This window comes from Synechococcus sp. GFB01 (assembly GCF_001039265.1).
Classification (GTDB): Bacteria; Cyanobacteriota; Cyanobacteriia; order PCC-6307; family Cyanobiaceae; genus NIES-981.
Genome location: NZ_LFEK01000002.1, coordinates 1 through 86,213 on the forward strand (window position 1 = coordinate 1; position 86,213 = coordinate 86,213).

The following is an 86,213-nucleotide window of genomic DNA, read 5'->3' on the forward strand; positions in this document are numbered from 1 at the left end:
GCCGCCCACGGCGGCCACATCCCGCACGCGGCGGAGCAAACGGTTGGCGATGCGGGGGGTGCCGCGGCAGCGCCGGGCAACCTCCAGGGCCGCCGGACTCCAGATCGAGATCCAGGAGCCGGCCGCCGCAGCACGATCGCCTGCAGATCGTCGAGCCCGTAGAACTCGAGCCGCTGGATCAGGCCGAAGCGATCCCGCAGCGGCGAACTGAGCGAGCCGGCGCGGGTGGTGGCCCCCACCAGGGTGAACGGGGCGATCGGAAGGCTGCGACTGCGGGCGGTGGTGCCCTTGCCCACGGTGAGATCGAGGCGGAAATCCTCCATCGCCGGGTAGAGCAGCTCTTCGGCCACCCGGTTGAGGCGGTGGATCTCATCGATGAACAGCAGCTCGCGCGGCTGCAGATTCACCAGCAGGCCAACGATGTCGCGCGGGCGTTCCAGCGCCGGGGCGCTGGTGATGCGGCAGCGCACCCCCAGCTCCTCGGCCAGCACCAGGGCCATGGTGGTCTTGCCGAGGCCCGGTGGGCCGTAGAGCAGCACGTGATCGAGGGCCTCACCGCGACTGCGGGTGGCCTCCACGGCGATGCCCAGCACCTGCCGGAGCTCGCTCTGGCCGATGTACTCCTGCAGCCGCCGCGGCCGCAGCGAGTCGGCAGGGAGGCCATCGGCCTGAAAGGAGTCGGGCTGGCCGAGCTCAGTCACCTCCGGCTCGGCCGCATCCACCAACCGCGCTCCAAGGAGCCGCTCTGCACCGGGCTGTCCTGAAGAGGGACGGCCTGAACCGGACGACACGATGGCCATGAGAGGAGGGTACCGGCAATGCCAGGCGCTGGGGGGCCTCTAGGGTCGATCCGGTGCAGAGATGAGGCCGGCAACGATGGCGAAAGGCGGAGCAAAGCAGGCCGCCGCCAGGGCCCGGCGTAACGCGGCCAATCGCCTGCTGGCCGACAATCGCTTCGCCCGGCACCAGTACGAGATCCTCGAAACGCTGGAATGCGGCGTCGAGCTGCTCGGCACCGAAGTGAAATCGATCCGTGCCGGCCAGGTGAATCTGCGCGATGGTTTCTGCCTGGTGCGCAATGGCGAACTGCAGCTGCACAACGTGCACATCTCGCCCCACAGCCATGCCGGCGCCTATTTCAACCACGACCCGCTGCGGGTGCGCCGGCTGCTGGCCCACCGGCGCGAGATCGATCGGCTGCGCGGCGCCCTCGATCAGAAGGGCCTCACCCTCGTGCCCCTCAACATGCACCTGAAGGGGTCCTGGATCAAGGTGACGATCGGCCTGGGCAAGGGCCGCAAGCTGCACGACAAACGCCAGGAGGAGCGCCGCAAGCAGGACGCCAGGGAGACCCGGGCCGCCATCGCCCGGCTCTGACTCTGGCCCGCTGGAGGCTCAGTTGACCGGCGGCGGCGGCTCCGGCTGGGGCTGGGGTGGCGGGTGGTGGCGGTAAAAGCAGGTCCGGCGATAAATGGAGCGGACCTTGAGGCGATGACCGAGTTACAGACCTTCCGATGCGGTCCTGGCTNCCTCCCGCTGCCGGTAAGTCACGAGCTGGGTGGGCACCAGGTCGTGGAGCAGGCGAGCCGTCTGCTGCTCCACGAGCAGGCCGCCGCAGCGGTAACGACCGCTGGTGCCAGGCACCAGGAAGCGGAGGGGGCGCACGCAGCAGCTGGAGCCGGACCGGCCGACTCTGGCGCAGGTGAAGGGTGGTGGCAGCCCCTCAGGCGGCCACCACCTCGGTGCTGCCGGCCCGCTGGCGGCGGGTGAGGAAGCCGAACAGCACCTTGCCGATGGCGGCGATCAGGTTGCCCTCCAGCTCCTGGAACATCTTCATGTTCAGGTGGAAGGCGTGGTTGGCCTCCGCCACGATGCGATCGGCCGTGGCCTGATCGATCGGCAGGTTGTCGAGGGTGGCGCGGTAGTTGGTCTTGAAGCCCTTCTCGTCGGGGATGGCGTCGAACTCGTAGAAGCGCAGGCCATCATGCTCGCCCAGGTTCATCGCCTTCTGGGCGATGTTCTTGAGGATCTGACCCCCGGAGAGATCACCGATGTAGCGGGTGTAGTGATGGCCCACCAGGAGTTCGGGAGCTTCCCGGGCCACCTGGTGGAGGCGGGCCACATACTCCTGGGCTGCGGGCGTGGCCGTCACGGCGCTGCGCCAGTCGGCACCGAAGTAGAAGGCGAGATCCTGCTCGAGGGCCTCGCGGCGGTTGAGTTCGGGGAAGCCCACCGGCCCCACCACCGGATGGCCGGCGGCGCGCAGCCTGCCGATCTCCTCCTCCATGGCCGAATACACGAAGTAGAGATCGGCCACCAGCGTGCGATAGCTGGCCTTGTCGACCACCCCCTTGAGGAAGCAGCTCACAAAACCGGTGTTCTCCGCCATGGTGTGGGACTTCTTCGTCCCTTCACGCAACTGGGAGGCGAGGGCGACAGGCATGGCCGGGCGGGAGCGCAACGGGAGCGAAGGGAAAAATTAGGCGGGCCCTCCGCCACGTCGGCGTCAAGGTTGCGAAGGATTACGCCGCCCGGCCCTCATCCTCGGCGCCGGGGTCGCGGTCGGAGGGATGCAAAGCACCGCCCGGGGGCGCCTCAAAGATGTCGAACAGTTCCCGGCAGACCTGGTGCAGCCGGGCCACCACCCCCGGCTCGGGCAGGTGCTGGCCACTGGGCTGCCAGTCGCCCACCGTGGCCAGCCGCCAGCGCTCCGATTCGTAGGTAAGGCCACGGATCACCACCCCGAGCAGCCGGGGACGCCCCGCGACCGGCGCCCCCTCCAGCCGCAGCTGCACCAGCATCGAGCGGCACTGGTTGCGGGGATTCCAGCCGGGAAAGTGAAACGAGAGATCCACGCTCTCGGCCTCGGCCCAGGCGCGGGTCTGGGGATCGTCGCGCCAGGGTGTGAGATTGGCGCGGGCGTCAGGGAAGTGGGTGCGGAAGCGCACCGCCGCCGCGGCGATCGCGCGGGCCAGTTCCAGTGATCGGGCCTGGTCGGCGGCGTTCATGCCGTTTCCCCTGAGCAGAACCGCGGATCCCTGAAACCTAGGCTCGCCGGACCATTTCCGCCGCCACCGGTCAGCAGCAGCCCATGGCCAGCTACGAGAAGCTCAGCCCCCCCACCCAGGGCACGCCGATCCGCTTCGAGAACGGCCAGCCGATCGTTCCCGACGATCCGATCATCCCGTTCATCCGCGGCGACGGCACCGGTGTGGACATCTGGCCCGCCACCCAGAAGGTGCTCGATGCGGCCGTGGCCCAGGCCTACGGGGGCCAGCGCCGCATCGAGTGGTTCAAGGTGTACGCGGGGGACGAGGCCTGTGAGCTCTACGGCACCTATCAGTACCTGCCGGAGGACACCCTCACCGCCATCCGCGACTACGGCGTGGCCATCAAGGGCCCGCTCACCACACCGATCGGGGGCGGCATCCGCTCGCTGAACGTGGCCCTGCGCCAGATCTTCGATCTGTACTGCTGCGTGCGCCCTGCCGCTACTACCAGGCACCCCAGCCCCACAAGCGTCCCCAGGACCTCGATGTGGTCGTGTACCGCGAGAACACCGAGGACATCTACATGGGCATCGAGTGGGAGGCCAGCGATCCGGTGTGCGTCGAGCTGATCCAGCACCTCAACGACGTGGTGATCCCCGCCAACGGCAAGCTCGGCAACCGGCGCATTCCCGAGGGATCGGGCATCGGCATCAAGCCGGTGAGCAAGCACGGCACCCAGCGCCACATCCGCAAGGCGATCCGCCACGCGCTCGGCCTGCAGGGCAACAAACGGCACGTCACCCTCGTGCACAAGGGCAACATCATGAAGTTCACGGAGGGCGCCTTCCGCGACTGGGGCTACGAGCTCGCCACCACCGAATTCCGTGATGTCTGCGTCACCGAACGGGAGAGCTGGATCCTCGACAACCTGGAGCGCGATCACTCGCTCAGCGTCCAGGACAACGCCCGCCTGATCGAACCCGGCTACGACAGCCTCACGGCCGAGAAGAAGGCGGCGATCGATGCGGAGGTGCGGCACGTGCTCGACACGATCGGCGAGAGCCACGGCTATGGGAAGTGGAAGAGCATGGTGCTGGTCGACGACCGCATCGCCGACAGCATCTTCCAGCAGATCCAGACGCGGCCGCAGGAGTATTCCGTGCTGGCCACCCTCAACCTCAACGGCGACTACATCTCCGATGCTGCCGCAGCCGTGGTNGGGGGACTGGGCATGGCACCGGGAGCCAACATCGGCGACAGCGCCGCCATCTTCGAGGCCACCCACGGCACGGCGCCCAAGCACGCCGGCCTCGACCGCATCAACCCCGGCTCGGTGATCCTCAGCGGCGTGATGATGCTCGAGTACATGGGCTGGCAGGAGGCCGCCGACCTGATTACCCAGGGGATCAGCGCCGCCATCGCCAACGGGGAGGTCACCTACGACCTGGCCCGGCTGATGGAGCCGCGGGTGGAGCCGGTGAGCTGCTCCGGCTTCGCCGAGGCCGTGGTGCGCCACTTCGGCGGCTGAGCATGCAGGCCGGGCAGACTCCGTTGATGACCCTGCCCGGCCTACCGCCAGGGCCGCAGACCCGTGCGTGCACTGCGGCTTCTGCCTGCCCACCTGTGCCAGCTACCGGGTGCTGGGCACGGAGATGGATTCCCCACGGGGCCGCATCCACGCGCTCAAGGCGATCGAAGCCGGCGAGCTGGAGCTCGACGCCACGGTGGCGCGGCAATTCGACAGCTGCCTGGGCTGCTTCGCCTGCGTCACGGCCTGTCCGTCGGGGGTGCGCTACGACCAGCTGATCGCCGACACCCGGCCGCAACTGAATGCCCCTGAACTCCGCACGCCTGCCCAGCGGGCCTTCCGCCGGTTGCTGTTCAGCCTGCTGCCCTACCCGAAGCGGCTGCGGGCGGTGCTGGCCCCACTGCGGGCCTACGCCGGCACCCCGCTGCAGGCCCTGGCACGGCGCAGCGGCCTGACCCGCCTGTTCGGCCCGCAGCTGGAGGCGATGGAGCGGCTGCTGCCGCCTCTGGCGGCGGATGCCTTCCGCGACGGTTTCCCCGTGGTGCTGCCGGCGCTTGGGCAGCGCCGGGCCCGGATCGGGCTGCTGCTGGGCTGCGTGCAGCGGCTGTTCGATCCTGCGGTCAACACGGCCGCGATCACGGTGCTGCGGGCCAACGGCGTGGAGGTGGTCATCCCGCCCGACCAGGGCTGCTGCGGCGCCGTGACCCACCACCAGGGGGAACTGGGGCAGACCCGGCAGCTGGCGCGCGCCGTGATCGAGAGCTTCGAGGCGGTGGTGGGCCCGGGCCGACCGGCCGGCCCCGAACCGCTCGATGCCGTGCTGGTGGCGGCATCCGGCTGCGGTCACACGCTCAAGCAGATCGACGCGATCCTCGCCGGGGAGCCCGGCTGGAGCAGCCGCGGCAGCGCCTTCGCATCCCGGGTGCGCGACGTGCACGAGTTCCTTCACGAACTCGGCCTGAGCGAGACCTTCCTGGCCTGCCTCCAGCCCCTGCGCCATGGCGATGGGACAGCCGCCACGGCCGATCACCCCCTGCCGGTGGCCTATCACGATGCCTGCCACATGCTGCACGGCCAGGGCATCAGCGTGGAGCCGCGCGAACTGCTGCGCCGGATTCCCCATCTGGTGCTTCGGGAAGCCACCGAGGCAGGGGTCTGCTGCGGCAGCGCCGGCATCTACAACCTCGTGCAACCGGAGGAGGCCGCCGCCCTGGGCCGGATCAAGGCCGACGANCTGATCGGCACGGGGGCCGAGCTGGTGGCCAGCGCCAACATCGGCTGCAGCCTGCAGATCCGCCGGCATCTGGAGGAGGCCGACCAGGCCCGGCCCGTGCTGCATCCGCTGCAGCTACTGGAGCTCAGCTGGCGGGCCGGCTCCGCAGACACCGCAGAGGGCAGCGCAGAGGGCAACAAGCCATGAACCGCCGATGAACCGCGACGCCCCCAACCTCGCCGTCCTGATCGATTCCGACAATGCCCAGGCGGCCGTGATCAGCGACCTGCTGGCCGAGGTGGCCCAGGTGGGCACCGCCACCGTGAAGCGGGCCTACGGCGACTGGACCACACCGCAGCTGGGCAGCTGGAAGGATGTGCTGAACGTGCACGCGATCGTGCCGGTGCAGCAGTTCAGCTACACGAGCGGCAAGAACGCCACCGATTCAGNCCTGATCATCGATGCCATGGACCTGCTGCACAGCGGCCGGGTGGATGGCTTCTGCCTGGTGTCGTCGGACAGCGACTTCACGCGCCTGGCCACACGCATCCGCGAGCAGGGGCTGCTGGTGATCGGCTTCGGGGAGCGCAAGACGCCGAAGGCGTTCGTGGCCGCCTGCGACCGATTCCTCTACACCGACATTCTGCGGAGCTCCGCCGGCGGCGCCGGCCCGGCCGGCGCCCAGCAGCGATCGGTCGACAACAGCGATGACCAGACCGACGCGGTGCCGCCGCTGCGCCCGTTCCTGAGCGAGGCGATCACGGCGGTGACCCAGGATGACGGCTGGGCACCGCTCGGCATGGTGGGCAGCCTGCTGCAGAAGAACGACCCGTCCTTCGATGCCCGCAACTACGGCTTCCGCAAGCTGAGCGAACTGGTGAAGGCGCAGCCCTACCTGAAGGTGAAGGAAGTGCCGATGGCGCCCGGCAGCCAGCAGATGCACCTGTTCGTGCGGCTGGCCGGCCATGGCTGAGCCCGGCCAGGGCCGCCTGCTCCACATCCTGGGGCTGGGCTTCGGGCTGGCCGGCGCCGTGGGCGGCACGATCGGCGCCGGCATCCTTCGCACCCCAGGGCTGGTGGCGGCGCAGCTGCCGGCGATCGCGCCGGTGCTGGGGGTCTGGATGGCCGGGGGCCTCTACGCCCTGCTGGGCGCGGTCTGCACCGCCGAGCTGGCGGCGGCCCTGCCCCGGGCCGGCGGCTGGTATGTGTACGCCGAGCGGGCCTTCGGCCGCCGCGCCGGCCTGCTGGTGGGCTGGACCGACTGGCTGGCCCACAGCATCGGTCTGGCCTGGGTGGCCACCACGGCGGGCGACTACGGCCAGGCCCTGCTGCCGGCCTCTCTCCTGCCCGGCCTCGCCGACAGCGGCCGACTCACGGCGCGGCTGCTGGCCCTGGCCGCCCTGACCCTGTTCACCGTGATCCAGCTGCGCGGCCTGCGGGCCGGCAGCGCCAGCCAGGAATGGCTCAGTCTCGCCAAGGCCGGGGCCCTGCTGGCCCTGGTGGCCGGCTGCTTCCTGCTGCCGGGAGCCGACGAGGCGCGGGCGGCACTCGAGCAGGGGGCCTCCCTGGCGATCCAGGGCGACCCGCCTCCCCTGGGCCATGGTGGCTGGCAGTCCCGCGGCGCTGCCGTCGTGCTGGCTCTGCAGGCCGTGATCACCACCTACGACGGCTGGGCCAGCCCGGTGTACTTCGCCGAGGAATTCAGCCAGCCGGCCCGCGACCTGCCCCGCTCGCTGCTCGGTGGAGTGCTGGCGGTGACGGCGCTCTACCTGCTGATCAACGCCGCCCTGCTGCACGTGCTGCCGCTGCCGCTGCTGGCCAGCTCCCAGCTGCCGGCCGCCCTGGCGGCCCGGGCCCTGGCGGGGCCCGCCGGCGGCGCCGTGATCACGGGAGTGGCCCTGCTGGCAGTGCTCGGCCTGATCAACACCGTGGTGATGGCAGCACCGCGCATCCTCTACGGCCTCGGTCGCGATGGGCTGCTGCCGGCCTTCACCAGCGCGGTCAACGGCGGCGGCACGCCGGTTCCCGCCCTGCTGCTCACCAGCGGCGCGGCGGCCCTGCTGGTGCTGGCCGGCTCCTTCGAGCAGCTGCTCGGCCTGGGAGCCCTGCTCTACGTGAGCCTGCCCCTCACCGGCATCGCCAGCCTGCTGCGCCTGCGCCGCCTGGAACCGAACCTGCCCCGCCCCTTCCGCTGCTGGGCCTACCCACTCACGCCGCTGCTGATCGCGGCGGTGTCACTGGCCTTTCTGATCGGCACGGCCGCCGGAGCACCGATGCTCACTCTGGCCGCGGCCCTGCTGGTGGCCCTGGCCTGGCCGCTGAGCCTGCTGGCCGAGCGGCTGGGCTGGCTGACACCGCCGCAGCCGGCAGGGCCGGAGCTCGATAGGGTCTGAGCGACCGGCTGGCCGGCCACCATGACAACCACCCGCCTGCTCCCAGCGCTGCTCGCCACCGGCCTGCTGGGCCTCGGCGGTGGCCTCGCCCTGGGCCTCACCCCCCGCGGACCGGAAGGGCCCCGCCCCGCCGACGGTAGGGAGGCCACCAACGCCGTGCCGCAGCCAGAGCGCAGACCCGACGACGGCCCTATCCTGCCCGTCGATCCCGCCCTGCCCCGCCAGGCCGACGGGCGCCACTATCCCCTGGTGCCGACCGATCCCGCCGACGTGGCCCACCTGCTGGTGGCGGTGGAGGAAGCCCTGCGCAACCCCGCCACCGCCACCACCGCCCTGCCCCGCCTGGGCCACCAACAGCAGGTGATCTATCGGGTGCTCTCAGGCGACGACCGCCGCGCCGCGGCGGTGCTGGCGGCGCTGCCGGAGCACTGGCGGCACGTTGCCGAACTCCACCTGGCGGCAAGGCGCGAGTTCCTGGCCATGCACCGGGGCCATCCGGGCCTGAGCCGCCTGCCCGCCTGGCGGATCATCGCCCCCGCCCCGGCCGAGGAGCTGCTGGCGCACTACCGCAAGGCCGCTGCCGCCACCGGCATCGACTGGGAGGTGCTGGCGGCGATCAACCTGGTCGAAACGGGCATGGGCCGCATCGACGGCGTGTCGGTGGCCAACGCCCAGGGCCCGATGCAGTTCCTGCCGAGCACCTGGGCCCAGCCGGGCGTGGGCGAGGGCGACATCCATGACCCTCACGACGCCATCCAGGCGGCCGCCCGCTACCTGGTGCGCCGCGGCGGTCTGCGCGACATCCGCCGCGGCCTGTGGGGCTACAACAACAGCGATCACTACGGCCAGGCCGTGCTGCACTATGCAGCGCTGCTCAGGGACGACCCACGCGCCTACACCGGTCTCTACCACTGGGAGATCCACGTGGCCAGCGAGGCCGGCGACCTCTGGCTGCCGGTGGGCTACCGGCAGGAGCAGCCGATCGCGGTCGCCGACTACCTGGCCCTGGTGCCGGCCAGTGCACCGCCCTGATCCTCCAGCAGGCTCCAGGCATCCCGCAGGCTGTCGGCATCGCCGAGGTTGCCCGGGAAGGTGAGCAGCGGCAGCCCCGGCACCGCCGCATCGGCGGGAGTCAGCACCAGCGAGAGCCCGGGCAGCAGCTGCCCCTGCAGCTCCACCAGAGCCAGGCCGAGGCCGTCCTCCATCAGGGTGTGGCTGGTGATGCCGCCTTTGCTGATCAGGTAACCGAGCTGGGGCGCCAGGGCGGCGGCCAGCCGCCCCATCAGACCCGCCAGCTCCTGCCCGAGGCGGCGACGCTCGGCCGCGTGGCGGCAGGGCAGCTCACCCCTGCTGGTGAACAGCACCGGCGTGCGCCCGGCCGCCAGCACCGCCTTCAGTCGCTGAAGCCACTGCCGCTCCAGGCTGGCCAGCAGTTCCGGCGCCGCCGGCCCCTCGAGCAGCCGCGCCAGGCTCTGCACCGGCAGCTCGACCCCCTCGCAGCGGGGCTCCTGCAGCAGCCGCTCCAGCTGGTCATCCGCCAGCGGCACATGGGAACCCACCAGCACCAGCCCCGGCAGCGGCACAGCGTCGGCGCCCCGACGGCGCAGAGCCACCAGAGCGGCCGGATCCAGCGGCTGGCGGCCGATCTCCACCAGACCGTTGAGCAGGCTGGCGGCCGACTGGAACAGGAAGCGCCGCGGCCGGCCCCAGCGCTCGGCTGCAGCCGGAGCCGTGAGCTCGCGCACCGCCGCTCCCAGCGCCGCCAGGTGCTGCGGCCGCTCCGCATCCACCACCACCCAGGGATGGTGCGTCAGGCCGGCCAGACGCCGGAGGAGGGCATCGCCGCCCGTCTCCAGCTCGGCGATGGTGATCCGCTCGACCGTGGTGGCGGCGATCCGCCCGCCGCTCTTCTCCTCCACCCAGGCCGGCAGAAAGCTGGTGCTGTAGCCGAACAGGCGATCGGCACCGAACGGCGTGGTGTGAACGGCCTCTCCATGCAGGTAATGCACGCCGGCCACGGTGGTGCGGCCGCCGGGCAGAAAGGCCGGCACCAGGAAGCTGGCATCGAAGGGTCCCAGCTCTGCCGCGATCGCCTCGGCCTCCAGGGGAAAGTGGCCCCGCAGGGTGGAATCGCCGCGGCTCACGATCAGCCACTGATCCAGCTCAGCCGCGGCCTGCGCCTCCTGCAGGGCTGGCTTGATCGCCTGGCAGATCCGCCGCACCCGCTCGGCCGCCGCGGCCGGATCCAGAGCCCGGGTATTGGCCAGGATGAAGAGGAAGGGAGAGGGGTGGCGCAGTCCGGCACGCAGCGTCTCTGGATCCCAGCGCAGCAGCAGCGGACAGCTGTGCAGCGTCTGCGACCCGGTGGGGTCGTCGTCGAGCACGACGATCTTGAGGGGGGCGGCCATGGCACCATCGTGCCGTGATGCGCCCTGAGCCCAGCGAGCTGCAGGAGCTGGTGCAAGACCTGCACCGGCAGGGCATCGCCTGGCTGCCGGCGGGGCTTGGCAGCCGACTCCACTGGGGGCCGCCGGTGCAGGCGGAGCCCCTGGTGCTCAGCACCGCCGGGCTTCGGGGTATCCGCGAGCACAACCCGGGGGACTTCACGATCACCGTGGCGGCCGGCACCCCGCTGAGCGAGGTGCAGCAGGAGCTTGCCCAGCACCGGCAGTGGTTGCCGCTCGACTGGCCCTGGGGCAGCGGCGCCGCCGGCGAGGCCAGCGGCAGCATCGGCGGCCTGGTGGCCCGCGGCCTCGCCGGCGGGCTGCGGCAGCGCTACCTCGGCGTGCGCGACCAGCTGATCGGCATCGAGCTGCTGCGCGCCGACGGCACCCGCGCCCGCGCCGGCGGCAAGGTTGTGAAGAACGTGGCCGGCTACGACCTGATGCGGCTGCTCACCGGCAGCTGGGGTTCCCTGGCGCTGATCACGGCCGTGACGCTGCGCACCCAGCCCCAGCCACCCGAGCGCCGCGGCCTCTGGCTGAGCGGTGCGGCCCCGGAACTGGCGGCCACGGCAAGCTGGCTGCTGGCTTCCAGCCTCAGCCCGGAGCGGATCGACTGGCAGCAGAGCGAAGGCTCAACCGGTCTGCTGATCAGCCTGGCCAGCATCAGCAGCCAGACGCTGAGCGAGCAGATCGCCTGTGTGCGCGAGCGCGCCCAGCAGCTGCAGGTGGAGCCCCTGGGCCCCGATGCACTCCAGCAACGCGTGGCTGAGGGCCAGGCTGATCGGGCCGGCGAGCCTGCGGCATGGCTGCTGCGGCTGGGCGTGCAGCCCGATCGGCTGGACACCCTGCTGCAGGAGCGGGCTCTGGCAGCCATCCCCTGGTGCTTTGCCGCCGGCAGCGGTCTCGGCATGGTCTGGGCTGCTCGCGACCGGCTGGCGGGCCACCAGGTGGAGCAACTGCGCCGCCGCTGCCACGACCTGGGCGGCCACCTCACCGTGCTCAGCCAGCCGGCGGGGAGCTACATCCCGGCCTGGCTCGATGCCCCGTCCCGGCCACTGATCGAGGCGATCAAGCGCCAGTTCGATCCCCTGCAGCAGCTGGCGCGCGGACGGCTGCCGGGGGTTCAGCCCGCTTCCGAGGAGCCGGCCCGCTGAGGCCCGCCAGCCACTCGAGCAGGGCCGCGTTCACCTGGTCGGGCACCTCGTCATGGGGACAGTGACCCGCCTCGAGCACCAGCTCGGTGGTGGCCGCCGGGGCATGGCGCTGGAAGGCGGCGCGACGACCGGCGGCGTTGATCCAGGGATCGCGGATGCCCCAGAGCAGCAGCAGCGGACAACCCAGCTGAGCGAACAGCTCATCGAGCGGCTGACCGCGCGGGATATCGAACACGGTGCGGAACACCCCGAAGGCGCCGGCATCCAGCGACGGCCGCCGGATCGCCTCCACCAGCGCCTCATCCACGTTGGTGCGGTCGAGGTACACCTGGTTGAGCGTGCGGCGGATCGTGGCAGGGCGGCGCAGGTTCTCGAACAGGAGCCGCTGCAGCACAGGGCTCCTCAGCAGCGCCCCGCCGATCGTCTGGCGGGCGATGGCGGCCCAGCCCTGCGGTGGCGCCTGCTCATCGCTGAACGGTCCGGCGGCGTTGAGCAGCACCACGCCGGCGGCCTGCTCACCCAGGGCCACGCCGGCGGCCAGAGCGGCGAACCCCCCCAGGGAATTCCCCACCAATACCGTGGGGCGACCGATGCGATCGGCCACGTAGGCGGCCAGCTGGTCGCGCCAGAGGGCGCCGCCGTAGTGAAGACCGGCAGGCTTGGCACTGCGGCCGAAGCCGAGCAGATCGATGGCATGCACCTCATGGCGACCGGCCAGGGCCGGAATGTTGTGGCGCCAGTGGTCGGTGCTGGCGCCGAAACCGTGCACCAGCAGCACAGCCGGCCCCTCGGGCCGCTCCGGCCCGGCCTGCACCGCATGCACCGGATGACCGAGATGGCTCCAGGGCTGGATCTGTGCGGTTGGCGTGAGCACCGGAAAGCGGCATCGAGGGTCGATGCTAGGGAGAATCGCCCGCGTGCCTTGCCCCTCATCGGCCCCGACTGGTCAGCCCTGCTGCCGGGCATCGCCCTCTGGGCCCTGGCCCTCTACCTGCCGCTGAGCCTGCCGCTGACGCGCCTCGAGCAGGCCCTGGCGGCCGGCAGCCTCGAACCGGCCGTGCAGCAGCTGCTGCTCGTGATCGCCAGCCTGGCCCTGGCCCTGGCGATCGGCACCCTCACCGACCTGGGCCTCGGCTGGGCCCTGGGACCCTCCTGGGCGTCCAGCCTGGGGCTGATGGCCTGCGGCTGGGGGCTGTTCACAGCGCTCGCCAGTCGAGCCAGGGACAACGGGGAATGATCGCCGCCGTGGCGCTCCTGTAGGCGGTGTACTCGGGATGGGTGGCCGCCAGGGAGCGCTCCTCACGCCGGGCCTTGCCGCCCAGTACCGCCGCCAGCCCGAGCAGCAGGGCCAGGTGCAGCAGACTGCCGAGCGCGAGCGTGATCCCCAGCGAGCAGACCAGGATCGCCTGGTAGAGGGGATGGCGGCAGCGAGCATAGGCCCCGCTGGTCATGAGGGGGGCGCCGGCCATCGGCTCGGGAAGCGGCGTGAGGCTCGGCCCGAGGCCCCGGAAGGCCAGGGCAGCCAGCACCAGCCCCACCAGGAACAGCGTCGCCCCGCCGATGGCGAGGGGCAGCGGCCAGGCGTAGCCCCAACTGCCGGGGGCCGGCCATGGCGGCAGCAGATGGGCGGCGATCAGCGTCAGCTGGGCCAGCAGCCACCATTCACCGCGACGGTTGTCGAACCAGCCGCCCCAGCTCAGGCCCCAGCGCCGCAGCAGATCGAGACCCGCTGCGCCGGAGGTCTCAGGTGGGGATTTCGGCGNNGGGGTCAAGGTCGGGGCCTCCAGCACTGCCACCCAGCACCACTCGTAGCAGGATCGGCGCCAGGAAGGTGGTGCCGATCACCATCAGCAGGATGGCGGCTTCAAGGGCCGGGGTGAGCAGGCCGGCCTGGCTGCCGAGGCCGAGGAAGATCAGGCCAACTTCTCCGCGGGGCATCATCCCCAGACCCACCACCAGGCGGTTGGTCTTCTCCTTGCTCACGTAGCTCCAGCCGGCCGCCACCTTGCCGGCGATCGCCACCACCAGCAGGAACGCCGCCACGACCAGCCCCTCGCGGTTGGCCGGATCGAAGGGGTTGAGCACCGAGAGGTCCATGCCGGTGCCGATCAGCACGAAGAAGATCGTGGCGAACAGGGCCACCAGGGGCTTCACCGTTGCCTGGATGGCATGGGTGTGGCGCGAGCTGCTGAGGATCAGGCCGGCGGCGAAGGCCCCCAGGGCCGCCTCCAGCCCGATCGCCTGGGCCGAGAAGCAGCAGAGGGACAGCACCACGAAACTGGCCACCACCACCTCGCCTGGGGCCTTGAGCTGATCGAGCACCCAGTCGAAGCCGGGGGCCGCGGTGCGGCTGAGGAACAGCGCCGCCGCCACGAACACCCCCGCCGCGGCCACCAGCCTGAGGATCGGGCCGATGCTGAAGCCATCGCCGCCGGCCAGGCTCACCACCACCGCCAGGATCACGATGCCGAGGATGTCGTCGAGCACCGCCGCACCGATCACCGTCTGGCCCTCGCGGGTGCGCAGATAGCGCAACTCGCCGAACACGCTGGCCGTGATGCCGATGCTGGTGGCGGTCATCGCCGCGCCGGCGAACACGGCCGGGATCAGCGGCACGTGGAAGAAGTAATAGAGGCCGGCGGTGCCCAGGGCGAAGGGCAGCACCACCCCGGTCACCGCCACCGTCGTGGCCTGCAGACCGACGGCCACGAGTTCATCGAGTTCGCTCTCGAGGCCGGTGAGAAACAGCAGGGCGAACAGGCCGATCTGGGAGACCGCCTGCAGATTGGGGAANGTTTCGCGGTAGAGATCGGCCACCGCCTCGCCCGGCAGGTCCGACAGGGAACTGAGCAGCGACAGGCCCCAGCCGCTGAGCTGGGCCTGGGTTTCGGGCGGCACGATCAGATGCAGACCCGACACGCCGATCAGCACGCCGGCCACGAGTTCGCCCAGGATCGTGGGCAGCTGGAAGCGCACCATCAGCTCCGCCAGCGTGCGGGCGGCCACGAAGATCACCAGGAACTCACCCACCGAGATCAGGGTGTCGGCCACCTCGAGCTGGTGGCCTCCCACCTCGAGCAACAGGGCTGGCAGGGTCATGGGAGAAAGCGAATGGCGCCGACGCTAAGGCCGGTCTGGTGTTCAGACGCTGATCTCTAGAGGTCCGGCAGGCACCGCCCTGCATCAATCGCTACGGTCACTTCAGGCGATCGATGGCAGGCCATGCCCCCAGAAGCGACCGCTCTCCAGCAGGGGCCCCGGGCCGCGTCGCAGCAGGAACTCGAGCGGATCGACGCCTGGTGGCGCGCCGCCAACTACCTGGCGGTGGGGATGATCTACCTCCAGGACAACCCGCTGCTGCGGGAGCCGCTGCGACCGGAGCACATCAAGAACAGGCTGCTGGGTCACTGGGGATCGAGTCCGGGCCAGGCCTTCATCTGGGCCCACGCCAACCGGGTGATCCGGGCGCACGACCTCGACATGATCTATCTGTCGGGTCCGGGCCACGGCGCGCCCGGGGTGCTCGCCCCCACCTACCTCGATGGCTCCTACAGCGAGATCTATCCCGACAAGAGCCAGGACGCCGAGGGGATGCGCCGCTTCTTCAAGCAGTTCTCCTTTCCCGGCCACATCGGCAGCCACTGCACCCCGGAAANCCCCGGGTCGATCCATGAGGGGGGAGAACTGGGCTATGTGCTCTCCCACGCCTGCGGGGCGGTGTTCGACAACCCCGACCTGATCGCCCTGGCCTGCGTGGGCGACGGCGAGGCGGAGACCGGGCCGCTGGCCACCAGCTGGCACATCAACAAATTCCTCAATCCGATCAGCGATGGCGCCGTGCTGCCGGTGCTGCACCTCAACGGCTACAAGATCGCCAACCCCACCCTGCTGGCCCGCATCCCCCGCGAGGAGCTGGCCAGCCTGATGCGCGGCTACGGCTGGGAGCCCCTGTTCGTGGAGGGATCCGAACCGATGGCCATGCACGCCGCCATGGCCGATGCCATGGACCAGGCCGTTGCCACCATCCAGCGGGTTCGCCGGGGGTGCCGCGAAAGCGGCGAGGCCGTGCGCCCCGCCTGGCCGATGATCGTGCTGCGCTCCCCCAAGGGCTGGACCGGCCCTGAGGAGCTGCGCGGCAAGAAGCTGGAGAACTTCTGGCGCGCCCACCAGGTGCCCCTGCCGGCGCCGAACCGGGACCCGGAACAACTGGCCATGCTCGAGAGCTGGCTGCGCAGCTACCGCCCCGAGGAGCTGTTCGGCGCCGACGGCGCGCTCAAGGCGGAGCTCAAGGCCCTCTCCCCCCAGGGCCCGCTGCGGATGGGCTCCAAGCCCCATGCCAACGGCGGCGTGCTGCGCCGCAAGCTGCGCCTGCCACCGATCGAGACCTACGCCGTGCCGGTGGAGCAGCCCGGAACCAGCGAGGCGGAGAACACCTATCCCCTCGGCCAGCTGCTGCGCGATCTGATCGCCCGCAATCCGGATTCAATGCGCGTCTTCGGGCCGGATGAAACCGCCTCCAACCGTCTCCAGGCCATCTACGAGGTGAGCAAGAAGGTGTGGATGGAGGAATTCCTGCCGGAGGACATGAACGGCAGTGAACTGAGCCGCAACGGCCGGGTGGTGGAGATGCTCTCCGAGCACACCCTGGTGGGGATGATGGAGGGCTACCTGCTCACTGGCCGCTACGGCTTCTTCCACACCTACGAGGCCTTCGCCCACGTGATCGCCTCGATGTTCAACCAGCACGCCAAGTGGCTGGAGAGCTGCATTCATCACGCCCCCTGGCGGGCGCGATCGGCCCCTGGACCTGCCTGATCTCCTCGACGGTGTGGCGCCAGGACCACAACGGCTTCACCCATCAGGACCCCGGCTTCATCGACCTGGCCGGCAACAAGAGCGGCGAGGTGGTGCGTGTCTACCTGCCCCCGGATGCCAACTGTCTGCTGGCGGTGGCCGAGGAGGCGCTGGTGGAGACCAACGTCTGCAACATCATTGTCTCGGACAAACAGAAGCATCTCCAGTACATGACCCTGGACCAGGCCCGCGCCCATGTGGCCAAGGGCATCGGCATCGTGCGGTGGGCCAGCAACGACGACTGCGGCACCGAGCCCGATGATCCCGATGTGGTACTGGCCTGCGCCGGCGACATCCCCTCCAAGGAGACCCTGGCGGCCGTGGAGATCCTGCGCCGCGAAATCCCCCAGCTCAGGATCCGGGTGCTCAACGTGGTGAAGCTGTTTGCCCTCACCCAGCCCAGCGAACATCCCCACGGCCTCTCGGACCGCGACTTCGACAGCCTGTTCACCACCGACAAGCCCGTGATCTTCAACTTCCACGGCTACCCGTGGCTGATCCATCGCCTCACCTACCGCCGCACCAACCACGTGAACATGCATGTACGGGGATACAAGGAGAAGGGCAACATCAACACGCCACTGGAGCTGGCGATGAACAACCAGATCGACCGCTTCAACCTGGTGATCGACGTGATCGACCGCGTGCCGACCCTCGGCTCCCGCGCCGCGCACGTCAAGGAACGCATGAAGGACGAGATCATCCGTCACCGCGCCTACGCCCACACCCACGGCATGGACGCCCCTGAGGTGACCGGCTGGCGCTGGAACTCCACTGGCCCGGGCGATCCGAGGCCAACCCCGCGGAGCTGCCGGCATGAGCGAACTGCTGCCCAGCAATCTGAGGCTGCCCACACCGGGCTGCTATGCCGACCCCGACCGCAGCGGCCTGATGGCCGATGACGTGTTCGACGGCATGACCGAGCACCTCTTCTACACGCTCGGCAAGCTGGCCCCCACCGCCAGCCGCCACGACCTCTACATGGCGCTGAGCTACGCGGTGCGCGACCGGCTGATGACCCGCTACCTGGCCGGGCTCGAGGCGATCAGCACCACCCCCACCCGCGTGGTGGCCTACCTCTCGCCGAGTTCCTGATCGGCCCCCAGCTGGGCAACAACCTGCTCATGCTGGGGATCCAGGAGGCCGCGGCGGAAGCCCTGCAGCGCTTCGGCGTCGACGACCTCAACGAGATCCTGGAGGTGGAGGAGGAGCCGGGGCTGGGCAACGGCGGCCTGGGTCGCCTGGCAGCCTGTTTCCTGGAGTCGCTCGCCTCGCTGGAGATTCCGGCCACCGGCTACGGCATCCGCTACGAATTCGGCATCTTCGACCAGCTGATCCGCGACGGCTGGCAGGTGGAGATCACCGACAAGTGGCTCAAGAGCGGCTGGCCCTGGGAACTGCCCCACCCCGACCANGCCTGCTTCGTGGGTTTCGGCGGACGAACCGAGAACTACCGCGACGACAACGGCAACTACAGAGTGCGCTGGATTCCCGATGAGCATGCGATCGGCGTTCCCCACGACGTACCGGTGCTGGGCTACCGGGTGAACACCTGCGACCGGCTGCGCCTCTGGCGCGCCGACGCCACCGAGAGCTTCGACTTCTATGCCTTCAACATCGGTGATTACTACGGCGCCGTGGAGGAGAAGGTGGGCAGCGAGACCCTCTCGAAGGTGCTCTACCCCAACGACGGCACCGACGAAGGCCGCCGCCTGCGGTTGAAGCAGCAGCACTTCTTCGTGAGCTGCTCCCTTCAGGACATGATCCGCAACCTGGACGCCCGCGGCATCCCGGTCACCGAGTTCGCCGACCACTGGGCGGTGCAGCTCAACGACACCCACCCGGCGATCGCCGTGGCCGAGCTGATGCGGCTGCTGCTCGACGACAAGCACCTCGACTGGGAGACCGCCTGGGGCATCACCACCGCCTCGGTGGCCTACACCAACCACACCCTGCTTCCCGAGGCCCTGGAGAAGTGGGGCCTGCCGCTGTTCGGGTCGCTGCTGCCGCGCCACCTGGAGCTGATCTACGAGATCAATCGCCGCTTCCTGCAGCAGGTGCGCCTCAAATACCCCGGCAACGAAGACATCCTGCGCCGCGTCTCGATCATCGACGAGGAAGGCAGCAAGGCGGTACGCATGGCCAATCTGGCCACGGTGGCCTCGCACCACATCAACGGCGTGGCAGCCCTGCACAGCCAGCTGGTGACAACAGAGCTCTTCCCCGACTTCGCGGCCCTCTGGCCGCAGAAGTTCACCAACGTGACCAACGGCGTGACACCCCGACGCTGGGTGGGTCTGGCCAATCCACAGCTCTCCAGCCTGCTCAACGAAACGATCGGCGAGGGCTGGATCCGCGATCTCGATCAGCTGCGCCAGCTGGAGCGCCATGCCGACGATGACGCTCTGCTGGAGCGCTGGGGAGCCACCAAGCTGGCGGTGAAGCATCAGCTCAGCAACTACATTCATCGCCACACCGGCGTGCTCGTCGATCCGGCATCCCTGTTCGACGTGCAGGTGAAGCGGATCCACGAATACAAACGCCAGCATCTCAACGCCCTCCAGGTCGTCGCCCGATATCTGCGCATCAAGAACGGCCAGGCTGAGGGAATGGTCCCGCGCACGGTGATCTTCGGCGGTAAGGCGGCGCCGGGCTATTACATGGCCAAGCTGATCATCCGCTTCATCAATGGCATCGCCGAAACGGTGAATTCCGATCCCGACATGGAGGGAAGGCTACGGGTGGTCTTCCTGGCCGACTACAACGTGAAGCTGGGCGAGCGGGTGTATCCAGCCTCCGATCTCTCCGAGCAGATCTCCACCGCGGGCAAGGAGGCCTCCGGCACCGGCAACATGAAATTCGCCATGAACGGCGCACTCACGATCGGCACCCTGGATGGTGCCAATGTGGAGATCCGCGAGCATGTNGGGGTCGAGAACTTCTTCCTGTTCGGCAAGACCGCTGAGCAGATCAACGCGCTGCACCGTGACGGCTACCGCCCCTGGGAACTGATCCCCTCCCTGCCGGAGCTGGGTGAAGTGCTGCGGCTGATCGAGCANGGGCACTTCAGCAACGGCGACGGCGATCTGTTCCGGCCGCTGCTCCAGAACCTCACCGGCCGTGATCCCTTCTTCGTGCTGGCCGACTTCGCCGATTACCTGCGCGCCCAGGAGGCGGTCGACGACGTCTGGGCGGATCGTCGCCGCTGGAACCGCATGTCGCTGCTCAACACGGCCCGCACCGGATTCTTCTCCTCGGATCGCTCGATCANGGACTACGCCGAACGGATCTGGAAGGCGGAGCCCTACCCGATCACGATCACCTGCGAACTGGACTAACCGGGCAGATCCGGCGTCTGATGCAGCAGCCGGTTGAGCCGCAAGCGGTCGGCATTGAGGGGGTCCGGGGCCAGTTCCCCGGCCACCTCGCGGAATTTCTGCTCCACCGCCTCGGGAACGCGCACATCGAAGATGCGCTCCATCAGGGCCTCGATCGAGAAGAGGTGAGCGTTGATGTTCTCCAGATCGGCCATGGCCTGCTGCACGCCGTCGGATTCCGTGGCAGCTGCCCCCGGAGCCACGGCAGCGGGGCCCTCCACNGCTCCATCGCCATGCAGCTTCTGCAGTTCATCGAGCACCCGCCCGGCCAGGGTGCGGAAAGCCTGCAATGCCGCCCAGTTGAGTTCCTGCTGCTGACGCAGGGTNGGGTTCTCGCGGATCAATCGGTCATGTTCCCGATAGAAACGCTGGCAATCAGGGCATTGGCAGGGCTCTTCGGGCACCGCGATCCCATCTGTCATCAAATCCCATCATGGCACCGGGAAGCCCTCAGGCGGCCAGGGGACCCGGATCAGCGTCGGCATCGGTCTGCCCATCCTCCGTCTCGGCAGCAGCCGGCAGGGGAATCTCGATCGAACTGACCACATTGATCACGTCGCGCAGGCGCATCGAATCGGCGAACCATCCCATCGCCTGCTCTGTGTCGCCGCGGCGCTCGGCATCGCCGGCCTGCTCCTCGTGGGCCTCCGCCAGGAGCGCCAGCCAGCAGAGGCAGCGGGCCTGGACCACCGAGAGATCGAGATCGTCGGTCTGGCTGTTGGCAATGCGCTCACTCTCCTGCTGCACCAGCAGGCGCAGGCGCAGGTCATGCAGCTGGGTCATCGCGGAACGGCGACTGGGGCCACGCTAGCCGCGGTGCCTGAATTGGGAAGGGCACTAGCTGTAGTGCTGACGACCGTCGGCGTGATGGCACAGAGCGTGCTGGTGCGTGCTGCAACCACTCGACGGGGCTGGCGGGACTCGAACCCACGACCTACGGTTTAGGAAACCGTCGCTCTATCCGGCTGAGCTACAGCCCCAGGGCCGAGCTCACGCTCAGCGTCCCGCCATTATCGACCACGCGATCGGGCTGGGCATCCGCCACGGGCGATGATGGGATCCGAAAGCAGGCGAGGTGATCGCGATCGGGAGGCTGATGGTCTTCGGAACGGAAGCCTGCCTGGTTGAGGAAAGTCCGGGCTCCCCAATGGCCAGGCTTGCTGGGTAACGCCCAGTGCGGGTGACCGTGAGGAGAGTGCCACAGAAACACACCGCCGATGGCCCCGGTTCCGCTTCGGTGGAGCAGAGCACAGGCAAGGGTGCAAAGGTGCGGTAAGAGCGCACCAGCAGCATCGAGAGGTGCTGGCTCGGTAAACCCCGGCCGGGAGCAAGGCCCAGGGACAACGGTTGGCCATGGCACCAGTCCCGCCCCAAGCGCGCCGCTCGAGGCCGCCGGCAACGGCGGTCCCAGACAGATGATCATCCCCGCCGCAGCGTCTCCGGGCGCCGGCGGAGAACAGAACCCGGCTTACGTCCTGCTTTCACCCCTTCCACCCAGCGCCGTCGTGACCCCGCAGCGCCGCCAACGTCTGCTGACCTTTCTGCGCAGCCTCGGTGTCGATCCAACCGCCGCCGACGGCCCCGGCGGCAGTGCAGCGGCCCTGGCTCCGATCGAGGAGGCCCTCTCTCACAGTTCGGCGAGGCTGACCCACAATCACGAGCGGCTGGAATTCCTCGGCGATGCCGTGCTGCGCCTGGCCGCATCCGAGTACCTGCGGGAGCGGCATGGCCAGCTGAGCGTCGGTCGCCAGTCGACCCTGCGGGCCCAGCTGGTCAGCGATCGCTGGCTGGCGGAGCTGGGCGAGCGCTGCGGCATCGAAGCGGTGTGGCGGATCGGGCCGATGGCTGCCGGGGATCCGGCAGCTCGCGCCACCCTCCGGGCCGAACTCTGCGAGGCCCTGATCGGGGCCCTTTACCTCACCTGGGGAGGTGCTCGGGGAGGCCTCAGGCCGGTGCTGGAGTGGCTCACCCCCCACTGGCAGCGCAGCAGCGCTGAACAGCTGGCCGATCCCGACCGCCACAACTGGAAAACCGGCCTGCAGGAGTGGACCCAGGCCCGGAATCTGGGGCTGCCCCGCTACCGCTGCGAGGAACGCAGCCGCATCCACGCCGACCCGCGCCGTTTCCGTTGCGAGGTGGAGGTGGGTGATGACACCGCTGCTGAAGGCTGGGGAGCTCCCGCCGGGCAGCCGAGCAGGATGCCGCCCGGATCGCCCTGCAGCGGCTCAGGACTGCTCCAGAGTGCTGAGCGGCAGGGTCACGAGCTTGTCCCAGTTGCCACCTTCGAAGAGAACGGCAGCCTGGCTGCCGCTGAGCCGCTGCACGAAGCCGCGATAGCCGTTGTAGATGGAGCGCTGGTCCCGCACCACCACGGTCGAGCCCGGCAGGATCGGCAGGTTGGCCATGGAAGTCGAGGGGGGCGGCGTCATTATCAACCCCAGACACCGCTGCTGCCGAGTCCAGCCGCCCGATGCGATCCGAACAGCCGTCCCCCGAACCGCTGCAGGGCTCAGTCCCGCCGCCCGAGCCGTTTCCACCGCAGGAGCTGCTGGTGGTGGTGGGACGGCTGGTGGCCGCCCAGGGACTGCAGGGTGAACTGCGGCTGCTGCCGCTCAGCGACTTCCCGGAGCGCTTCACCAGGCCTGGACGGCGCTGGCTGCGCCGCGGCGGCCAGCCGGCCCGGGCCGTTGAACTCCACAGCGGCCGCCGGCTGCCCGGCAAGGAGCTGTTCGTGATCCGCCTGGACGGCATCGACGACCGCAACGCCGCCGAGGCACTGGTGGGGCACGAGCTGCTGGTGGACGCCAGTGACCGGCCCAGACTGGCGCCCGGGGAATTCCACCTGCTCGACCTGGTGGGACTGGAGGTGCGGCTGCTGGACTCCGGTGAGGTGATCGGCCGGGTGCAGGACCTGATCCATGCCGGCAACGACCTGCTTGAGGTGGCCCTCGGCGAAGAGCGTGGCAACCGCAGGATCCTGATCCCGTTCGTGATGGCGATCGTGCCGGAGGTGCACGTGCAGGAGGGCTGGATCGGGCTCACCCCGCCGCCCGGGCTGCTCGAACTCTGATGGAGTCCTGACCAGCGCCATACAGCGGCCGGCGGGGTGCGCGAATCTGGGGTGGATGTGCTCCGGTCAGATCGTGCCCGACAGCAGCTCCAGCCTGGTTCCAGTGATTCTCTGCGGCGGCACGGGCACGCGCCTTTGGCCCCTTTCGCGCGCCAGCTACCCGAAGCAGTACTGGGCTCTGGCCGGCAGCGGCGACCACACCCTCCTGCAGCAGACCCAGCTGCGGCTGGTGGGTCTGCCGGATCAGGCGCCACCGCTGCTGGTCTGCAACGAGGAGCACCGCTTCATCGTGGCCGAGCAGATGCGCCAGATCGGCGTGGAGCCAGCGGCGATCCTGCTGGAGCCGATGGGCCGCAACACCGCCCCGGCGGTGACGATCGCCGCGCTCCAGGCCACCGCCGGAGGCGCTGATCCGCTGCTGCTGGTGCTGGCCGCCGATCATCTGATCCGCGACGCCGCCGCCTTCCGAGCCGCCGTGATCGCCGGGCTGCCGGCGGCCGAGGCCGGCCAGCTGGTGACCTTCGGCATCGTGCCGACGGCTCCTGAAACCGGCTACGGCTACATCGANGCGGCCGCACCGCTCACCAGCGCCGATGGTGGCGCACTGGTCTTGGCCGAACCGGTGCCGATCGCGCGCTTCGTGGAGAAACCCGATCGAGCCACCGCCGAGGCGTTCCTGGCCAGTGGCCGCTTCACCTGGAACAGCGGCATGTTCCTGTTCCGCGCCAGCGCCATGCTGGCCGAACTGGAACGGCTGGCGCCGGAGGTGGTGAGCGCCTGCCGGGCCGCCCTGGAGCACGACAGCTCCGATCTGGATTTCCTGCGGCTGGAGCGGGAGGCCTTCGCCCGCTGCCCCAACCTGGCCATCGACGTGGCCGTGATGGAGAAGACCGACCGCGGCGCGGTGCTGCCCCTGCAGGCCGGCTGGAGCGACGTGGGCAGCTGGAGCGCCCTGTGGGAGACCGCCGAGCGCGACGGCCAGGGCAACGTGCTGCGCGGTCGGGTGATCAGCGAGGCCAGCCGCAACTGCTACCTGCGCAGCGAACACCGCCTCGTGGTGGGACTCGGTGTGGAGGACCTGGTGGTGGTGGAAACCGACGACGTAGTGCTGGTGGCCCACCGCAGCCACGCCCAGGAGGTGAAGACGATCGTGGGGCGACTGGAGGCCGAGGGGGCCAGCGAAAGCCAGGCCCATCGCCGCATCTACCGGCCCTGGGGCTGCTACGACGGGATCACCGAGGGCGAGCGCTGGCAGGTGAAGAAGATCGTGGTCAATCCCGGTGCCAGCCTGTCGCTGCAGATGCACCACCACCGCGCCGAGCACTGGATCGTGGTGAAGGGCACCGCCGTGGTGGAGAAGGACGGCCAGGAGCAGCTGGTCGGCGAGAACCAGAGCACCTACATCCCTCTGGGCTGCAGGCACCGGCTCTCCAACCCGGGCAAGATCCCGGTGGAAATGATCGAGGTGCAGAGCGGCGCCTACCTGGGCGAGGACGACATCGTGCGGTTCGAGGACCGCTACGGCCGCTCGGATACGGCGGTCAGCCCAGCGGTCACTCCACGGTGACGCTCTTGGCCAGATTGCGGGGCTGATCCACATCCAGACCCCTGTGAGCAGCGATGTGGTAGCTGAGCAGTTGCATGGGGATGAGGGTGAGCAGCGGACTGAGCAGCTCATCCACCGCCGGCATCGGCAGCAGCACATCGAACAGCTCGGTGTCGCCACAGGCGGGTCCCACGCCGATCAGACGCGCATCACGGGCCTTGGCCTCCTGGGCGTTGCTGAGCACCTTCTCGAACACCGCACCGGGCATGGCGATCGAGACCACCGGCACGCGCGCATCCAGCAGGGCGATCGGGCCGTGCTTCATCTCTCCGGCGGGATAGCCCTCGGCGTGGATGTAGCTGATCTCCTTGAGCTTCAGCGCTCCCTCCAGGGCGATCGGGAAATTAATGCCGCGGCCGAGGAAGATCACATCCTGGGTGCTCTCGAACTGGTGGGCCAGGGCCGCGGCCCGCAGGTCGTGGTCGTCGATCAGCTGGCGGAGCTGATCGGGCACCGCGCGCAGACCGCCCACCAGCTCCTGCAGCCGCTGGCGGGTGATCGTGCCGCCGCCGGCGGGCTGGCCCACCCGCCGCTCGGCAAAGGCCAGGGCGAGGCCGTAGAAGGCCAGCAGCTGGCCCAGGAACGTCTTGGTGGCCGCCACGCCCACCTCGATGCCGGCACCGATGTCGAGGATGTGATCCACCAGGCGCCCCAGGGAGCTCTCCGGCCGGTTGGTGATGCCGAGCAGCCGCGGTGCATAGGCGGGGTCGGCCACCAGCTGGCGCCGCTCCTGCTCCATCAGCAGGGCAGCCAGGGTGTCGGCCGTCTCACCCGACTGGGTGACACCGATGGTGAGAGTGTGAGGCGCCAGCGGCGGCGGCGCATAGCGGAATTCACTGGCATAGAACACGCTGCTGGGGATGCCCGCCAGCTGCTCCAGCAGATGGGCGCCAACCTGAGCGGCGTGGCGACTGGTACCGCAGGCCAGGATCTGAATCCGCTCCACTCCGCCGTAGAAGTCGTGGTCGAGCGGCAGAGCCACCAGCGGCCCTTGCTCAGGCAGGTGTCGGGCGAGCCAGAGCGCCGCCGTCTCGGGCTGCTCGTGGATCTCCTTGAGCATGAAGTGGCGGAAACTGCGCTTGTCGGCCACGTGCTCGGTGCCGCTCAGCAGGCTGGGTGCGCGCTCCACCCGCTCGCCGGCCTGGTCGTAGAGCTCGATCCCCAGCGGGGTCAGCAGCGCCACCTCGCCGTCCTCCATCGGCAGGATCGTGCGCGTGAACCCCGCCAGGGCGGGGGTGTCGCTGGCGCAGAGGAACTCCCCCTCGCCCAGGCCAATCAGCAGCGGCGCCGCCTTGCGGGCCACCACCAGGGCACCGGGCGTGCGGGCCCACACCACGGCCAGGGCATAGGCCCCCTGCAGCAGCGGCAGAACCGCCTGCACGGCCTGCAGCAGCAGCGCGCCGGTGGCGGGCCTGCCCTCGGCCAGCAGCGGCTCCAGCTGCCGGGCCACCAAGTGCGGGATCACTTCGGTGTCGGTGTCGGAGCGGAACGCCACGCCAGCGGCCTGGAGCTCCTCCCGCAGGCTGCGGTGGTTCTCGATGATGCCGTTCTGCACCACGGCCAGCTNNCCCCCGGCATCGAGATGGGGATNGGCGTTGCGCTCCTCCGGCTTGCCGTGCGTGGCCCAGCGGGTGTGCCCGATGCCGCACTGCCCCGTAGCCCCCTCCAGCTCGAATCGGGCGACGAGGTTGGCCAGCTTGCCCTCAGCCTTGAGGCAGTGCATGGCGCCACCGCTCACCGTNGCGATGCCGGCGGAGTCGTAGCCGCGGTACTCGAGCTGCCGCAGCCCTTCCAGCAGCAGGGGAGCCGCCTCCCGCGAACCGATCAGGGCAACGATGCCGCACATGGGCTGAAGGGCACAAAAAAACCCGGCCGGAGGCCGGGCCTGAGCTTATGGGAGCCGGCTCAGTACGCCAGACCCATCGAGCGGGTGGTCTCGTCGCCGAGATACACGCGGATGCTGAGGAAATCGGTGGGGCAGGCGGTTTCGCAGCGCTTGCAGCCCACGCAATCCTCGGTGCGGGGAGAGGAGGCGATCTGGCCGGCCTTGCAGCCATCCCAGGGAACCATCTCGAGAACGTCGAGCGGGCAGGCCCGCACACACTGGGTGCAGCCGATGCAGGTGTCGTAGATCTTGACGGCGTGAGACATGGGCCTGAGCCGGAAACAGACGGCGTGACGCCCAAAGTACTGAAAGCCTCCGGCGGCCATGCGGGCCGTCGGCCAGCCCGTCACCCTTGTTCATACGCCGCCGGAGCAGGGTCNGGGCGCCCCGTAGAGTGCGTCGACTCTCACAGCGGCCATGTCCCAGGAAGCGGTCTTCGAGAAAGTGCGCTCGATCGTTGCCGAACAGCTCAGCGTCGATGCCGCCGAGGTCAAGCCGGAATCCAACTTCCAGAACGACCTGGGTGCCGATTCGCTCGACACGGTCGAACTGGTCATGGCTCTGGAAGAGGCCTTCGACATCGAGATCCCCGATGAGGCTGCCGAGGGCATCACCACCGTCGGCGACGCCGTCAAGTACATCCAGGACAAGCAGGCCTGAGCCGCTCCATGGTCCAGGGTCTCCGCCGCGTCGTCGTCACCGGCCTCGGCGCTGTCACACCGATCGGCAACGACGTCTCCAGCTACTGGGAGGGCCTGAGCACCGGGCGCAACGGCGTGGCGGGAATCACGCTGTTCGATGCATCGCGCCATGCCTGTCGCTTCGCCGCCGAGGTGAAGGACTTCAATCCCTCCGGCTGGCTCGAGCCGAAGGAGGCCAAGCGCTGGGATCGCTTCTGCCAGTTCGGCGTTGTGGCGGCCAAGCAGGCAGTGATCGACGCCGGGCTCAGCATTGACGTCTCCAACGAGCAGCGCGTCGGCGTGGCGATCGGGTCCGGCGTGGGCGGACTGCTGATGATGGAGACCCAGGCCCACGTTCTCACCGAGCGGGGACCGGATCGGGTGAGCCCGTTCTGCGTGCCGATGATGATCCCCAACATGGCCGCCGGCCTGGCCGCCATCGCCCTGGGAGCCAAGGGTCCGAGCACCGCCGTGGCCACGGCCTGCGCCGCCGGGTCCAACGCCATCGGGGATGCCTTTCGCCTGATCCAGCTCGGCCTGGCCGACGCCATGGTCTGCGGCGGCGCCGAATCGGCGATCACCCCCCTGGGCGTGGCAGGCTTCGCCAGCGCCAAGGCCCTGTCATTCCGGAACGACGATCCCGCCACCGCCAGCCGCCCCTTCGACGCTGAACGCAACGGCTTCGTGATCGGCGAGGGCGCCGGCATCCTTGTGCTGGAAAGCCTTGATCACGCCCAGGCGCGGGGCGCCTCGATCCTGGCCGAGATGGTGGGCTACGGCATGACCTGCGATGCCCACCACATCACCGCCCCCTCGCCCGGGGGCGTCGGCGGTGCCGAAGCGATGCGCCTCGCCATGCGGGACGGGGGCCTGGAGCCCCGCGACGTGGACTACGTCAATGCCCATGGCACCAGCACCCCTGCCAACGACAGCAACGAGACCGCCGCGATCAAGGCCGCCCTGGGCGATCACGCCCAGCGGATCCCGGTGAGCTCCACCAAGTCGATGACCGGCCATCTGCTGGGCGGCAGCGGCGGTATCGAGGCGGTCGCCGCGGTGCTGGCGATCGGCCATAACGTGGTACCCCCCACCATCAACTACCAGAACCCCGATCCGGCCTGCGACCTCGACGTGGTGCCCAATCAGGCCCGTGAAGTCCCGGTCGACGTCGTGCTGTCCAACTCGTTCGGCTTCGGTGGCCACAACGTCTGTCTGGCCTTCCGCCGCCTGAGCGGATGATCACCTGAACCGCTCGACGCAGCCGCCGGGCCCAGCAGGTTTCCCTCCTCCTCCCTCCTTCACACCCCCAGNCCATGGTCGTCGCTCCCAGNCTCCACCGCCACCAGCAGCAGCCTGGAGAATCTCTGCATCAACAGCATCCGGTTCCTGGCGGTCGATGCGATCAACAAGAGCAACTCGGGTCACCCGGGCCTGCCGATGGGCTGCGCTCCGATGGCCTACGCGCTCTGGGACCGGGTGCTGAAGCACAACCCCAAGAACCCCCAGTGGTTCAACCGTGACCGCTTCGTGCTCTCGGCCGGACACGGCTGCATGCTGCTGTACGCGCTGCTGCACCTGAGTGGCTACGACTCGGTGACGCTCGACGACATCAAGCAGTTCCGCCAGTGGGGCTCCAAGACCCCGGGCCACCCGGAAACGTTCGAAACCCCGGGGGTCGAAGTCACCACCGGGCCCCTTGGCCAGGGAATCGCCAACGCCGTGGGCCTGGCCATGGCCGAGGCCCATCTGGCCGCGACCTTCAACAAGCCCGACTGCACGGTGGTGGATCACTACACCTATGTGGTGATGGGCGATGGCTGTAACCAGGAAGGCGTGAGCGCCGAAGCCGCCTCCCTCGCCGGCCATCTGGGCCTGGGCAAGCTGATCGCCCTCTACGACGACAACCACATCACGATCGACGGCAACACCAATGTGTCGTTCAGCGAGGATGTGCTGAAGCGCTACGAGCCTACGGCTGGCACGTGCAGCACGTGGCCGACGGCAACACCGACGTGGAGGGCATCGCCCGGGCGATCGAGGCCGCCAAGGCCGTCACCGACCAGCCCTCGATCATTAAGGTTACTACCACAATCGGCTACGGATCGCCCAACAAGGCCAACACAGCCGGTGTGCACGGCGCAGCCCTGGGCGCGGAGGAAGCCGACCTCACCCGCAAGAACCTGGGCTGGGGCTATGGNCCCTTCGAGGTGCCCCAGGAGGCCTACGACCACTGGCGCGAGGCGATCACCCGTGGCGCCGCCGCCGAGGCGGAGTGGAACAACACCCTGGCCGACTATCGCGCCAAGTATCCGGCCGAGGCTGCCGAATTCGAGCGTCGGCTGCGCGGTGAGTTGCCCCAGGGCTGGGATGCCGGCCTGCCCCGCTACGGCGCCGAAGACAAGGGACTGGCGACCCGCCAGCACTCCTACAACTGCCTCAATGCGATCGGCCCCAACCTGCCGGAGCTGATCGGCNGCTCCGNCGACCTGACCCACTCCAACCTCACCGACATCAAGGGCGAGAAGAGCTTCCAGAAGGGGGCCGAAGCCAACCGCTACCTGCACTTCGGCGTGCGCGAACACGCCATGGCCGCGATCCTCAACGGCCTCGCCTACCACGGCAGCGGGCTGATNCCCTATGGCGGCACCTTCGTAGTGTTCGCCGGCTACATGGTGGGCGGCATGCGCCTCTCGGCCCTGAGCGAGCTGGGCGTGATCTACGTGCTCACCCACGACTCGATCGGTCTTGGGGAAGACGGCCCTACCCACCAGCCGATCGAGACCCTGGCCAGCCTGCGTTCGATCCCCAACATGCTGGTGATCCGCCCCGGCGACGGCAACGAAACCAGCGGCGCCTACCAGGTGGCCGTGGCGAACCGCAAGCGACCCAGCGTGCTGATCCTCAGCCGTCAGGCGATGGCCAACCAGGCCGGCTCCAGCCCCGAAGCGGTGGCCAAGGGTGGCTACATCCTCGAAGACTGCAGTGGCACGCCTGAACTGATCCTGATCGGCACCGGCTCTGAACTCGAGCTCTGTACCAAGGCCGCCGCACAGCTGCGCTCCGAAGGCCGCAATGTGCGCGTGGTGTCGATGCCATGCGTCGAGCTGTTCGAGGAGCAGGATGCCGCCTACCGCGAGAGCGTGCTGCCTGCTGCCTGCCGCAAGCGCCTGGTGGTGGAAGCCTCCAGCAGCTTCGGCTGGCACAAATACGTGGGCTTCGACGGCGCCACGATCTCGATCGACCGCTTCGGCGCCTCGGCCCCTGGCCCCCTGTGCATGGAGAAGTTCGGGTTCACGGTTGAGAATGTGGTGGCTAAGGCGAAGGGGCTGGGGTAGAAGCAATCTTGGAGGGCAGCAAAATCTCTAGAGAATCAAATGACTTCGTTGGGCAGATGATCTATCAAGGCTCTCGACTGAGAGCCTCTAAATTGGTGGCTGGACGTAAACGGCGCTTCGGGCTTGCAGGACTCGTTAATATCCTGTTGACCAACCTGATTCTGCAGGGGCTGCTCCTAATACCAGCACTTCCTTCATCGGTGTGCGCACTGATGAGCCAGGCATGGAATGGCGTGATGGGCTACATCATCTACGGCAAGTGGGTGTTTCGCGCTTCTGGCCTAAGAGAGGGAAGACCATTGCTACGCTACAGTCTCACGCAAGTGCTACTTTGGTTCCTGAACTGGAGCATAATTTCTATTGGCGTATCAGCAGGCATCAATAGAAATCTTACAGCCCTACTGGGAGTCCCAATACTCGCGGTAATCTCGTACGCAATTCAAAAATACTGGATCTTCTTGCCAAGATGAAGCTCAGCGTTATTGTTCCCTGCTACAACGAGGTCGAAACGATTGAGACGCTGATCGCCGCAGTACGCAAGGCCCCTATCAATGAGCTTGAGTTGGTGGTTGTGGACGATGGCTCCACCGATGGCTCTAGAGATTTGCTCAGAATTCTGGACCAGTCCAATCACTCGGACTTACGCATCATTTTCCATGATCGCAATCAAGGCAAAGGCGCAGCTCTGCGCACGGGATTCCTCGCAGCAACTGGAGATATATGCATCGTCCAAGATGCCGATCTAGAATACGATCCCCAAGAATTTCCAATTGTCATCGGCCCAATCCTAGAAGGGAAGGCCGACGTTGTTTTCGGCAGCCGCTTCCAAGGAGGGCGGCCTCACCGTGTGGTGTATTTCTGGCATCGCATGGGGAATGCCTTCCTTACGCTGCTAAGCAACATGTTCACAGACCTGAACCTGTCGGACATGGAAACCTGCTACAAAGCGTTTCGACGAGAGGTTATCCAGAAAATACAGATCCGCGAAAACCGCTTCGGCTTCGAGCCAGAGGTTACAGCCAAAGTCGCCAAGATGAACCTACGCATTTACGAGGTAGGGATATCCTACTATGGCCGTACATATGGAGAAGGGAAGAAGATCGGGTGGCGAGACGGATTCAGAGCCATTTACTGCATTCTCAAGTACAATCTGATGCCAAGATGATGAGTACTTGATGGGGGTAGCCCGCAACATGGTGACCGGCGGAGCCGGCTTCGTGGGCTCCCACCTCGTCGACCGGCTGATGGAGGCCGGCGAGGAGGTGATCTGCCTCGACAACTTCTTCACCGGACGCAAGGCCAACGTGGCCCAGTGGATCGGTCATCCCCGCTTCGAGCTGATCCGGCACGACGTGACCGAGCCGATCCGGCTGGAGGTCGACCGCATCTGGCATCTGGCCTGCCCTGCCTCGCCGGTGCACTACCAGTTCAACCCGATCAAGACCGCCAAGACCAGCTTCCTTGGCACCTACAACATGCTCGGCCTGGCCCGGCGGGTGGGGGCGCGGCTGCTGCTGGCGAGCACCTCGGAGGTCTACGGCGATCCGGAGGTGCATCCCCAGCCGGAGGGCTACCGCGGCTGCGTCAACACGATCGGCATTCGCAGTTGCTACGACGAGGGCAAGCGCATCGCCGAGACGCTCTGCTTCGACTACCGGCGCATGCACGGGACCCAGATCCGGGTGGCGCGGATCTTCAACACCTACGGCCCCCGCATGCTCCCGGACGACGGCCGGGTGGTGAGCAACTTCATCGTGCAGGCTCTGCGCGGTGGACCGCTCACGCTCTACGGCGATGGCAGCCAGACGCGCTCGTTCTGTTACGTGGATGACCTCGTGGAGGGCCTGATCCGGCTGATGAACGGGGATCACACCGGCCCGATCAACCTCGGCAACCCTGGTGAGTTCACGATCCGGCGGCTGGCGGAGCTGGTGCGCGAACGGATCAACCCGGAGCTGGAGCTGATCTGCAAGCCACTTCCCGCCGACGACCCCACCCAGCGGCAGCCCGTGATCGATCTGGCCCGTGAGCAACTGGGCTGGCAGCCCACGGTCCCGCTGGAGCAGGGCCTGGAGCCCACCATCGCCTGGTTCAAGCAGGCCATCAACTAAACATCTTGGTCAAACCATGCGGATTACAACTCTTTCTATTGCAAAACATGTCCTGCATTGGTTAGTGATTCCAGCCATCGCTGTAATCATAACGCTTTGGCCGACCCTGTCCAGCGGACTGGAACAACTACAAACAGATCCCGGTGATACATTATTAAATCTCTATTTCCTGGAGCACGCCTATAAACATTTCAGCGCTCATCATATTGCTAATTCCGAACGCTACTGGTCGCCTCAGTTTTTCTGGCCCATCAAAGACACCCTTGCATGGAGCGACCACTTGCTTGGCCCCAGCATGATCTATGGGCTGTTCCGCTCAGTTCTCGATCCTTTTCAGAGTTATGTCGGATGGCTGAGCGTAACGCTGGGGCTCAATTACATCAGCATGCGAGCAACTGTCCAACGGATTAGTCCTCAGACTCGAAGTAGCTGGTTGAGTATCGCGGCACTGGTCACCGCATTCAGTCCTACAATCACACAACAGCTTGGGCACCCACAACTGCTGAGCCTGTTTCTGATCGGCCCAATCCTTTGGCAATGCCACAGACTAATCAGCCTGGATTGCGAGAAGTTTTACATAAGCGACTGGCTTATTCTTGCGAGCTGGCTTCTTGCCAATGGTNTTTTTTAACATCTATGTCTTTGTTTACGCCTGCTATGGAGCACTGACCTGCTCCGTTATCCACCTTTTCCGACGAATCCGCGCTAAGTCGTATGGAATATCCCTCGGCAATGGGCTTCCTCTTCGAATCAGCCTATTGCTTATATTGATTGCCCTAAATCTGGCAATTTACACCCCCTATCTGCAGACTCTGAAAACCTTCGGGGAACGCCCTCTTGAGGAGATCAGCACAAATCTCCCCAAGCCTGGGAGTTGGCTCTTTGGAAGCAGCCATTGGCTTCTCCCGCCGCCATGGACAGCCGACAATGTGAATCCTGAATGGGTTTACGGGAGTGAACAGGAGCTGTTCCCTGGTTGGGCACTGCTCATCCTGTTGTCAGCATCAATCATCACGGCCCTGTCCCTTAGAGGGGAGAAAGCAAGATCACTAAGAGCTTGGCTCTGGGCTCTTGCAGCCATGATACTCCTGAGCATTTCCATCAACAACCTCAGCGCTTGGCTGCTTATCAGCAGTCTGTTGCCGGGTGCCAGTTCGCTAAGAGCGTCTAGTCGTGTAGCAATGATTATAGTCCTTTTTACCGCGCCAGCTATAACTCTTGCAGCCGCCCAATGGCAACTAAAGATACAAAGAAGCTGGACGCCCCTGGCTGCACTATTTGNCCTATCGGGAAGTTTTGTAGGGATCTGGCCTATCAGTCAACCTGCATTTTCACTGGCGGAGTGGAGGAAGGAGACGAGCTCAATCAGCAGCGCTCTGAACAAAAGTGATTGCGATGTATTTTGGTACGAATGGATCGATCAACCGCCTTGGAGGGCTCACGTGGTGGCCATGCATGTGCAGTTGCGAACAGGCATTCCGACTGCAAATGGTTACAGCGGGCAATTCCCCAAAGGCAATTGGCCTTACACAAGTCCCTCAGGCTTAACAGCTTTCAGTTGGATTAGCTCTACCAATCCAGGCCTCCATCATCGAATTCGAAGCACTAAAGCCAAGAAGAACATATGCATAGTCAATTCAAGCAAGGAGAATCAGGTGAATATTCGAAAACTTGACTATAGATTCGGTGTCCCTCATGATTCAAATATCAGTTTTACGCCTACCGAGGTGTTATTGTCTAACGCCCTGATAACACTCGCTACCGACCGTAGTCAGAATATCTATATGAAAATTAGCGGAAGCGGAAATAGAATGGAGAGAACATGGCTCATGCTAAGGCGAGACGGCATGCCGATACCGGCAGATCGAGGAAACTACATGTTGACAGATGCAGAACTCAACGGGAACTCTGTCTTGATTACAGACACAAATGAAGGCGAAGGGATAGCATATCAATGGAAAATTGATGCCAATACTGGAATTTTTGAAGGCCAAACCATGGTAGAAATTCGATAAAAGCAGCCAAGGTTATCTATCTTGTTGTTGCTTCGCCAAAAAAAGCATGATCCTCAACCCCACCCTTGGCCTTGAGGATCTCCTCTAGAGCAGCGATGTCTGCATCGGCAATCTTCGTCTGCATCGGGCAGTGCTTAGGCCCGCACATCGAGCAGAACTCTGCTTGCTTGTAGATGTCGGCCGGCAGGGTTTCGTCGTGATACTCCCTTGCCCGCTCCGGATCGAGCGACAGCTCGAACTGCCGGTTCCAGTCGAAGGCATAGCGGGCGCGGCTGAGCTCATCGTCCCGGTCGCGNGCNCGGGCGATGGCGGGCGATGTCGGCGGCGTGGGCGGCGATCTTGTAGGCAATCAGGCCATTGCGCACGTCCTCTGGGTTGGGCAGGCCCAGATGCTCCTTCGGGGTCACGTAGCAGAGCATCGCCGTTCCATACCAACCGGCCATGGCGGCACCGATGGCGCTGGTGATGTGGTCGTAGCCGGGGGCGATGTCGGTCACTAGAGGACCGAGCACATAGAAGGGGGCCTCGGCGCACTCCTCCATCTGCTTGCGCACGTTGAATTCGATCTGGTCCATCGGCACATGGCCGGGGCCCTCCACCATCACCTGCACGTCGTGAGCCCAGGCGCGGCGGGTGAGCTCGCCAAGGGTCCTGAGTTCAGCCAGCTGGGCTTCATCGGAAGCATCGTGCAGGCAGCCGGGCCGCAGCGAATCACCAAGTGAGAAGCTGCAGTCGTAGCGCTTGAAGATTTCGCAGATGTCGTCGAAGCGGGTGTAGAGCGGGTTCTGCTTGTGGTGATGGAGCATCCACTGAGCCAGGATGCCACCGCCGCGGCTCACGATCCCGGTGAGGCGGCCCTTCACCTTNGGCAGATGCTCGATCAGCAGGCCGGCGTGGATGGTCTGGTAATCGACGCCCTGCTGACAGTGCTTCTCGATGATGTGCAGGAAATCGTCTTCACTGAGCTTCTCGATCGAGCCGTGCACGCTCTCGAGAGCCTGATACACCGGCACCGTGCCGATCGGCACCGGCGAGGCAGTGATGATCGCCGTACGCACCTCATCGAGGTTGACGCCACCGGTGGAGAGATCCATCACGGTGTCGGCGCCGTATTTCACCGCCAGCTCGAGCTTCTGCAGCTCTTCGGCCACATCGCTGGCGTTGGGCGAGGCGCCGATGTTGGCATTCACCTTGCACCGGCTGGCGATGCCGATCGCCATCGGCTCCAGGTTGGGGTGGTTGATGTTGGCCGGGATGATCATCCGGCCCCGCGCCACCTCCTCCATCACCAGCGATTCGGGCAGGTTCTCCCGCTTGGCCACATGTGCCATCTCCTCGGTCACCACGCCCTGGCGGGCGTAGTGCATCTGGCTCACGTTGGCTTGGCCTTGGCGCTTCTCGATCCAGGCGCTGCGCATGACGGGCTGTGGCGGAGGGGAAACCTGCCGGCGTGGCCGGCAGCAGCGGGGCGCAGCCTGAGCGTCTCTTCTCACTTCCCTGCGCCGGCATGACCCGGATCAGGTTCGGAGGGTGTGATCTCAGCCCGGCAGCGCAGAAGCGCTGAGGGCACCCCTAGTGACTTAGTCAACCTAGCAAGGGCCCACCGATGCGGTTCAGCCCTGCAGACCGTTGAGGGCCGCAGCCACCACGCGGTGGTCGGCATCCTGCTGCAGGGCCACCAACTCGGCCCGGGCGGCGGCGGCCTCAGCGCTGTGCGGCGGGCACTCCCGCACCAGCCGGCCCAGGATCTCGGCGCCGCCCACCCGCACGGTGCCGTCGGCATCCGCCACCGCCAGGCACGCCAACTCCAGCAGGTGTTCGGGCACGGCGTCGCCGTGCTCCGCCACCGCGGAGAGCACGCTGCAGCGCAGCAGCCAGTGGCCATCACGGCGGAAGGCCGCCAGCAGCAGCGGCCAGGCCCGCGCCAGGCCATGGCTCACCAGGCGTTGGCCGCCTCGGCGCGCACATTCACATCCGGATCGTGCTCCAGCGCCGCGGCCAGGGCCTGCCAGCCCGCCTCGCTGCGCTTCACCCCCAGCCCGGCGCAGCTGAGTGAGCGCACCAGGAAGGCCTCCTGATCCAGGCCCAGCAGCAGCAGCGGGATGGCCTGCTCCGGCGGCACCTCCCGCAGACCCGCCAGTGCCGGCAGCGAACGGCTGGGATCGCCGCTGAGGATGGCTTCACGGAGCGCCGCGATGGCAGGGGAGTCGGGCATGGCGGGATTCAACGGAACTTGAATGGCATTCAGTGGCGCTCGCCCCGCAGAGCCATCAGCAGGGCGCGGCGGCGGCGCTGCCGCGACCACAGGGAGAACAGCATCAGGCTGATGCCGATCAGCAAGGCGGGCAGCACCTGCCAGCGATCCAGGCCATGGCGCTGCAGCAGCATCAGCAGGGACAGGAGGGTCAGCAGCGGCGCTGACAGTGCCAGCGGAAGCGACCCATCCCAGCCAGGACCGGTCCTGCCCGAGCGGCTGGAACGCCTCAAGGGTTGGACGAGCCGCTCGGGCGCTCCATCCAGCGCAGCAGGCTGAGTGTCAGCACCCGGATCCCCACCGGCAGGGCCGACTCATCGGGGGCGAACGTGTTGCTGTGCAGCGGCGTGCAGCCCTCCGGACCCGCCACCCCAAGCCGGAACATGGTGCCGCGCGTGGTCTCGAGCAGTTCGGCGAAGTCCTCGGCCCCCAGCGAGGGCTGCTCCAGCCACTGCACGCGCGAACGGCCCAGCAGCTCCACCGCGGCGTCGGCCACCAGTTCGGTGAGCTCGGGATCGTTGTGCACCGGAGGGGAGATGCAGCGGTAGCGCACCCGCGCCTCGCCGCCATGACCCTGGCAGAGGGCGTGCACGGTGTCTTCGATCCAGGCGGGCAGCTGGGCGTGAAGGTCGAGATCGAGGCAGCGCACCGTGCCCAGCAGGCGCACGTGGTCGGCGATCACGTTGAAGGCCCTGCCGCCCTCGATCCGACCGAAGCTCACCACCACCGGGTGCAACGCATCGAGACGGCGGCTGATCGCCTCCTGCAGACCGCTCACCACCCGCGCCGCGATCCAGATCGCGTCGGTGCTCTGATGAGGCCGGGCCCCGTGCCCTCCCTCGCCGAGCACTTCCACCTCCAGCTCGCCCGCGGCCGCCGTGAGGCTGCCGCTGCGCACCCCGACCGTGCCGGCCGGCAGGCTTGGGAAGACGTGCACCCCGAACAACGCCTGCACGCCGTCCATGGCGCCGTCGGCCTTCATCCACGCCGCCCCCTGGGCGGTTTCCTCGGCCGGCTGGAACAGCAACCGCACCCGGGCGCTGAGCCGCTGGGGCTGCCGCCCGGCCAGATCCGCCAGCAGCCAGGCCACGCCCAGGCCAACCGCCGTATGCAGATCGTGCCCACAGGCATGCATGAGCCCCTGCACCGTGGAGGCATAGTCGAGGCCGGTGCGCTCCTCCACCGGCAGGGCATCCATGTCCACCCGCAGCGCCACCAGGGGCACCGGCGTGCCATCCGGGCGCTGCTGCGGACCGAGCTCGGCCACCACACCGGTGCGGCCCACCCCCTCGCTCACCTGCCAGCCCCAGCGGCGCAGCTCGCCGGCCACCAGGGCCGCCGTCTGCTGTTCATGGCCGCTCAGCTCCGGGTGGCGGTGCAGGTGCCGCCGCAGCTGGATCAGTTCCGGCAGACGCGCCGTCAGGGCCGGCTCCAGCTCCAGGCCCTGCCAGCTGCACGGCTGGGGGGCGGTGGCGGAGCCGGCATGGAAAGGCGGGGGGCTGGTCATCGGCGAAGCGGCTCAGCTGAGGGCCAGGAATTGCTCGAGGGCCTGCACCGGCCGGGGCGGCCAGCGACGGGTTCCGACCAGCCATTCTCCCTGGCGGTAGCGCGGATCGAGGCCGGCGGCGGCAGCCCAGTGGCTTTCGGCCTCCCCACGCACGCCCCGCTGCCAGAGCAGGGCGGTGAGGGCCGCCCGGGCGTCGGCGAACAGCGGATGGCGGCGGATCAGGGAGCGCAGCTGCCGCTCGGCCTCATCGAGATCCCCCAGCTCGAAGCTCGCCAGCGCCGCACTGGAGCGCGCCATGGCGAAGCCGGGCCGGGCCTCGGCGGCGGCCGCGAAGCTGGCCCGGGCGGCCGGCCAGTCGCCCAGCGATCCCTGCACGTTGCCGAGGTTGTAGAGCGCCGATGCCCGCGGTTCCCCCGGGGCCTCGAAGCGCTCCAGGATCCAGCGGTAGTCGGCCTCAGCGGCCTCCCAGTCGCCGCGTGCCTCCTCGGCGGTGCCGCGGTTGAGATGGGCATCGGCGCTGTCCGGCTCCAGCTCGAGGGCCCGGGTCTGGTCGGCGATCGCCGCAGCGGCATCGCCCAGGGCCAGCTGCACGTTGCCGCAGTTGCTCCAGGCGGCCGCATCCGCGGGGGTGCGTTCCAGCACCCGGTTCCAGAGCGGCAGGGCGTCGCCGAAACGTCCCTCCCGGCTGGCGTTCAGCGCCTGATCGAACAGCTGCGGCAGGCTCGAGGCCAGGGCAAGCTGCAGGGTCAGCAGCAGCGCCAGCAGGCCGCTCATGCCGCCCGGCCGAGATGGGCACGGCCGGCGTCGGTGAGCACCCGGCCCCTCGGGGTGCGCTGCAGCAGCCCCTGCTGCAGCAGAAAGGGCTCCACCACCGCCTCCAGGGTGACGGGATCCTCGCCCAGGCCGGCGGCCAGGGTCTCCAGACCCACCGGCCCGCCGCCGTAGCCCTCCAGCATCAGGCTGAGCAGGCGCCGGTCATGGGCATCGAGGCCCAGGCCATCGACCCGGTGCAGGCTGAGGGCCTGATCCACCAGGGCGGCGTTGATGCGGCCATGGCCGCCCACGGCGGCCACATCCCGCACGCGGCGGAGCAAACGGTTGGCGATGCGGGGGGTGCCGCGGCAGCGCCGGGCAACCTCCAGGGCCGCCCCGGACTCCAGATCGAGATCCAGGAGCCCGGCCGCCCGCAGCACGATCGCCTGCAGATCGTCGAGCCCGTAGAACTCGAGCCGCTGGATCAGGCCGAAGCGATCCCGCAGCGGCGAACTGAGCGAGCCGGCGCGGGTGGTGGCCCCCACCAGGGTGAACGGGGCGATCGGAAGGCTGCGACTGCGGGCGGTGGTGCCCTTGCCCACGGTGAGATCGAGGCGGAAATCCTCCATCGCCGGGTAGAGCAGCTCTTCGGCCACCCGGTTGAGGCGGTGGATCTCATCGATGAACAGCAGCTCGCGCGGCTGCAGATTCACCAGCAGGCCAACGATGTCGCGCGGGCGTTCCAGCGCCGGGGCGCTGGTGATGCGGCAGCGCACCCCCAGCTCCTCGGCCAGCACCAGGGCCATGGTGGTCTTGCCGAGGCCCGGTGGGCCGTAGAGCAGCACGTGATCGAGGGCCTCACCGCGACTGCGGGTGGCCTCCACGGCGATGCCCAGCACCTGCCGGAGCTCGCTCTGGCCGATGTACTCCTGCAGCCGCCGCGGCCGCAGCGAGTCGGCAGGGAGGCCATCGGCCTGAAAGGAGTCGGGCTGGCCGAGCTCAGTCACCTCCGGCTCGGCCGCATCCACCAACCGCGCTCCAAGGAGCCGCTCTGCACCGGGCTGTCCTGAAGAGGGACGGCCTGAACCGGACGACACGATGGCCATGAGAGGAGGGTACCGGCAATGCCAGGCGCTGGGGGGCCTCTAGGGTCGATCCGGTGCAGAGATGAGGCCGGCAACGATGGCGAAAGGCGGAGCAAAGCAGGCCGCCGCCAGGGCCCGGCGTAACGCGGCCAATCGCCTGCTGGCCGACAATCGCTTCGCCCGGCACCAGTACGAGATCCTCGAAACGCTGGAATGCGGCGTCGAGCTGCTCGGCACCGAAGTGAAATCGATCCGTGCCGGCCAGGTGAATCTGCGCGATGGTTTCTGCCTGGTGCGCAATGGCGAACTGCAGCTGCACAACGTGCACATCTCGCCCCACAGCCATGCCGGCGCCTATTTCAACCACGACCCGCTGCGGGTGCGCCGGCTGCTGGCCCACCGGCGCGAGATCGATCGGCTGCGCGGCGCCCTCGATCAGAAGGGCCTCACCCTCGTGCCCCTCAACATGCACCTGAAGGGGTCCTGGATCAAGGTGACGATCGGCCTGGGCAAGGGCCGCAAGCTGCACGACAAACGCCAGGAGGAGCGCCGCAAGCAGGACGCCAGGGAGACCCGGGCCGCCATCGCCCGGCTCTGACTCTGGCCCGCTGGAGGCTCAGTTGACCGGCGGCGGCGGCTCCGGCTGGGGCTGGGGTGGCGGTGGTGGCGGTTCGGGAATCGCGGGCCTCGCCGTCGGGGCAGCCGGCCGGGGTGCAGGAGGAGCAGGCCTTGGTGCGGGAGTCGCGGGAGCAGCCGGGCGCTCCTCGGCGGCACCGGGCTCCTGGTTGGGTTCCGGATTCTCCGGCTGCTGCGACTCAGGCTCCCCCGGAGCGACGAGGGCGGATCGGCGCGCAGCGATAGGGTGATCAGCGCAGGGGCAACCCCCTCGTTGCTGACCAGCAACTGCACCGGCGAGCGGCGCTGGGGGCCAAGGCTCACCACCCGCAGCGGACCGCGCGACTCGAGCAGCTCACCATCAGCACCGAACACACTCATCTGCATCAGCGGCGAGCCGTTCACCCCCAGCACCAGCCGGTAGCCCTCCGGCACGCGGATCGGGAACAGCCGCGCACCGTTGGCATCAACCTCGGCGGTCACAACCCTGGTTTTGCGGCCCTCGGCGGTGATCGGATCGATGCGCACGTTGGCAAGGGTCTGCTCGGCGGCGGCGAACCAGAGCTGGCGGAAAGGCTCCGGGGGGAGATCAGCGTCCGATTCGCTGTGACCGGGGAGCAGGGTCTGGGCACTGCCCGATACGAGCTGACGCAGCACCGCCGAACTCAAGCCCTGGCCCACAAGGCTCCGCTGCCGCCGTTCCCAGTCACCCATGCTGAAGCCTCCCAGCCGCTGCCGGAGATCCAGCGGCAGCTGCTCCACCCGGGCCAGCCATTCCTCGGCCAGTTCGTTCCACACCCGCCGCAGCGGCTCGTCGTCGGGGGAATCACCAGGCAGACGGCCACCGCGCTCGGGGAAGCGGGCCAGCAGGCTGGCATCCACGAGTTTGAGAAACCAGGCCCGGTCCACCTGCATGGCCCGCAGGCGGTTGAGCAGCTGCTGGCGCTGATCCACCTCCGCCTGGGGCAGGGTGCCTGGCAACTGCAGCGCCGCATCGGGGATCGTGGGGCCGGCACCCTTGCTGCGGCTGAGCCACCACCAGCCCAGGGCCGTGCCCACCACCGCCGAGAGCACGAGCGCGATCAGCACGGGCCAGATCCCCCCCTCGGCCACCTCCTCACGCGATGCCCCACGGTTGCGGCGGGACGCGGATGGCGTTGACGGCGCCACCGGCAGCGGCGGCAGCTCGATCGCTGCCTCCTGGCTCAGGGGTTCCTGGGTACGGGGCTCCTCGATGCGGGGCTGAACACCCGTGACACCCTCCTCAGGCGGTGCCGCCGGCTTGGGCTCCGGAACCATCAGACTGGGTTCGGGCCGAGGCACCGGGCCGCTGCTCCCCGGCATCGGCAGGGCCTCGAACACGGCGAGGGCCTCACGGGCCGAGACGAGCCGTTCGGTCGTGTCGCCCCCAAGCAGGCGGGCCAGGGCCGCCTGCAGAGCGGGCTCCCCCGCCAGCACCGTGGGCCACAGCCAGGTGCCGCTGCCGCGGTCGTGCAGCTGATCGGCGGGGGCGCCGCTCATCAGCGTCAGCGCCAGCAGGGCCAGGTCACGCAGGTCCTGCGATGGCTCGGGTGGGGGGCGTCGAGGGAACGGCCGGCCGTGAGCTGGCAGCAATCCAGCAGCACCGGCAGGCCATCGCCATCGCGGCGCAGCAGCTGGGCCGGCCGCAGATCGCCATGCGCCAGCTGCTGGCCATGCAGCACGGCCAGCACCGGCAGCACCTGCCGCAGCACCAGCAAGGCCTCACCGGGCCCGTAGACCAGGCCGCGCTCCAGCCGCAGTTGCAGCAGCTGCTGATAGCTGCGTCCCGCCTGCCATTCGCGCACCAGCCAGAGCTGATCGTCCGCCTCGATCGGTGCCCCCAGGCGGGGGATCTGGGGATGCAGCACCTGCTGCCAGCGGTTCCAGAGCGCACGCATCGGCTCGGCCGGCTGGCCGGAGGCCAGCTGCCAGAGCGCCACGCCGGCACCACCGGCCAGCTGGTCGGATGCCACCCAGAGGCTGGCCTGCGGCGCCTCGCGCAGCCGCCGCTCCAGGCGGTAGCGCCCGCCGATCAGCTCACCCACGGAGGCGCTCATGCGGCCACACCCACGGGCCTGCGCTCGGGCTGCCGCAACCCCCTGGCGCCCAGCCAGTCGGCGTCATAGAGGCGGGAGCGGTAGCGGTCGCCGCTGTCGCAGAGCACGGTCACGATCGTGTGACCTGGCCCCATGCGCCGGGCGGTCTCCACCGCCGCGGCCACGTTGATGCCCACCGACCCTCCGAGAAAGAGCCCCTCCTGCCAGAGCAGCCGGTAGATGGTGTCGAGGGCGGCCTGATCGTCGATGCGCACGGCATCATCGATCGGGGCTCCCGCCAGATTGGCCGTCACCCGGCTGTTGCCGATGCCCTCGGTGATCGAACTGCCCTCGCTCACGAGCTCACCCGTCTTGGCCCAGCTGTAGAGGGCGCTGCCATGGGGATCGGCCAGCACGCAACGCACGGCCGGATTGCACTGCTTCAGATAGAGGCCACGCCGGCATAGGTGCCGCCCGTGCCGGTGGCCGCCACCCAGGCATCCACCTTGCCACCCGTCTGCTCCCAGATCTCCGGGCCGGTGGTGCGGAAGTGGGCAGCGCGGTTGGCCAGATTGTCGAACTGGTTGGCCCATACGGCGCCAGGCGTCTCAGCGGCGATGCGGCCCGACAGCTTCACATAGTTGTTGGGGTCGCGGTAGGGCACCGCCGGCACGGTGAGCACCTCGGCACCGAGGCTGCGCAGCAGTCCGATCTTCTCGGCCGACTGGGTGTCGGGAATCACGATCAGCGCCTTGTAACCGCGGGCGTGCAGATATGGGTGAGGCCGATGCCGGTGTTGCCGGCGGTGCCCTCCACCACCGTGCCGCCCGGCTGGAGCAGCCCCTGCTGCTCCGCGTCGAGCAGGATGCCCAGAGCCGCCCGGTCCTTGACCGAACCGCCGGGGTTCATGAATTCGGCCTTGCCGAGAATCTCGCAACCTGTGAGCGCACTGAGGGCCTGCAGGCGGATCAGCGGCGTGTGACCCACGGCGCCCACGAAACCCTCTGTGATGCCGCCCATGGCCACACGACTGCGTGGCGGGATCGTAGGCAAGCTGCCTATCGTCAAACGGCATCGCCACCACCCCATGACCGGCGAGCTGCGGTCGCGCATGGTGGAGGTGCGCCAACGCAGCCTGGAGCTGATCGCTCCGCTGGAGCCGGAGGACCTCTGTCTGCAGGGCATGGCCGACGCCAGCCCGCCCAAGTGGCACCTCGGCCACACCACCTGGTTCTTCGAGCAGTTCCTGCTGCGGCCCCAGCTGGAGGCGGGCCTGGAACTGGGCTACGAGCCGGCCCCGGTGGCCTGGAGTTATCTGTTCAACAGCTATTACGACGCAGTCGGAGCGCGTCACCCCAGGACTGAGCGCGGCCTGCTGAGCAGGCCACCGATCGAGGCGGTGCTGGCCTGGCGCCGGCGCGTGGATCAGGGACTGGAGGAGCTGCTCGATCAGCTGCCCCGGCTGGAGTGTGCACGGGCTGGAGAGCTGATGGCCCTGCTCGAACTGGGGCTGCAGCACGAACAGCAGCACCAGGAACTGCTGCTGATGGACCTGCTGGATGGCTTCAGCCGCAACCCTCTCGAGCCCGCCTACTCCCGCGACCTCCAGAGCGGCCCTGAGGCGCACTACCAGCAGCTCATCGGTGGCGGATCGGGCGACACCCACTGGCTGGAGCACCCCGGCGGTCTGGTGGAGATCGGCCACGACGGCAATGGTTTCCACTTCGACAACGAGGCCCCGCGCCATCGCCAGTGGCTCGAGCCCTTTGCCATCTCCTCCCGACTCGTGAGCAACGGCGAGTACGCCGCCTTCATCGCCGCGGACGGTTACCGCCGGCCCGAGCTGTGGATGAGCGAAGGCTGGGCGGTGGTGCAGCAGCGCGGCTGGCAGGCTCCCCGCTATTGGCGCGATGACGAGGAATTCGGCCTGGCCGGCCGCCAGCCGCGCCGGCCGGAGGCCCCGGTGCGTCACCTGAGCTGGTTCGAGGCGGATGCCTATGCCCGCTGGGCAGGAGCGCGGCTTCCCAGCGAAGCGGAGTGGGAGGTGATGGCAGGTGAGCTGCCTCAGGCCCAGGGGCTGCTGTGGCAGTGGACCGCCAGCCCCTACCGGCCCTATCCGGGATTCCGGCCCGCGGCGGGGGCGGTGGGGGAATACAACGGCAAGTTCATGAGCTCCCAGATGGTGCTGCGCGGCAGCTGCTTCCTCACCCCGGCCGGCCACGCGCGCCGCAGCTACCGCAACTTCTTTCCGCCCTGGAGCCGCTGGATGGCGGCAGGGCTGAGGCTCGCCCGCGACCGCTCCTGAATCCGCCCGCTCCGCATCACCCCATGCACCTGCAGACCCGAGCGCAGCTGATCGACCTGCATCCGCCGGCGGCCGACATGGCCCGGCTGGTGCGGCAGGGGCTGACCCGGCGACCGCGGCAGCTGCCGGCCTGGCTGCTCTACGACGCGGAGGGTTCCCGCCTGTTCGAGGCGATCGGTGACCAGCCGGAGTACAGCCTCACCCGCGTGGAAACGGCCCTGCTGGAGGATCGGGCCTCTGAGCTGGCGGCAGCCCTGGGACCAGGGGTGCTGGTGGAATTCGGCGCCGGCAACCTGCGCAAGGTGGCCCCCTGCTGGAAGCGCTGCGGCCGCCGGCCTACGTGCCGCTCGACATCAGCGCCGCCCATCTTCAGCAGGCCTGCCGGACCCTGCAGACCCAGGTGCCTCAGGTTCCCGTGCTGGGCATCTGCTGCGACTACAGTCAGATGGAGGAGCTGCCGCCGCACCCGTTGCTGCAGGGGCAGCGACGGCTGGGCTTCTATCCGGGCAGCTCGATCGGCAACTTCAGCCCGGCGGAAGCCCGGGCCCTGCTGGAGCAGTTCGGCCGGCTGCTGGGCAGCGGCAGCCGGCTGCTGATCGGCATCGACCATCCCAAGGCGGTGGAGCGGATGGAGGCGGCCTACAACGATGCCGCCGGCGTGTCGGCAGCGTTCGCCCGCAACCTGCTGGTGCGACTCAACCGCGATCTGAAGGGCGACTTCGAACCGGCCGCCTTCCGCTACCGGGCCCGATGGCAGGCGGCCGAGAGCCGCATCGCCATGGCCCTCGAGAGCGTGCGCGACCAGACGGTGGAGCTGGCCGGGGACACCTGGCGGTTCGCGGCGGGGGAGCAGCTGATCACCGAATACAGCGTGAAATACACCCTGGAGCGCTTCCTGGCCCTCGCCCAGCAGGCAGGCTGGCGGCTGAGCCGGCGCTGGTGGGATCCGGCCGGCGAACTCTCGCTGCTTCTGCTGGAGCGGGCAGACTCCTGACAGCACATGAGCTGAGGAGCGGGGGATGAGCCGGGAACAGCAGCGGGCCGCCATGCGTCAGATGCGCGAAGGACTGATCGAGGAGCTCGAGGAGCTCTACCGCCGCGCCTTCGATCGGATCAGCGACCAGGATCTGGGAGAGGGGGCGATCGCGCGGCTCACCCAGTTGCTGCTGCGCTCGCGCGAAGCGGCCATCACACCCCTGCAGCAGGAGATCGAGGCGCCTCTGATCACCAGAGCTGCCGGCACGCCGCCGGCACCCCAGGACGCCCCGTGAGCTGGCTGGAGGAGCTGGAGAGCCGGCTGGAGCAGCAGCTGGAGGCCTTTCTGGCCAGCAACCCAGCCCAGGACGCCCTGTTGCGTGAACAGGAGGCCCGCGACCGCCAGGCTCGCCTGATCGGCCGGCGACGGCAGCTGCAGCTGGAGGCCGAGCAGCGGCGGAACCGCCTGCTGGAGCTGGCGGGCGAGATCCGCCAGTGGCGCGAGCGGGTGGCGCGGGCCCGTCGCGCCGGCGCCCATGAACTGGCGGAGCGGGCCGAGGCCCATGGAGCTTCGCTGATGGATCAGGGCCGCCGGCAGTGGCTGCAGCTGGAGGGGCTCGGCCGGGAGTTCGCGGAGCTGGAGGGGCAGCTGAGCGAGCTGGGAGACCTGGCCGGCCGGCAGCGGGCAGCAAAAGCATCACCGAGCGACAGCCAGGCCGATCTGGAGCGGGCCTGGGCCGCCTTCGAAACCGAGCAGGAGCTCGAACAACTGCGGCGCCGACAGGGTTGATCGGCGGCCATGGGATTCCTGCTCTCCAAATTGCTGCCGCTCGTGCTCTATCCGCTGGGACTGGGGCTGCTGCTGCAACTCGTCGGCCAGATCGGCGGCCAGCGTCGCTGCTGGGGCCGCTGGGCCAGCGGCCTGAGCTGGAGCGGCATCGGCCTGATCTGGCTGTTTTCGCTGCCGCTCACCAGCCGCCAGCTGATCTGGGGGCTGGAAACGCCCGCCGCGGCCCTCACCCCGCACTCCCTGCCCCGGGCCGATGCCGTGGTGGTGCTGGGCGGCGGCCTGCGACCGCACCTGCCGCCCCGGCAGGCGGTGGAGGTGGCCGAGGCGGGTGACCGACTGCTCACGGGACTGCGGCTGCTGCGCCAGGGCCGGGCGCCGGTGCTCGTGACCAGCGGAGCCCAGGTGAGCTTCACCCGCAAGGATCCTGCGCTTCCGGAAGCCCTCGGCGCCCGCCAGCTGGCTCTCGAACTGGGAGCGCGGCCGCAGCAAATCCTCGTGAACCCCGGCTCCCGCACCACGGCAGAGGAGGCGGTGCACATCGGAGCGCTGGGCCGGCAGCGCGGTTGGCGCCGGATCCTGCTGGTGACCAGCGCCTTTCACATGCCGCGATCGCTGGCAACCTTCCAGGCCCGCAGCGGCCTGGAGGTGATCCCGGTGAGCTGCGATTTCCTGCTGCCGGACCGCTTTCACTGGGGGGATCCCACACCGGGCAGCCTGGCTCAGGACCTGCTGCCCGATGCCGGCGCCCTGGCGCTGAGCACGGTGGCGCTCAAGGAGCACCTCGGCCTGACGATCTACCGCCTGATGGGCTGGAGCTGACGCGGGCAGGCCTACTTCTTGGGAGCCGGCGGCACCAGGCTGACGCCCTCCGGCGGCGGCGTTGGATCGGGATCGGCGATCAGCATGTGCTGCAACACGATCTCGGGGCGCTCGCTGTCTCGCCAGCGGATCCGGTAGGCCGGCATCTTGGTGCCACGGCTGGTGGTCTGCTCCACCGGCTCCATCACCCAACCCCGGCGGGAGCGGCCCTGGGGGTTGCGCTTCACCACCGCATCGGCGTGCTTGAAGCGAAAACCTACGCGCTCACCGCTCATTGCACCGAGGGTCCCGCTGGGGGAGATTGCCTACTCGATCCATTATCCCACTGCAGCTGTCGCACCCGGCTCCGGGCGCAGCAGGGGGAAGGCGATCACATCACGGATCGACGGGCTGTCGGTGAACAGCATGGCCAGGCGGTCGATGCCGATGCCCAGCCCTCCGGTGGGGGCATGCCCACCTCCAGGGCGTGGAGGAAGTCTTCATCGACTCCCTGAGCGTCCAGATCGCCGACCGCGCGGCGGCGCTGCTGCGCCTCCAGCCGCTGGCGCTGATCGAGCGGATCGATCAGTTCGCTGAAGGCATTGGCCGTCTCGCGGCCCACGATGAACAGCTCGAAGCGCTCCACCAGGCCTTCCTTGCTGCGGTGGCCGCGGGCGAGAGGGGAGATCTCCACCGGATAGTCGAGCACGAAGGTGGGCTGCACGAGGTTGGCCTCCACGGTCTGCTCGAAGGCCTCGTTGAGCAGGCGACCCACCGAATCGGCCAGCTCCGGCACCTCCAGCCCCTTCTCCCGCATGGCGGCCGCGGCCAGTTCGCGGCTTTCGAAGGCATGGAAATCGAGTCCGCAGGCCTGCTCCACCAGCTCGTGCATGGTGGCGCGCCGCCAGGGAGGCGTGAGGTCGATCTCGCCGCCCTGGTAGGTGATGCGGGTGTCGCCGCACACCTGCTCGCAAGCCGAGCTGATCAGCTGCTCGGTGAGATCCATCATGTCGTGATAATCGGCGTAGGCCTGATAGATCTCCACCGAGGTGAACTCGGGGTTGTGACGGGTGCTCACCCCCTCGTTGCGGAAGATGCGGCCCAGTTCGTAGACCCGCTCGAAACCGCCCACCACCAGCCGCTTGAGGTGCAGCTCGGTGGCGATCCGCAGCGTCAGCGGCAGGTCCAAGGCGTTGTGATGGGTTTCGAACGGCCGGGCATCGGCCCCGCCGGGCACGCTCTGCAGCACCGGTGTCTCGATCTCGAGAAAGCCCCGCTCATCCAGCCAGCGGCGCATGGCGCTCACCATCCGGGCCCGGCGCCGGAAGGTCTCGCGGGTGTGGGGCGACACGATCAGATCGAGGTAGCGCTGGCGGTAGCGCTTCTCCACATCGGCCAGACCATGCCACTTGTCGGGCAAGGGCTGGAGAGCCTTGCTGAGCATCTGCCAGCCGCTCACCTTCACCGAGAGCTCACCGCGGTCGGTGCGCCGCAACGTGCCCGTGACACCGATCAGATCGCCGGCATCCACCAGGGAGGTGAGCTGGCCGAAGGCCCCAGGGCTGGCCGCCTCGAGGGTCGCCTTCTCGAGATAGAGCTGGATCGGCCCCGATTCATCCACCAGGGTGAAGAAGGCCAGCTTCCCCATCACGCGCCGGGTCATCACCCGACCCGCCACCGCCACGGCGGCCAGGCGCTCCTGGCCGCTGGGCAGATCGGCGTGCAGCCGCTGCAGCTCGGCATGGCAGTGGCTGGGCTCGAAGCGCAGCGCGTAGGGACCCTGGCCCAGCTGGGCCAGGGCAGCGGCTTTCTCCAGACGGGTCTCGCGCAGATCCGACACCGGCGATCAGGGGCGACTCAGTCGGCCCATCCTGCAGGAGAGGAGGCTCGGGCCGGATCTGGCATGCATGGAAAGGTGAGCGGCTGGCGGATCAGCCCAGGGCCGCCAGACCCGTATCGCCCACCCGCTGCGAGGCGTAGCCGGTGCCGCGCACGGTGAGGATCAGCTCGGGGTTGCGGGGATCGGGCTCGAGCTTGCCGCGCAGGCGCGCCACGTACACGTCGACCACGCGCAGATCGGCGGCACGGCGTGGCGGATAGCCCCAGAGCTGTTCGAGGATCTCGGCACGGGGAACCACCCGGCCTGGCTCCCGGAACAGCAGCTCCAGCAGGCTGAATTCGGTGTAGGTGAGGGCGATGCGCTCGCCGTCGCGGGTCACCTGGCGCCGGTTGGTGTCGACCACCAGGTCGCCCACCCGCAGCACACCGCTGCCGGTCGGCAGCTCGCGCGGCTCAGTGCTGGCCGAGCCGCGGCCCACCCGCCGCAGGATGGTGGCGATGCGGGCTTCGAGCTCCTTGGGGCTGAAAGGCTTCGGCAGGTAGTCGTCGGCACCCAGATCAAGCCCCGAAACCCGCTCGGCGATGGCATCGAGGGCCGAGAGGAAGATGATCGGCACGCAGGATTCGGCCCGCAGGCGACGGCAGACCGCGAAGCCATCGAGCTTGGGCAGCATCACGTCGAGCACCACCAGATCGGGCTGCTCCTGGTGGAAGAGGCCGATCGCCTCCTCACCATCCTCGGCGCAGATCACCCGGTAGCCGGCCAGCTGCAGTCGCATCACCAGCACCCGCCGCACCGCCGCCTCGTCGTCCACAACCAGGAGGGTGGCTCTGGGCTCAGCGGACGGATTCGGCCTGTCCTCAGCGGGCATAGGCGAGTCGCCGACATGAAGAATCGCAACCCTACCCGTCAGCCTGCCCCGAGGTCAGCCCCGGGCCTGCTCGGCTGGAGCCGGTCTGAACAGATTTAAGACTTTCTGCAGGAACGGATCGCAGGAACCGTCAGGGCCAGCGCGCCTGGGCATAGCGGTTCCACTCCTGCTCGGCCGTCGCCAGGGCGGCATCGCTGTCGACTTCACCGAGCATCGCCCGTTGCAGCTGCGTGTAGAGGATCGCCTGCAGACGCTTCACGCCGGGCAAGGCCGGCACGAGCACCCGGGCCCGCTCGAGTGTCGCCGCCGAGAGCAGTCGGGCCTCGCGCACCAGCGGCGGATCATCCGAGCTGCGAATGCGCTGGCCCAGCTGTGCCAGGGCGGCGGTGGCCGAAGGCAGCACCCGGGCCTGCTCGGCAAAGCGGAGCTGGTTGGCGGCATCGGTGAGGAACAGAGCCAGGCTGAGCGCCTCGGCGGGCAGGGCGCTCTGGCGTGGCACCACCAGATTCATCAGGGCCACGTTGGCCTCGCCACTCTCACCGGTGAGCGGCGGGAAGGGAGCGGTGCGGGCCGCCACCCCGGGCGCGTTGGTCTGCAGATTGCGCAGGAAGTCGGGTCCGGTGGCCACCTGGGCCAGCTCTCCGGCCTGATAGAGCTCGATCGCCCTTCGGTAGCCCTGGCTTACCACTTCACGCGGTAGCAGGCCCCGCCGGTAGAGATCGCTCCAGAAGACGAACGCCCTGCGTCCGGCTGTGCTGTTGAAGGCAGCGCGCTGCCGGCCATCGAGGAGCTGCACACCCATCTGCACCAGGGTCTCGAGCAGCTCGGCCGAATCGTCGGGCACCACGGTCATGAACACGGCGTAGCGTCCGGTGCGGCGGCGCACTGCTTCGGCATAGGCCGGCAGCTGCTGCCAATGGAGCGGCGGCACCGCATAGCCGGCCTGCTGCAGCAGCAGCCGGTTGGCCAGGGTGATGCGGGTGGTGAGGTACCAGGGGATCGCGAAGAGGGAGTCCCCCTGGCGACCGGCCTGCCAGACCCGCGGCAGATACGCCTCGGCTGCTCCGGGTGGCAGCAGCGGCTCCAGATCCAGCAGGCCCCCCTTGCTGGCCAGGTTGGCGGCGAAGGGAGGATTGAGATTCACCAGATCGGGCGCCGTGCGGGCGAACACCGCCGCCAGCAGCTTGCGCTCCACCGAGCCCCAGGGCACGTCGGTCCAGATCACCCGCACCCCGGGATGGGCCCGCTCCCAGGCCGCGATCACGCCCCGGATGTAGGCGTTGAACTTGGGCGCCAGATCCAGGGTCCAGAAGTGCAGCGCCTTCTCCCCCGCCGCTGGCCGTCGGGTGCCGCAGGCCGCCAGCAGGCCACCACCGACCCCGCCGCCGAGCAGCTGCAGCAAGCGACGGCGCGGCAACCGCGAAGCCTGAACCGGGAGCCTGCGAGCTTCCATGCTTCAGCGGCGCAGGGCAGGAACGGGCAGGAACGCCTGGCTGCGGGAGCGCCAGAGCCGCAGCTGCAGGGAGCACAACACCGGTGCCAGCACGGCCGTGAGCAGGCTCTGCGCCAGCAGCGTATGCCAGGCCGCCGGGTCCTGGAGCTGCCACAGGCGCTGCTGCAGGATCAGCGAACCCGCCAGGAGCACGCTGCCCAGCAGTGCCAGCAGGCCCAGGTTGAAGCTGCGCTGGATGCGACTGCGCCGGCCCAGCCGTCCCCACCACCAGCCCAGCACCACCAGGGCCGGCAGGGTGCTGAGCGGACCCGGATGCAGCGCGTCCTGCATCAGTCCCACGCCCAGCCCCGCCAGCGTGCCGGAGACAGGCCCGTCGACCAGGGCCCACGGCAGAAGCCACAGCACCGCCCAGGCGGGGGCCACCCCGGCCAGTTTCAGCCAGCCCGGAGAGCCCAGCGTGACCAACGGCACCAGCAGGGCTGAAGCCACACACCAGGGCTGACGGGCCAGGCTGATCAAGACCGCACCCCTCGCCGTTGCACCGTCACCCAGTCGATCGCCTCGAGCGGCGCGCTCAGCTGCACAATCGCCTCCGGAGCCGGCACAGCCTGCTCCTCGACCGACTGGATCACCCCGACCGTGAGGTTGGGGGGCACCAACGTGCTGGCGGGGGAGGTGCTGACCACATCGCCGGGCCGCACCCCGGGATCCTTCTCGATGAAGCGCAGCAGAGGCCTGCTGGTGCCGAGACCCACCAGCAGGGCATGGCGCCGGGTGCGGCCCACCCACACGCCGATGGCGCTGGAGCTGTCGGTGAGAAGGGTGACCCGGGCTGTGGAGGGGGTCACCGCGCTCACCAGGCCGATCAGACCGCCGGGTGCCGCCACCGGATCACCGGGGGAGACCCCCTGGAGGGAGCCCCGGCCGAGCACCAGCTGCTGCCACCAACCGCCGAGCTCGCGTGAGATCACCGGAGCCGTCACGGTGTCGTCGCCGGATCGGCGCTGGAGGTCGAGCAGCTGACGCAGGCGACGGTTGTCCTGCTCAAGGGCTGCCAGTCGCGCCTGCTGGTCGACCTGCTGGGCGGTGCGCAGCCACTCACTCTGGGCCGAGCCCGGCCAGAACGGCCGACTGAGCAGGGCAAAGGCGTCGCTGAGCAGCGCACCCTTGCTGAGGCGCACCATCAGCAGCACGCCGAACACCAGCAGCCAGGGGCCGGCTGAGGTCAGCAGCCGGGCGGAGGGCAGCCTCGAGCTGCGACCCAGGGGCATCGGGCTCAGGCCACCTGGCGCACGAAGTCGGGGGTATCGAGCACCCGCTGCAGGCGCTTGTAGTCCTCCAGGACCATGCCGCAGCCATTGACCACACAGAGCAGGGGGTCCTCCGCCACGTGGGTGAGGATGCCGGTCTCGTGGCTGATCAGGTCGCTGATGCCACGCACCTNGGCTCCACCGCCGGCGAGCATGATGCCGCGATCCACGATGTCGGCAGCGAGCTCGGGCGGGGTGCGCTCGAGGGTGCGCTTCACCGCCTCCACGATCACGTTGAGCGGTTCGGCCATCGCCTCGCGGATGTCGCCGGCACGCACGTTGATGGTGCGGGGCAGGCCGGAGAGCAGGTGCAGGCCGCGCACGTCCATCGATGTCTCGTCGTGGAGATCATCGGGGAAGGCGGAGCCGATGCGGATCTTGATGTCTTCGGCGGTGCGCTCACCCACCACCAGGTTGTGCACCTTCTTGAGGTAGGTCCCAATGGCGTCGCTGAGTTCGTCACCGGCCACCCGCACCGACTCGCTCAGCACGGTGCCGCCCAGCGACAGCACAGCCACCTCGGTGGTGCCGCCGCCGATATCCACGATCATCGTGCCCACGGGCTCGGTGACCGGCAGGCCGGCCCCGATGGCGGCGGCCACGGGCTCATCGATCAGGTGCACCTCGCGGGCGCGGCCAGGCCGGCCTCGCGCACGGCGCGGCGCTCAACACCGGTGACGCCGCTCGGGATGCCGATCACCAGACGGGGCGCCACGATGCCGCGGCCCTCGTTGCCCTTCTGGATGAACGACTTGATCATCTGCTCGGCGGCGTCGAAGTCGGCGATCACGCCATCGCGCAGCGGCCGCACGGCACGGATGTTGCCGGGGGTGCGGCCGAGCATCAGCTTGGCCTCCTCGCCCACCGCCAGGCAGGTGTTGCGTTCCAGGTCGAGGGCCACGACCGAGGGCTCCTGGAGCACGATCCCCTTGCCGGAGACGTACATCAGGGTGTTGGCCGTGCCCAGGTCGATGCCGATATCACGGGAGAACTGGAACCGACGGAAGAACACGAAGGCACGGCAGGCGGACGTCGAATCATAGAGGGGTGTTACAGACGGCCCCAAGGGTGGAACTGATCTGAGGTGGCCCTCCGAGGGGGTGCCGCATCATTGATTCACGAGCAAGGAGAAGCGCCATGGGCGTCAATTCCGTCACCCTGGTCGGCCGCGCCGGCCGCGACCCGGAGGTCCGTTACTTCGAGTCGGGCAGCGTGGTGGCCAACCTCACCCTGGCGGTCAATCGCCGCAGCTCTGGCGACGAGCCCGACTGGTTCAATCTGGAGATCTGGGGCAAGCAGGCCCAGGTGGCCGCCGACTATGTGCGCAAGGGATCCCTGCTGGGGATCATCGGCAGCTTCAAGCTGGATCGCTGGACCGACCGCGCCACCGGCGAGGAGCGCAGCAAACCCGTGATCCGTGTCGACCGCCTGGAACTGCTGGGTTCCAAGCGCGACAGCGAGGCGATGGCCGGCGGTGGTTTCGGCGGTGGCGAGCCCAGTGAGGAGGAAGTACCCTTCTGAACCCTGTGGGGTGAGGTGGGTGGGTTCCGAGCCTGAGCTCTGAACCCACTCATGAGACAGCTGCCGCCGGGTCAGGCGGCCAGGCACTCAATAGCGGTAGTGCTCGCTCTTGTACGGCCCCTCCACCGGCACGTTGATGTAAGCGGCCTGCTCGGGGGTGAGCTCGGTGAGCCGGGCGCCGATCTTGTCGAGGTGCAGGCGAGCCACCATCTCATCGAGGTGCTTGGGCAGCACGTACACCTCGTTGGCGTACCGATCGCCCTTGCTGAACAGCTCGATCTGGGCCAGCACCTGGTTCGTGAACGAGTTGCTCATCACGAAGCTGGGGTGGCCGGTGGCGCAGCCCAGGTTCACCAGACGGCCCTCGGCCAGCAGGATGATGCGGTTGCCGCTGGGCAGCGTGATGTGATCCACCTGGGGCTTGATGTTGTCCCAGGCGTATTGCCTGAGCGAAGCCACATCGATCTCATTGTCGAAGTGGCCGATGTTGCACACGATCGCCTGATCCTTCATCTGGATCAGGTGCTCGTGGCGGATCACCTGGAAGTTGCCGGTGGCGGTCACGAAGATGTCAACGTCGCCCACCACGTCGTCGAGACGCACCACGCGGTAGCCCTCCATGGCGGCCTGAAGGGCGCAGATCGGGTCGATCTCGGCGATCATCACCGTGGCGCCCAGGCCACGCAGCGACTGGGCCGAACCCTTGCCCACATCGCCGTAGCCCAGCACCAGGGCCACCTTGCCGGCCACCATCACGTCGGTGGCCCGTTTGATGCCGTCCACCAGCGATTCGCGGCAGCCATAGAGGTTGTCGAACTTGCTCTTGGTGACCGAGTCGTTGACGTTGATCGCCGGGAAGGGCAGATCACCGGCCTTCTGCATCTGATAGAGCCGGGCCACGCCGGTGGTGGTCTCCTCGGTCACGCCCTGGATGGCGGCCTTGATGCGGGAGTAGAAACCGGGCTGGGCCGCCAGCTTCTGGCGGATGCTGTTGAAGAGGGCGGTTTCCTCGTCGTTGGAGGGGTTGTCGAGCACCGAGGGATCGCTCTCGGCCCTGGTGCCCAGGATCACCAGACCGGTGGCATCGCCACCGTCGTCGAGGATCATGTTGGGAGTGCCACCGTCGCCCCACTCGAGGATGCGGTGGGTGAAGGCCCAGTATTCATCGAGGGTTTCGCCCTTATAGGCGAACACGGGGATGCCGGCCGCGGCGATCGCGGCGGCGGCGTGGTCCTGGGTGGAGAAGATGTTGCAACTGGCCCAGCGCACCTCGCGCCGAGCGCCACCAGGGTCTCGATCAGAACGGCGGTCTGGATCGTCATGTGCAGGGAGCCCGCAATGCGGGCACCCCTGAGGGGCTGCTGGGCGCTGAACTTCTCGCGCAGGGCCATCAGGCCCGGCATCTCGGTTTCGGCGATCGCAATCTCCTTGCGGCCCCAGTCGGCCAGGCCGAGATCGGCAATCACGTAGGAACTGGTGCTCTGCAGAGCAGGCGAAGCGGGAGTGGCCACCATGACTGGAAGGGGATGGGTTCGAGGACAGGTCTGATCCGATCGACGCAATCACTGGGAGGGGAAGCGTCGGCTGATCGCCCGCGGCACGTGGCACGCGGATCGTGAACGGGTGGAATATCTGCGGAGACGCCGAGGCTTCGGGCTCGCTTGGGGGGCAATCTACCGGGATGGAATCACGCAGTGTGTTGCTGGCAGACGCCGCCGCCACCCTGGCTCTGGGCCGGGAGCTGGCCGGACTGTGGCTGAAGGCTGCGGTGCCGGGAGACCCGGCCGATGCGCCGCCGCTGCTGCTGCAGGGTGATCTCGGTGCCGGCAAGACCTGCCTGGTGCAGGGCCTGGCCGAAGGTCTGGGTATCGACGAACCGATTACCAGCCCCACCTTCGCCCTGGCTCAGCACTACCAGGGTCGACTGGTTGATGGACGCGCCACTGCCCTGGTGCACCTGGATCTCTACCGCCTGGATCAGGCCGGCTCGGCCGATGAGCTGCTGGCCCAGGAGCAGGAGGAGGCCGCCGCCCTGGGGGCGCTGCTGGCGGTGGAATGGCCCGAGCGCCTCAGCAACCCACCGGAGCCGGCCTGGCGCGTGCAGCTGAGCCTGGCCGATGGGGCCGATCCACAGGCCGGCCGCATCGCCAGGCTGGTGAGCTGAGCCGCTCAACCTGTCGCGGTCAGCAGCGCCTCCGCCTCGGCCGCGGAGGGCTGGGGATCGATGGCACCGGCCCCCTGGCACACCAGCGCCCCGCAGGCGCTGGCGAAGCCCATCAGCCGGCGCACCGGTTCGGCAGAGCCTGCCGTGAGCAGCCCGGGAGCCTGGATCAGCCCATGCAGCAGCCCTGCCGTGAAGGCATCGCCAGCGCCGGTGCTGTCGACCACGGCCACCGCCAGGGCGGGCAGCTCCCCGGCCACCCCGCCCAGCCACCAGCGCAGTGGCGCGGCGCCGTTGGTCACCACTACCGAAGGCCGCTGGGGCAGGGCGCTGCTCAGCTCGCACGGATCGGTGGTACCGAACAGCCAGTCGGCCTCCTCCCGCGCGCACTTGATCAGGGCCGCCTGCTCCAGAAGCGGCCCCATGGCCGTGATCTGCTCCGCTGTGGGGCCACTGGCGGGATCGGCGGCCGGATTCCAGAAGGTGGGCCGCCAGTTCACGTCGAGGGCCAGGGGCATGGCGCAGGCCGCGGCCCGGCGGCAGGCGAGCTGCAGGGCCGACACCGCGGCGGGAGAAGCGAGGGGGATCGTGCCCGTCAACAGCCAGCTCGCCTGCGTGAGCAGGGGCCAGAGCGGTGCGGACAGCTCAGCGGCATCGAGCGCCTGATCGGCAAAGCCCTCGCCAAGATCCCCCGCGAAGCCCCCGAGCTGCGCTCGCCGGCCGCATCGCGGCGCACCAGCACGATGCGCGTGGGTCGGCGGGTGTCCTCCTGCAGGGCGGTGGTGTCGACCCCACGCTCGCTGAACACCGCCCGGAAGGCGGAGCCGATGGCGTCGCGACCGAGCCGGCCCAGGAAGGCGCTGGGCGTACCGAGCCGCGCCAGGGCGCAGGCCGCGTTGGCGGGGCGCCGCCGAGGCGGTCGTCGCAGGGGGTGTCGCTGGCCGGATCGCCGTCGGGAGGGCCGAGGCGGTCCACCAGGCTTCACCGAGGCAGAGCACCAGGGGCGATGCTGCGGGGGCAGGGCCCATCAGGCAGCCGAGCGGCTCTTCTCAGCGTGCAGCGGATCGGCGCCGCTGTCAGCGGGGGCCAGCCCCAGGCGCTCGTGCAGGGCCGCGATGATGCGGGCGTTGGCAGCCGGGAAGGGATAGTCGCCCAGTTCTCCGGGGTCGACCCAGCGCACCTGCTGGGAGGCCAGCGGCCGGGGTTCGCCGCTCAGCCAAGTGCACAGATACACCACGAACCGCAGGCGCTTGTGGCTGTAGGCGTGCTCCAGCGTGATCAGCTCCTCGCCCACATCCGCCTCGATCGCCAGCTCCTCGCGCAGTTCGCGGGCGATGGTGGCGTGGATCGACTCGCCCGGCTCCTGCTTGCCGCCGGGGAACTCCCAGAGCCCACCCAGCAGCCCTTCATTGAGGCGCTGATCGATCAGCACCTCACCAGCAGCGTTGCGCACCACCCCCACCCCGATCACCTGGAACGGCAGCTCGCGCGGGGCATCCTTCACGGGGTAATCGGCCGGATTGCCGGCAGCGTAGGCAGCGCAGTGCCTCCTCAAGGGGCAGGCGCCGCAGCCGGGATTGCGGGGCGTGCACACGGTGGCGCCCAGGTCCATCAGTGCCTGGTTGAAGGCCCGCGGCCGCTGTGGGTCGAGCAGCTGCTCGCTCAGCCGCCAGAAGGCGGCGAGCTGGCTTGCCGGCGGCCGCGGGCTGGCGATCAGCCGCGCCAGCACCCGCTTCACATTGCCGTCGAGGATCGGATGCGGGAGATCGAAAGCCGACGAGAGGATGCTGCCGGCGGTGCTGCGGCCGATGCCCGGCAGGGCCAGCCAGCCCTCGAGGTACCGGGGCCAGTCGGCCAGCCCGGAACGTCCATTCACGGCGAGCGCCTGCCCCATCTGCCGGGCCCCGGCCAGCAGGCGGCGGGCCCGGGAGTAGTACCCCAGCCCCTGCCAGAGCAGCAGCACGTCGTGCTCCTGGGCAGCCGCCAGCGAGGCCAGATCCGGGAAGGCCGCCATCCAGCGCCGCCAGTAGGGCAGCACCACCCGGAGCTGCGTCTGCTGGAGCATCACCTCGGCCACCCAGGTCGCCAGAGCGCACAGTGGCTCGCCGGGCTGGGGCCAGCGGCCGTCGGGCGTGAACATCCACGGCTTCTGCTCAGGGCTGCGGCGTCCGTGAACCTTCCACCAGATCAGGAGCTGCCGTCGGAGCGCCTCAACATCAGCCAGTGGCCCGATCGCCACCGGGCCTCATCGCCGCGCCACCAGCACCCGGTGGCGGGGATCACAGGCCTCACGCCGCACCGCCTGGAAGCCGGCCTGCTCGAGGGCCGCCGGCAGATCGAGACGGAAATAGTCCTCCAGGTAGGGCTCGGTGCTCTTGAGTAGGGTGGCGATCGGCGCCGGCAGCCGGCGGATCACGGCGGATTCGGGATCCTGATCCACCAGGCGATCACGCCGCCGGGACGCAACAGCCGCGCCGCCTCCGCCAGCACCGCCCGGGTGGCATCAGCGGGCAGCTCATGGCACACGAACTGAAGGGTGATCAGATCGAAGCTGGCATCCGGCAGCCCCGTAGCTTCGGCGGCGGCGTGATGCCAGGCGCTCACCAGTCCGTCGCCATCGCGCACCCGCGCCACGGCCAGCATCTGGGGAGACAGATCGAGGCCGCTCACCGCCGCCGGCTGCTGCTGGCGCTGCCGCAGCCAGCCCACCAGCGCCTGGGTGCTCACCCCCACCGAGCAGCCCAGATCCAGGGCGTCACGCACCGGTCCGGCCAGGCTGGGTTCGATCGCCTGGAAGATGGCGGCTCTCAGACGCTGCTGCGCCTGTTCCGGCTGCAGCTGCTCGGCCGGCCAGACCCGCAGGGCCATGGCATCGGTGGCCTGCTCAGCCTCACAGGCTGCGGCCCAGCAGAGGTTGCCCTGCTGATAGGCATGGAAGCGCGCCTGGTAATAGGCCGGCGCCACGGTGGTGGGATTGTGAACGGCCTCCAGCAGCGGCTCGGCCTCTCGCTGCAGCTGCTCGCGCCGGGCCCTCCAGGCGATGCCGCGCCGCTCCGCCGTGCGGATGATCACCTGGCGGGCCTGCAGGAACAGCAGGCGCCGTAGGGGCTCCACCGCCAGCAGGGCATTGATCAGCCGGCCCAGGGGATGGGTCTGATCCACCCAGTTGGGGGGTGCGGAGCCGGATGGTGCGGAGACGGGAGCGCCGGTGCTGGTCATGCAGCGATGCAAGCACAAACCCTCAGCCGGCCATGTACGCCTCCACGGCACTGCTGAGGCGGCGCAGGCCGGCCAGGCCATCGCGCTCCAGGTTGCGCACCCGATCGCGGCTGATGCCCAGGATGCGGCCGATCCCGGTGAGGCTCATCGGCTCGCCACCCTCCGGATTGTCGGCACAGGGGATGCCATAGCGCATCTTGAGCACCCGCCCCTGCAGCTCCGGCAGCTGCTCCAGCAGCGNCCTCAGGTCTCCCTTGAGACACTCCCCGTCCAACCGCTCCTCCGGCAGCTCTCCCTCCCCAGTCAGCAGATCCAGCAGTTCCGTGTCGTCCCCATCCCCCACCTTCGTCTCCAGGCTCACTGGCAACCGCGCACGGCACAGCAGATCCTTCACCTCCTCCTCCGGCAGCTCCACCGCCTCCGCCAGCTCGCCCAGCGTCGGCGTCCTCCCCAGCAGCTGGCTCAGCTCCCGCTGGCCCTTCTTCAGCTTGTTCAGCGTCTCGGTGATGTGGATCNGCAGTCGGATCGTGCGGCTCTTCTCCGCAATCGCACGCGTGATCCCCTGCCGGATCCACCAGTACGCATACGTACTGAACTTGTAGCCCCGCGTCNGATCGAACTTCTCCANCCCCCGCACCAGCCCGATCGTCCCCTCCTGGATCAGATCCAGCAGCTCCATGTTCCGCTTGGTGTACTTCTTCGCCACGCTCACCACCAGCCGCAGGTTCGCCGCCACCATCCGCTCCTTCGCACGCCGGCCCGCCTGCAGACGACGCTTCAGCAACGGCGCGCTCAGCCCCGCCGCCGTCGCCAGCTCCGCCTGGCTCGGCTTCCGCCCCAGCCGGCTCTCCAGCTCCAGCTCCAGCTCCTCGATCGCCACCAGCTCCTGCACCTGGCGACCCAGCGTGATCTCCTGCTCGTGCGTCAGCAGCGGCACTCGGCCGATGTCGCGCAGATAGCTGCGCACCAGGTCGCCATCGGCGGCAGGCATCTGGCGGCTGACATGCTCGCGGAGCGCGGGCGCGTCAGCGGAGTCGCCACTGCGATCGGCCACCAGTTCGGAGACAGGGGCGGAGAGGACCATCGGGCCAGGCTCCTGAAGATGTGTAAAGCCTAACCTGAAGAAGTGTGAAGGCCTCTCAGAAAACCACCCGGATTTCCCTCGCGGGTCTCAGCCCAGGCGGGCCAGCAGCCAGGCAGCCAGCTGCAGGTAGATGAACACCCCGGCCACGTCGGTGGCGGTGGCGATGAAGGGGGCCGACATCAGGGCCGGATCCAGCCCCAACCGGTTGAACAGCAGGGGCAGGGCCGCGCCTGCTGTGGCAGCCAGGGTGGTGATCGCCACCAGGCTGGTGCCGGCGGCACCGGCCACCACCCAGTTGCCGCCCGACACATAGGTCGTCCAGGGCACCACCACCAGCAGCATCAGCAGTCCGAGCAGAGCTCCGGCCGCCGCCTCGCGGCTGATCGCCCGCAGCGGACCGAGGGCCTGGATGCGCTGGGTGCTGAGGCCGCGGATCACCACCGTGGAGCTCTGGGCGCCCACGTTGCCGCCCGTGCCGATCAGCAGGGGGATGAAGGCCGCCAGCACCACCACCTGCTGCAGCACCCCATGCATGGAGGCAATCACGGCGGCGGTGCCGCTGTTGGCGATCAGCAGCACCAGCAGCCACACCACCCGCCGCCGGGCCACGGTGAACAGATTGCTCTGGAAGTAGTCGTCCTCGTCGCCTGCCTGCACGGCTCCGGCCGCGTAGAGGTCACGGGTGGCCTCCTGCTCGATCACGTCGATCACGTCGTCCACGGTCACGATCCCCACCAGCCGCTGCTCGCGATCCACAACCGGAATCGCCAGGAAGTCGTAGCGCTGGATGGCGCGGGCCACCTCCTCCTGATCGGTGTCGGTGCTCACGCTCAGCACCTCCCGCGTCATCACGTCGCCGATGCGGGCCTCCGGATCGGCCACCACCAGATCCCGCAGCGAGAGGATGCCGGTGAGGTGACGCGAGCCGTCGGTCACGTAGAGGGAATAGATGGTTTCGGTGTCGCGGGCGCGGCGACGCACGATCGCCAGGGCCTGGGCGGCGCTGTGGAACTCCTTGAGGTCGATGAACTCGGGAGTCATCAGGCGGCCGGCCGTCTCCGGCTCGTAACCGAGCAGCTGGGCGGTGATGCGCCGCTCCGAAGGGCTCAGCTCGGCGAGCAGGCGGCGCACCACCTTGGCCGGCAGTTCATCGAACAGCCGCACCCGGTCGTCGGGTGACATCTCCTCCACGAGCTCGAGCACTTCGCCGCTGCGCAGCCGCTCCAGCAGCGTCTGCTGCACGGCGGCATCGAGGTATTCGTAGACCGCGATCGCCTCGTCCTTGGGCAGCAGCCGGAAGGCGAGCGCCTGCAGGGTGCGGGGCAGGCTGCCGATCGCCTCGGCCGTGTCCACCTCCTGCACCGGCTGGAGCAGAAGCTTGGCGCCGTCGTAGTTGCCCACCTCCAGCAGCACCTCGAGCTGCCGGGCAACCACCTCGGCCACCGGCGCCGTGGCGATGCCCGATGCCGGGATGCCGTTCGCCTCGCTCATCGGCTTGCTGACCGGCGCAACCGAGTTTATGGGCCAACCCGGCCGCCTCAGCCGTTAAGGTCCAGACCTGCTGATCCAGAAGCGATGCCGGTGAACGTGGCTGATCAGATGGTGCGCGATGCCGCGGGCAGCGAGCGGCGGCTGGGCGACTGGGCCGGCCAGGTGCTGCTGGTCGTGAACGTGGCCAGCCGCTGCGGCTTCACCCGCCAGTACGCCGGTCTCCAGAAGCTCCAGGAGACCTACGGCCCCCGGGGGTTCACGGTGCTCGCCTTCCCCTGCAACGATTTCGGCGCCCAGGAACCCGGCAGCCTGGCCGAGATCGAGCAGTTCTGCTCCACCACCTATGGCGTCAGCTTTCCGCTGATGGCCAAGGTGAGCATGGCCGAGTCTCCCTACCCCACCCTCACCCAGGCCGATCCCGCCGGTCCGGTGGGCTGGAACTTCGAGAAGTTCCTGATCGGCAAGGAAGGCACGGTGCTGCATCGCTTCAAGAGCGCCGTGGAACCCGAATCCGCCGAGCTCACCAGCGCCATCGAAGCGGCCCTGGCGGCCTGAGCTCAGGTTTCGGCCTCCACCAGCCAGCCGCGCCGGGAGGAGGCCTCAACCTGCACCCAGCACCTGCCATCGTCGCCCCACCAGCGGCGCATCACCCGCAGCGGCTGACCGCTGCAGACCTGATCAATCACCGGGGCCCGGCGCTGGGGGGCGCAGTGCAGGGCGATCCGGGCCGGCGCCGTGATCGGGTCGCGCCAGTGCTGCCGGCGCCGCACCTCGGGCACGCGACGCTCAGCCCCACCGGCTGGCAGGGCGGCCGGCCCGACCAGGGCGAAACCGAGCAGCGCGAGGGTGCGCAGGCCGTGCAGACGCGTCGCCAGCATCAGATGTCGAGCTGGGCGAGATCCAGCTCGGCGCTGTGGGTCTCGATGAACTCGCGGCGGGGGGCCACCTTGTCGCCCATCAGGATCGTGAAGATGCGATCCGCTTCCAGAGCGTCTTCGATCTCCACCCGCTTCATCATGCGGGTGGCCGGATCCATGGTGGTTTCCCAGAGCTGCTGGGGCATCATCTCGCCGAGACCCTTGAAGCGCTGGATCGTGTAATTGGCCTTCTCGCCAAAGGATTCGATCGTTTTCTTCAGGTCGTTTTCGTTGTAGCAATAGGTGTGGTTCTTGCCGCGTTCAACTTTGTAAAGCGGCGGGCAGGCGATGTAGATGTAGCCACCTTCCACCAGGGCCTTCTGGTAGCGGAAGAAGAAGGTGAGAATCAGGGTGCGGATATGGGCGCCATCCACATCGGCGTCGGTCATGATCACGATCCTGTGGTAGCGCAGATTCTTCTCATCGAACTCCTCGCCTTTGATGCCCAGGCCCAGGGCGGTGATCAGGGCCTGGATCTCGGTGTTCTTGTAGATCTTGGCGTCGTCGGTCTTCTCGATGTTGAGAATCTTGCCCCGCAGCGGCAGGATCGCCTGGAAGCGCCGGTCGCGGCCCTGCTTGGCGGAGCCGCCGGCCGAATCGCCCTCCACGATATAGATCTCCGATTCGGAGGGATCGCGTGAGGAGCAGTCGGCCAGCTTGCCGGGCAGGGTCGAGCTCTCCAGCACGCTCTTGCGGCGGACCAGTTCACGGGCTCGGCGAGCGGCCTCGGCGGCATTGAAGGCCTGGATCGCCTTCTCGAGGATCAGGTCGATCACCGAGGGATTGAACTCCAGGAATTCGCTGAGGGCCTCCCCCACCAGCGAATCCACGATGCCGCGCACCTCGGTGTTGCCCAGCTTGGTCTTGGTCTGGCCCTCAAATTCCGGCTCGGGCACCTTCACCGAGAGCACGGCGGTGAGACCCTCGCGGATGTTCTCACCGGCCAGGTTGGCGTCAGNCTCCTTGCGCTTGCCGCGCTTCTTGGCGAAAGCGTTGAGGGTGCGGGTGAGCACCGTCTTGAGGCCCTCGATGTGGGTGCCGCCGTCGACGGTGCGGATGTTGTTGGCGAAGNCGAGGATGCTGTCGGAGTAGGCATCCACGCACCACTGCAGGGCCGCCTCCACCTGCACGCCGTCACGCTCGGCGTTGACGTAGATTATCTGGCTGTGGAGGGGATCCTTCTCCGCATTCATGTAGGCGACATATTCCCTGATGCCGCCCTCGTAGAAATAGGTTTCCTCGTGGGGCTCACCGGCCTCGTTGCGGGCCGAAGCGCGCTCATCGCGGAACACGATCTTCACGCCACCGTTGAGGTAGGCCAGTTCGCGCAGTCGCGAGGAGAGAGTGGCGTAGTCGAAGACGATGCCGCCGGTGAAGATCTCGATGTCGGGCCTGAAGCGCACCGCCGTGCCGGTGCGCTGGGCTTCGCCGGCGGCAGCGCTCACCGAGCTGAGGCTGCCGATCGGCGCACCCCGCTCGAAACGCTGCCGGTGCACCTGGCCCTGGCGATGCACCGTCACCTCCACCCACTCCGAGAGGGCGTTCACCACCGACACGCCCACACCGTGCAGGCCACCGGAGACCTTGTAACCGCCGGAGCCGAACTTGCCGCCGGCGTGGAGCACCGTGAGCACGGTTTCCAGAGCGCTCTTGCCAGTGCGGGGATGGATGTCGGTGGGAATGCCGCGACCGTTGTCGGTCACGCTGCATGAGCCGTCGTCGTGGAGCACCACCTCGATGGCGTCGCAGTGGCCAGCCAGGGCCTCATCCACCGAGTTGTCGACCACCTCGTAGACCAGGTGGTGCAGTCCACNGGGGCCGGTGGAGCCGATGTACATGCCGGGCCGCTTGCGCACCGGCTCCAGGCCTTCCAGCACCTGGATCTGCTCGGCTCCGTAAGCAGCCTGAACTTTGGTGGCTTCGCTCATGTACGGGTGTGTGGCGAGCTCGGGCCGAGCTCAAGCCCTCTCCCGGAGGGCAGTTTACCACCGGCTGCCGGGGAGGCCCGGCCCCGCGCAACGGCTTGACGCACTGGCAGGGTGGAGGGATGGCGCCCCGCAACCGCTGCTGATCGTGCTGCTGGGCCCCACCGCCAGCGGCAAGACCGACCTGGCCATCGAACTGGCCGAAGCCCTCGACCTGGCCGTGCTCAACGTTGACTCGCGCCAGCTGTATCGGCGGATGGACGTGGGCACCGCCAAGCCCACCCCGGCGCAGCGGCAGCGGGTGCGCCACGAACTGCTCGATCTGCGCGATCCCGACCAGCCGATCAACCTGCAGGAGTTCCGCGCCATCGCCGAGCCGCTGATCGCGCGGGAGCTGGATCGTCGGGGGCTCGCCCTGCTGGCGGGCGGCAGCGGGCTCTATCTCAAGGCCCTCAGCCACGGTCTGGAGCCACCGGCGGTGCCCCCCCAGCCGGCTCTGCGCGCCCAGCTCGCGGCCCTGGGGCAGCCCACCTGCCACCAGCTGCTGGCCGCTGCGGATCCGCTCGCCGCGGGTCGCATCGCCCCGGCCGACGCGGTACGCACCCAGCGGGCCCTGGAGGTGCTCTATGCCACCGGCCGCCCGCTCAGCGCTCAGCAGGGCTGCAGTCCGCCCCCCTGGCGGGTGCTGGAGCTGGGCCTGGATCCGGCGGACCTGCGCCACCGCATCCGCCGCCGCACCCGCAGCCTCTACGACGAGGGCCTGGTGGAGGAAACCGCCGCGCTGATCGAGCGTTACGGAACCGATCTGCCCCTGCTGGGCACGATCGGCTACGCCGAGGCCGCCCGGCTGCTCGCGGGCGAGCTGGAGCGCGACGCGGCCGTGAGCCTGAGCGAGCAGCGCACCCGCCAGTTCGCCAAGCGCCAGCGCACCTGGTTCCGCCGCCAGCACCGGCCCGAGTGGCTCAGCGGGGACACCACGACCCGGCAGCGGGATCAGGCCTTGCAGGCGGTGCAGCGCGTTCTAGGGTGAAGTGCTCCCGACTGCCCGACCCTTCGCCGGCCTGAATGCCTCCTCGTCCTCGTTTTGACCGCCGTGCTCCCGTTCGGGAGCTGCCCAACATCAACGACCGCATCAGTTACCCCAATCTGCGGGTGGTCGATGCCGACGCAGTCAGCTCGGGGTGATCACCCGGGAGGCGGCCCTGGAGGTGGCCCGCGATCGCGAGCTCGATCTGGTGCTGGTGAGCGAGAAGGCCGATCCGCCGGTGTGCCGGATCATGGATTACGGCAAATACAAATTCGAGCAGGAGAAGAAGGCCAAGGAGGCCAAGAAGAAGTCGCATCAGACCGAGGTGAAGGAGGTCAAGATGCGCTACAAGATCGATCAGCACGACTACGACGTGCGCATCGGCCAGGCCTCCCGTTTCCTCAAGGCCGGCGACAAGGTGAAGTGCACCGTGATCTTCCGCGGCCGTGAGATCCAGCACACCGCACTGGCCGAGGTGCTGCTGATGCGGATCGCCAAGGACCTCGAGGAGGCGGCCGAGATCCAGCAGCCGCCCAAGCGGGAGGGCCGAAACATGATCATGTTCCTGAGCCCCCGCAAGGCCGCCGCCCCCAAAGGGGGCGGCGGCAAGCCGAGAGCGGCGGCGCCCAAGCCTTCGGCCGAGGCAGCCACGGCCGAAGGCTGAGCAGCGCGATCAGAGCCGCCGCCTGAACAGTTCGAGCATCGCCTGCCAGGCGGCCGCAGCCGCGAGCGGGCGGTGGGCGGCACGGGCCTCGCACATGAAACCGTGGCCGGCTCCCGGCAGCATCAGCAGCCGGTGGGGCGGCTCCAGAGCGTTCCGAATTGCCGCCAGCTCTTCGGGCGGCATCAGCGGATCCTGATCGCCACAGACGCAGAGCAGTTCACCGGCGATCCCGGGCACCACCGTGAGCGTGGCAGGTCCGCCGCCGGGGCGATCGGTGGACACCCGGGCGCCGTAGCAGTCGCAGGTGGCGGCGACGCCGGGCAGGGTGGCGGCCAGCATCGCCAGGTGGCCGCCGAAGCAGAACCCCAGGCAGCCCACCGGCCGCCCCTCGAGACCGGGCTGGCTCTGCAGCCAGGCGATGGCGGCTGCGGCATCGCGGAGGAAGGCATCGGCCGTGAGCCGATCCCGATGGCGGCGGCCCTCCGCCAGGGAGGCCTCGTCGTAGCCCAGCTCCAGGGCCGGGGCGGTGCGCCAGAAGATCGGCCAGGCCAGGGCAGCGAAGCCCTCGCTGGCGAGACGATCCGCCACGCCGCGCACCCAGGCGTTGACACCGAACACCTCCGGCAGCACGAGCACGGCCGCCCGCGGCGGCCGCTCGGGCGGCAGAGCCCACCAGCAGCGCACCCCAGGCTGCGGCTCGATCCAGCGGGAGGAACAAGGGGCCATGGGGGCGGCGTCGGCCGGCTCAGCCATTTTGAGGCGGCTTCGGCAGCGGGGATTGTGCGCCCAGCGGACGGTCCGTAAGGTGGCCAGCAAAGCAATTGGCCCACTCCGGCGTGCGGTTTCACATCCAGCAGGAAAGCGACATACCGGCGTCGACCCAGCTGTACAACCAGATCTGCTTCGCCATCGCCGCCCGGCACTACCCGCCGGGCCATCGCCTGCCGAGCACCCGCCAGCTGGCCATGCAGACGGGGCTGCACCGCAACACGATCAGCAAGGTGTATCGCCAGCTGGAGACCGACGGGGTGGTCGAAGCCCTGGCCGGCTCCGGCATCTATGTGCGCGACCGGCTGAAGCCGCGCGAGAGCCAGATCGTTCCCGGCCCCCGCGGCAAGGTGCAGCCCGATCTGGATCGGCAGGTGCGCCAGAGCATCGATGGGCTGCTGCAGGCGGGCTGCACGCTGCAGCAGGCCCGCGATCTGCTCACGCGGGAGATCGACTGGCGGCTGCGCTGCGGCGCCCGCGTGCTGGTGAGCACCCCCCGCGAGGACCTCGGTGCCTCCCTTCTCATCGCCGAGGAGCTGGCGCCGAACCTTGAGGTGCCGGTGGAGGTGGTGCCGATGGAGGAGCTGGAGGGGGTGCTGGAGGCGGGCAACAACGGCACGGTGGTCACCAGCCGCTACTTCCTCCAGCCCGTGGAGGAGATCGCCAAGCGCCACGGTGTGCGTGCGGTGCCGGTGGACCTCAACGACTTCCGGCATGAGCTCGATCTGCTCAAGGAGCTGCGGGCCGGCAGCTGCGTGGGGCTGGTGAGCATCAGCCCGGGCATCCTGCGGGCCGCAGAGGTGATCCTGCACAGCATGCGCGGCAACGACCTGCTGGTGATGACCGCCAATCCCGACACGGGCAGCCGGTTGCTGGCTCTGCTGCGGGCCGCCAGCCACGTGCTCTGCGACAGACCCAGCCTGCCCCTGGTGGAGCAGAGCCTGCGGCAGAACCGGGCCCAGCTGATGCGGCTGCCGGTGGTGCACTGCGCCCGCAGCTACCTGGGCAGTGCCACCATCGACCAGCTCCGCAAGGAGATCGGCCTGGTGGTGGGCTGAACCCAGGGTTGCTTGAAGCGGATGAAGAGATTCGAACTCTCGACCCTCTCCTTGGCAAGGAGATGCTCTACCACTGAGCTACATCCGCAGCCGCCGGCCTCGCCGACTGGTTGATCATGCACGAGGGAGGGCCCCGCGGTCAAACGCCTGCGACGTCCGCCAGGATGCCTCCATGCTCAAGGCAATGCGCGCCGATCTGGCCATCATCCAGGAGCGTGACCCCGCCGCCCGGGGCACCCTGGAGATCCTGCTCTGCTATCCGGGGCTGCACGCCCTGGCGCTGCACCGCATCAGCCACCGGCTCTGGCAGCTGCGCTGGCCACTCACGCCGTTGCTGGCCCGCCTGCTGAGCCAGCTGGGACGCTGGCTCACCGGGATCGAGATCCACCCCGGAGCAAGCATCGGGCGAGGTGTGTTCATCGACCACGGCATGGGGGTGGTGATCGGCGAGACGGCCGTGGTGGGCGACCAGTGCCTGCTCTACCAGGGGGTGACCCTGGGAGGCACGGGCAAGGCGCACGGCAAACGCCACCCCACGCTGGCCGAGAACGTGGTGGTGGGCGCCGGCGCCAAGGTGCTGGGCGCCATCACCGTGGGACCGAACACCCGCATCGGTGCCGGTTCGGTGGTGCTGCGCAACGTGGAGGCCGACAGCACCGTGGTGGGCATCCCTGGCCGGGTGATCCACCAGAGCGGCGTGCGGGTGGATCCACTGGCCCACTCGGCCCTGCCGGACGCCGAGGCCACCGTGATCCGCAACCTGATGGAGCGGATCGATGCCCTCGAGGGTGAACTGGCGCGCACCCAGGCCTGCCTGAGGGAGCTGGCAGCCGGAAGGCCTCTGCAGGAACCCTGCCGCGGCGTGGCCCAGAATCTGATGGACCGGGAGATCCTTGAATTTCTCGGCGATAACCCTGGGTCCACTCAGTGAACCAAGTCGTGAATGCTCAGACAGCAGCTCCTGCAGCAGCAGGCGCCGGCTGAAACATGAACATCGAGTAGATCACGTTGCGACGCATCTGAGTCATCATCTCCAGGAACATGTCGTAACCCTCGTTCTTGTATTCGATCAGCGGATCCTTCTGGCCATAGCCGCGCAGGCCCACCGATTCGCGCAGGGCATCCATCGACTGCAGGTGCTCGCGCCAGAGGGTGTCGATCTGCTGGAGGATGAAGAAGCGCTCGGCCTCGCGCATCAACCCAGGCCGCTGGGCTTCGATCTGGCCCTCCTTGATGTCGTAGGCGTTGCGCATCTGCTCCTGCAGGAAGGCCTTGAGCTCATCCACCCCCAGGCCGCTCAGCTGCTCGGGGATGAGATCCTCGAGCAGGTAGATGAACTCCTTCGCCTTGGCCACCAGTCGATCCAGATCCCACTCCTCCGGCGGCAGCTCGGGATTCACGTAGGCCTCCACGATGTCGTCGATGGTGCGCTCGCCATAGCCGATTACCTGAGCCTTGAGCTCACGGCCCTCCAGCACCCGACGGCGCTCGGCGTAGACCGCCTTGCGCTGGTTGTTCATCACCTCGTCGTACTCGAACACCTGCTTGCGGATGTCGTAGTAATACGTCTCCACCTTCTTCTGGGCTCCTTCCAGCGAGCGGGTGAGCATGCCGGATTCGATCGGCATGTCCTCCTCCACCCGGAAGGCGTTCATCAGGCCCGCGACCCGGTCGCCGCCGAAGATGCGCAGCAGGTTGTCCTCCAGCGAAAGGAAGAAGCGCGTGGAACCTGGGTCGCCCTGGCGGCCGGCGCGGCCGCGCAGCTGGTTGTCGACCCGGCGCGATTCATGCCGCTCGGTGCCGATCACGTGGAGGCCGCCGGCCTCGCGCACCCGCTGCTCCTCGGAGCGGGTCACCACCTCGTATTCCGCCTTGACGCGGGCGATCAGCTCCCGCAGACGCTGAATCTGGGGATCTGGGGTGGGGGCCTTCTCGGCCGCCTGGGCGATGCGGTCTTCGAGTTCCAGCACGGTGAGCTGGCGATCGCCCCAGGCCTTCACCAGGTCGTGGGCGAGTTCGGAGAGGGAGTGCTCGGTGGCGTCGCTGAGGGCGCAGGGGTAGAGGGCGCCGATGGCGCGGGCTTCCGAGGGGGCCCTGGCGGCCGCTGCCTCGGCTGTGGCCCCGAAACCGGCAGCCGCTTCCGGGGCCCGCTGCAGGGGAACGGGGGGCCTGTGGCCTTCCTCAGGGCGCACCAGGCGGGGCAGCAGCACCTCGCGCAGCTTGAGGCGGGCCATGTAGTCGGCGTTGCCGCCCAGGATGATGTCGGTGCCGCGGCCAGCCATGTTCGTGGCGATGGTCACGGCGCCGGCGCGGCCCGCCTGGGCCACGATCTCGGCCTCCCGCTCCACGTTCTCGGGCTTGGCGTTGAGCAGGTTGTGGGGGATCCGCTGCTCGGCAAGGAGAGCGGAGAGCAGCTCGGATTTCTCCACGCTGGTGGTGCCCACCAGCACCGGCCGGCCCTGCTTGTGAATCTCGGCGGTTTCCAGGGCGACGGCGCGCCACTTGGCGGTTTCGGTCTTGTACACCTGATCGCTCCAGTCGGAGCGGGCCCGGGGCCGGTTGGTGGGCACGATCGTGACCTCGAGCTTGTAGGTCTTCTCGAACTCCACCTCTTCCGTTTTCGCCGTGCCGGTCATGCCGGCCAGGCGGGGGTAGAGCAGGAAGAAGTTCTGGTAGGTGATCGAGGCGAGGGTCTGGGTTTCGGGCTGGATCGGCAGGCCCTCCTTGGCCTCGATCGCCTGGTGCTGGCCATCGCTCCAGCGCCGGCCGGGCATCACCCGGCCGGTGAACTCATCCACGATCACGGCATCCTCGCCGCGCACGATGTAGTTCACGTCGCGGATGAACAGCTCCTTGGCCTTGAGGGCGTTGTTGATGTAGTGGGCCCAGGGGTCGGCCGGATCGAACAGATCGCTCACCCCCAGCAGCCGCTCGGCCCTGGCATAGCCCTCGTCGGTGAGGGTGCAGCTGCGCTGCTTCTCATCCACCTCGTAGTCGCCCTCGGGATCGATGCCGTCCTTGCCCATCTCGCGGCCCGCACCAGCTGGGCCGCCACCTCGGCAGCCTTCTGATACTTCTCCTGGGGGCGCTCCACCTGCCGGAGATGATCAGCGGCGTGCGTGCCTCGTCGATCAGGATCGAGTCGACCTCGTCGATCACGCAGTAGTGGAAGTCGCGCTGCACCACCTCGGCGATGTCGGTGGCCATGTTGTCGCGCAGGTAGTCGAAGCCCAGTTCGCTGTTGGTGGCATAGGTGATGTCGCAGCCATAGTTGAGCCGGCGGGTGGCCGGATCCATGTCCTGCTGGATCAGCCCCACCGAGAGCCCGAGGAAGCGGTGGATCTGGCCCATCCACTCGGCGTCGCGCCGGGCCAGATAGTCGTTCACCGTGACGACGTGCACGCCGCGGCCGGTGAGCGCGTTGAGGTAGGCGGGCAGGGTGGCCACGAGGGTCTTGCCCTCGCCGGTCTTCATCTCGGCGATCTGGCCGTCGTGCAGCACCATGCCGCCGATCAGCTGCACGTCGAAATGGCGCATGCCGAGCACCCGCTTGCTGGCCTCGCGCACCACCGCGAAGGCCTGCGGCAGCAGCTCATCGAGCAGGGCGCGCTCACGGGCCCGCACGGCGTCGCCCTGGCCGCTTGCCCGCGTACCGGGGCCTCCGCGAGCGTTGTCGAGCTTCTGGCGGAATTCGGCGGTGAGGCCGCGCAGCTCGTCGTCGGAGAGGGGGGCGATCTCCTCCTCGAGCAGGTTGATGTCCGACACCAGGGGCTGGTAGCGCTTCAGCTTGCGGGCGTTGGGGTCACCCAGCAGGAGCTTGAGCATGGTGGCGATTACACCAGAGAGATGAGTGCAGCCTACTGAGGCTGCCGGGTGTGGCCTGGCTGGTGCTGGCGCTACTGTGCCAGGGGATCTCTTGGCGCCGTGACCGTCACCTAGTGCCAGCCCTGCCTGCACCAGAACCCGGTGAGCCAACCCTGCCGCCAGACAGACCGGTCAGTGCAGTGGCACGAACACCAGATTGTCGACTGGCCGTTCACCGGACGGATGAGTCGCATCCTGCACTTTCACTCTCATCGTCCCGCAATCTTCAGCAAGGTCTTGATGGTGCGCAACAGGATCAACAGATCCAGCCAGGTGCTGAAGTGCTTGAGATAAAGAGGTCATAGGAGAGCTTGAGCTCGGAATCCTCCACACTGGCGGCATAGGGTGCATTCACCTGGGCCCAGCCGCTTAGCCCCGGACGCATCCAGTGGCGCTTGCGATAGTGGGGGATGAGGGTCTCCAGGTCATGTTCTAGTTCCGGACGCTCCGGCCGCGGGCCGATCAGGCTCATGTCGCCGCGCAGCACGTTGATCAGCTGGGGCAGTTCATCAAGACGTGAGCGCCGCAGCCAGAGCCCCACCCGAGTGATGCGTCGGTCACCCGGAACCGTCCAGATGGCGGGAGCCTGGCACGGCGCCACAGCCATGGTGCGCAGCTTGAGCATGTTGAACGGCTTGCCCAGCCAGCCGCTGCGTTTCTGCACATAGAACACCGTTCCCAGATCCTCCAGCCAGATCAGCAGTGCCGCCAGCAGCAGCAGCGGCGACGTGAACAGCAGCAGCAGCAGCGACACAGCCACATCGGCCACCCGCTTGAGCTGGCGCTGGAAGCCGAAAACCGAGTTGAAGGGGATCTCAGAGAAACTGAGCCAGGGTTCCGGCACGAGAGCCGGAGGCAGCCGCTTGAGGTGGCCCTCCGCCAGGGCCTCGGGCGTTGTGAGGCTGCAGAGACGCGGATCGCGCCCCTCCAACTCCTCCAGCCACGGAGGATGCGCGGGCTGCTGCTGGTAGGAGGTGGATACCGCCAGCACCACCATCCCGTCGTGTCGCACCGCCTCCTCGGGCGTCACGCGGCGCGGCATCAGTCGGGTTGGGGTGGATTGCCAGGCCCGCAGGGCCTGCTGAGCCTCGCGCTCAGGCGCTACCAGCAGTAGCTGCGGCTCCTCAGGCGCAGAGCCCCGCGGTGCAGCGCCACCCGCACCAGCCCTGACCACACCACCACGGGAAGCATCAGGCTGAGTTGGTTGCTGCGGTAAACCACCCAGACAGCCAGGGGAGGGTTCAGGAGCCAGGTGAGCACGGCCATCACCAGGAGACTGGCTAGCAGCGTCAATCCAAGCCGCTGAAGCAGCGTCCAGCGGGGCAGACGACGCCACCCAAGCAGCGTGTAGGTGCCAAGTAGCCACCCCATCACCAGATAGGTGGCTAGTGTGGTGACGATCCAGCCCCCCTGGCCCTGGAACGACAGCCCGCGCAGGTTGATCAGTGCCAGCAGTGCCACCACCAGCCCAAGCAGATCAAGGCAGGCACAGAGCAACAGATCACGGCGCGGATCCCGCCAGGACATGGGCCTCAACCGGCGATCAGTGGCATTCAGCCGCAGCATCAGAGGATCACCGGCCGCTGGCCGATGCGCTCGCCGCCATAACCGGCACGTGCGCGCACCGCCGCACACCAGTCGAGGTTGTCGAGAGCCCAGCGCACCGTGGATTCGAGGCCCTGCTCAAAGTTGTGGCGGGGCCGCCAGCCCAGCTCGGTGATGATCTTCGCCGCATCGATGGCGTAGCGCCGATCGTGGCCGGGGCGGTCGCTCACCCGGGTTATCAGGCGAGCATGGGGAGCTCCCTGCGGCCTCAGCCGATCCATCAGGGCGCAGATCGCCTCCACCACCTGCCGGTTGGTGCGCTCGCTGGGACGGCCATGGTCACCGGCCCCACCCACGCAGTAGCTCTCGCCCACACGGCCGCGGGTAGCAGCCAGCAACAGGGCATCCACGTGGTCTTCCACGTACAGCCAGTCGCGGACGTGTTACCGTCTCCATAGAGGGGAATCGGCTCGCCGGCAGCCGCCTTGAGGATCACCACCGGGATCAGCTTCTCGGGGAATTGCCAGGGCCCGTAGTTGTTGCTGCAGTTGGTGAGCACCACTGGCAGGCCGTAGGTGTGGTGCCAGGCGTGCACCAAGTGATCGCTAGCCGCCTTGCTGGCCGAGTAGGGGCTGCGCGGGTCATAGGGAGTGGTTTCCGAGAATCGTCCCGTGAGCCCCAGCGAGCCGAACACCTCGTCGGTGCTGATGTGGTGGAAGCGGAAACGCTGCCTGCGCTCATCGGAAAGCGCTGCCCAGTGCTCCAGCACTGCCTGCAGCAGCTGGAAGGTGCCGGTCACGTTGCTCTCGATGAACACTCCCGGCCCCTCGATCGAGCGGTCGACGTGGCTCTCGGCCGCAAGGTGCAGCACCAGATCCGGATCGGCCCGTCGCACCGCTGCCGCCGTGGCGTCGCCGTCGGCCAGATTCACCCGCAGCAGCTCGTGGCGCAGCTCCCCTCTGGAGGTGCGGGCGGCGGGCCCCAGCTCCGCCAGTGCCGCCTCGATGCTGGTCAGATCGCTGGCGTAGCCGAGCTTGTCGAGATTGAAACCCGTGCGCCGCTGCATGTGAGCAATCTCCGCACCACCGCTCCGCCGATGAAACCGGCTCCGCCGGTCACCAGCACGCGGCGGCGCTCACCAAGCAGCTCGCCCACCGCAGGCAGGGGAGGGGCCTTCGGCAGCGGAGCGCCGGCAGCGGATCTGGCGGGATCAAGCATGGGCGGGATGGTCAGGGACCGACAGAGGGCGCAGTCTCGAGCATCTGCCGCAAGGCCACGCGCCAGTGCTTGGGCTGAAGGTCGAGGAGCTGACGAGTACCGCTGCACTCCAGCAGCGAATAGCTTGGTCGGGGCGCCGGCAGCGGATAGTCCGCAGTGAGGATCGGATTCACGGACGCTGCCTGCTCCAACAATCCGAGCTCCACCCCCAACTCGCCCACCGCAACGGCTACGTCATACCAGCTGGCGGCACCTGCATCGCTCCAGTGCAGCACCATCGGCAGGGGGCCGGCTCCCGCAGCGCTGATCATGGCATCCCAGCGCCCGATCAGCCGCCAGCAGGTAGTCGCCAGGGTGAGGGTGCTGGTGGGGCAGCCCACCTGGTCGGCCACTACACCGATCGCAGGACCACCGGCGCCCCGCTCCCGGTGCAGCCGCAGCATCGTGCGCGCGAAGTTGCGGCCCACGGGCCCCATCACCCAGCTGGTTCGCAGGATCACCCCCTGGCCGACCGCTCCCAGCACCTGCTCCACCGCTTCTTCTCCCGCCGCCTTGCTGGCGCCGTAAACACCCAGCGGCCGGCGCTTCTGCTTCGGGAGGTAGGGGCTGCCCTGCCGGCCGTCGAACACGAAGTCGGTGCTGACCTGAAGCAAGCTGCCACCCGTCTCGCGCAAGGCCTCCGCCAGCGCCCGCGGCGCACCGCCGTTCACCGCCTTGGCCAGCTCCGGCTCGCTCTCGGCCCGATCCACCGCCGTATAGGCGCCGGCATTCAGCACCCAGTCGGGGCGGTGCTCCAACACCACCCGGCGGCAAGCCTGCGCATCGGCCAGATCCAGCGGCAGCAGCCCCTCGCCACCAGCCCGGCTGGTGGCGATCAGCTCCACCCCCTGCGGACAGGACGCCAGGAGGGCCCGGCCCAGCTGGCCGGCGGCGCCGGTGAGCAGCACCGTGACGGGCACCGCCGTCACCCGTACACCTCACCGGCCGCCACAGCCTGGGCGAAGGTGGGCGCCTCGGCGTCCTTGGCGCTGAGCTGAGGAAGGGCAGCACCGAGCGCATCCANGGGCCAGGCGATCGCCAGCTGCGGGTCGTCCCAGCGCAGGGAACGCTCGCAGTCGCGGCTCCAGAAGGCGGTGGTCTTGTAGAGCACCTCCGCGGCCTCACTGAGGGCGAGGAAGCCGTGGGCGAAACCCTCCGGCACCCACACCTGACGTTTGTCCTCAGCGCTCAGGTGGGCAGCCGCCCACTGTCCAAAGCTGGGCGAGCCGCGGCGGATGTCCACTACAACATCGAAGATGGCGCCGGCCACGCAGCGCACCAGCTTGNCCTNGGGATNGGGTGGCAGCTGGTAGTGCAAGCCTCGCAGAACGCCGGCCGCCGAGCGCGAGTGGTTGTCCTGCACGAAGCCGATGGGGCCTGCGGCGGCGTCGAACACCCGCTGGTTCCAGCTCTCGAAGAAGAAGCCCCGCGCATCGCCGAACACCCGCGGTGTCAGCAGCAGCGGGCCCTCCAGCTCCATGCCCGCCGCCGTGATCAGCCGCTCAGCCCGCATGGCTCACCTCCAGGCTCGACTGCAGCGCCCGGTGGTCGCTGCAGGGCTCGTTCAGACAGCGCAGCAGGTACTCGCCGTAGCCGCTCTTACGCAGCGGCTGGGCCAGCCGCTCCAGCTGGCCACCGTCGATCCAGCCCATCCGCCAGGCCACTTCCTCCGGACAGCCCACCTTCAGCCCCTGGCGGTGCTCCAGGGTGCGGATGTAGCTGGCCGCCTCGTGCAGGGAGTCGCAGGTGCCGGTGTCCAACCAGGCCATGCCCCTGCCCATGAGCTCCACCCGCAGCAGTCCCTCGTCGAGGTACTGACGGTTGAGATCGGTGATCTCCAGCTCCCCCGGGGGGACGGCCGCACCCGCCTTGCCCGCTCCACCACCGAGGGGTCATAGAAATAAAGACCCGTCACCGCATAGCGCGACCTGGGCCGCGCCGGTTTCTCCTCAATGCTCAGCACCCGGCCGTCAGGCGCGAACTCCACCACCCCATAGCGCTCTGGATCGCGCACCGGATAGGCGAACACCGTGGCGGCGTCACCGCCGCCGTTGCTCCCCTGCAGCTGGGGCACCAAGTCATGGCCGTGGAAGAGATTGTCACCCAGCACCAGCGCCGCCGGTGCGCCGGCGAGGAACTCCGCGCCGATCAGGAATGCCTGGGCCAGGCCATCGGGGCTGGGCTGCACGGCATAGCGGATCTCCATGCCCCANGCGTTGCCGTCGCCCAGCAGGCGCTGAAAAGCCGGCTGGTCGAGGGGGGTGGTGATGATCAGCACCTGCCGGATCCCCGCCAGCATCAGCGTGGTGAGCGGGTAGTAGATCATCGGCTTGTCATAGACGGGCAGCAGCTGCTTGCTCACGCCCGTGGTGATCGGATGCAGACGCGTGCCGGTACCGCCCGCCAGGATGATTCCCTTGCGGGGCTGAGCCNGGGGGGAGTGGGGAACCAAGAGGCCGGCGTGGCTGGGAGGATGCTGCCATGTGCCACGCCGGATGACCGCGATCCGCCTGCTGCGACATGCCCCCGGCGCCCCCGGGCTGCGCTGGTTCGGGCTCGGGCCGGGCCTGCGCCCCAGCCGCGGTCTGCTGAAGCTGCAGCGACTGCTCGACAAGCATGCCTTCTGGGCCTGCGGCCGCAGCCGCACCGATCTGCGGCGTCTGCTGGCCGGCAGCGAGGCGGTCGTGAGCCTCTGGCGTGGCAAGCGCCTGGTGGGCTTCGGGCGGGCCACCAGCGACGGACTCTGCCGGGCCGTGCTCTGGGATGTGGTGGTGGCCGGCGACCTCCAGGGCCGCGGCCTGGGCCGGCAAGTGGTGGAGGCCCTGCTGGCCGCGCCGATGGTGCGGGGTGTGGAACGGGTGTACCTGATGACGACCAACAGTGCCGGCTTCTACCGGCAGCTCGGCTTCAACGACGCCACTCCCCAGGTCCTGCTGGTCAGGCAGGCAGAGCGGCCATCAGCGAGCCCATCTCCAGGGCCTGAAGGGCGTAGCTCCAGCCCAGGTTGCTCTTGATGCCGGCACGCTCCAGGGCCTGCTGGAGGGTGTCGGTGGTCAGCACACCGAAGATCACCGGCACCCCGGTGGCGCGGCTCACCGCCGCCACCCCCTTGCTCACCTCGGCCACCACCACATCGAAGTGGGGGGTGTCGCCGCGAATCACGGCCCCCAGGGTGATCACCACCTGGTAGCGACCGGTGGCCGCGAGCCGCTGGGCCACCAGGGGGATCTCGAAGCTTCCGGGCACCCAGGCGATGTCGAGCTGGGAGCTGCTGGAACCGGTATCAATGCCGTGGCGAGCCAGACAGTCGAGGCAGCCGCTCAGCAGCCTGCCTGTCACCAGGTCGTTGAAGCGGGCCACCACGATGGCGATCCGCAGCCCGGCAGCCGATGTGAAGGTTCCCTCGAAGCTGGCCACAGGCTGACCGCGAATGCGCTCAGGCTACGCAGCGACTACACCACGAAGAAACTCATGCCCCAGTTGAGCAGCACCAGGCCCACCCAGGCCAGGCCACCCAGCAGGATCAGGCGGTTGGAGCGGCCGCTGTCCTCACTGCTGGCGTAGAGGACCGGCACGGCCACAATCAGCGCGAACGACAGCACCACCAAGGCCAGAACGGTGAGGGTGTTGAGGATCTGCATGGATCAGCGGCGGCACCGGACCTGTCAGTTGCGGGATTCTCACACGCAGCCCTGGCCCAGCCGGGGGCCAGAACCGCTTGCTTCACATCTCGATGCCGGGGCCTCATCCTGTTCGGCAGGGCCAGGACATCCCTCCCCAAGCCGCGCTGCTCGCGTAGCACGCCGACGTCGAGCGCATTCCCAGGGTGCAGGTCTTCCGCAGGCGCGTCTGNCCCTATTCACCCGGCGACCCGCCCTACGATCCCTGCCAGCGCCTGAGGGGACCGTGGCCGCGGAAGCCGAGCACCAGCTTTCGCTGATCACTGGTCTGGGGATCCAGGGAGATCTGTTCGGCGGGGTGGGCACCGGACCTGCGAGCAACGGGACGCTCATGGAGGCGGCCTTGGCTGAGCCGGCCACGGGGGAAGCCCCACCCAGGCCGCGACAACGCCAGAGGAGCAGACAGCGCCAGGCGCCCGAAGCACCCGCGGCTGACGCCGACGAGAGCGGGATCGACACCCAGTCGGACACCCACGCCGAAGCCGACACCGACCTGCCCGCCTGGCACCACCACGGCCTGGTGGATCCGCAGCAGCTCACGCCGATGCTGCGCCACTACGTGGAGCTCAAGGCGGCCCACCCGGAGCGGCTGCTGCTCTACCGCCTGGGCGACTTCTTCGAGTGCTTCTTCGAAGACGCCATCACCGCCTCGCGCCTGCTGGAGCTCACCCTTACCGGCAAGGAGGGCGGCAAGGCGATCGGTCGGGTGCCGATGGCGGGCATCCCCCACCATGCCGCCGAGCGCTACTGCGGCGAGCTGGTGCGCCGCGGCCACAGCGTCGCCCTCTGCGACCAGGTGGAAACCACCCCGGCCAAGGGCGAGCTGCTCCGGCGCGAGATCACTCGCGTGCTCACCCCCGGCACGGTGCTGGAGGAGGGCATGCTGGCGGCCCGCCGCAACAACTGGCTCTGCGCCGTGGTGCTGGAGGGTTCCGGCGACTCGGCGGCCCGCTGGGGTCTGGCCGTGGCCGATGTCAGCACCGGTGAATTCCGGGTCACCGAAAGAGCGGGCAGCGACACCCTGCACCAGGAGCTGCTGCAGGTGGAAGCCGCCGAGGTTCTCTGGGCCGGTGGACTGGCCGAGCAGCGCGGCGGCATCTCCCCGGCCCCCGCCTGGTGCCCCGACGCCCTGCGGCTCACACCCCTGCCGCGCACCCCCTTCGAGGCGCCCGAGGCGGCCGCCACCCTCCGGGAGCGTTTCAGCCTGGCCAGCCTGGACGGTCTGGGGCTGGGAGAGCTGCCGCTGGCCCTGCGTGCCGCCGGCGGCCTGGTGCACTACTTGGATGGCACCAGCCCGGCGCTGGTACCGCTCGATCCGCCCACCTGCTGGCACGCCGGTGATGCCCTGGTGATCGATGCGGCCACCCGCCGCAACCTCGAGCTCACCCGCACCCAGCTGGGCGGCAGTCTGCACGGCTCGCTGCTCTGGGCCCTCGATCGCACCCACACCGCAATGGGCGGCCGCTGCCTGCGCCGCTGGATCGAGGCGCCGCTGGTGGATCGCGCCCGGATCCTGGAGCGCCAGGGGGGGTGAGTGAGCTGGTGGGCCAGCGGTCCCTGCGCCTGGCAATCCGGCGGCTGCTGCGGCCGATGGGCGATCTGGAGCNGATCGAACTTCTCCGCGGCACGGATCAGGCCGAGGCTGCCCTCCTGAATCAGGTCCTGGAAGCTCAGGCCCCGGTTCATGTACTTCTTGGCGATCGACACCACCAGGCGCAGGTTGGACTGCACCATCTTTTCCTTGGCCCGACGGCCCAGCATCAGCCGACGCCGGAACTTGACCAGCGGCATGTCGACCAGGGCGGCCCACTCCTTGGTGTCGGGCTGGCGGCCATGATCCGCCTCGAACTGGGCGGCGAGTTCCTCGAGTTGCAGCAGGTCGGCGATCTTGCGGGCCAGCTCGATCTCCTCGTCCGGCCGCAGCAGACGGATGCGCCCGATCTCCTGGAGATAGACCCGGATCGAGTCTTCGGTGTAGACGCCCTTGGGGCCCACCTTGATGCTGGCCAGGGCCTTGGCGGCCTTGTCGTCGTCCTTGTCCTTGGCGGCGTCGGGAAGGGCCGGCGCGGTCGCGGCGTCAGGGCTGGATTCGGCCGCGGCCAGGAGCGCATCGGCCGCCGACTCCAGATCGGTCGAGCCCTTGGTGCTGGCCGCCTTGCCGGCACGAGTGGCTGGCGCGGCCTTGACGGCGTCCGTCTTGGCGGCGCTCTTGGCTGCTGCCTTGGCCTTGATGGCCTTGGGCTTGAGCGGAGCATCCCCTCCGTCCGCCGTGGTCACCATCAGGATCTCCGGCGAGGTCTTGGCTTGGACGGCAGCAGGGCTCATGGAAGACGGTAAGAGAGGTGACTGGGCCGGAGCGGAGGTGCAGGCACGACCCGGTGCCACGTCGCGACGTGGCACCGGGGGAAGCTGGCGACCGGAGCCTGAATCAGGACAAGCCTCGGCAGCGGTCGGAAGGGAATCCCGGCGCGGGGGAAAAAGCTGGACGGGCTGGGCGGTGTGGGAGCAGGCTGTCAGGGGTGTTCGCAGACCGGGAGGCCGATGGGAGGAGTCTCCCGGCACTCGCTTCAGGTCTTCCCTCTGGACGGAACTCTGCCGGGTTCCGCCGGCAGCCATGGGACTGCCAACCTTCACATCCTATGAATGCCGGCAGACGAATGCAAGGCGGGTGAGCCCCTGGCTGCAAATCTGGCTGGAGGCCGGACGCGAAGGCCAGGTGTTCACCTACGCCAACCCCCTGGGGCTGGCCGTGGGCGTGGGCGATCTGGTGCGCGTGCGCCTGCAGGGCCGGCCCCATCGCGGGCTGGTGGTGGAGCTGCTGCCGCAGCCCCCCTCCGGGCTGGAGCCCTCAGGCCTGCGGCCCCTCGAGGCCGTGCTGCAGAGCGCCGCGGTGGAGCCGGGCTGGCAGCAGCTGATCGAGGCGGTGGCGCACCACTGCCACACCAGTGTGTTCCGCACGCTCAAGAGCGCCCTGCCGCCGGGCTGGCTGGGCAGCGGACGCCAGGCCGGCGGCGGACGACAGCGACCCGACTGGCTGATCGGCCTGGGCCGCGCCGCGGACCACCATGAGCGGCTCACGGAGCAGCAGCGCCGGGTGCTGGCCCACCTGGCCGCGCAACCGGGACCCCAGCCCCTGCGCCAGCTCTGCCGGCCCGGGGGCTTCAGCCGCTCGGTGGTGCAGGGGCTCGAGCGGCGAGGACTGCTGCAACGCCTCAACGCCGCGATCGAAACCTCCTCCTTGCCCCCACCAGGCGGGGCGGGCGAGCCGCGCCCCCTCACGGCGGACCAGGCGGCTGCCGTGGCGGCGGTGTCAGCCTCGCCCTGCGGCCAGGCCTTCCTTCTCTGGGGTGTGACCGGCGCCGGCAAGACCGAGGTCTATCTGCAGCTGGCGCAGCAGGCGCTGGCGGAGGGGCGCAGCAGCCTGCTGCTCACCCCGGAGATCGGGCTGATCCCTCAGCTGCTCGATCGCTGCCGCAGCCGTTTCGGCAACCGCATCGTGGAGTACCACAGCGGCATGGGTGACGCGGAGCGGGTGGCCGGCTGGCGTCGCTGCCTCGAGGCCGACGACGAACCCCTGATCGGCGTGGGAACCCGCTCGGCGGTGTTCCTGCCGCTGCCCCGCCTCGGCCTGCTGGTACTCGACGAGGAGCACGACAGCTCCTACAAGCAGGACAGCCCGATGCCCTGCTACCACGCCCGCGATGTGGCCCGGCTGCGGGTCCGGCGATGCGGCGCCAGGCTGGTGCTGGGCAGTGCCACACCCTCGCTGGAAAGCTGGATGGCCTGCCAGGGGCAGGAGCCCGACACCCGGCTGCTGCGCCTGCCGGAGCGGATCGGCCAGCGGCCCCTGCCTGACGTGCGGGTCATCGACATGCGCCACGAACTGGCGGAAGGGCACCGCCGGGTGGTCAGCCGCGCCTGATGAGCCGCTTGGAGCAGCTCCAGCAACGGGGCGAGCAGGCCGTGGTGCTGGTGCCGCGGCGGGGCTATCGCTCTTTCCTGAGCTGCCGCAGCTGCGGCGAGGCAGTGCTCTGTCCCCACTGCGACGTGGCCCTCACCGTGCACCGCACGGCGGGAGGGCGGGAATGGCTGCGATGCCACTGGTGCGATCACAGGGAGGAACTCGCCGACCGCTGCAGCCATTGCGGATCGCGGGCCTTCAAGCCCTTCGGCGCCGGCACCCAGCGGGTGATGGAGCTGCTCAGCGAGGAGCTCGAGGGGCTGCGCCTGCTGCGCTTCGACCGCGACAGCACGCGCGGTCGCGACGGTCACCGCCACCTGCTGGAGCGGTTCGCCGCCGGTGAGGCCGACGTGCTGGTGGGCACCCAGATGCTGGCCAAGGGGATGGACCTGCCCCGCGTCACCCTGGCGGCGGTGCTGGCGGCCGATGGCCTGCTGCACCGCCCCGACCTGCGCGCCTCGGAGCAGTGCCTGCAGCTGCTGCTGCAGCTGGCCGGCCGGGCCGGGCGCGGCGAACGGCCCGGCGAGGTTCTGGTGCAGACCTACTGCCCCGACCACCCGGTGATCCGCCACCTGGTGGATGGCCGCTACGAGCTGTTTCTGGAGGAGGAGCTGGCCCTTCGCCGCAGCGGCGGCCTGGTGCCGTTCAGCCGGGCCTGCCTGCTGCGGCTCAGCGGCCCCTCCGCCAGCGTCACCGCCACCGCCGCCACCTCCCTGGCCGAGCGGATCCGCACCCGTCTGGAGACGGCCGGCTGGCTGCTGATCGGCCCCGCACCGGCTCCGGTGGCGCGGGTGGCCGGCAGAAGCCGCTGGCAGCTGCTGCTGCACGGTCCGGGCGGCAGTGCCCTGCCCCTGCCACCCGAACGTGAGCTGCGCCAGGGGTTACCGCGGGAGGTGGGGCTGGCGATCGATCCCGACCCGCTCACCCTCTAGGCCGGAGCTCAGGCGGGCAGCTCCGGCAGCCCGAAGCCCAGGGCGAGGCGCAGGCGGGCCAGCAGCGAGACGAGAAGCAGGGCCAGCCCGATCAGCAGGCTCCCCAGGCCCAGCGGGCTCCAGCGCCAGCTGGCCACCTTGAGCCGGTTGAGCGCTCCCGCCCGCAGCGGCCAGAGCACACGGCCGGGCTGATCATCGGCAAGCGCGGCCGCTTCCGGTTCCGCCAGGCGCACGGCCCACAGATGAAGGGGCTCCAGGTCCAGCCTCACCTCCAGGCCGGGGAGGGGCTCGATGCCCTGCAGATCGAGCTCCACGCTGAGCTGCTGGCGCACGCCCACCAGCCAGTTGCGTTCGCGCAGCTCGAGCACGGGTGGCGGGAGGCTCACCCCGGCCAGGCGGGCGGCCTGCTCGAGATTGCGTGCCAGCAGATCGAGGGCGTCCCTGGCCGGCAGCACCTCGCTCTGCCAGCGGGGCTCCGCCGCGTTGCCCACCGGGGTAAGACCCTGGCGCTTCAGGCCGGCGCTGAACTGGCGCTGCCAGGGGGTGGGGCGACCGCCGGGGGCGTGCTGCTCAAACGCCACCTGGAGGCGCCCGGGCCCATGGAACTGCAGCTCGGCGCGCACCTGCATGCAGCCGCCCAGCAGAAACGCCAGGGCCGCCAGCACCACCAGCACCACCAGAGCGAAACCGATCGGCAGGCGGGTGGGCCCCACCGGCGGGGGCGGCGGCAACTCGGGCTCGGCCGTGCGGCGGCGGCGCAAGGATCCCGACTGCATGCGGCCCTCCAAGGGCGTGGCCTCAGCCAGGGCCGGCAGGGTCAGCGACCATTCCCTCGGACGCCGCAGCACGGGCGCCTCCAGGACAGTCTCCAGCTCCCTGGCCTGGGCCCGCAGCGCCGCATCCCCGCAGCCTCGCAGGCGCCGGCAGCAGGCGATGGCGCGTTCGCTCCAGCCCAGGCCCATCCAGGCGGTGGCCATCATCAGCTGCAGCTGCGCTCCCAGCGGGGTGGAGGGAGGATGCTGCTCCACCAGCGGCTCGAGCTGCCGCAGCACCAGGCCGTAATCGCCGTGATCGAGGGCGCGGCGGGCAGGGGCCAGCGGGTCGCCGGCCGAGGGGTGGCTGGCCGTGGAGTCAGGGGCCATGCGGCGCGGCGTTCGGCTCAATCCTCCAGCAGGCGGGGACTGCCCACCACCATCGTGCCGATGCCCGCATCGGAGAACACCTCCAGCAGCAGGGCATGGGGCACCCGGCCATCGATGATGTGAGCAGCAGCCACCCCCTGGGCCAGGGCGCGGATGCAGCACTCCGTCTTGGGGGTCATGCCGCCCTCCACCACGCCCCTGGCGATCAGGTCGCGGGCGCCGGCCAGGGTGAGCTGGCGCACCAGGCTGGTGGGGTCGTGGCGGTCACGCAGGATCCCGGCGGTGTCGGTGAGCAGGATCAGCTTCTCGGCCTGCAGGGCCGCGGCCAGCTCACCGGCCACGGTGTCGGCGTTGATGTTGTGGGCCTGGCCGTCCACATCGGCCGCCACGCTGGAGATCACCGGGATGTAGCCGGCATCGAGCAGGGGCGACAGCACCGCCGGGTCGACGGCTGCCACCTCACCCACCAGACCGTTGCAGCCCTCGCCGTAGGTGCGGGCCGTCACCAGAGCGCCATCGCTGCCGCAGAGGCCCACGGCGCGGCCGCCCACCTTCTGCAGGCCGTTGACGATGTGCTTGTTGACGCGGCCCACGAGCACCATCTCCACCACGTCCATCGTTTCCGGGGTGGTGACCCGCAGCCCCCCCCGGAACTCCGGCTCGATCTGCAGACGCCCCAGCCACTGGTTGATCTCAGGGCCGCCTCCATGCACGACCACCGGCTGCACC

General features: G+C 68.7%; 63 protein-coding genes, 2 tRNA genes, 1 other RNA gene, 22 pseudogenes and 1 riboswitch. Of the genes and pseudogenes, 37 read left to right on the forward strand and 51 right to left on the reverse strand.

What is annotated here, in order from left to right; translation table 11 throughout:
* Positions 1-800, reverse strand: a pseudogene (ruvB, locus tag SYNGFB01_RS00230) (Holliday junction branch migration DNA helicase RuvB); the annotation flags it as partial.
* Positions 801-876: 76 nt separating this feature from the next.
* On the opposite strand from ruvB (SYNGFB01_RS00230), the gene smpB (SYNGFB01_RS00235) reads away from it, so the two are divergent.
* Positions 877-1,377 carry an SsrA-binding protein SmpB gene (smpB, locus tag SYNGFB01_RS00235; RefSeq protein ID WP_048016448.1) on the forward strand — a complete coding sequence of 167 codons (501 nt, stop codon included), beginning with the start codon at positions 877-879 and terminating at the stop codon, positions 1,375-1,377.
* A gap of 153 nt (positions 1,378-1,530) precedes the next feature.
* Here smpB (SYNGFB01_RS00235) and SYNGFB01_RS13915 read toward each other — a convergent pair.
* The 3 genes and pseudogenes from SYNGFB01_RS13915 to SYNGFB01_RS00245 all read right to left on the reverse strand — a co-directional run.
* Positions 1,531-1,665 (reverse strand): annotated as a pseudogene (locus tag SYNGFB01_RS13915) (glycosyltransferase family 1 protein); the annotation flags it as partial.
* Between the two features lie 58 nt (positions 1,666-1,723).
* Positions 1,724-2,443, reverse strand: a complete 720-nt coding sequence (locus tag SYNGFB01_RS00240; protein WP_048016449.1) for a heme oxygenase (biliverdin-producing) — start codon at positions 2,441-2,443, stop codon at positions 1,724-1,726.
* Positions 2,444-2,522: 79 nt separating this feature from the next.
* The gene (locus tag SYNGFB01_RS00245) at positions 2,523-3,008 is read right to left on the reverse strand and encodes a hypothetical protein (RefSeq protein ID WP_048016450.1); all 486 of its coding nucleotides are present in this window, start codon (positions 3,006-3,008) and stop codon (positions 2,523-2,525) included.
* Between the two features lie 83 nt (positions 3,009-3,091).
* Here SYNGFB01_RS00245 and SYNGFB01_RS00250 point away from each other — a divergent pair.
* The 5 genes and pseudogenes from SYNGFB01_RS00250 to SYNGFB01_RS00270 all read left to right on the forward strand — a co-directional run bounded on the left by SYNGFB01_RS00250 (position 3,092) and on the right by SYNGFB01_RS00270 (position 9,156).
* A pseudogene (locus tag SYNGFB01_RS00250) lies at positions 3,092-4,518 on the forward strand (NADP-dependent isocitrate dehydrogenase).
* Between the two features lie 67 nt (positions 4,519-4,585).
* Complete coding sequence (locus SYNGFB01_RS00255; RefSeq protein ID WP_048016451.1) at positions 4,586-5,938, forward strand: (Fe-S)-binding protein; 1,353 nt, start codon at positions 4,586-4,588, stop codon at positions 5,936-5,938.
* Between the two features lie 7 nt (positions 5,939-5,945).
* Complete coding sequence (locus SYNGFB01_RS00260; RefSeq protein ID WP_048016452.1) at positions 5,946-6,704, forward strand: NYN domain-containing protein; 759 nt, start codon at positions 5,946-5,948, stop codon at positions 6,702-6,704.
* Positions 6,697-8,124, forward strand: a complete 1,428-nt coding sequence (locus tag SYNGFB01_RS00265; RefSeq protein WP_048016453.1) for an APC family permease — start codon at positions 6,697-6,699, stop codon at positions 8,122-8,124. The genes SYNGFB01_RS00260 and SYNGFB01_RS00265 overlap by 8 nt, the downstream gene beginning before the upstream one ends.
* Before the next feature lie 21 nt (positions 8,125-8,145).
* Complete coding sequence (locus SYNGFB01_RS00270) at positions 8,146-9,156, forward strand: lytic transglycosylase domain-containing protein (protein ID WP_082325770.1); 1,011 nt, start codon at positions 8,146-8,148, stop codon at positions 9,154-9,156.
* Here SYNGFB01_RS00270 and SYNGFB01_RS00275 read toward each other — a convergent pair.
* Positions 9,120-10,532 carry a four-carbon acid sugar kinase family protein gene (locus tag SYNGFB01_RS00275; protein WP_048016454.1) on the reverse strand — a complete coding sequence of 471 codons (1,413 nt, stop codon included), beginning with the start codon at positions 10,530-10,532 and terminating at the stop codon, positions 9,120-9,122. The two genes, SYNGFB01_RS00270 and SYNGFB01_RS00275, sit on opposite strands and share 37 nt — an antisense overlap.
* A gap of 17 nt (positions 10,533-10,549) precedes the next feature.
* Here SYNGFB01_RS00275 and SYNGFB01_RS00280 point away from each other — a divergent pair, with 17 nt between their 5' ends.
* Positions 10,550-11,722 carry an FAD-binding oxidoreductase gene (locus SYNGFB01_RS00280; RefSeq protein WP_048016455.1) on the forward strand — a complete coding sequence of 391 codons (1,173 nt, stop codon included), beginning with the start codon at positions 10,550-10,552 and terminating at the stop codon, positions 11,720-11,722.
* Here the strand turns inward: SYNGFB01_RS00280 and SYNGFB01_RS00285 are convergent.
* A complete protein-coding gene (locus SYNGFB01_RS00285) occupies positions 11,637-12,596 on the reverse strand; it encodes an alpha/beta fold hydrolase (RefSeq protein ID WP_082325772.1) in 960 nt (319 codons plus the stop codon). The genes SYNGFB01_RS00280 and SYNGFB01_RS00285 overlap by 86 nt on opposite strands.
* A 48-nt stretch (positions 12,597-12,644) precedes the next feature.
* On the opposite strand from SYNGFB01_RS00285, the gene SYNGFB01_RS00290 reads away from it, so the two are divergent.
* Positions 12,645-12,959 carry a hypothetical protein gene (locus tag SYNGFB01_RS00290; RefSeq protein ID WP_048016456.1) on the forward strand — a complete coding sequence of 105 codons (315 nt, stop codon included), beginning with the start codon at positions 12,645-12,647 and terminating at the stop codon, positions 12,957-12,959.
* On the opposite strand, the gene SYNGFB01_RS00295 is transcribed toward SYNGFB01_RS00290, so the two are convergent.
* On the reverse strand, positions 12,919-13,494 hold the full coding sequence (locus SYNGFB01_RS00295; RefSeq protein ID WP_082325778.1) for a methyltransferase: 576 nt from the start codon (positions 13,492-13,494) through the stop codon (positions 12,919-12,921). The two genes, SYNGFB01_RS00290 and SYNGFB01_RS00295, sit on opposite strands and share 41 nt — an antisense overlap.
* The gene (locus SYNGFB01_RS00300) at positions 13,466-14,821 is read right to left on the reverse strand and encodes a cation:proton antiporter (RefSeq protein ID WP_048016457.1); all 1,356 of its coding nucleotides are present in this window, start codon (positions 14,819-14,821) and stop codon (positions 13,466-13,468) included. The genes SYNGFB01_RS00295 and SYNGFB01_RS00300 overlap by 29 nt, the downstream gene beginning before the upstream one ends.
* A 123-nt stretch (positions 14,822-14,944) precedes the next feature.
* Between SYNGFB01_RS00300 and SYNGFB01_RS00305 the strand changes: the two are divergent.
* Both SYNGFB01_RS00305 and SYNGFB01_RS00310 read left to right on the forward strand, forming a co-directional pair.
* Positions 14,945-17,346 (forward strand): annotated as a pseudogene (locus SYNGFB01_RS00305) (phosphoketolase); the annotation flags it as partial.
* Between the two features lie 46 nt (positions 17,347-17,392).
* A pseudogene (locus SYNGFB01_RS00310) lies at positions 17,393-19,914 on the forward strand (glycogen/starch/alpha-glucan phosphorylase).
* Here SYNGFB01_RS00310 and SYNGFB01_RS00315 read toward each other — a convergent pair.
* The 3 genes from SYNGFB01_RS00315 to SYNGFB01_RS00325 all read right to left on the reverse strand — a co-directional run bounded on the left by SYNGFB01_RS00315 (position 19,911) and on the right by SYNGFB01_RS00325 (position 20,933).
* Entirely contained in the window at positions 19,911-20,357 is a 447-nt protein-coding gene (locus SYNGFB01_RS00315) for a hypothetical protein (protein WP_048016495.1), read from the reverse strand. The pseudogene SYNGFB01_RS00310 and the gene SYNGFB01_RS00315 overlap by 4 nt on opposite strands.
* A gap of 46 nt (positions 20,358-20,403) precedes the next feature.
* The gene (locus SYNGFB01_RS00320) at positions 20,404-20,736 is read right to left on the reverse strand and encodes a hypothetical protein (protein ID WP_048016458.1); all 333 of its coding nucleotides are present in this window, start codon (positions 20,734-20,736) and stop codon (positions 20,404-20,406) included.
* Positions 20,737-20,859: 123 nt separating this feature from the next.
* Positions 20,860-20,933: transfer RNA gene (locus SYNGFB01_RS00325), tRNA-Arg, on the reverse strand.
* Positions 20,934-21,015: 82 nt separating this feature from the next.
* Here SYNGFB01_RS00325 and rnpB point away from each other — a divergent pair.
* Together rnpB and SYNGFB01_RS12745 are read left to right on the forward strand one after the other, a co-directional pair.
* Positions 21,016-21,440: RNase P RNA component class A (rnpB, locus tag SYNGFB01_RS12220), an RNA gene on the forward strand.
* Positions 21,441-21,458: 18 nt separating this feature from the next.
* Positions 21,459-22,070, forward strand: a pseudogene (locus SYNGFB01_RS12745) (ribonuclease III domain-containing protein); the annotation flags it as partial.
* A 108-nt stretch (positions 22,071-22,178) separates the two neighbouring features.
* On the opposite strand, the gene SYNGFB01_RS00335 reads toward SYNGFB01_RS12745, so the two are convergent.
* Positions 22,179-22,358, reverse strand: coding sequence for an NAD(P)H dehydrogenase subunit NdhS (locus SYNGFB01_RS00335; protein ID WP_048016460.1), 180 nt, complete (start codon positions 22,356-22,358; stop codon positions 22,179-22,181).
* A 65-nt stretch (positions 22,359-22,423) separates the two neighbouring features.
* Here SYNGFB01_RS00335 and rimM point away from each other — a divergent pair, with 65 nt between their 5' ends.
* Positions 22,424-23,023, forward strand: a complete 600-nt coding sequence (gene rimM / locus SYNGFB01_RS00340; protein ID WP_082325773.1) for a ribosome maturation factor RimM — start codon at positions 22,424-22,426, stop codon at positions 23,021-23,023.
* Positions 23,024-23,078: 55 nt separating this feature from the next.
* Entirely contained in the window at positions 23,079-24,590 is a 1,512-nt protein-coding gene (locus SYNGFB01_RS00345; RefSeq protein WP_048016461.1) for a mannose-1-phosphate guanylyltransferase/mannose-6-phosphate isomerase, read from the forward strand.
* Here the strand turns inward: SYNGFB01_RS00345 and glmS are convergent.
* Both glmS and psaC read right to left on the reverse strand, forming a co-directional pair.
* A complete protein-coding gene (glmS, locus tag SYNGFB01_RS00350) occupies positions 24,577-26,475 on the reverse strand; it encodes a glutamine--fructose-6-phosphate transaminase (isomerizing) (RefSeq protein ID WP_048016462.1) in 1,899 nt (632 codons plus the stop codon). The genes SYNGFB01_RS00345 and glmS overlap by 14 nt on opposite strands.
* 59 nt (positions 26,476-26,534) lie before the next feature.
* Positions 26,535-26,780 (reverse strand): photosystem I iron-sulfur center protein PsaC, encoded by a 246-nt coding sequence (gene psaC / locus SYNGFB01_RS00355; protein ID WP_006850103.1) that lies wholly within the window; start codon positions 26,778-26,780, stop codon positions 26,535-26,537.
* Positions 26,781-26,931: 151 nt separating this feature from the next.
* Here psaC and acpP point away from each other — a divergent pair, with 151 nt between their 5' ends.
* From acpP to SYNGFB01_RS00380, 7 genes and pseudogenes are all read left to right on the forward strand, one after another.
* The gene (acpP, locus tag SYNGFB01_RS00360; RefSeq protein WP_048016463.1) at positions 26,932-27,174 is read left to right on the forward strand and encodes an acyl carrier protein; all 243 of its coding nucleotides are present in this window, start codon (positions 26,932-26,934) and stop codon (positions 27,172-27,174) included.
* Positions 27,175-27,182: 8 nt separating this feature from the next.
* Complete coding sequence (gene fabF / locus SYNGFB01_RS00365) at positions 27,183-28,433, forward strand: beta-ketoacyl-ACP synthase II (protein ID WP_048016464.1); 1,251 nt, start codon at positions 27,183-27,185, stop codon at positions 28,431-28,433.
* A 162-nt stretch (positions 28,434-28,595) separates the two neighbouring features.
* Positions 28,596-30,052 (forward strand): annotated as a pseudogene (tkt, locus tag SYNGFB01_RS00370) (transketolase); the annotation flags it as partial.
* A gap of 57 nt (positions 30,053-30,109) precedes the next feature.
* The gene (locus SYNGFB01_RS15030) at positions 30,110-30,529 is read left to right on the forward strand and encodes a transketolase C-terminal domain-containing protein (protein WP_235299833.1); all 420 of its coding nucleotides are present in this window, start codon (positions 30,110-30,112) and stop codon (positions 30,527-30,529) included.
* A gap of 56 nt (positions 30,530-30,585) precedes the next feature.
* Positions 30,586-30,999 carry a GtrA family protein gene (locus SYNGFB01_RS12750; RefSeq protein WP_152669444.1) on the forward strand — a complete coding sequence of 138 codons (414 nt, stop codon included), beginning with the start codon at positions 30,586-30,588 and terminating at the stop codon, positions 30,997-30,999.
* Positions 30,996-31,694: a glycosyltransferase family 2 protein gene (locus tag SYNGFB01_RS00375; RefSeq protein ID WP_048016465.1), complete on the forward strand. Its 699-nt coding sequence runs from the start codon at positions 30,996-30,998 to the stop codon at positions 31,692-31,694. The genes SYNGFB01_RS12750 and SYNGFB01_RS00375 overlap by 4 nt, the downstream gene beginning before the upstream one ends.
* 10 nt (positions 31,695-31,704) lie before the next feature.
* On the forward strand, positions 31,705-32,640 hold the full coding sequence (locus SYNGFB01_RS00380) for a UDP-glucuronic acid decarboxylase family protein (RefSeq protein ID WP_048016466.1): 936 nt from the start codon (positions 31,705-31,707) through the stop codon (positions 32,638-32,640).
* A gap of 2,031 nt (positions 32,641-34,671) precedes the next feature.
* Here SYNGFB01_RS00380 and thiC read toward each other — a convergent pair.
* From thiC to ruvB (SYNGFB01_RS00410), 6 genes and pseudogenes are all read right to left on the reverse strand, one after another.
* A pseudogene (gene thiC, locus SYNGFB01_RS00385) lies at positions 34,672-36,073 on the reverse strand (phosphomethylpyrimidine synthase ThiC).
* Between the two features lie 59 nt (positions 36,074-36,132).
* Positions 36,133-36,239: riboswitch (TPP riboswitch) on the reverse strand.
* Positions 36,240-36,268: 29 nt separating this feature from the next.
* Positions 36,269-36,870, reverse strand: a pseudogene (locus tag SYNGFB01_RS00390) (HEAT repeat domain-containing protein).
* 29 nt (positions 36,871-36,899) lie between these two features.
* The gene (locus SYNGFB01_RS15035) at positions 36,900-37,142 is read right to left on the reverse strand and encodes a DUF3188 domain-containing protein (protein WP_048016467.1); all 243 of its coding nucleotides are present in this window, start codon (positions 37,140-37,142) and stop codon (positions 36,900-36,902) included.
* Complete coding sequence (locus SYNGFB01_RS00400; protein WP_082325774.1) at positions 37,139-38,416, reverse strand: amidohydrolase; 1,278 nt, start codon at positions 38,414-38,416, stop codon at positions 37,139-37,141. Before SYNGFB01_RS00400 ends, SYNGFB01_RS15035 begins: the two co-directional genes overlap by 4 nt.
* A gap of 12 nt (positions 38,417-38,428) precedes the next feature.
* Complete coding sequence (locus tag SYNGFB01_RS00405) at positions 38,429-39,190, reverse strand: tetratricopeptide repeat protein (protein ID WP_048016468.1); 762 nt, start codon at positions 39,188-39,190, stop codon at positions 38,429-38,431.
* Positions 39,187-40,275 carry a Holliday junction branch migration DNA helicase RuvB gene (gene ruvB, locus SYNGFB01_RS00410; protein WP_048016469.1) on the reverse strand — a complete coding sequence of 363 codons (1,089 nt, stop codon included), beginning with the start codon at positions 40,273-40,275 and terminating at the stop codon, positions 39,187-39,189. Before ruvB (SYNGFB01_RS00410) ends, SYNGFB01_RS00405 begins: the two co-directional genes overlap by 4 nt.
* Before the next feature lie 76 nt (positions 40,276-40,351).
* Between ruvB (SYNGFB01_RS00410) and smpB (SYNGFB01_RS00415) the strand changes: the two genes are divergently transcribed.
* On the forward strand, positions 40,352-40,852 hold the full coding sequence (gene smpB / locus SYNGFB01_RS00415; RefSeq protein ID WP_048016448.1) for an SsrA-binding protein SmpB: 501 nt from the start codon (positions 40,352-40,354) through the stop codon (positions 40,850-40,852).
* Between the two features lie 1,543 nt (positions 40,853-42,395).
* Here the strand turns inward: smpB (SYNGFB01_RS00415) and SYNGFB01_RS15040 are convergent.
* Positions 42,396-42,947: a serine/threonine-protein kinase gene (locus SYNGFB01_RS15040; protein ID WP_235299828.1), complete on the reverse strand. Its 552-nt coding sequence runs from the start codon at positions 42,945-42,947 to the stop codon at positions 42,396-42,398.
* Positions 42,944-43,946: pseudogene (locus tag SYNGFB01_RS00425) on the reverse strand (cysteine synthase A). The gene SYNGFB01_RS15040 and the pseudogene SYNGFB01_RS00425 overlap by 4 nt, the downstream one beginning before the upstream one ends.
* Positions 43,947-44,013: 67 nt before the next feature.
* Between SYNGFB01_RS00425 and egtB the strand changes: the two are divergent.
* The 5 genes and pseudogenes from egtB to SYNGFB01_RS00450 all read left to right on the forward strand — a co-directional run bounded on the left by egtB (position 44,014) and on the right by SYNGFB01_RS00450 (position 47,815).
* A complete protein-coding gene (egtB, locus tag SYNGFB01_RS00430) occupies positions 44,014-45,231 on the forward strand; it encodes an ergothioneine biosynthesis protein EgtB (protein WP_048016470.1) in 1,218 nt (405 codons plus the stop codon).
* Between the two features lie 23 nt (positions 45,232-45,254).
* Positions 45,255-46,225 (forward strand): annotated as a pseudogene (gene egtD, locus SYNGFB01_RS00435) (L-histidine N(alpha)-methyltransferase).
* A 25-nt stretch (positions 46,226-46,250) separates the two neighbouring features.
* Positions 46,251-46,502 carry a hercynine metabolism small protein gene (locus SYNGFB01_RS00440; protein WP_048016471.1) on the forward strand — a complete coding sequence of 84 codons (252 nt, stop codon included), beginning with the start codon at positions 46,251-46,253 and terminating at the stop codon, positions 46,500-46,502.
* Positions 46,499-46,996, forward strand: a complete 498-nt coding sequence (locus SYNGFB01_RS00445; protein WP_048016472.1) for a hercynine metabolism protein — start codon at positions 46,499-46,501, stop codon at positions 46,994-46,996. Before SYNGFB01_RS00440 ends, SYNGFB01_RS00445 begins: the two co-directional genes overlap by 4 nt.
* Before the next feature lie 9 nt (positions 46,997-47,005).
* On the forward strand, positions 47,006-47,815 hold the full coding sequence (locus SYNGFB01_RS00450; RefSeq protein WP_048016473.1) for a YdcF family protein: 810 nt from the start codon (positions 47,006-47,008) through the stop codon (positions 47,813-47,815).
* An 11-nt stretch (positions 47,816-47,826) separates the two neighbouring features.
* On the opposite strand, the gene SYNGFB01_RS00455 is transcribed toward SYNGFB01_RS00450, so the two are convergent.
* The 7 genes and pseudogenes from SYNGFB01_RS00455 to SYNGFB01_RS00485 form a co-directional block, all read right to left on the reverse strand.
* The gene (locus SYNGFB01_RS00455; RefSeq protein ID WP_048016474.1) at positions 47,827-48,090 is read right to left on the reverse strand and encodes a hypothetical protein; all 264 of its coding nucleotides are present in this window, start codon (positions 48,088-48,090) and stop codon (positions 47,827-47,829) included.
* 42 nt (positions 48,091-48,132) lie between these two features.
* Positions 48,133-49,634, reverse strand: a pseudogene (gene lysS, locus SYNGFB01_RS00460) (lysine--tRNA ligase).
* Between the two features lie 91 nt (positions 49,635-49,725).
* Positions 49,726-50,505: a response regulator transcription factor RpaB gene (gene rpaB / locus SYNGFB01_RS00465; protein ID WP_048016475.1), complete on the reverse strand. Its 780-nt coding sequence runs from the start codon at positions 50,503-50,505 to the stop codon at positions 49,726-49,728.
* 130 nt (positions 50,506-50,635) lie between these two features.
* Positions 50,636-51,958 (reverse strand): extracellular solute-binding protein, encoded by a 1,323-nt coding sequence (locus SYNGFB01_RS00470; protein WP_048016476.1) that lies wholly within the window; start codon positions 51,956-51,958, stop codon positions 50,636-50,638.
* 3 nt (positions 51,959-51,961) lie between these two features.
* Positions 51,962-52,477 (reverse strand): rod shape-determining protein MreD, encoded by a 516-nt coding sequence (gene mreD, locus SYNGFB01_RS00475; RefSeq protein ID WP_048016477.1) that lies wholly within the window; start codon positions 52,475-52,477, stop codon positions 51,962-51,964.
* The gene (mreC, locus tag SYNGFB01_RS00480; RefSeq protein WP_048016478.1) at positions 52,474-53,229 is read right to left on the reverse strand and encodes a rod shape-determining protein MreC; all 756 of its coding nucleotides are present in this window, start codon (positions 53,227-53,229) and stop codon (positions 52,474-52,476) included. Before mreC ends, mreD begins: the two co-directional genes overlap by 4 nt.
* A gap of 5 nt (positions 53,230-53,234) precedes the next feature.
* A pseudogene (locus SYNGFB01_RS00485) lies at positions 53,235-54,280 on the reverse strand (rod shape-determining protein).
* Between the two features lie 125 nt (positions 54,281-54,405).
* On the opposite strand from SYNGFB01_RS00485, the gene SYNGFB01_RS00490 reads away from it, so the two are divergent.
* A complete protein-coding gene (locus tag SYNGFB01_RS00490) occupies positions 54,406-54,789 on the forward strand; it encodes a single-stranded DNA-binding protein (protein WP_048016479.1) in 384 nt (127 codons plus the stop codon).
* An 87-nt stretch (positions 54,790-54,876) separates the two neighbouring features.
* Here the strand turns inward: SYNGFB01_RS00490 and ahcY are convergent.
* A pseudogene (gene ahcY / locus SYNGFB01_RS00495) lies at positions 54,877-56,303 on the reverse strand (adenosylhomocysteinase).
* A gap of 167 nt (positions 56,304-56,470) precedes the next feature.
* Between ahcY and tsaE the strand changes: the two are divergent.
* Positions 56,471-56,953: a tRNA (adenosine(37)-N6)-threonylcarbamoyltransferase complex ATPase subunit type 1 TsaE gene (tsaE, locus tag SYNGFB01_RS00500; protein ID WP_048016480.1), complete on the forward strand. Its 483-nt coding sequence runs from the start codon at positions 56,471-56,473 to the stop codon at positions 56,951-56,953.
* 5 nt (positions 56,954-56,958) lie between these two features.
* Here the strand turns inward: tsaE and SYNGFB01_RS00505 are convergent.
* The 5 genes and pseudogenes from SYNGFB01_RS00505 to mgtE form a co-directional block, all read right to left on the reverse strand.
* A pseudogene (locus SYNGFB01_RS00505) lies at positions 56,959-57,978 on the reverse strand (carbohydrate kinase).
* On the reverse strand, positions 57,978-59,189 hold the full coding sequence (gene mutT / locus SYNGFB01_RS00510) for an 8-oxo-dGTP diphosphatase MutT (RefSeq protein WP_048016481.1): 1,212 nt from the start codon (positions 59,187-59,189) through the stop codon (positions 57,978-57,980). Before mutT ends, SYNGFB01_RS00505 begins: the two are co-directional and overlap by 1 nt.
* 6 nt (positions 59,190-59,195) lie before the next feature.
* Positions 59,196-60,169, reverse strand: a pseudogene (locus SYNGFB01_RS00515) (methyltransferase domain-containing protein).
* A 22-nt stretch (positions 60,170-60,191) separates the two neighbouring features.
* Positions 60,192-61,160 (reverse strand): RpoD/SigA family RNA polymerase sigma factor, encoded by a 969-nt coding sequence (locus SYNGFB01_RS00520; protein ID WP_048016498.1) that lies wholly within the window; start codon positions 61,158-61,160, stop codon positions 60,192-60,194.
* Between the two features lie 180 nt (positions 61,161-61,340).
* A complete protein-coding gene (gene mgtE / locus SYNGFB01_RS00525) occupies positions 61,341-62,744 on the reverse strand; it encodes a magnesium transporter (protein ID WP_048016482.1) in 1,404 nt (467 codons plus the stop codon).
* Positions 62,745-62,828: 84 nt separating this feature from the next.
* Here mgtE and SYNGFB01_RS00530 point away from each other — a divergent pair, with 84 nt between their 5' ends.
* A complete protein-coding gene (locus SYNGFB01_RS00530) occupies positions 62,829-63,299 on the forward strand; it encodes a glutathione peroxidase (RefSeq protein WP_048016483.1) in 471 nt (156 codons plus the stop codon).
* 2 nt (positions 63,300-63,301) lie between these two features.
* Here SYNGFB01_RS00530 and SYNGFB01_RS00535 read toward each other — a convergent pair whose 3' ends face one another.
* Positions 63,302-63,622, reverse strand: coding sequence for a hypothetical protein (locus tag SYNGFB01_RS00535; protein ID WP_048016484.1), 321 nt, complete (start codon positions 63,620-63,622; stop codon positions 63,302-63,304).
* Positions 63,622-65,589 carry a DNA topoisomerase (ATP-hydrolyzing) subunit B gene (gene gyrB / locus SYNGFB01_RS00540; RefSeq protein WP_048016485.1) on the reverse strand — a complete coding sequence of 656 codons (1,968 nt, stop codon included), beginning with the start codon at positions 65,587-65,589 and terminating at the stop codon, positions 63,622-63,624. Before gyrB ends, SYNGFB01_RS00535 begins: the two co-directional genes overlap by 1 nt.
* A gap of 103 nt (positions 65,590-65,692) precedes the next feature.
* Between gyrB and miaA the strand changes: the two genes are divergently transcribed.
* Positions 65,693-66,616, forward strand: a complete 924-nt coding sequence (gene miaA / locus SYNGFB01_RS00545) for a tRNA (adenosine(37)-N6)-dimethylallyltransferase MiaA (protein WP_048016499.1) — start codon at positions 65,693-65,695, stop codon at positions 66,614-66,616.
* A 35-nt stretch (positions 66,617-66,651) separates the two neighbouring features.
* Positions 66,652-67,277 (forward strand): annotated as a pseudogene (gene infC / locus SYNGFB01_RS00550) (translation initiation factor IF-3).
* Between the two features lie 9 nt (positions 67,278-67,286).
* Here infC and SYNGFB01_RS00555 read toward each other — a convergent pair.
* Positions 67,287-68,030, reverse strand: a complete 744-nt coding sequence (locus SYNGFB01_RS00555) for a dienelactone hydrolase family protein (protein ID WP_053068229.1) — start codon at positions 68,028-68,030, stop codon at positions 67,287-67,289.
* A gap of 83 nt (positions 68,031-68,113) precedes the next feature.
* Here SYNGFB01_RS00555 and SYNGFB01_RS00560 point away from each other — a divergent pair, with 83 nt between their 5' ends.
* Complete coding sequence (locus SYNGFB01_RS00560) at positions 68,114-69,103, forward strand: GntR family transcriptional regulator (protein ID WP_048016501.1); 990 nt, start codon at positions 68,114-68,116, stop codon at positions 69,101-69,103.
* A gap of 16 nt (positions 69,104-69,119) precedes the next feature.
* Here the strand turns inward: SYNGFB01_RS00560 and SYNGFB01_RS00565 are convergent.
* A tRNA-Gly gene (locus tag SYNGFB01_RS00565) sits at positions 69,120-69,191 on the reverse strand.
* An 18-nt stretch (positions 69,192-69,209) separates the two neighbouring features.
* Between SYNGFB01_RS00565 and cysE the strand changes: the two genes are divergently transcribed.
* Positions 69,210-70,034, forward strand: coding sequence for a serine O-acetyltransferase (cysE, locus tag SYNGFB01_RS00570; RefSeq protein ID WP_255347512.1), 825 nt, complete (start codon positions 69,210-69,212; stop codon positions 70,032-70,034).
* A gap of 16 nt (positions 70,035-70,050) precedes the next feature.
* Here cysE and secA read toward each other — a convergent pair.
* From secA to rfbA, 7 genes and pseudogenes are all read right to left on the reverse strand, one after another.
* Positions 70,051-72,928: pseudogene (secA, locus tag SYNGFB01_RS00575) on the reverse strand (preprotein translocase subunit SecA).
* A gap of 295 nt (positions 72,929-73,223) precedes the next feature.
* Complete coding sequence (locus SYNGFB01_RS15045; RefSeq protein ID WP_235299830.1) at positions 73,224-74,009, reverse strand: sugar transferase; 786 nt, start codon at positions 74,007-74,009, stop codon at positions 73,224-73,226.
* 59 nt (positions 74,010-74,068) lie between these two features.
* A complete protein-coding gene (locus tag SYNGFB01_RS15050; protein ID WP_235299831.1) occupies positions 74,069-74,494 on the reverse strand; it encodes a hypothetical protein in 426 nt (141 codons plus the stop codon).
* A 38-nt stretch (positions 74,495-74,532) separates the two neighbouring features.
* Positions 74,533-75,730, reverse strand: a pseudogene (gene rfbB, locus SYNGFB01_RS00585) (dTDP-glucose 4,6-dehydratase).
* An 11-nt stretch (positions 75,731-75,741) separates the two neighbouring features.
* Positions 75,742-76,698, reverse strand: a complete 957-nt coding sequence (rfbD, locus tag SYNGFB01_RS00590; protein WP_082325776.1) for a dTDP-4-dehydrorhamnose reductase — start codon at positions 76,696-76,698, stop codon at positions 75,742-75,744.
* Entirely contained in the window at positions 76,695-77,282 is a 588-nt protein-coding gene (gene rfbC / locus SYNGFB01_RS00595) for a dTDP-4-dehydrorhamnose 3,5-epimerase (RefSeq protein WP_048016487.1), read from the reverse strand. The genes rfbD and rfbC overlap by 4 nt, the downstream gene beginning before the upstream one ends.
* A pseudogene (rfbA, locus tag SYNGFB01_RS00600) lies at positions 77,272-78,221 on the reverse strand (glucose-1-phosphate thymidylyltransferase RfbA). The gene rfbC and the pseudogene rfbA overlap by 11 nt, the downstream one beginning before the upstream one ends.
* A 43-nt stretch (positions 78,222-78,264) precedes the next feature.
* Between rfbA and SYNGFB01_RS00605 the strand changes: the two are divergent.
* Positions 78,265-78,783 carry a GNAT family N-acetyltransferase gene (locus SYNGFB01_RS00605; RefSeq protein ID WP_082325777.1) on the forward strand — a complete coding sequence of 173 codons (519 nt, stop codon included), beginning with the start codon at positions 78,265-78,267 and terminating at the stop codon, positions 78,781-78,783.
* Here SYNGFB01_RS00605 and ribH read toward each other — a convergent pair.
* Positions 78,707-79,186, reverse strand: coding sequence for a 6,7-dimethyl-8-ribityllumazine synthase (gene ribH / locus SYNGFB01_RS00610; protein WP_048016488.1), 480 nt, complete (start codon positions 79,184-79,186; stop codon positions 78,707-78,709). The genes SYNGFB01_RS00605 and ribH overlap by 77 nt on opposite strands.
* Positions 79,187-79,221: 35 nt before the next feature.
* On the reverse strand, positions 79,222-79,410 hold the full coding sequence (gene psbZ / locus SYNGFB01_RS00615) for a photosystem II reaction center protein PsbZ (protein WP_048016489.1): 189 nt from the start codon (positions 79,408-79,410) through the stop codon (positions 79,222-79,224).
* A 265-nt stretch (positions 79,411-79,675) separates the two neighbouring features.
* Between psbZ and SYNGFB01_RS00620 the strand changes: the two genes are divergently transcribed.
* Positions 79,676-80,983 (forward strand): hypothetical protein, encoded by a 1,308-nt coding sequence (locus SYNGFB01_RS00620; protein ID WP_235299832.1) that lies wholly within the window; start codon positions 79,676-79,678, stop codon positions 80,981-80,983.
* A 74-nt stretch (positions 80,984-81,057) separates the two neighbouring features.
* Here SYNGFB01_RS00620 and SYNGFB01_RS12755 read toward each other — a convergent pair.
* Positions 81,058-81,774 (reverse strand): annotated as a pseudogene (locus SYNGFB01_RS12755) (sigma-70 factor domain-containing protein); the annotation flags it as partial.
* Positions 81,775-82,063: 289 nt separating this feature from the next.
* Here SYNGFB01_RS12755 and priA point away from each other — a divergent pair.
* Positions 82,064-84,342 (forward strand): annotated as a pseudogene (gene priA / locus SYNGFB01_RS00625) (primosomal protein N').
* Between the two features lie 8 nt (positions 84,343-84,350).
* Here the strand turns inward: priA and SYNGFB01_RS00630 are convergent.
* Positions 84,351-85,484 (reverse strand): DUF3153 domain-containing protein, encoded by a 1,134-nt coding sequence (locus SYNGFB01_RS00630; RefSeq protein ID WP_048016490.1) that lies wholly within the window; start codon positions 85,482-85,484, stop codon positions 84,351-84,353.
* A gap of 17 nt (positions 85,485-85,501) precedes the next feature.
* A partial coding sequence (argB, locus tag SYNGFB01_RS00635) for an acetylglutamate kinase (RefSeq protein WP_048016491.1) occupies positions 85,502-86,213 on the reverse strand: 712 nt, incomplete at its 5' end.

What these genes read in the sequence shown, in the direction of transcription:
- smpB (WP_048016448.1), top strand. Translation starts at nt 877, where the DNA reads ATGGCGAAAGGCGGAGCAAAGCAGGCCGCCGCCAGGGCCCGGCGTAAC.
- SYNGFB01_RS00240 (WP_048016449.1), bottom strand. Translation starts at nt 2,443, where the DNA reads ATGCCTGTCGCCCTCGCCTCCCAGTTGCGTGAAGGGACGAAGAAGTCC.
- SYNGFB01_RS00245 (WP_048016450.1), bottom strand. Translation starts at nt 3,008, where the DNA reads ATGAACGCCGCCGACCAGGCCCGATCACTGGAACTGGCCCGCGCGATC.
- SYNGFB01_RS00265 (WP_048016453.1), top strand. Translation starts at nt 6,697, where the DNA reads ATGGCTGAGCCCGGCCAGGGCCGCCTGCTCCACATCCTGGGGCTGGGC.
- SYNGFB01_RS00270 (WP_082325770.1), top strand. Translation starts at nt 8,146, where the DNA reads ATGACAACCACCCGCCTGCTCCCAGCGCTGCTCGCCACCGGCCTGCTG.
- SYNGFB01_RS00275 (WP_048016454.1), bottom strand. Translation starts at nt 10,532, where the DNA reads ATGGCCGCCCCCCTCAAGATCGTCGTGCTCGACGACGACCCCACCGGG.
- SYNGFB01_RS00280 (WP_048016455.1), top strand. Translation starts at nt 10,550, where the DNA reads ATGCGCCCTGAGCCCAGCGAGCTGCAGGAGCTGGTGCAAGACCTGCAC.
- SYNGFB01_RS00320 (WP_048016458.1), bottom strand. Translation starts at nt 20,736, where the DNA reads ATGACCCAGCTGCATGACCTGCGCCTGCGCCTGCTGGTGCAGCAGGAG.
- SYNGFB01_RS00335 (WP_048016460.1), bottom strand. Translation starts at nt 22,358, where the DNA reads ATGGCCAACCTGCCGATCCTGCCGGGCTCGACCGTGGTGGTGCGGGAC.
- rimM (WP_082325773.1), top strand. Translation starts at nt 22,424, where the DNA reads ATGCGATCCGAACAGCCGTCCCCCGAACCGCTGCAGGGCTCAGTCCCG.
- psaC (WP_006850103.1), bottom strand. Translation starts at nt 26,780, where the DNA reads ATGTCTCACGCCGTCAAGATCTACGACACCTGCATCGGCTGCACCCAG.
- acpP (WP_048016463.1), top strand. Translation starts at nt 26,932, where the DNA reads ATGTCCCAGGAAGCGGTCTTCGAGAAAGTGCGCTCGATCGTTGCCGAA.
- fabF (WP_048016464.1), top strand. Translation starts at nt 27,183, where the DNA reads ATGGTCCAGGGTCTCCGCCGCGTCGTCGTCACCGGCCTCGGCGCTGTC.
- SYNGFB01_RS15030 (WP_235299833.1), top strand. Translation starts at nt 30,110, where the DNA reads ATGGCCAACCAGGCCGGCTCCAGCCCCGAAGCGGTGGCCAAGGGTGGC.
- SYNGFB01_RS12750 (WP_152669444.1), top strand. Translation starts at nt 30,586, where the DNA reads ATGATCTATCAAGGCTCTCGACTGAGAGCCTCTAAATTGGTGGCTGGA.
- SYNGFB01_RS00375 (WP_048016465.1), top strand. Translation starts at nt 30,996, where the DNA reads ATGAAGCTCAGCGTTATTGTTCCCTGCTACAACGAGGTCGAAACGATT.
- SYNGFB01_RS00380 (WP_048016466.1), top strand. Translation starts at nt 31,705, where the DNA reads ATGGGGGTAGCCCGCAACATGGTGACCGGCGGAGCCGGCTTCGTGGGC.
- SYNGFB01_RS00400 (WP_082325774.1), bottom strand. Translation starts at nt 38,416, where the DNA reads ATGACCAGCCCCCCGCCTTTCCATGCCGGCTCCGCCACCGCCCCCCAG.
- SYNGFB01_RS00405 (WP_048016468.1), bottom strand. Translation starts at nt 39,190, where the DNA reads ATGAGCGGCCTGCTGGCGCTGCTGCTGACCCTGCAGCTTGCCCTGGCC.
- ruvB (WP_048016469.1), bottom strand. Translation starts at nt 40,275, where the DNA reads ATGGCCATCGTGTCGTCCGGTTCAGGCCGTCCCTCTTCAGGACAGCCC.
- smpB (WP_048016448.1), top strand. Translation starts at nt 40,352, where the DNA reads ATGGCGAAAGGCGGAGCAAAGCAGGCCGCCGCCAGGGCCCGGCGTAAC.
- SYNGFB01_RS15040 (WP_235299828.1), bottom strand. Translation starts at nt 42,947, where the DNA reads ATGAGCGCCTCCGTGGGTGAGCTGATCGGCGGGCGCTACCGCCTGGAG.
- egtB (WP_048016470.1), top strand. Translation starts at nt 44,014, where the DNA reads ATGACCGGCGAGCTGCGGTCGCGCATGGTGGAGGTGCGCCAACGCAGC.
- SYNGFB01_RS00440 (WP_048016471.1), top strand. Translation starts at nt 46,251, where the DNA reads ATGAGCCGGGAACAGCAGCGGGCCGCCATGCGTCAGATGCGCGAAGGA.
- SYNGFB01_RS00450 (WP_048016473.1), top strand. Translation starts at nt 47,006, where the DNA reads ATGGGATTCCTGCTCTCCAAATTGCTGCCGCTCGTGCTCTATCCGCTG.
- SYNGFB01_RS00455 (WP_048016474.1), bottom strand. Translation starts at nt 48,090, where the DNA reads ATGAGCGGTGAGCGCGTAGGTTTTCGCTTCAAGCACGCCGATGCGGTG.
- rpaB (WP_048016475.1), bottom strand. Translation starts at nt 50,505, where the DNA reads ATGCCCGCTGAGGACAGGCCGAATCCGTCCGCTGAGCCCAGAGCCACC.
- SYNGFB01_RS00470 (WP_048016476.1), bottom strand. Translation starts at nt 51,958, where the DNA reads ATGGAAGCTCGCAGGCTCCCGGTTCAGGCTTCGCGGTTGCCGCGCCGT.
- mreC (WP_048016478.1), bottom strand. Translation starts at nt 53,229, where the DNA reads ATGCCCCTGGGTCGCAGCTCGAGGCTGCCCTCCGCCCGGCTGCTGACC.
- SYNGFB01_RS00490 (WP_048016479.1), top strand. Translation starts at nt 54,406, where the DNA reads ATGGGCGTCAATTCCGTCACCCTGGTCGGCCGCGCCGGCCGCGACCCG.
- tsaE (WP_048016480.1), top strand. Translation starts at nt 56,471, where the DNA reads ATGGAATCACGCAGTGTGTTGCTGGCAGACGCCGCCGCCACCCTGGCT.
- mgtE (WP_048016482.1), bottom strand. Translation starts at nt 62,744, where the DNA reads ATGAGCGAGGCGAACGGCATCCCGGCATCGGGCATCGCCACGGCGCCG.
- SYNGFB01_RS00530 (WP_048016483.1), top strand. Translation starts at nt 62,829, where the DNA reads ATGCCGGTGAACGTGGCTGATCAGATGGTGCGCGATGCCGCGGGCAGC.
- SYNGFB01_RS00535 (WP_048016484.1), bottom strand. Translation starts at nt 63,622, where the DNA reads ATGCTGGCGACGCGTCTGCACGGCCTGCGCACCCTCGCGCTGCTCGGT.
- SYNGFB01_RS00555 (WP_053068229.1), bottom strand. Translation starts at nt 68,030, where the DNA reads ATGGCTGAGCCGGCCGACGCCGCCCCCATGGCCCCTTGTTCCTCCCGC.
- SYNGFB01_RS15045 (WP_235299830.1), bottom strand. Translation starts at nt 74,009, where the DNA reads ATGCCGCGCCGCGTGACGCCCGAGGAGGCGGTGCGACACGACGGGATG.
- SYNGFB01_RS15050 (WP_235299831.1), bottom strand. Translation starts at nt 74,494, where the DNA reads ATGTCCTGGCGGGATCCGCGCCGTGATCTGTTGCTCTGTGCCTGCCTT.
- SYNGFB01_RS00605 (WP_082325777.1), top strand. Translation starts at nt 78,265, where the DNA reads ATGACCGCGATCCGCCTGCTGCGACATGCCCCCGGCGCCCCCGGGCTG.
- psbZ (WP_048016489.1), bottom strand. Translation starts at nt 79,410, where the DNA reads ATGCAGATCCTCAACACCCTCACCGTTCTGGCCTTGGTGGTGCTGTCG.
- SYNGFB01_RS00630 (WP_048016490.1), bottom strand. Translation starts at nt 85,484, where the DNA reads ATGGCCCCTGACTCCACGGCCAGCCACCCCTCGGCCGGCGACCCGCTG.